At 40.4% G+C, this 115,343-nt stretch carries 111 protein-coding genes, 1 rRNA gene, 3 pseudogenes and 4 riboswitches (1 of these 119 running past the window's edge); of the genes and pseudogenes, 29 read left to right on the top strand and 86 right to left on the bottom strand.

Going from position 1 to position 115,343, the window contains the following annotated elements; all coding sequences use genetic code 11:
• Window positions 1-1,216, bottom strand: the 5' portion of a protein-coding gene (locus ACQKMH_RS23080) for an ABC transporter ATP-binding protein (protein WP_427589703.1). It extends 533 nt beyond the left edge of the window; only the first 1,216 of its 1,749 coding nucleotides appear in the window; it begins with the start codon at window positions 1,214-1,216; the stop codon falls past the left edge of the window.
• Between the two features lie 454 nt (window positions 1,217-1,670).
• On the opposite strand from ACQKMH_RS23080, the gene ACQKMH_RS23075 reads away from it, so the two are divergent.
• Window positions 1,671-2,231 (top strand): nitroreductase family protein, encoded by a 561-nt coding sequence (locus ACQKMH_RS23075; RefSeq protein WP_427589702.1) that lies wholly within the window; start codon window positions 1,671-1,673, stop codon window positions 2,229-2,231.
• Between the two features lie 412 nt (window positions 2,232-2,643).
• Here the strand turns inward: ACQKMH_RS23075 and ACQKMH_RS23070 are convergent, their stop codons facing one another.
• A complete protein-coding gene (locus tag ACQKMH_RS23070) occupies window positions 2,644-3,990 on the bottom strand; it encodes an aspartate kinase (RefSeq protein ID WP_427589701.1) in 1,347 nt (448 codons plus the stop codon).
• Window positions 3,991-4,192: 202 nt separating this feature from the next.
• Window positions 4,193-4,690: a preQ(1) synthase gene (gene queF, locus ACQKMH_RS23065; protein WP_377356648.1), complete on the bottom strand. Its 498-nt coding sequence runs from the start codon at window positions 4,688-4,690 to the stop codon at window positions 4,193-4,195.
• Window positions 4,691-4,797: 107 nt separating this feature from the next.
• Window positions 4,798-4,843, bottom strand: a riboswitch (PreQ1 riboswitch).
• A gap of 151 nt (window positions 4,844-4,994) precedes the next feature.
• On the opposite strand from queF, the gene ACQKMH_RS23060 reads away from it, so the two are divergent.
• Together ACQKMH_RS23060 and ACQKMH_RS23055 are read left to right on the top strand one after the other, a co-directional pair.
• Window positions 4,995-5,831 carry an EamA family transporter gene (locus ACQKMH_RS23060; RefSeq protein WP_427589700.1) on the top strand — a complete coding sequence of 279 codons (837 nt, stop codon included), beginning with the start codon at window positions 4,995-4,997 and terminating at the stop codon, window positions 5,829-5,831.
• A 242-nt stretch (window positions 5,832-6,073) separates the two neighbouring features.
• A complete protein-coding gene (locus ACQKMH_RS23055) occupies window positions 6,074-6,208 on the top strand; it encodes a BA3454 family stress response protein (protein ID WP_230160599.1) in 135 nt (44 codons plus the stop codon).
• A 450-nt stretch (window positions 6,209-6,658) separates the two neighbouring features.
• Here the strand turns inward: ACQKMH_RS23055 and ACQKMH_RS23050 are convergent, their stop codons facing one another.
• From ACQKMH_RS23050 to ACQKMH_RS23015, 8 genes are all read right to left on the bottom strand, one after another.
• Window positions 6,659-7,108: a YfmQ family protein gene (locus tag ACQKMH_RS23050; RefSeq protein WP_427589699.1), complete on the bottom strand. Its 450-nt coding sequence runs from the start codon at window positions 7,106-7,108 to the stop codon at window positions 6,659-6,661.
• Window positions 7,109-7,337: 229 nt separating this feature from the next.
• Window positions 7,338-7,622, bottom strand: coding sequence for a cytochrome aa3 quinol oxidase subunit IV (gene qoxD / locus ACQKMH_RS23045; protein WP_427589698.1), 285 nt, complete (start codon window positions 7,620-7,622; stop codon window positions 7,338-7,340).
• A 1-nt stretch (window position 7,623) separates the two neighbouring features.
• Window positions 7,624-8,220 carry a cytochrome aa3 quinol oxidase subunit III gene (gene qoxC / locus ACQKMH_RS23040; protein WP_427589697.1) on the bottom strand — a complete coding sequence of 199 codons (597 nt, stop codon included), beginning with the start codon at window positions 8,218-8,220 and terminating at the stop codon, window positions 7,624-7,626.
• Complete coding sequence (gene qoxB / locus ACQKMH_RS23035; protein ID WP_427589696.1) at window positions 8,220-10,166, bottom strand: cytochrome aa3 quinol oxidase subunit I; 1,947 nt, start codon at window positions 10,164-10,166, stop codon at window positions 8,220-8,222. Before qoxB ends, qoxC begins: the two co-directional genes overlap by 1 nt.
• Before the next feature lie 75 nt (window positions 10,167-10,241).
• Complete coding sequence (gene qoxA / locus ACQKMH_RS23030) at window positions 10,242-11,159, bottom strand: cytochrome aa3 quinol oxidase subunit II (RefSeq protein ID WP_427589695.1); 918 nt, start codon at window positions 11,157-11,159, stop codon at window positions 10,242-10,244.
• Between the two features lie 1,174 nt (window positions 11,160-12,333).
• A complete protein-coding gene (locus tag ACQKMH_RS23025; protein ID WP_179891008.1) occupies window positions 12,334-12,648 on the bottom strand; it encodes a hypothetical protein in 315 nt (104 codons plus the stop codon).
• Between the two features lie 556 nt (window positions 12,649-13,204).
• Entirely contained in the window at window positions 13,205-14,440 is a 1,236-nt protein-coding gene (locus ACQKMH_RS23020; RefSeq protein ID WP_427589694.1) for a S1C family serine protease, read from the bottom strand.
• 198 nt (window positions 14,441-14,638) lie between these two features.
• Complete coding sequence (locus ACQKMH_RS23015; protein ID WP_427589693.1) at window positions 14,639-15,331, bottom strand: hypothetical protein; 693 nt, start codon at window positions 15,329-15,331, stop codon at window positions 14,639-14,641.
• 168 nt (window positions 15,332-15,499) lie between these two features.
• On the opposite strand from ACQKMH_RS23015, the gene ACQKMH_RS23010 reads away from it, so the two are divergent.
• Window positions 15,500-15,856: a hydrolase gene (locus ACQKMH_RS23010; protein WP_427589692.1), complete on the top strand. Its 357-nt coding sequence runs from the start codon at window positions 15,500-15,502 to the stop codon at window positions 15,854-15,856.
• Window positions 15,857-15,968: 112 nt separating this feature from the next.
• Here the strand turns inward: ACQKMH_RS23010 and ACQKMH_RS23005 are convergent, their stop codons facing one another.
• The 3 genes from ACQKMH_RS23005 to ACQKMH_RS22995 all read right to left on the bottom strand — a co-directional run bounded on the left by ACQKMH_RS23005 (window position 15,969) and on the right by ACQKMH_RS22995 (window position 18,555).
• Window positions 15,969-16,421, bottom strand: a complete 453-nt coding sequence (locus ACQKMH_RS23005; protein WP_427589691.1) for a helix-turn-helix domain-containing protein — start codon at window positions 16,419-16,421, stop codon at window positions 15,969-15,971.
• Window positions 16,422-16,982: 561 nt separating this feature from the next.
• Window positions 16,983-17,966 (bottom strand): ketoacyl-ACP synthase III, encoded by a 984-nt coding sequence (locus ACQKMH_RS23000; RefSeq protein WP_427589690.1) that lies wholly within the window; start codon window positions 17,964-17,966, stop codon window positions 16,983-16,985.
• Window positions 17,967-18,057: 91 nt separating this feature from the next.
• Window positions 18,058-18,555, bottom strand: coding sequence for a DUF4362 domain-containing protein (locus tag ACQKMH_RS22995; protein WP_427589689.1), 498 nt, complete (start codon window positions 18,553-18,555; stop codon window positions 18,058-18,060).
• Window positions 18,556-18,952: 397 nt separating this feature from the next.
• On the opposite strand from ACQKMH_RS22995, the gene ACQKMH_RS22990 reads away from it, so the two are divergent.
• Window positions 18,953-19,483, top strand: a complete 531-nt coding sequence (locus tag ACQKMH_RS22990) for an NAD(P)H-dependent oxidoreductase (protein WP_427589688.1) — start codon at window positions 18,953-18,955, stop codon at window positions 19,481-19,483.
• A gap of 72 nt (window positions 19,484-19,555) precedes the next feature.
• On the opposite strand, the pseudogene ACQKMH_RS22985 reads toward ACQKMH_RS22990, so the two are convergent.
• The 6 genes and pseudogenes from ACQKMH_RS22985 to ACQKMH_RS22960 all read right to left on the bottom strand — a co-directional run bounded on the left by ACQKMH_RS22985 (window position 19,556) and on the right by ACQKMH_RS22960 (window position 27,609).
• Window positions 19,556-19,915: pseudogene (locus ACQKMH_RS22985) on the bottom strand (winged helix-turn-helix transcriptional regulator).
• Between the two features lie 317 nt (window positions 19,916-20,232).
• The gene (locus ACQKMH_RS22980; protein WP_427589687.1) at window positions 20,233-21,237 is read right to left on the bottom strand and encodes an ABC transporter permease; all 1,005 of its coding nucleotides are present in this window, start codon (window positions 21,235-21,237) and stop codon (window positions 20,233-20,235) included.
• Window position 21,238: 1 nt separating this feature from the next.
• On the bottom strand, window positions 21,239-22,741 hold the full coding sequence (locus ACQKMH_RS22975; protein WP_427589686.1) for a sugar ABC transporter ATP-binding protein: 1,503 nt from the start codon (window positions 22,739-22,741) through the stop codon (window positions 21,239-21,241).
• Window positions 22,742-22,796: 55 nt separating this feature from the next.
• Window positions 22,797-23,909, bottom strand: coding sequence for a sugar ABC transporter substrate-binding protein (locus tag ACQKMH_RS22970; RefSeq protein WP_427589685.1), 1,113 nt, complete (start codon window positions 23,907-23,909; stop codon window positions 22,797-22,799).
• A 115-nt stretch (window positions 23,910-24,024) separates the two neighbouring features.
• A riboswitch (SAM riboswitch) is annotated at window positions 24,025-24,130 on the bottom strand.
• A 97-nt stretch (window positions 24,131-24,227) separates the two neighbouring features.
• Window positions 24,228-26,969, bottom strand: a complete 2,742-nt coding sequence (locus ACQKMH_RS22965; protein WP_427589684.1) for a GTPase domain-containing protein — start codon at window positions 26,967-26,969, stop codon at window positions 24,228-24,230.
• 466 nt (window positions 26,970-27,435) lie between these two features.
• Entirely contained in the window at window positions 27,436-27,609 is a 174-nt protein-coding gene (locus tag ACQKMH_RS22960; RefSeq protein WP_164468807.1) for a hypothetical protein, read from the bottom strand.
• A gap of 424 nt (window positions 27,610-28,033) precedes the next feature.
• On the opposite strand from ACQKMH_RS22960, the gene ACQKMH_RS22955 reads away from it, so the two are divergent.
• The 3 genes from ACQKMH_RS22955 (at window position 28,034) to rluF (ending at window position 30,877) form a co-directional block, all read left to right on the top strand.
• Window positions 28,034-28,966 (top strand): aldo/keto reductase, encoded by a 933-nt coding sequence (locus ACQKMH_RS22955; RefSeq protein WP_427589683.1) that lies wholly within the window; start codon window positions 28,034-28,036, stop codon window positions 28,964-28,966.
• Window positions 28,967-29,159: 193 nt separating this feature from the next.
• A complete protein-coding gene (locus tag ACQKMH_RS22950) occupies window positions 29,160-30,068 on the top strand; it encodes a DMT family transporter (RefSeq protein WP_427589682.1) in 909 nt (302 codons plus the stop codon).
• A gap of 101 nt (window positions 30,069-30,169) precedes the next feature.
• A complete protein-coding gene (rluF, locus tag ACQKMH_RS22945) occupies window positions 30,170-30,877 on the top strand; it encodes a 23S rRNA pseudouridine(2604) synthase RluF (RefSeq protein WP_427589681.1) in 708 nt (235 codons plus the stop codon).
• A 153-nt stretch (window positions 30,878-31,030) separates the two neighbouring features.
• On the opposite strand, the gene ACQKMH_RS22940 is transcribed toward rluF, so the two are convergent.
• The 10 genes from ACQKMH_RS22940 to ACQKMH_RS22895 all read right to left on the bottom strand — a co-directional run bounded on the left by ACQKMH_RS22940 (window position 31,031) and on the right by ACQKMH_RS22895 (window position 40,841).
• On the bottom strand, window positions 31,031-31,999 hold the full coding sequence (locus ACQKMH_RS22940; RefSeq protein ID WP_427589680.1) for a sugar phosphate isomerase/epimerase family protein: 969 nt from the start codon (window positions 31,997-31,999) through the stop codon (window positions 31,031-31,033).
• Window positions 32,000-32,025: 26 nt separating this feature from the next.
• Window positions 32,026-33,066: a Gfo/Idh/MocA family protein gene (locus ACQKMH_RS22935; protein ID WP_427589679.1), complete on the bottom strand. Its 1,041-nt coding sequence runs from the start codon at window positions 33,064-33,066 to the stop codon at window positions 32,026-32,028.
• A gap of 17 nt (window positions 33,067-33,083) precedes the next feature.
• Window positions 33,084-34,106 (bottom strand): Gfo/Idh/MocA family protein, encoded by a 1,023-nt coding sequence (locus ACQKMH_RS22930; RefSeq protein ID WP_427589678.1) that lies wholly within the window; start codon window positions 34,104-34,106, stop codon window positions 33,084-33,086.
• A 13-nt stretch (window positions 34,107-34,119) separates the two neighbouring features.
• The gene (locus tag ACQKMH_RS22925; protein ID WP_427589677.1) at window positions 34,120-34,851 is read right to left on the bottom strand and encodes a ThuA domain-containing protein; all 732 of its coding nucleotides are present in this window, start codon (window positions 34,849-34,851) and stop codon (window positions 34,120-34,122) included.
• 231 nt (window positions 34,852-35,082) lie between these two features.
• Window positions 35,083-36,117: a LacI family DNA-binding transcriptional regulator gene (locus ACQKMH_RS22920; RefSeq protein WP_427589676.1), complete on the bottom strand. Its 1,035-nt coding sequence runs from the start codon at window positions 36,115-36,117 to the stop codon at window positions 35,083-35,085.
• Window positions 36,118-36,170: 53 nt separating this feature from the next.
• A complete protein-coding gene (locus ACQKMH_RS22915; protein WP_427589783.1) occupies window positions 36,171-36,989 on the bottom strand; it encodes a carbohydrate ABC transporter permease in 819 nt (272 codons plus the stop codon).
• On the bottom strand, window positions 36,989-37,849 hold the full coding sequence (locus ACQKMH_RS22910; RefSeq protein ID WP_377358483.1) for a carbohydrate ABC transporter permease: 861 nt from the start codon (window positions 37,847-37,849) through the stop codon (window positions 36,989-36,991). The genes ACQKMH_RS22915 and ACQKMH_RS22910 overlap by 1 nt, the downstream gene beginning before the upstream one ends.
• Window positions 37,850-37,987: 138 nt before the next feature.
• Complete coding sequence (locus ACQKMH_RS22905; protein ID WP_427589675.1) at window positions 37,988-39,280, bottom strand: ABC transporter substrate-binding protein; 1,293 nt, start codon at window positions 39,278-39,280, stop codon at window positions 37,988-37,990.
• A gap of 371 nt (window positions 39,281-39,651) precedes the next feature.
• Window positions 39,652-39,837 (bottom strand): hypothetical protein, encoded by a 186-nt coding sequence (locus tag ACQKMH_RS22900; protein ID WP_230160929.1) that lies wholly within the window; start codon window positions 39,835-39,837, stop codon window positions 39,652-39,654.
• 164 nt (window positions 39,838-40,001) lie between these two features.
• On the bottom strand, window positions 40,002-40,841 hold the full coding sequence (locus ACQKMH_RS22895; RefSeq protein ID WP_427589674.1) for a YitT family protein: 840 nt from the start codon (window positions 40,839-40,841) through the stop codon (window positions 40,002-40,004).
• Between the two features lie 416 nt (window positions 40,842-41,257).
• On the opposite strand from ACQKMH_RS22895, the gene bioF reads away from it, so the two are divergent.
• From bioF to bioC, 3 genes are read left to right on the top strand one after another with little or no spacing between them, the layout of a single operon-like run.
• Entirely contained in the window at window positions 41,258-42,454 is a 1,197-nt protein-coding gene (gene bioF, locus ACQKMH_RS22890) for an 8-amino-7-oxononanoate synthase (RefSeq protein WP_427589673.1), read from the top strand.
• A complete protein-coding gene (locus tag ACQKMH_RS22885) occupies window positions 42,451-43,197 on the top strand; it encodes an alpha/beta fold hydrolase (protein ID WP_427589672.1) in 747 nt (248 codons plus the stop codon). The genes bioF and ACQKMH_RS22885 overlap by 4 nt, the downstream gene beginning before the upstream one ends.
• Window positions 43,190-44,011, top strand: a complete 822-nt coding sequence (gene bioC, locus ACQKMH_RS22880) for a malonyl-ACP O-methyltransferase BioC (protein ID WP_427589671.1) — start codon at window positions 43,190-43,192, stop codon at window positions 44,009-44,011. Before ACQKMH_RS22885 ends, bioC begins: the two co-directional genes overlap by 8 nt.
• A gap of 185 nt (window positions 44,012-44,196) precedes the next feature.
• Here bioC and ACQKMH_RS22875 read toward each other — a convergent pair whose 3' ends face one another.
• The 4 genes from ACQKMH_RS22875 to ACQKMH_RS22860 form a co-directional block, all read right to left on the bottom strand.
• A complete protein-coding gene (locus ACQKMH_RS22875) occupies window positions 44,197-44,874 on the bottom strand; it encodes an ABC transporter ATP-binding protein (protein ID WP_427589670.1) in 678 nt (225 codons plus the stop codon).
• On the bottom strand, window positions 44,871-45,977 hold the full coding sequence (locus ACQKMH_RS22870) for an ABC transporter permease (RefSeq protein WP_427589782.1): 1,107 nt from the start codon (window positions 45,975-45,977) through the stop codon (window positions 44,871-44,873). The genes ACQKMH_RS22875 and ACQKMH_RS22870 overlap by 4 nt, the downstream gene beginning before the upstream one ends.
• A gap of 100 nt (window positions 45,978-46,077) precedes the next feature.
• Window positions 46,078-47,457 (bottom strand): sensor histidine kinase, encoded by a 1,380-nt coding sequence (locus ACQKMH_RS22865; RefSeq protein ID WP_427589669.1) that lies wholly within the window; start codon window positions 47,455-47,457, stop codon window positions 46,078-46,080.
• Window positions 47,454-48,131, bottom strand: a complete 678-nt coding sequence (locus ACQKMH_RS22860) for a response regulator transcription factor (RefSeq protein ID WP_427589668.1) — start codon at window positions 48,129-48,131, stop codon at window positions 47,454-47,456. The genes ACQKMH_RS22865 and ACQKMH_RS22860 overlap by 4 nt, the downstream gene beginning before the upstream one ends.
• Window positions 48,132-48,570: 439 nt before the next feature.
• Between ACQKMH_RS22860 and ACQKMH_RS22855 the strand changes: the two genes are divergently transcribed.
• Window positions 48,571-49,542: a bile acid:sodium symporter family protein gene (locus ACQKMH_RS22855; protein WP_427589667.1), complete on the top strand. Its 972-nt coding sequence runs from the start codon at window positions 48,571-48,573 to the stop codon at window positions 49,540-49,542.
• A gap of 292 nt (window positions 49,543-49,834) precedes the next feature.
• Window positions 49,835-51,091: a DUF445 domain-containing protein gene (locus ACQKMH_RS22850; RefSeq protein WP_427589666.1), complete on the top strand. Its 1,257-nt coding sequence runs from the start codon at window positions 49,835-49,837 to the stop codon at window positions 51,089-51,091.
• 145 nt (window positions 51,092-51,236) lie between these two features.
• On the opposite strand, the gene ACQKMH_RS22845 is transcribed toward ACQKMH_RS22850, so the two are convergent.
• The 8 genes and pseudogenes from ACQKMH_RS22845 to ACQKMH_RS22810 all read right to left on the bottom strand — a co-directional run bounded on the left by ACQKMH_RS22845 (window position 51,237) and on the right by ACQKMH_RS22810 (window position 56,256).
• A complete protein-coding gene (locus tag ACQKMH_RS22845) occupies window positions 51,237-51,560 on the bottom strand; it encodes a hypothetical protein (protein ID WP_427589665.1) in 324 nt (107 codons plus the stop codon).
• Window positions 51,561-51,624: 64 nt separating this feature from the next.
• Complete coding sequence (locus ACQKMH_RS22840; protein WP_144527849.1) at window positions 51,625-51,924, bottom strand: contact-dependent growth inhibition system immunity protein; 300 nt, start codon at window positions 51,922-51,924, stop codon at window positions 51,625-51,627.
• Between the two features lie 17 nt (window positions 51,925-51,941).
• A complete protein-coding gene (locus ACQKMH_RS22835) occupies window positions 51,942-52,505 on the bottom strand; it encodes an RNase A-like domain-containing protein (protein WP_427589664.1) in 564 nt (187 codons plus the stop codon).
• A 315-nt stretch (window positions 52,506-52,820) separates the two neighbouring features.
• A pseudogene (locus tag ACQKMH_RS22830) lies at window positions 52,821-52,976 on the bottom strand (hypothetical protein); the annotation flags it as partial.
• Between the two features lie 41 nt (window positions 52,977-53,017).
• Complete coding sequence (locus ACQKMH_RS22825) at window positions 53,018-53,566, bottom strand: T6SS immunity protein Tdi1 domain-containing protein (RefSeq protein WP_377451216.1); 549 nt, start codon at window positions 53,564-53,566, stop codon at window positions 53,018-53,020.
• 19 nt (window positions 53,567-53,585) lie between these two features.
• Window positions 53,586-55,544 (bottom strand): polymorphic toxin type 15 domain-containing protein, encoded by a 1,959-nt coding sequence (locus tag ACQKMH_RS22820; RefSeq protein WP_427589663.1) that lies wholly within the window; start codon window positions 55,542-55,544, stop codon window positions 53,586-53,588.
• Complete coding sequence (locus tag ACQKMH_RS22815) at window positions 55,541-55,831, bottom strand: YwqI/YxiC family protein (RefSeq protein ID WP_427589662.1); 291 nt, start codon at window positions 55,829-55,831, stop codon at window positions 55,541-55,543. Before ACQKMH_RS22815 ends, ACQKMH_RS22820 begins: the two co-directional genes overlap by 4 nt.
• The gene (locus tag ACQKMH_RS22810) at window positions 55,831-56,256 is read right to left on the bottom strand and encodes a YwqH-like family protein (protein WP_427589661.1); all 426 of its coding nucleotides are present in this window, start codon (window positions 56,254-56,256) and stop codon (window positions 55,831-55,833) included. The genes ACQKMH_RS22815 and ACQKMH_RS22810 overlap by 1 nt, the downstream gene beginning before the upstream one ends.
• A 529-nt stretch (window positions 56,257-56,785) precedes the next feature.
• Between ACQKMH_RS22810 and ACQKMH_RS22805 the strand changes: the two genes are divergently transcribed.
• Window positions 56,786-57,082: a DUF3892 domain-containing protein gene (locus tag ACQKMH_RS22805; protein WP_427589660.1), complete on the top strand. Its 297-nt coding sequence runs from the start codon at window positions 56,786-56,788 to the stop codon at window positions 57,080-57,082.
• Between the two features lie 89 nt (window positions 57,083-57,171).
• Here the strand turns inward: ACQKMH_RS22805 and ACQKMH_RS22800 are convergent, their stop codons facing one another.
• Window positions 57,172-57,981, bottom strand: coding sequence for a hypothetical protein (locus ACQKMH_RS22800; RefSeq protein WP_427589659.1), 810 nt, complete (start codon window positions 57,979-57,981; stop codon window positions 57,172-57,174).
• 189 nt (window positions 57,982-58,170) lie between these two features.
• Window positions 58,171-58,692, bottom strand: coding sequence for a YbaK/EbsC family protein (locus tag ACQKMH_RS22795; protein ID WP_427589658.1), 522 nt, complete (start codon window positions 58,690-58,692; stop codon window positions 58,171-58,173).
• A 168-nt stretch (window positions 58,693-58,860) separates the two neighbouring features.
• Window positions 58,861-58,905: riboswitch (PreQ1 riboswitch) on the top strand.
• Window positions 58,906-58,911: 6 nt separating this feature from the next.
• Between ACQKMH_RS22795 and ACQKMH_RS22790 the strand changes: the two genes are divergently transcribed.
• The 3 genes from ACQKMH_RS22790 to ACQKMH_RS22780 all read left to right on the top strand — a co-directional run bounded on the left by ACQKMH_RS22790 (window position 58,912) and on the right by ACQKMH_RS22780 (window position 61,915).
• Window positions 58,912-59,397 carry a QueT transporter family protein gene (locus tag ACQKMH_RS22790; RefSeq protein WP_230160889.1) on the top strand — a complete coding sequence of 162 codons (486 nt, stop codon included), beginning with the start codon at window positions 58,912-58,914 and terminating at the stop codon, window positions 59,395-59,397.
• A 121-nt stretch (window positions 59,398-59,518) separates the two neighbouring features.
• Entirely contained in the window at window positions 59,519-60,175 is a 657-nt protein-coding gene (locus ACQKMH_RS22785; RefSeq protein ID WP_427589657.1) for a TVP38/TMEM64 family protein, read from the top strand.
• A 114-nt stretch (window positions 60,176-60,289) separates the two neighbouring features.
• Window positions 60,290-61,915 carry a PAS domain S-box protein gene (locus ACQKMH_RS22780; protein ID WP_427589656.1) on the top strand — a complete coding sequence of 542 codons (1,626 nt, stop codon included), beginning with the start codon at window positions 60,290-60,292 and terminating at the stop codon, window positions 61,913-61,915.
• 63 nt (window positions 61,916-61,978) lie between these two features.
• Here ACQKMH_RS22780 and ACQKMH_RS22775 read toward each other — a convergent pair whose 3' ends face one another.
• Entirely contained in the window at window positions 61,979-63,433 is a 1,455-nt protein-coding gene (locus tag ACQKMH_RS22775) for a cadherin-like beta sandwich domain-containing protein (RefSeq protein ID WP_427589655.1), read from the bottom strand.
• Window positions 63,434-63,755: 322 nt separating this feature from the next.
• Here ACQKMH_RS22775 and ACQKMH_RS22770 point away from each other — a divergent pair, with 322 nt between their 5' ends.
• Together ACQKMH_RS22770 and ACQKMH_RS22765 are read left to right on the top strand one after the other, a co-directional pair.
• A complete protein-coding gene (locus ACQKMH_RS22770) occupies window positions 63,756-65,390 on the top strand; it encodes a copper resistance protein CopC (RefSeq protein WP_427589654.1) in 1,635 nt (544 codons plus the stop codon).
• A 19-nt stretch (window positions 65,391-65,409) separates the two neighbouring features.
• On the top strand, window positions 65,410-66,063 hold the full coding sequence (locus ACQKMH_RS22765; RefSeq protein ID WP_427589653.1) for a YcnI family protein: 654 nt from the start codon (window positions 65,410-65,412) through the stop codon (window positions 66,061-66,063).
• Window positions 66,064-66,138: 75 nt separating this feature from the next.
• Here ACQKMH_RS22765 and ACQKMH_RS22760 read toward each other — a convergent pair whose 3' ends face one another.
• The 5 genes and pseudogenes from ACQKMH_RS22760 to ACQKMH_RS22740 all read right to left on the bottom strand — a co-directional run bounded on the left by ACQKMH_RS22760 (window position 66,139) and on the right by ACQKMH_RS22740 (window position 70,546).
• Window positions 66,139-67,110 carry a S8 family peptidase gene (locus ACQKMH_RS22760; RefSeq protein WP_427589652.1) on the bottom strand — a complete coding sequence of 324 codons (972 nt, stop codon included), beginning with the start codon at window positions 67,108-67,110 and terminating at the stop codon, window positions 66,139-66,141.
• A gap of 332 nt (window positions 67,111-67,442) precedes the next feature.
• Window positions 67,443-67,520, bottom strand: a pseudogene (locus tag ACQKMH_RS22755) (SEC-C metal-binding domain-containing protein); the annotation flags it as partial.
• 613 nt (window positions 67,521-68,133) lie between these two features.
• Entirely contained in the window at window positions 68,134-68,703 is a 570-nt protein-coding gene (locus ACQKMH_RS22750; protein ID WP_427589651.1) for a nitroreductase family protein, read from the bottom strand.
• Between the two features lie 11 nt (window positions 68,704-68,714).
• On the bottom strand, window positions 68,715-69,893 hold the full coding sequence (locus ACQKMH_RS22745) for a toxic anion resistance protein (protein WP_427589650.1): 1,179 nt from the start codon (window positions 69,891-69,893) through the stop codon (window positions 68,715-68,717).
• Window positions 69,890-70,546, bottom strand: a complete 657-nt coding sequence (locus ACQKMH_RS22740; RefSeq protein WP_427589649.1) for a 5-bromo-4-chloroindolyl phosphate hydrolysis family protein — start codon at window positions 70,544-70,546, stop codon at window positions 69,890-69,892. Before ACQKMH_RS22740 ends, ACQKMH_RS22745 begins: the two co-directional genes overlap by 4 nt.
• A gap of 250 nt (window positions 70,547-70,796) precedes the next feature.
• Between ACQKMH_RS22740 and ACQKMH_RS22735 the strand changes: the two genes are divergently transcribed.
• Window positions 70,797-71,270: a hypothetical protein gene (locus ACQKMH_RS22735; RefSeq protein ID WP_427589648.1), complete on the top strand. Its 474-nt coding sequence runs from the start codon at window positions 70,797-70,799 to the stop codon at window positions 71,268-71,270.
• A gap of 383 nt (window positions 71,271-71,653) precedes the next feature.
• On the opposite strand, the gene ACQKMH_RS22730 is transcribed toward ACQKMH_RS22735, so the two are convergent.
• The 4 genes from ACQKMH_RS22730 to ACQKMH_RS22715 all read right to left on the bottom strand — a co-directional run bounded on the left by ACQKMH_RS22730 (window position 71,654) and on the right by ACQKMH_RS22715 (window position 75,810).
• Window positions 71,654-73,474, bottom strand: a complete 1,821-nt coding sequence (locus tag ACQKMH_RS22730; RefSeq protein ID WP_427589647.1) for a hypothetical protein — start codon at window positions 73,472-73,474, stop codon at window positions 71,654-71,656.
• Window positions 73,475-73,842: 368 nt separating this feature from the next.
• Window positions 73,843-74,070, bottom strand: a complete 228-nt coding sequence (locus tag ACQKMH_RS22725; protein ID WP_427589646.1) for a hypothetical protein — start codon at window positions 74,068-74,070, stop codon at window positions 73,843-73,845.
• A gap of 49 nt (window positions 74,071-74,119) precedes the next feature.
• Window positions 74,120-75,397, bottom strand: a complete 1,278-nt coding sequence (locus ACQKMH_RS22720; RefSeq protein WP_427589645.1) for an ammonium transporter — start codon at window positions 75,395-75,397, stop codon at window positions 74,120-74,122.
• Entirely contained in the window at window positions 75,394-75,810 is a 417-nt protein-coding gene (locus tag ACQKMH_RS22715; protein WP_427589644.1) for a hypothetical protein, read from the bottom strand. Before ACQKMH_RS22715 ends, ACQKMH_RS22720 begins: the two co-directional genes overlap by 4 nt.
• Window positions 75,811-76,102: 292 nt before the next feature.
• Between ACQKMH_RS22715 and ACQKMH_RS22710 the strand changes: the two genes are divergently transcribed.
• From ACQKMH_RS22710 to ACQKMH_RS22680, 7 genes are all read left to right on the top strand, one after another.
• On the top strand, window positions 76,103-76,306 hold the full coding sequence (locus ACQKMH_RS22710) for a DUF1657 domain-containing protein (protein WP_427589643.1): 204 nt from the start codon (window positions 76,103-76,105) through the stop codon (window positions 76,304-76,306).
• Between the two features lie 77 nt (window positions 76,307-76,383).
• Window positions 76,384-76,854 (top strand): YhcN/YlaJ family sporulation lipoprotein, encoded by a 471-nt coding sequence (locus ACQKMH_RS22705; RefSeq protein WP_427589642.1) that lies wholly within the window; start codon window positions 76,384-76,386, stop codon window positions 76,852-76,854.
• A 23-nt stretch (window positions 76,855-76,877) separates the two neighbouring features.
• Window positions 76,878-77,357, top strand: a complete 480-nt coding sequence (gene spoVAC / locus ACQKMH_RS22700; protein WP_427589641.1) for a stage V sporulation protein AC — start codon at window positions 76,878-76,880, stop codon at window positions 77,355-77,357.
• Window positions 77,357-78,376: a stage V sporulation protein AD gene (gene spoVAD / locus ACQKMH_RS22695; protein ID WP_427589640.1), complete on the top strand. Its 1,020-nt coding sequence runs from the start codon at window positions 77,357-77,359 to the stop codon at window positions 78,374-78,376. The genes spoVAC and spoVAD overlap by 1 nt, the downstream gene beginning before the upstream one ends.
• Entirely contained in the window at window positions 78,373-78,723 is a 351-nt protein-coding gene (spoVAE, locus tag ACQKMH_RS22690; RefSeq protein ID WP_427589639.1) for a stage V sporulation protein AE, read from the top strand. Before spoVAD ends, spoVAE begins: the two co-directional genes overlap by 4 nt.
• A gap of 12 nt (window positions 78,724-78,735) precedes the next feature.
• On the top strand, window positions 78,736-78,942 hold the full coding sequence (locus tag ACQKMH_RS22685; RefSeq protein ID WP_427589638.1) for a DUF1657 domain-containing protein: 207 nt from the start codon (window positions 78,736-78,738) through the stop codon (window positions 78,940-78,942).
• Between the two features lie 32 nt (window positions 78,943-78,974).
• Entirely contained in the window at window positions 78,975-79,835 is an 861-nt protein-coding gene (locus tag ACQKMH_RS22680; protein ID WP_427589637.1) for a DUF421 domain-containing protein, read from the top strand.
• A gap of 11 nt (window positions 79,836-79,846) precedes the next feature.
• On the opposite strand, the gene ACQKMH_RS22675 is transcribed toward ACQKMH_RS22680, so the two are convergent.
• On the bottom strand, window positions 79,847-80,395 hold the full coding sequence (locus ACQKMH_RS22675; RefSeq protein ID WP_427589636.1) for a YitT family protein: 549 nt from the start codon (window positions 80,393-80,395) through the stop codon (window positions 79,847-79,849).
• Between the two features lie 218 nt (window positions 80,396-80,613).
• Window positions 80,614-81,984 carry a 23S rRNA (uracil(1939)-C(5))-methyltransferase RlmD gene (gene rlmD / locus ACQKMH_RS22670; protein WP_427589635.1) on the bottom strand — a complete coding sequence of 457 codons (1,371 nt, stop codon included), beginning with the start codon at window positions 81,982-81,984 and terminating at the stop codon, window positions 80,614-80,616.
• Between the two features lie 243 nt (window positions 81,985-82,227).
• On the opposite strand from rlmD, the gene ACQKMH_RS22665 reads away from it, so the two are divergent.
• Window positions 82,228-82,374: a hypothetical protein gene (locus ACQKMH_RS22665; RefSeq protein ID WP_427589634.1), complete on the top strand. Its 147-nt coding sequence runs from the start codon at window positions 82,228-82,230 to the stop codon at window positions 82,372-82,374.
• 83 nt (window positions 82,375-82,457) lie between these two features.
• Here the strand turns inward: ACQKMH_RS22665 and ACQKMH_RS22660 are convergent, their stop codons facing one another.
• From ACQKMH_RS22660 to ACQKMH_RS22585, 16 genes are all read right to left on the bottom strand, one after another.
• Window positions 82,458-83,033, bottom strand: coding sequence for a GNAT family N-acetyltransferase (locus ACQKMH_RS22660; RefSeq protein WP_427589633.1), 576 nt, complete (start codon window positions 83,031-83,033; stop codon window positions 82,458-82,460).
• Between the two features lie 64 nt (window positions 83,034-83,097).
• On the bottom strand, window positions 83,098-84,012 hold the full coding sequence (locus tag ACQKMH_RS22655) for a diacylglycerol kinase (RefSeq protein ID WP_427589632.1): 915 nt from the start codon (window positions 84,010-84,012) through the stop codon (window positions 83,098-83,100).
• Between the two features lie 182 nt (window positions 84,013-84,194).
• A complete protein-coding gene (locus ACQKMH_RS22650; RefSeq protein ID WP_427589631.1) occupies window positions 84,195-85,118 on the bottom strand; it encodes a LiaF transmembrane domain-containing protein in 924 nt (307 codons plus the stop codon).
• A complete protein-coding gene (locus tag ACQKMH_RS22645; protein WP_427589630.1) occupies window positions 85,115-86,185 on the bottom strand; it encodes a hypothetical protein in 1,071 nt (356 codons plus the stop codon). The genes ACQKMH_RS22650 and ACQKMH_RS22645 overlap by 4 nt, the downstream gene beginning before the upstream one ends.
• A complete protein-coding gene (locus ACQKMH_RS22640) occupies window positions 86,178-86,645 on the bottom strand; it encodes a hypothetical protein (RefSeq protein ID WP_427589629.1) in 468 nt (155 codons plus the stop codon). Before ACQKMH_RS22640 ends, ACQKMH_RS22645 begins: the two co-directional genes overlap by 8 nt.
• Window positions 86,642-87,184: an RNA polymerase sigma factor gene (locus ACQKMH_RS22635; protein WP_427589628.1), complete on the bottom strand. Its 543-nt coding sequence runs from the start codon at window positions 87,182-87,184 to the stop codon at window positions 86,642-86,644. The genes ACQKMH_RS22640 and ACQKMH_RS22635 overlap by 4 nt, the downstream gene beginning before the upstream one ends.
• Before the next feature lie 184 nt (window positions 87,185-87,368).
• Complete coding sequence (gatB, locus tag ACQKMH_RS22630; RefSeq protein ID WP_427589627.1) at window positions 87,369-88,796, bottom strand: Asp-tRNA(Asn)/Glu-tRNA(Gln) amidotransferase subunit GatB; 1,428 nt, start codon at window positions 88,794-88,796, stop codon at window positions 87,369-87,371.
• Window positions 88,797-88,808: 12 nt separating this feature from the next.
• A complete protein-coding gene (gatA, locus tag ACQKMH_RS22625; protein ID WP_230160826.1) occupies window positions 88,809-90,269 on the bottom strand; it encodes an Asp-tRNA(Asn)/Glu-tRNA(Gln) amidotransferase subunit GatA in 1,461 nt (486 codons plus the stop codon).
• A 12-nt stretch (window positions 90,270-90,281) separates the two neighbouring features.
• Window positions 90,282-90,572, bottom strand: coding sequence for an Asp-tRNA(Asn)/Glu-tRNA(Gln) amidotransferase subunit GatC (gene gatC / locus ACQKMH_RS22620; RefSeq protein ID WP_137018236.1), 291 nt, complete (start codon window positions 90,570-90,572; stop codon window positions 90,282-90,284).
• 473 nt (window positions 90,573-91,045) lie between these two features.
• On the bottom strand, window positions 91,046-92,215 hold the full coding sequence (locus ACQKMH_RS22615) for a CamS family sex pheromone protein (protein WP_427589626.1): 1,170 nt from the start codon (window positions 92,213-92,215) through the stop codon (window positions 91,046-91,048).
• Window positions 92,216-92,226: 11 nt separating this feature from the next.
• Entirely contained in the window at window positions 92,227-94,233 is a 2,007-nt protein-coding gene (gene ligA / locus ACQKMH_RS22610; RefSeq protein WP_427589625.1) for an NAD-dependent DNA ligase LigA, read from the bottom strand.
• A 102-nt stretch (window positions 94,234-94,335) separates the two neighbouring features.
• On the bottom strand, window positions 94,336-96,585 hold the full coding sequence (gene pcrA, locus ACQKMH_RS22605) for a DNA helicase PcrA (RefSeq protein ID WP_427589624.1): 2,250 nt from the start codon (window positions 96,583-96,585) through the stop codon (window positions 94,336-94,338).
• A gap of 60 nt (window positions 96,586-96,645) precedes the next feature.
• Window positions 96,646-97,329 (bottom strand): heptaprenylglyceryl phosphate synthase, encoded by a 684-nt coding sequence (locus tag ACQKMH_RS22600; protein WP_427589623.1) that lies wholly within the window; start codon window positions 97,327-97,329, stop codon window positions 96,646-96,648.
• Window positions 97,330-97,564: 235 nt separating this feature from the next.
• The gene (locus tag ACQKMH_RS22595; RefSeq protein WP_427589622.1) at window positions 97,565-97,879 is read right to left on the bottom strand and encodes a YerC/YecD family TrpR-related protein; all 315 of its coding nucleotides are present in this window, start codon (window positions 97,877-97,879) and stop codon (window positions 97,565-97,567) included.
• A gap of 26 nt (window positions 97,880-97,905) precedes the next feature.
• Window positions 97,906-98,943 (bottom strand): DUF3048 domain-containing protein, encoded by a 1,038-nt coding sequence (locus ACQKMH_RS22590; RefSeq protein WP_427589621.1) that lies wholly within the window; start codon window positions 98,941-98,943, stop codon window positions 97,906-97,908.
• A 43-nt stretch (window positions 98,944-98,986) separates the two neighbouring features.
• Window positions 98,987-100,732: an adenine deaminase C-terminal domain-containing protein gene (locus ACQKMH_RS22585; protein ID WP_427589620.1), complete on the bottom strand. Its 1,746-nt coding sequence runs from the start codon at window positions 100,730-100,732 to the stop codon at window positions 98,987-98,989.
• 146 nt (window positions 100,733-100,878) lie between these two features.
• On the opposite strand from ACQKMH_RS22585, the gene ACQKMH_RS22580 reads away from it, so the two are divergent.
• Window positions 100,879-101,145 (top strand): YgaP-like transmembrane domain, encoded by a 267-nt coding sequence (locus tag ACQKMH_RS22580; protein ID WP_427589619.1) that lies wholly within the window; start codon window positions 100,879-100,881, stop codon window positions 101,143-101,145.
• 65 nt (window positions 101,146-101,210) lie between these two features.
• Here ACQKMH_RS22580 and purD read toward each other — a convergent pair whose 3' ends face one another.
• From purD to rrf, 14 genes are all read right to left on the bottom strand, one after another.
• Entirely contained in the window at window positions 101,211-102,470 is a 1,260-nt protein-coding gene (gene purD / locus ACQKMH_RS22575) for a phosphoribosylamine--glycine ligase (protein WP_427589618.1), read from the bottom strand.
• A gap of 19 nt (window positions 102,471-102,489) precedes the next feature.
• A complete protein-coding gene (purH, locus tag ACQKMH_RS22570; RefSeq protein WP_427589617.1) occupies window positions 102,490-104,025 on the bottom strand; it encodes a bifunctional phosphoribosylaminoimidazolecarboxamide formyltransferase/IMP cyclohydrolase in 1,536 nt (511 codons plus the stop codon).
• Window positions 104,026-104,043: 18 nt separating this feature from the next.
• A complete protein-coding gene (gene purN, locus ACQKMH_RS22565) occupies window positions 104,044-104,619 on the bottom strand; it encodes a phosphoribosylglycinamide formyltransferase (RefSeq protein WP_427589616.1) in 576 nt (191 codons plus the stop codon).
• Window positions 104,619-105,644 (bottom strand): phosphoribosylformylglycinamidine cyclo-ligase, encoded by a 1,026-nt coding sequence (gene purM, locus ACQKMH_RS22560; protein ID WP_427589615.1) that lies wholly within the window; start codon window positions 105,642-105,644, stop codon window positions 104,619-104,621. Before purM ends, purN begins: the two co-directional genes overlap by 1 nt.
• Before the next feature lie 42 nt (window positions 105,645-105,686).
• A complete protein-coding gene (gene purF / locus ACQKMH_RS22555; protein WP_427589614.1) occupies window positions 105,687-107,102 on the bottom strand; it encodes an amidophosphoribosyltransferase in 1,416 nt (471 codons plus the stop codon).
• Window positions 107,087-109,309 carry a phosphoribosylformylglycinamidine synthase subunit PurL gene (gene purL / locus ACQKMH_RS22550; protein WP_427589613.1) on the bottom strand — a complete coding sequence of 741 codons (2,223 nt, stop codon included), beginning with the start codon at window positions 109,307-109,309 and terminating at the stop codon, window positions 107,087-107,089. The genes purF and purL overlap by 16 nt, the downstream gene beginning before the upstream one ends.
• Window positions 109,293-109,979, bottom strand: a complete 687-nt coding sequence (gene purQ, locus ACQKMH_RS22545; protein WP_427589612.1) for a phosphoribosylformylglycinamidine synthase subunit PurQ — start codon at window positions 109,977-109,979, stop codon at window positions 109,293-109,295. Before purQ ends, purL begins: the two co-directional genes overlap by 17 nt.
• Window positions 109,976-110,230, bottom strand: a complete 255-nt coding sequence (gene purS, locus ACQKMH_RS22540) for a phosphoribosylformylglycinamidine synthase subunit PurS (RefSeq protein ID WP_098177030.1) — start codon at window positions 110,228-110,230, stop codon at window positions 109,976-109,978. Before purS ends, purQ begins: the two co-directional genes overlap by 4 nt.
• Window positions 110,223-110,942, bottom strand: a complete 720-nt coding sequence (purC, locus tag ACQKMH_RS22535; protein ID WP_427589611.1) for a phosphoribosylaminoimidazolesuccinocarboxamide synthase — start codon at window positions 110,940-110,942, stop codon at window positions 110,223-110,225. Before purC ends, purS begins: the two co-directional genes overlap by 8 nt.
• 102 nt (window positions 110,943-111,044) lie before the next feature.
• On the bottom strand, window positions 111,045-112,337 hold the full coding sequence (gene purB / locus ACQKMH_RS22530) for an adenylosuccinate lyase (RefSeq protein WP_427589610.1): 1,293 nt from the start codon (window positions 112,335-112,337) through the stop codon (window positions 111,045-111,047).
• Complete coding sequence (purK, locus tag ACQKMH_RS22525; RefSeq protein WP_427589609.1) at window positions 112,334-113,494, bottom strand: 5-(carboxyamino)imidazole ribonucleotide synthase; 1,161 nt, start codon at window positions 113,492-113,494, stop codon at window positions 112,334-112,336. Before purK ends, purB begins: the two co-directional genes overlap by 4 nt.
• A complete protein-coding gene (gene purE / locus ACQKMH_RS22520) occupies window positions 113,478-113,966 on the bottom strand; it encodes a 5-(carboxyamino)imidazole ribonucleotide mutase (RefSeq protein WP_427589608.1) in 489 nt (162 codons plus the stop codon). Before purE ends, purK begins: the two co-directional genes overlap by 17 nt.
• Before the next feature lie 180 nt (window positions 113,967-114,146).
• Window positions 114,147-114,248: riboswitch (purine riboswitch) on the bottom strand.
• A gap of 74 nt (window positions 114,249-114,322) precedes the next feature.
• Window positions 114,323-114,523 (bottom strand): NETI motif-containing protein, encoded by a 201-nt coding sequence (locus ACQKMH_RS22515; protein WP_427589607.1) that lies wholly within the window; start codon window positions 114,521-114,523, stop codon window positions 114,323-114,325.
• A 725-nt stretch (window positions 114,524-115,248) separates the two neighbouring features.
• Window positions 115,249-115,343, bottom strand: a 5S ribosomal RNA gene (gene rrf / locus ACQKMH_RS22510); the annotation flags it as partial.

Below are 115,343 nucleotides of genomic sequence, written 5' to 3'. Positions count from 1 at the left end.
GCGAATCCAGAGGAATATCCTTCACATCCTGATCATCTATACGAATGGAGCCGCTTTCAACTTCGTATAATCTTGGAATCAGTTGAAACAGGGATGTTTTTCCGGATCCTGTTGCTCCCATGATGGCAAGTGATTGCCCCGGGTCGATAGAGAAGTTCAAGTTTTTCAATACTGGTGCATCTGTTCCAGGATAGCGGAAAGATACATCAAGAAACTTGATTCCTCCCCCCTTGACGGCCTCACTCTTGCTTTCCATCTTACCTTCATCGATATCTATCGGGGTTTCAAATATTTCCGTCACTCGTTCCGCCGATGCCTTTGCACGGGAAATGACCGTAATCAGCCATGAAAAAACGGAAAGTGACGCTGCAATCCTTGTTGCATAGTTTACAATCGCCACAACTTCCCCGACCTGAATATCTCCCGTTGAAATAAACTCGCTTCCCAGCCAGAGGATGATAAGGATCGCGACATTCATGACCAGCATCAGCACGGGCATGGTCGTTTCAATTAAACGAAGGGAAGTGACAGTCTTTCTTTTCAACTCGTCATTCGCGTCATCAAACCGTCCGATCTCATGGTCCTTACGAAGAAAAGCTTTGATCAAGCGCATGCCTATCAGGTTTTCCCGCATGACGCTATTGACGTTATCGAGCTTTTTCTGGACGAGCTTAAATAACTTCGCCGCTCGTTTCATTACCCATCCTAGAAAGAAAACAAGAACAGGAATCGAAATGACCAACACAAGAGATAGTTTCAAATTGACCGCAATAGCCATGATTGCCCCGCCGATTACGATTAATGGTGCTCTCGCCATGATACGCAGGCCCATAAAAACCGTATTTTGAAGTTGGGTCACATCATTCGTCATCCTTGTAATCAACGAGGAAGTCGGGATGTTATTCAAATTCGCAAAAGAAAACGCCTGTATTTTACCAAAAAGGCTTTTCCTGACATCATGCCCAAAACTTTGACTTACATGTGATGCTGTAAAGGAATTAACGATTCCTCCAAGAAATGAAAAAATGGAAAGTCCAACCATGATACTTCCCCATTTTATCACCACCGATAAATCTTTTTGTAAAATGCCATCATCAATTATTTTTGCTATAAATAGAGGTTGTAACAGTTCAACACCGAGCTCGACGACCATTAATAATAAAGCTAGAATGATCAACAGCCAGTACGGTTTAAGAAATGAGGACAGTTTTATCATCTATGACACCCTTCGATTCTTCATATGTAGATAGCATCTTTCATCTTCTCATTATACATTTTTATACAGATTTTTTAAAAGATTTAAGCTGATTTAAAGGTTAGGCAAATAACTTGTTTTTTTTCATAAATACTCTTGACAAATAACAGGAAATAAGCGAAAATTCTAATTGATAATGATTTTCAATTTCATTATCGATCTCTGAAATTTGATAAGCAATTGCGATAATCTCTTATCGTACCCTTTTGATATTGTACATAGTTACAATGTCGCCCCGGCTTCTCTGTGCCTAGTAGTAAAACTTATATGCTTGTTAGCGAATGCAAGTCACTGGAATATTGCCCCCTCTTTATTCAAGTCATTTTATTCACGTTGGAAGCATATTAGGCAGCCGGGGATTATTTTTTTAAAAAACTAATAAACTTACATATAAAATTAAAGGAGCAGGATGATCATGAAACTTGAAGATATCATTAAAGAACGGCGCAGCATCAAGCGATTTAAGGACATTCCTGTTCCTCTTGATACCATCCAAACTTTATTGGAAACGTCGACGTGGGCACCAAACCATAAAATGACCCAACCATGGCGCTTCGTCGTGGTTCAAGGTGACAGTCGCTTAAAGCTGGCGGAAGCAACCCGTGCTTTCATGGCAGGCAAAGAGAAGGATCCGGAAAAGAAAAAAGAAGCTGGACAGCGTGGATATAACAAACTTATTGGTGTCCCGATGTTTATCGCAGTGATCATGGAAGAGAATCCGAATCCCATGATACGAGAAGAAGATTATGCAGCTACAAGTGCTCTGATCCAGAATTTTAGCCTGCTTGCCTGGGAACAAGGAATCGGGATGATATGGGAAACATACGGCATGATACACAGTATGGAGTTTCGGGATGCTCTAGGCGTGAAACATTGCGAGAAAATCGTCGGCAGTCTTCACGTTGGTTACCCTGATATGATTCCCACCCCACGTCCAAGGAAAGCGATCGATCAAATACTGACCATAATGGACTAATATAAAAGGAAAGCTTCCAATCTTCAATTGGAGCTCAGACTGTAGGCAAACTCGATGAAAATCGAGATTGCCTACAGTTTTTTTATGGCTTTTACAATTTGAACATTGATTACCTCTCCAGGCACTCGCTTTCCGCGGGCGGTCCGCCCTCGGCTTACGCCTGCGGTGTCTCCCCTTGACGCGCTTTTCCCGCAGGAATCTCGCACCTTACGCTCCAATCAACTTTGTTTTAACATATAGATAGAACTTAGTCCTACAGTCTTTTTTGTATTAAAATAGAAGTATTAAACTTGAGGTGATAAGGTTGGCTTTCTAAACATGATTCTATTGAAAAGTCCAGCCGTATGTATAGTGACTAAAAGATTGATCACAAAAAACCCCCTTCTAAAAGGAGGTCACTGATCTATTATTCTCAAAAGAACTCGTGATATAAAGCTTGAATTGCCGTCTCCTCATTGAATCCTTTCACGCCGAACATCATGCTTACCTCTGAAGAACCCTGGTTGATCATCTCAATATTGACCTTTGCATCGGCCAGCGCTTTTGAGGCTCTTGCCGTTGTACCGACATTATGGCGCATTCCTTCACCTACAATCATGATTAAGGCAAGATCATGCTCCACCATCACTTCATCAGCATGTAGTTCTTGCTTGATGCGTGAAATGATTTTCTTCTCGGCATCACCCTTCATCTGGTCCTGCCTTAGTATAAGTGTCACATCATCAATGCCTGACGGAATATGCTCATATGAAACTCCATAGTCTTCAAGGATATGCAGCAGTTTCCGTCCAAAACCAACTTCCCGGTTCATCAAATATTTGCTAATGTAAATACTGCAAAATCCCTTATCACTTGCAATCCCGATAACCGGCCCGTTCGTATTATCCCTTGTGCTCACAATACGGGTCCCTTGTGCCATCGGGTTGTTCGTATTTTGGATATGGACAGGTATTCCCGCACGGAATGCAGGTATTAGCGCCTCATCATGGAATACCGAGAAACCGGCATAAGAAAGCTCCCGCATTTCGCGATAAGTTAATTCCCGGATCCCTTTCGGATTGGAAACCACACTCGGATTCACCGCATAAACGGCATCTACGTCCGTAAAGTTCTCATACAAATCAGCTTTGACACCATTCGCAAGAATCGAACCCGTAATATCGGAACCGCTCCTAGAGAAGGTTAAAACATCACCATCTAACGTATACCCAAAGAATCCTGGGAATACTACGATTCCAGGCTCATCACGAAGAGCATATAATCGATCATAAGACTCTGGCAGCACCTTGGTAAATCCACCTTCATCCGTTACGATCAAGCCAGCCTTCTTTGGATTAATATACTGTGCCTCTATCCCGCGGCTTTGGAAATAACCTGCGACCAGCTTCGCATTATTATCCTCGCCACTGGCCTTCAATGCATCCAAATAGCGCTTCGGGTTAGTTTGGTCTGCATGCAACAGTGCCATTAAATTTTCATGAATCCCAATGATGACACTCTCGGATATATCCAGCTCTTCAGCAATGCTCGCATAGCGGGAGACCACATCTTCAATTAAAGGCTCACCGTTATTCCCGCGCAGTTGCTGTTCTGCAGCCTCAATCAATAAATCCGTCACCTTTATATCATCGGAATTGCGTTTCCCTGGAGCCGAAACGACCACGATCTTCCTCTCTGGATCTGAAACAACAATTTCGAATACCTTCCTCAACTGTTCACCTGATGCAAGTGAACTTCCGCCAAACTTTGCAACTTTCATCTCGACATCCCCTATTTTCGTAAATATTCTGTCAAAATCATCTCTCCCTATTATTGCGCTTTTTAGCGAAACAATCAAGTGTAAATTCCGTTATAGGAGGACATTTGTATTTTCATAAAGGACAAAGCAGCAGGACCGCTAATCGAGAATGGCTAAAAACAAAAAAAGACAACGGGCATATGCCCATTGTCTCTCCTATTCTTTAACGATTATCCACAGTTTCCGGGTATAAGTCATGATTCATCAAGCGGTAATCTGCCATTTCCTCATACTTCGTACCTGGTTTCCCATAATTGGTGTAAGGGTCGATGGAAATTCCGCCCCTAGGAGTGAATTTACCCCAAACTTCAATATATTTCGGGTCCATCAATTCGATTAAATCGTTCATGATGATGTTCATGCAATCTTCATGGAAATCGCCATGGTTCCGGAAGCTGAATAAATAAAGCTTCAAAGACTTGCTTTCCACCATCTTCACACTTGGAATATAGCTGATGTAAATGGTTGCAAAGTCTGGCTGCCCCGTTATCGGACATAAGCTAGTAAACTCCGGGCAATTGAATTTGACGAAGTAATCACGGTTAGGGTGCTTGTTATCAAACGACTCCAGAATTTCCGGTGCATAGTCGAATGTATATTTTGTCCCTTGATTCCCAAGCAATGTAATATCATTTAATTCTTCTTCTTTTCTTCCAGACATAAAAAAGTCCTCCTCTTCCACGTTTGTCAGGGGAGATTCATAAAATGGGCCTCTATATAACAAAAACCATATCTCCTCAAAGATATGGTTGATTCGCGAAAAATATCAAAGCCATAGTTTTTTTAAGAGGGTGATGCTATGAACCTCTCCCGTTATCGGGAAATATTTTAATTTGTCATAGTAAATATAAAAAAAAATAGACAATCTGTCAATGCAACTCTCTTAAATTGGGTTTGATTCATTTATATATTCAGTTTAAAATGGAAAAAGCAGTTCAACCTATAAGAAGGAAGAGATTATACAAATGTGGATTTTTGCAGCACTCATCACCAGTTTATGTTTCGGTATCAATAATAGCATTTTCAAATGGAGCAGCGGAAAAGGCTATTCCAAGATACATATCCAATTTTTCTTTTATTTTTCAGCTTTTATTTTGTCCATTTTTTATGGAATATTTATGGATGGTTTGAAGCTGGACTGGCTATCTATCTTGCTTGGTGCAGCTATTGGTGTACTGAACGCTAATGGTAACATCCAGATGGCAAGCGCCTTTGAAAAAGGGCCGGCAAGCTTGACATCACCATTAATCGCAGCAAACGCCATATTCCCCATTCTCTGTGCAGCTTTAATTTTTCACGAACATATTTCTACCCTGCAGTGGAGTGGAATCGTCTGCATGTTTCTCGCTACCTTAGTCATTCAGTATACACCTAATGCTAAAGGTAACCATCAATATGTCCCTTGGATTATGCACACATTATTCTCCATCTTATCTTTTGGTGTGCTTGGCATTCTTATGACGACATCAACACGTCTTCATTTAAACTCCCTTGATATCCTTGTATCAATGTATGGAGGCGGAATGCTTTATCTTCTTTCGGCTCTAGCTCTTAAAAATGAAAAAATCAAGCTAAAGGAAGTCAAAATCGGTTCCTTAGTAGGCTTTTTAAGCATGATAGGCTATGGATGTTATTTCTTTGCGTTGAACACCGGGATCGCAAGCATCATTTTCCCTGTCGTCAGCCTGAACTGTTTAGTTGTCGTATTCGCTGGATGTTATTTATTCAAAGAAAAACTAAAAACCTATCAAATTGCCGGAGTACTTGCAGCATTAATCGGCATTATCTTAACTAAAATATGAATATAGTTCATTTATAAAAACAACCTGGCTGTCATGTGCACACAAGCCAGGTCTTTTTTAATTTAGCCGGAAAATAAGATTGGTTCAAAAAAAGTGTTGACACTTCCCTTTAAATATCAGATAATTTTGAATATTATCTCTTCCAATTTTGTTGCTTTTGGAATGTTTGAAAAATCCTCTGCCACGGGTATAAAAGAAGTAGGTACAACCACCTCATTTAATTTAGAAAGGAAAGATGCAAAATGGTAAAAGTTACAGTAACAGTTGATTTCCAAGGAAAATCTTATCAAACTAACGTCCTTACTAAACCGGGTACAAATCAAGAAGAAATTTTACAACTAGCCCTTCATCAAGTAGAAAAACAATGGAAAGCATAAAAAAGCAGGCATCGTAATAGATACCTGCTTTTTTATTACCTTTTTGATGCACTATTAAAGGATCCCCTTTATAGAAATTCCCTCCCACTTAAAAGCAATTGTTTTTTCCTTCAATCTGAATAACAAGTAATTTAGAATTACACAATAAAGACTTATAAAAAAGACGGTCTTTTTAAGGACCGTCAGGTTTGTTGACAAAAGGAGTCCTATCTAACGGTTAAAACAAAGTTGATTGGAACGGGTGTGCGAGACTCCTGCGGGAAAAGCGCGTCCAATGGAGACCCCACAATCGTAAAGGAGCCGAGAGCGGACCGCCCACGAAAAGCGAGTGCCTGGAGTGGTAATCTAATGATTACATACCCTCAAAAAAAACTGTAGACAAGCTCGATTTTCATCGAGTATATCTACAGTCTGAACGATCATTTTAAGGACCGGCTTCATTAATTATTTCTATACTAAATTTCTTATTAATGGCATGGAACGTTCTTGAAGGCTATCGGAAAGCAGGCTATAAGAAATTAATTTCTTCTTGTACTGCTTGACTACATCAACGTGATCGTTGTAAATGTACACAAATAACCTAACATCCTTTTTGCCGCTTTTAGTATCAATGACTAATGGAGTCCCACTGTTCTCTGGATGTAAAAACAATTGCTCGTTACCCGGGAATATGTGATTTTTCTTTAAAAATTTAGCTTCATTAAAATAATTTATGACTTGGAGTTTTTTTTCATTTTCCAAGCGTTTTCCGTTAAAGGTTACGATAGAGTTGGCTTCGCTAAGTTCAGAATGCAGTTTAAATTTGCTCAGGATCCAATTCACTGTATCGGTCGGGAGACAGGAAACCAATATTTTAACCAAACTTAAGATAATTGTTAAAATCAAAACAGGCAATGTCATATTTCATCATCTCCGCTATGTTCTAAATTTATTGTATATAACTAATTATAACAAAGGGGCGGGTGGATTTTCATAGAAGATGTGACCGTTCTATTAACGTTTCGCTTTTCGTGAACCCCGAAATAATCCAATTTTCATGCAGCGCATTAGAAAAATATATACCCCAACCACTGCATTTAAAAGCAAAAAAACTGGACGTCATGATGACGACCAGTTTTTTTGGAATTGCTTATTGATATCCCCAAATCATTGTTAGCATTGTACCGAAAATAGTAACTAATGCAACAAATAATCCATAATAAACGTTTGTGTAAATCGATGCTTTATCTTCAGACTCTCCTGCATGCATGAACATAACAAATTGAAGTGCTGCTTGCATGAAGGCCGTCACAAGCAGGACGATCACAGCCATTTTAAGTGAGAGATCAAACACAATAACTGATAGTGCGACCAAAGTCAGAACTAGCGAAAAAGCAAATCCCATAACTTGGCCCCGTGGGAATAATTCTTTCATATTACATCATTCCTTTCAGGTAGACGAAACTGAAGATGAAAATCCAGACAACGTCCAAGAAATGCCAGTAAAGTGAAAAGATGAAAGCCTTGTTTGTTGTCTGTGGAGTCATACCGCGTTTTTTAATCTGCACGACGATGAAAGTTCCCCAGAATAAACCAAGTGTAACGTGAGCTCCATGCGTACCTAGTAGTGTGAACAAACTAGATAAGAAAGCACTTGTTTGAATCGTTGCTCCTTCATGTACATACTCCACGAACTCATAAATTTCGACTCCTAAGAAGCCTAAACCAAGAATAAGGGTGATAATGAAGAAACCAATCGTTGCTTTCTGCCTGCCAAGTCTCATTGCATTGATTCCAAGACCTATGGTAAAACTACTAGTTAAAAGAAAGATTGTTTGAAACATTAGTGTTGGGACTTTAAAAAGATGTTCCCCTGTTGGACCATTTCCAGTACCACCAACTAAGACAAAATAAGTGGCGAACAGTGTAGCGAAAAGAGCTATTTCTGCTCCCAGGAAAATCCAGAATCCAAAAATCTTTAAGCGATTTTCTTCCGTGCTATATTCTAGTGGCAGCGAGTTATCTATTTTCATTACTTAGCACCTCGCAATTTATTTTCAGTTTCTTCGATCTCTTCAACAGAGATATAACGTCCGTGATCTTTTTCGAATGAACGGTGAATCATACAAGCAAAGATACCGATCGTTGCAATGATTGCAATGATCCACATGCTGAATACCAATGCAAAGCCCCAAACGAAGAAGATACAGCTCATGATAAACGGCACGCCACTGTTATTTGGCATATGAATCTTTTCTACTTTACCGCCAAATAATTTAAAGCCTTTTTTCTTTGAATCCCAGAATGCTTCTGTAGAATCAACTGTTGGCACAATTGCAAAGTTATATTCAGGGATTGGTGTATGTGTAGCCCACTCTAGAGAACGTGCATCCCATGGATCGTTTGAGATATTTCTTGATGCATAACGAGTACTCCAATAGATATTGTACACAATAAGTGCAAAACCTATTGCTAAACCAATCGCTCCAACGAAAGAGAGCATATTCAATGGACCATATCCTGTTGATTCAGAGTACGTATACATACGACGTGCCTGCCCATCTAAACCAGTGATGAACATCGGGAAGAATGTTACATTAAAGCCGACTATAATGAACCAGAACGACCATTTTCCAATTTTTTCGCTCAACATGAAACCGAACATTTTTGGCCACCAGTACGTAAAACCGGCAAGTACGGCAAATACAGTACCTGGAATCAATACGTAATGGAAGTGAGCTACTAAGAACATTGTATTATGGTATTGGTAGTCAGCACTTGCCATGGCAAGCATAACCCCTGTTACCCCACCGAGCGTGAAAATCGGAATGAAAGCTAAAGAGTATAGCATTGGAACGGTAAACACGATTTTACCTTTCCAAAGTGTGAACAACCAGTTGAAGATCTTAACACCGGTCGGTACGGCAATTGCCATCGTTGTGATGGAGAAGATACCGTTAACCATTGCACCGTGACCCATTGTATAGAAATGGTGAGCCCATACAATGAAAGATAGTGTAGAAATAGCTACCATGGAGATAACCATCGAATTATACCCGTACAGGTTACGACGTGCAAATGTCGAAATGATTTCACTGTAAATACCGAAAGCTGGAAGAATAACTATATAAACTTCAGGATGTCCCCAAACCCAGAACAAGTTTGCCCAAAGCATATCGCTACCGCCATTGGCCATCGTAAAGAATTGAGTTCCGAATAGACGATCCATTGTCATCAACGCAAGTGCCACTGTCAATACAGGGAAAGCGAAAACGATAATGAAGTTTGTAATCAAGATAGACCATGTGAACATTGGCATTTTCATTAAGTTCAGGCCAGGTGCTCTCATTTTCAAGATAGTTACGATAAAGTTGATACCAGTCATTAATGTACCAATACCAGCGATTTGAAGTGAAATCGCGTAATAGTTCGAACCGACTGATTCACTGAAATCGTTACTTGCAAGCGGGAAGTAAGATGTCCAACCTGCATCAGGAGAACCACCGACTACGAAAGAGATGTTAAATAGCATTGCCCCCATGAAGAATAACCAGAAGCTTACTGCGTTCAGACGTGGGAATGCTACGTCACGCGCTCCAATTTGTAATGGTGTAACAATGTTCATTAACCCAATGATAAATGGCATAGCCATGAACAGGATCATGACGACCCCGTGTGTTGTAAATACCTCATTATAATGCTGTCCATCCAAAAGACCGTTATCTGGAATAGCCGTTTGGGCACGCATCATAAGAGCATCGACGCCACCGCGGAAAAGCATAAGCAGTGCTGCCAAGATGTACATGATACCAATACGTTTATGGTCAACCGTTGTTAACCACTCACGCCATAAGTAACCCCATTTTTTAAAATAGGTAATTCCGGCAACAACCGCAATCATGGTTAAACCAATAGCAACCATGGACGCATAAATTGCAGGACTTGGGTGAGGTACGGCAAATCGATCAAAGTAATCCATACTTTTGTGACTCCTTTCAGGAAAATATTCCTTATCGTGTAAAACTAGTAGTTTAATAGAACGTGAGTTAAACCCTTAATGATTGCTGTGTTCTGAATGTTCCTCGTGTGAATCCTTGGAATCATTTTCTTCAGTATCAGAAGATCCGTGGTCATGACCAGCATTTTCCCCTTCAGGAGCTGGTGAAAACTCTAAGTGAGTTCCAGTGTAAGTGGATTGTCCCACATGACCAGGTTTTAATAATTCATTGAATTTTTCCTCAGTAATCGGTTTAGCAGTAGCTTTAATTTCATCTACCCACTTATCGTAATCTTTTGCTGACAATGCATTAACGTTGAACGTTTGCTGAGCAAAACCTGAACCACTGAAGTTTGAATTTCGACCCATATACTCACCTGGTACATCAGCTGCTAAGTGCAACGTATTAACCATGTCCGACATCGCGTATTTTTGTCCTCCAAGTTGTGGAATCCAGAAACTTGAGATTGGACCGAATGAGTAAAGTTTAAATTCGATTGGTCGGTTAGTCGGTATAAACAGATAGTTGACCGTTTCGATATCTTCTTCCGGATAACTAAAATGCCACTTCCAGTTGGAAGATGAAGCGTAAATGACTAAAGGTTCTTGATCTCCGTACCCTTTAGGTGTTGCCTCAACTTCATTTGTTGTTTTAACAGTAACAACGGATAGGAAAGCGACGATCAAAATTGGGATCGCAACCCAAATTATTTCAAGAACCTTACTTCCTTCAATATGAGGTGGTTCATAATCATCACGCTGTTTGGAAGCACGATATTTCATTATCATGAAGATATACAGTACCATAACGACAAGGACGACAAAGGCCATTGTCCATATCGAAATCATAATAACATCTGCTTGTGTTGCAGCTACTGGCCCTTTAGGGTCCAAGACCATTAATGGGTTATCGCAACCGGTTAGCACAGTGGCAATTGTAAAAAGTATAGTTAATAGAGCCCACTTTATTTTCATAGTACTACCCCTTTCTTACATAATAAAATTCCAATTGGTAATTATTCGGATAAAGTGTTACCATGTTCACAAACCCGACATACCAATATTAATCCCAAGTGTAAAAAAAGACAATATAAAGTGACATCTGTCACATAAAGTTCAATAAAGAGCAGTAAGAAGATGGTAAATGAACAGAAATGTTCGAAAATCTTCAGCAAATGAAATATAATAATTGTTTAATAAATTACCTATGGAAAATTCACTTATTAGTACAGGATTGCTGACAGTTCGGTCACTTTCCGTTTAATATTATTCTAATATAATGAAATGAAATTTCCACATTTTATTCACCGCGTTTATTGCCTTAAGACTTATAAAGATTATGAATTATATTACCTATCCTGTTAATTAGGTATCTATCGTTGGAAAACATGATTTATAGCGGATTTTTTTCACTCGGCCATGGAAGTTGGTAAATGGTAGCCGCATTATACAAGATGTTGTTTCCATGCTTCAATACCCTTATGGTCCAACACTGGTCAATATTATATATATATAAGGAAATAACGAGTGTGAAATGTAATTGGCTTTATTCTCCTCGCAATACTTATTGCCCTGTCAGTATTCCTAAACAGCCGTTTAGCAGTAGTCTTGGGGGAAGTAATTCAGAGGTCAGTCAAACTAGTTACATCTAGTCAAGTTGTTTATCAATCAATATCAGTAGGACAGGACAAAAACCATTTTACAAAAAAATACATTTGGTGGTTCAAAAAACTCCGCTTTTGGAAACTCACTACTCAAAATCAACGACATCCCTTTTGTATCTTCAAAGAAAAGTGCATAAAAAAACCACAAAAAAAGGACTTTTTAAAAGTGTCCTTTTCTCGTGGATATAGTTCAAAATGCAAAGTGAAAACTTCCTGGCGTTCAGGCAGTTTGGTTTGAATGTCCAAGCACATCGTATGTATTTCAAATACAAAGGGTTACTTGAAATATTTTTTTGGTACATGACGAGTGCAGTATATTGTATTGAATGAAAAAGTTGCCAACTAATAATTAATCCAAGTCCTCCACAAAATGAAAGCGCATTCAATCATTCGGATCACTTTGACTCAATTTCTTTAGACAGGCGTTCATCCATGTTAGTAAATCTGATGATAGAATGCAAGTTCATTATGCTATATTCCTCGTTTTAGTTACTGAATTCTGTACTTCTTTTTGTTTGAGTGTTAGCCTTTGACTTCATTTTTATGATTTTAGTCGTTTCCGGTACAATTCTTTCACCTTTATGTGTTTTCATTACCATTTCTTCTGTCAGGACAAAAAATATACCAACTAGAAAAATTGCAGCTGCGCTTAGTGTGATGGCGATTCCAACGGCGGTAAATATATAATCTTTATTGTAATCGCTTACAAAGAAACTTAAAGCAAAAATAATAATTCCGATTACACAGCCTGTGCCCGATACCCATTTCACTGCATCTAACATCTTCTGATTAGCTTCCATAATTTCATCCCCTTTCTTTCTATTTTATGACATTTCACAAATTTGTCAAATCTTTTCTATATTTTAACATATTCACTATGAAAAACTTGACAAATAAAACACGCTACTATTAACTTTTAGGTATTAAAGACTATATTAAAAAATCTACAAAACAGTGTAAATGCACTATCTATTTTTTCCGATATTAACCTTTTGTATACTATTAAATAGGGGTTTATACAATTCGAACGACTCCAGGCACTCGCTTTCCCCGCAGGAGTCTCGCACACCCGCTCCAATCAACTTTGTTTTAACTTTTAGATAAAAACTTTTAGCCTAAATCTTTATTGTTACAAGTATGGTATATGTTGGATTACTTTAAGGGCACTTAAAGATTGTCGATGCAGGCGATGCTTACTTTCGCTGCCTTTAATTTAAAGAAGACGGCAAAATGGACATGGTAAGTTCCAAAATCGCCTAAAATTCAAAGGAAAAAGGGGTTCGGAATTTTTTATTCCGAACCCCTTTTGTCTACAAACTGAGGCCCCTGATGAAAAATCAGGGGCCATACCTCTTACTATGGTTTTTGCAAGGTTAACGTTACCGTTTTCTCTTCAGTACCCCGATATACTTTAACCTTTACTTTATCGCCGATTTTCTTATCTGTATATAAGTACTTCCTTAATGCAGCGGCTGTATTTATTTTCGTTCCATCAATTTCAACGATGATATCCTGTTGCTTAAGCCCTCCATTCGCCGCAGCCGATCCCGCTTCTATACTCGTCACCATTACACCGGACTTTACGGCTTCAGGAACATTTTGAATGTAATATTGCGGCAGTTCTTCCATACTGGCCAAGCTGACTCCTAAATATGGACGCGTGATTTTTCCATTTTCAATCAGCTCCGTAACAATCGGAATCACATCATTGCTTGGTATGGCAAACCCTAAGCCTTCCACACCGTTTTCGGAAATCTTCAAGCTGTTTATGCCGATCACTTCCCCAGCGGTGTTGATCAAAGCACCGCCGCTATTGCCAGGGTTGATCGCTGCATCCGTTTGAAGGACATCAAGTTCCCACTCCCCGTCCGAGGTATCGACTGAAATGGAGCGCCCGGTCGCACTGACGATCCCTTGAGTAACAGAACGTGAAAAATCAAGTCCAAGAGGGTTACCAATGGCCAATACTTCTTCACCTGGACGCATGCTATCAGAATTACCGAATTTAATTCCCTCCGGTGCTTTCGAGGCATCAATTGTCAAAACCGCTAAATCCGTCAAAGCATCCGCGCCGACAACCGCTGCCGTTGCTTTTTGGCCATCATACAATGAAATTTCGACTTCCTTAGCTCCTTCAATAACATGATTGTTCGTAATGATATAGGCTTTCCCATTAGCTTTTTTATAAATGACCCCTGAACCAGTGCCGCTCTCAACCGTTTCGCTCTCCGTGCTTTGCTGCTGGTACGGGTTCTGGTTTTGCATCTCCTGTAAATTCACGACCCCTACAATTGATTTGGATGCTGATTCGACCATCTCTGCCCTATCATTTGAATCCGAACTTGTCGATAACTTTTCTGCATTGACACTTCTATTCTTTTCCACACTTTCCGTTTGCTCTACCCCTGCCGTTTGGGTTGACTCATTCACTGAGTTTTTCCCTTGATCAATAAAGTCCCCGCCAAATACAAATACAGAAGATGTAACCATGGAAGCAATTGTTCCGGAAACAAGGCTAGTTAGCCAAAGAGATTTGCCCTTTTTCCGTTCTTCCTTCACCCTGACTCGCTCATCACCATTATAATTCTCCATCTTAATCCCTCCTGTGAATGTCCTTTACTTGCTTCAATCATAAACAGGAAATATTAAAAAATTCTTAAGAAATAAAGAAATAGTCAACTTTTTTAAAAAAAATAGGTTTTTCCATCGAATCCTGCTCCGTTTGTCGCCTATTCACAAAATAAAGAGACCTTAACAGGGCCCCTTTTCATCTCGATCATTCATTTATCCTTACATGACTTCATAAACTTCTTTTGTCTTCTTATTCACGCCATACCAGCCCCAAGTGGTTTTATGGCCACTTTTCTGACTAGGTTCATCCACCTCGAAAACATGAAAAATATAATCTCCCTTTTCGGAATCATGATCATGTTCGATATGCAAATTCGGGAAATTTCCCATGTCCACATAATCCTTCACAAGCTTTTCGGCCTGAGATTTACTTAATGTACTGACCGAATCCTTGCTTCCTTTGCCTTTTGTTCCCGTTGCCGCCTTATCTTCTACTTTGGATCCGTCCTCAGTTGCTTCCTCATCCTGCTCCGCTCGGTCATTCCCCTTTGCTGTTTCTATCGTGGCAGAATCTGATACCGGATTCATTTCCTCCGCCTTTAATACCATCCGTTTACCTTCCTGGTATTTTGCCTTATATGCGGTTGCTTCTTCAAAATCTCTTTTGGCCGAATCAAAATCCTGTTCGTCGTATTTCTTCATTCCACTCGCCAGCAAACCTGAAAGATCCATTAACTCTCTTGATTCCGGTGTTTTTGCTTCTTTATAAGCTAATTCAAATGCCTCGTGGGCTTCTACATAATTTTCCTCATTCAACTGACTTTTCCCTAAATCCATATTGGAATCATAATTTCTTGTTACGCATCCTGAAGTAATCAACACCAAAAAAATAACCATGATTGATCTCTTCACTATATCACTCCTCACTTTCCCAAAGCACTCTTCCATATTATTCTAATATTAAACCACATTATTAGAAATCCGATACCTCAATTTCATTAAGGAAATGTTTACTTTTATGATTAACTTTTTACAAATAGTGGTACAGCATAATAAACGTATGAAAGGATGATGTGCAGAATGATACAGGAAAAACAGACCTATCATGTCGATTTGGTCAGCGGCGACGTACTCGGACAGAAACTTGAAGAGAACCCGAGCTTCACCATACACGCAACAGATGAGGAACTCGCAGAATTAAAACAATGCTTAGAGGAACATCGTACAGATGACTTGGAGGCATATGCCCGTTCACATGTTCCATATCTTCTCTATCATCATGACCGAGCAAATGATAAATACGATGCAGCCATGAAAAAGCTTTATGCCCTCATTTATAAATTAGGCGATGAAACGGCCCGAAACCATATTGAAGAAATCGGCATATTGAAGGATAACAAATTCGAGGGTAATGAAGAAGTGCAAAAATTCAAATAAAAATATGAACAGAACCTGACATTCAAAGGTTCTGTTTTTTTATGATAAGACTCCTAAATAGAAATAATAAAAAGATCCCATTAAATGTTTAAATATTCGTAGGTAAAGTCCTTCAATCTACATATTTATCTTTCAAATATTCTGAACCAATACCACCAATGACCATCAAAGCCAATGGTAAAAAATTCAACACAGCTGGCATACTTTCTAAAATTGTAATATCTGTGCCAACAAATTTGTTAAGACCAAAAATAATTAATTTAGACACTAACAAAAATGCTCCTAGTAATAACACGGAATCAAAAAATAGTTTCCTTTTTGGAAATGCTAACTGCTTACTTTCTCGTATTATTTTTTCTTTCAATTCCTCGTCACTCCTTAATAATTCATCTATCGTAATATGAAATAAATCACTTAAATTAATGAGTACTTCAATACTTGGATAATTTTTTCCTGTTTCCCATTTGGACACAGATTGGCGACTCACATGAATCTTTTCTGCAAGATCAGTTTGTGACCAATTTCTTCTTTCTCGTTCTTTTTTTAATCGTTCGCTAAAATTCATTATGAGTTCATCGCCTTTCCTACTCCTAGTATTGTGAGATGAATTATGCAAAGTAAAGATAGTAATAAGCGCATTACTAGGCAACTTTTGGGTGACACCGAGGAAAACCTTGATATAACAAGGGTATCCGTTTAATTTTCCGGAATCGCCGTAGAAAGTTAAAACTAAAAAAGAAGTTACAGCCAGTCATCAAAAAAGGGGCGGAGACTTTGGATATAAAAAAAAAGCAGCCATGTAAGCAGCTACTTAATCATATAAGTTTTTAATCCAATAAGCCATCTTACTAACACATATATCAAGAATTAACCAATTGACTTTAATTTAAAAAAAGCCTTGTATAGACAAGACTTTTTAAAACCGGTGTAATCCCCGCTTGTTTAATTTCACGAAGCATTTTTTGCTTTTGGCCTTTGCCATTCTTCAGTATGATTCCATGAGTATAAATTTGAGAATCAAAGCATAGCGCAAACGGTTCTTTATAGAAGAAATCATTTCCTCATAATTTGTCTAAAGTTTTTTTGCATTATACTATAAACTCTGCCATAGTTGAATAAAAAAGCGTTATAGAGTCCAATTGATAAGCAATCCAGCTTGAGCTAAACCACCACCGAAACCATATAATAAAATCTTCTCACCCTTACTGAGTTTTCCTTCACTTACTCCTTTATCTAAAGCTAATGGTATTGTTGCTGAGGAAGTATTTCCAAACTCCACTAAGCTATTTAATGTACGCTCTATTGGAAAACCACTTCTATCACATATTGACTCAATCATTCTTAAATTTGCACTATGCGGAACAAACCAATCAACATCATTCAAATGAAAATCAGTATTTTCCATCACAGTTTGCATTCCTTTTGGAACAGTAGTAACAGCCCATTTATAAACTTCACGTCCATTTTGTACAAGGTTACCACTATTATTTAAGTCTTCACCATTTATACGTGTCGATAGGTTTGTACTATATAAATTTTTTCCGCCTTCTCCTTCCGAATATAAATGTGAAGAAATGAAACTTGGTTGCTGTTCATCGTATTCTACAAGAACTGCTCCTCCACCATCTCCAAATAAAATACAAGTGGCTCGATCTTCATAGTCCATAATTTTAGATAAAGTATCTGCTCCAATAACAAGAATTTTCTTGTTTAAACCAGATGTTACTAATCCATTAGCTACATGCAATCCATAGGTAAATCCTGCACAAGCAGCATTTAAATCAATAGCTCCAGTATTCTTAATACCTAGCTTTGCTTGAACTAAAGAAGCTACACTTGGCGTGTTGAAATCAGGTGTAAAGGTACAGACAATAATCATATCGACATCTTCGACAGATTTATCATACCGTTCCATTAAATCCTTTACAGCTTTATAACTTATATCACTAGTAAACTCTTCTTCATGTGCAATTCTTCGTTCTTTAATACCAGTACGTTTAACAATCCATTCATCATTGGTTTCAACCATTTTTTCTAAGTCTTTATTTGTTAACCTTTTTTCTGGAACATACGAACCTATCGCAGTAATACGTGCTTTGGATTTAAACATAGAATAACCACCTCGTGTAATGAATCGCATTATTTTTATACTTGATATTAATAGCTGGTACTAATTATAAAGCAAAAAAAATCTTATGCAACTAACTGTTCCCTTTAATCCCATAAGAAAAAGAGCTGAACGACAAAGAACGATCGCAATTGATAATATAAGAAGATTCTGCTCCTAAATAGTAAGGGATATCGTAGCCAGAACATCCTGTTAAAACATACTCATCTTGGTTGTTCTCATTTTTAATCACTTCGATAGTTTTGCACTGATGTGTTTTAATTGAATTACCTCCATATTCGTCTCTTGTGGTATCACTCGTCGCTTCCAGTGTTTCTGCATTACATGTCATATCACTAATAATCGCGTCTCCTTCTTTAGTATAGGAAACTACCCGTACCTTATCCTCTTCCCCTTTACTTACATTTTGAATAAAATCTTTAAGCCTTGTTAAGTTCTCTATACCATCGTGCTTGCTTACTATGTCTGTTTGTGCTGTTTTGAAAGGTTCACCTTCATTATCGGATTGCGATTTAGAATAACCTATCATTAAAATTAAAAATATCCCTTTCATAAATTCATTATTCCACACCCTTTCTTACCTATATGACATCATAGTTTCAAGCATTTTTGATATACTCAACTGCCGCAATAAGTGCAAAAAGAAAAGCTGCCATAAAGACAGCTCCAATCTTCAACACTCGTTCGTTCATTAAGAAACCGGTATTACCAAACCCCTTTTAACTTCCTAACGTAACGGTAACTATTCATGTTAATTAATAGTCATTTCTTTTTCCGAATAAATAATATATCAAATATCCCAATAGATTAAATAAAGTAAGGCAAGAATCCAACCAATATGTAATCGTTTATGATGATATGCATTAACACTCTCCATTAGGTAAGTACCTATACTAAAAGTGCATACTTACATACTTGCAGTGTGCACTTTATACTTAAGATAAATAATACATAAGGAGGAGAAATCTTTGAAAACGCTTGTTATCGTATCGCACCCAAGTCTAGAAACGTCCGTCATAAATAAGCGATGGGTGGAAGAACTCAGGAAATATCCTGAAAATTATACAGTACACGAATTGAATAAGGTTTACCCTGACGGAAACATTAATGCGGAAAAAGAACAGCAATTAATTGAATCGCATAGTAATCTTGTTTTACAGTTCCCTTTTTATTGGTTTAATTGTCCGCCTCTCCTAAAAAGATGGCTTGACGATGTTTTTACTTATGGTTGGGCTTATGGTTCAAATGGAGGCGATAAATTAAAGAATCGCAAAGCTGCTTTAGCTGTATCTGCTGGAATTAACAAAGAGGATTATAGTGAAGAGGGAAGATATCGCTACACACTTGAACATTTATTATCTCCCTTTGAAACTACCTTCCTATACTGCAATGCAGATTATCGATCATTCTTTGCGTTTTATGGGGCTGAAAATGAGCCTTCCGCAAGCGAATTGGAAAAAAGCGCACAAGATTATTTGAATTTTGTTGACAACCTTTAATAGGCAGTTTCATTAAAGAAGTATTTCCTTGTTTAGGAAATACTTCTTTTGATTTAATCAAAATATCTACACTTACGGCCGTATAGTCTCCTGAGCTGGCAAACTGTTTTTCTCTCCCCACTCGCACATCATATTTAACAATGGAATGAGAGAACGACCACGTTCAGATAATGAATATTCTACTTTTGGAGGTATTTGGGGAAATTCCTTGCGTATGATAAGGCCGTCGGTCTCCTACTCTTTTAACATGATGCTTAGCGTTTTAAAGGAAATGGTACCGATACTTCGCTTCAGCTGATTATGCCGCATAACCTTATTTTCAGACAGCCAATATATAATGATCATTTTATATTTGCCGCCTATTAAGGACAACGTATATCCAAAGCCAGTATCATTTGGTTTCACGCCAGTCGGAACACAGGTTTCTCGCATAAGTTACACTCTCCTTAGATAAGTATAGGATATGAATGTTCATACTTTACAATAGATCATTATCAATCTTATTAAAAGGTTAAGTAAGTTCCCTTTAAAATTTTGCTATCGTGGTCACTGTTTATACTTCAACATTGAGGGATCTCCTGCCCCGATTTTAGCGTAAGTGAAAAGAGTTCATTATTATTAGTAAAATAATGAAGATGCGAAAATTCATATCCATAACCCGTCCCTTTTTAAAAAGGAAAAATCCTGTTGCATATCCAACAGGATTTTTATCAATCTTCAAAATTCACAATTGTAGGATTTCTATCATTTCAGTGTTTTTGTTTGTAATAAGTTACCGCGAGCGCAAGGGCCAGCACTGTACCTTTGACGATATCCATCGCATAATAGGGCACAGACATCATGATCAGCCCATTTTGAAGGATTCCGATAAGAACTGCACCAACAAAGGTTCCAAAGGCATTTGGTTTTCCCGCTCCCAAAACGGAGGAACCAATGAAGGCTGCTGCAACAGCGTCCATTAAATAGGGGGATCCTGAATTGATTTCTGATGTCATGACCCTTGAAGCAAGGACAATTCCCCCAATCGCCGCAAGTAGTGCTGAAAGCAGATAGGCAAGCACTTTGTATTTATTTACCGATATCCCGGAAAGTCTCGCCGCTTCCTTATTTCCCCCAATAATGTACATATAGCGACCATGCTTCGTATAAGTCAAAAAGATATGGGTCGCTATCACAATGACTGCCATGATCAATATGATCCATGGTACCTGCCCAATTTTTGCGAAAAGCGGACTGATCAGTCCAGTAGCAAACGTTCCATCGGGCATGACCATATTTTGCGAAACCGTCGCCCCTTTTGTATAGGTAAGGGCAATGCCCTGGATAATGAACATAGTAGCCAATGTCATCAGCATATCGGGGATTCTCAATTTAACGATCATGAATGAATTCAAGGCCCCTACGACAATTGAAGCACCGATTGCAGATAAAATGGCAATCAATGTATCCTGTGAAAACCAGACGAACATTGATATGACGATAGCATTTGCCAATGATGCGACAGAACCGACGGAAAGGTCGAAGCCATCCACCGTTAAGGATATCGTAATGCCGATCGCAATGATGGTAACGATTGATATGGAACGTAGGATGTTAATCAGGTTATTGGTTTGAATGAAAGACGGATTGGACAGGGCAAAGATGCCAATCAAAATGATGATTGTCAATATTGTGCCGTATTTATAGAAAAAGTCGAACAGGTCCACTTTTTTCTTTGCTTTCGCTGTCTGTGTAACAGGAATGGGTACGCTCATCCTATTTTCCTCCTGTAGAATAGAATAGTAGTTCTTCTTCGCTGGTTTTGCTCGTTTCTAATTCAATGACAGTGCTCCCGTCATATAACACATATGTCCGATTGGTGATGCCAATGATTTCGGAAAGTTCGGATGATGCATATATGATGGCTTTCCCATTTCTCGCAAGCTGTGCAATCAATTCGAATATATCCTTCTTAGCTCCAACATCGACCCCTTTTGTGGGTTCATCGAATATATATACATCCGCATCGGCTAATAACCACTTCCCAATGGCAACTTTTTGCTGGTTACCACCTGAAAGGTTTTCGACTCTCACTTCCCCTGAAGGAGTTTTAATGTCGAGGCTCGCAATCAGTTCCTTCGCTTTTTCTTTTTCGGCCTTACGATCCACGAAGCTGAATGTCTTGCAGAATTTGCCGATACTGGCTGCAGTCAAGTTTGCCGTAACCGTTTCCTGAACAAGGACTCCTTCTTTCCTGCGTTCCTCCGGTACTAGTGCCAGTCCGCTTTTCACTGCATGATGCGGCGATTTCAAAGTAAGTTTTCGGCCATTCAGGACGACTTCACCCGCTGTGATCGAAGTATGACCGAAAAGGGCTTTACACAGCTCCGTTTTCCCAGCACCGACCAGCCCTGCCAAGCCGATTATCTCGCCTGCCTTTAGATGAAGGCTAACATTTTTAACTTTCGCTGCATCTGACAATCCCTTCACTTCCAGTACAACCTGTCCAATCGAAGAATTCACTTCAGGGAACTGTTCATCCATGGTTTTCCCGAGCATACTCTCGACCACTTCGGTTCGCGTGATTTCCTCCATTTTTCGACAAGTGACACGCTCTCCATTTCTCATGATCGTAATTTCCTCACAGATTTCAAATATCTCAGGGAGACGATGGGAAATGAAAATGATTCCCACACCTTTTTGCTTTAATTCATTTACAATTCGAAAAAGTTCTGTCGTCTCCGTATGACTTAACGGAGCAGTTGGTTCATCGAGAATCAAGAATTTGCATTCTGTCGAAACGGCCCTCGCTATCAGGACCATCTGTTTTTCAGCCAAGGTAAGGTCTCTTACCAGCTTTTTTGAAGAGACACGAATTTTCATATCATCAAGAATATAAGAGGCTTTGTTGTGCAGCTCTTTCCAATGTACCATCTGTTTTTTGCCCATGTTTTGGACCATATCATTCAACATTACATTTTCCCCAACCGTTAAATAGGGGATCAGTGCGGTATCTACTTCCTGATGCACAATTTGAATGCCTTGTTCCTGCGCCTCCTTTGGCGAACGGATATCCTGCTTCATCCCATTTAAAAAAATTTCACCTGAATAATGAACATGAGCTCCTGATAAAACTTTCATTAACGTCGATTTCCCTGCTCCGTTTGCACCGACCAATGCATGTGCTGTCCCTGATTGTGCAGAAAAATCAACTTCACTTAGCGCCTTTACCCCAGGAAACTCAATCGAGATCTTCTTCATTTCTAGTTGTGTGCCCATGTCCATCCCCCCTATTGAACAGACACTCCCTTCTACTGAAAGAGAGTGTCTCTTTTTACTTTTTATAATGGTCTTTCAAAACTTTCATCCAATCCTCTTCAAATTCTGCTGATACACCCCAGCCATCGACAATACCAGATAGATTGGACATGTTTACCGCTTCTTTTGAAGCTTGGATTTGCTTTTGTGAAATTAGTGAAGCCTTTAAGTCATATGTTTGCGGCGTTTCTTCGCCCGCTAATTTTTTTGCCAATAACCTCATATTCACTGCACCGATCAATTTGGGATCGACTGCTGCCGTGTAGGACCATGAGCTATCAGCTGATTGGATTTCCTGAAGATCTGCATTTGATACATCAATTCCATATATCTTCACTTCATCCCGGCCTGCTTCTTTAATAGCCCGTGCCGCTCCAATAGCGAAGGCATCCCATGTTGCAAATATTGCATCCAATTTTCCTTTAGGATATTTATTCAGCATTGCGGCTACTGCATTCTGTGTCTGAACGGAAGTATCAGCTGATGCCACTCCGAATCTTTCGACTTCTTTAATCCCAGGATTTTCTTTTAATTTTTCCTGATAGACTGCGTTTCGTCTTACCATTGGAGGGAAACCATCCACCCAAAGATAGGCAATTGAAGCTTTACCTTTCTGTTCTTCTATCAATTTATCAAAAGCGAGTGTTGCCAGCGCCTCATCATCCTGTGAGGTTAATGTCACACCGTCTATTTTGGATAGATCACTAATAGAATCGAAGGTGACAACGCTTTTACCTGCATCAACCAACTTTTGAACGTCATTCACTGTCGCTGCATCATCCCCATGGGAGATGATATAGCCGTCATAATCTTCCTCCAAAGCCTGGGCGATGGCATCATGGAATTTAGCCGTATCTCCATTGGCTGTATATGTATCCACTTGAAACCCTAAATCTTCTCCTTCTTCCTTCGCTCCGGCTAAGTATTGAGCCGTATGATCATCTCCGCCAATTTTACGGATCACTTTGATTTTGGCTCCTTCCCCTTCGGCAAATCTTTCCGGTACATTTTCAAATGATACCTTTTCTTCTTTCTTCGCTTCTGTAGAACTCTGCCCTGTTGAGCACCCCGTTAATAGCAAAGCCGAAGCGATGGCTGAAACGAATACCCCTTTAATAGACCTTCTCATCTTGTTCCCCCCTAAAATCTCTTATTATTCGCATCAATCAAGTTGGTGTAAATCCTAAAATAAAAACCTCTCTAGTATAGAGAGGTTTGATCAGCTGTTTTGCAGACTTGTCCCTCTCTTATCTGTCAAAACATTTCTGTTTTGCAGGATTTAGCACCAATTCCTAATGGAACGGTTGCTGGGCATCTTAGGGCCAGTCCCTCCGCCACTCTTGATAAGAGAATATATTGTAATACGTTTTTCGTAATTATCACTTTATCGGGATATAGTCATAAAGTCAATAGATTTTTGAATATTTGAAATGTTTCTGTTTATTTTTTATTTTCTTTGCAGTTGGGCTAGACGTTTTTTCTCAATTTTTTCAAGTCTCTCCAACTGACGTAATTTCACTTCAAACAAAGTGATTGGATCACGGTAAACTTCCGGATTTTCTTTCATATGCTCCAATGCTGCCTGGTAGTCTTTAATTTCAGTCTGCGTTTGTTCAATTGTTTTTTGAAGTAAGGCAAATGAACTGCGATAGAAAAGTGCAATGTCACGATCCAGGGATTTTTCAAACAACCCGAATTGGGTAAGGAAACGTTCAGTGATCATCTCAGCAACATCCAGGTAATCTTCACTTTCCAGGTATTTCTTATAACGATTGTACATATTGGCTTTATTTTGCGGTATCGCCCCAAACAGCTTTCCTGCTCCTTTAAGCAGCAATTGTGATGGAGTCCTGCGCATAAGGATATTAACGTCATCGATGCGGATACTGCTTGTCATCCGATCGGCATCACGACGCCAGTCATCCAATACTCTGAAGTCACCTGCAAGCGTAATTCGTTCTTCTTTGTATAATTCATTGAAACCAGCACTCATCTCATCCATAAATTGTTGGCTTTGTGCGAATTCCATTTGGGAACTGGCAATCCAATCTTGAAGGGAACGGTAATACTGCGGCATGATTTTATCAGATATGAATGCTTGGATCCGCTCATTCATTTCCTGGTTTAACTGTATATGGACCTGACTGAAATCACTGCTTTCGGTTAACGATTTAGAACAATCCCTCAGTAATTCAGGAATTTTGGAATAAAGTTGATTTTTCACTTCATCTTTAAGCGAACGATATGACCTTATGATATTCTCACTTTTTTCTTTTTCCAAATCAGCCAGTTGGTTGACCGCTCCATTTAGTTTGATTTCCATCTGTTCATTCCAAGAAATGGAGTGCTCACATTTACGCTCATTAGCTGCCCGTTTTTCTAACAGGTTAGATAATGTTTTACGAATGAAAGCAAGGATTTTTTCAGACCTTTTTTCTTTCCAATTATCATCTTGATAATTCGATTGAAGGAAAACTGAAAGGTCCTTCAATTGCTGCTTGCTGTCATAAAGTTTGGAGAAGGCGAATACTTTCGCATTCGGGAAGTATGCATTCACTTTATCCCATGTTTCGTCTTCCATTCGAACTGCGACTTGATCACTGTATATCGTATCCATTTTATTTAATAAGAAATGAATCGGAAGTTTCGGGGCCATCATTTGAATTTCCAATAACAGGTCCCGTTCACTTCCGGTGAATGGCGCCCGGGCATCTAGAACGAACATCAGGCCATCACTGCCATGCAAATAGCTTTGGAAGTCGGATTCCACGCTTATTTCGCCATTGAACCCCGGTGTATCCAATAATCGCAGACGATTATTTCTGAGGTAATCACTAATAAGGGTAACATCGACAATCGTCCCGCGCTGACGGCGTGTTTCATCCAATTCAGTTAACTCCATGACAGCTTTGCGATCTGTATCGGTAATTTCGAGGATTTCCAAGTCATCCCCGTCTTTGACACTTACTAGGGACGAATGATCTTCGGCAGCAATACTCTCCCCAACTATTGACTGAATAAAGGATGTCTTGCCATTTCCTGTACTTCCCACAAGTAGAAGATTGAAATTTCCGGTATCCTTAAGACCTTCGACCATCCAATTAAGCTTATTGCCAACCCTTAAATCATTCTCATCAGCCCACTGGATAATGGAATTGAATAGTTTTTCCCCCGCTTCCAGTCCGCCTCCCAATTTAGGGGATTTCACCAACAGACTTTCTGCATCCTGAATGACCAGCGCATTGATCGTATCCGGGAAGATTTCATTCCAGGACAACGCGGATGCCGCTGCAAACAGCGATAGCTCCCCATCTGCGATTTTCAGCCAGTTTTCCAGTAACCTTGGTACGACAGGACTTAAATCTTTGATTAGGTGCGTTCCTTCCAGCAGACCTGCATATGCATCCCGATAATAGACGGATAGCTCATCCCATACATCTGCGTTGTTTAATTCGATGGTATCTATCAAGTTATTAATCACTCTTAGCCATTCGAAATAAGAATCCGTATATTTATAATTTTTCCAAAGGGCAACCGTCACCTTTTCGAAACGACCCTGGTCGAGTGTGTATAGCGAGCCTAGGACCGTTGAAAAATAATCCGGATCCATCGATTGGGCAACCCCCTGCTGGATATACGTTTTCAGCACATCGAACCAGCCCATTGATTCTGTACGGATACTTTCATTCGCCGCCAATACCACCGCACTGTTCCAATCCTTTTGTTCTTCAAAAAAGGCGCGTGCAATTTCCGTGACATTCGGGTAGTCCGGTTGAAACTCGACTGCTTCTTTCACCACTTTGGAAGCCAGATCATTTCTGGATTCTACTATGTACAGTGAAAACAGTTGTAAAAGAACCTCTGTTTTCAAGACCGTTTCATTCGTATCGACGGATTTATAGATATCCTCTGCGGTTGAATACATTTCCAGTTCAAAATAAGCATCAGCGATGTTTTTCTTCGCCCATGAACCAAGTTCCCCTTCTATGTTTTCCCATTTAAAAATGGCTGCTTCATAGTCGTGGTGCTGAAAATATACTTCACCCTGAGCAAATCGAATTGCCGTTAAATCTGCTCTTTCCTTTTTTTGTTCCACGAGAAACATTTCACCCAAAGCTTGAATGGGGTGCTTCCTGGAATCCTCAATCATCGTTTCATAATATTTTTTTCCGATCAGACGTTCGTCCATCTTTATTCCCCCGATATATTTCATATTTTCAATTAAAGGATAATCACTGATTCTATAAGCCTTCTAATAGACCTAACGTTCAATCTATAGGTTCCTTTAGTTAAAAAATCATTTACAAAACCTTAAAATGTTATTTTAGCAAAACAATATGGTAACAACATTTCACCACTCTTACAATTTTAAAACAGAAACAAATGAAACTGTAATGTTTTTAATAAACCGATACAGAGATGTCATTTCCATATTCGAGAAAATATGTTTTTTCTTCTTTTACCCATATCAGATAGAGGTGAGCGCACCATTCTTTACACCTCTAAATTACCAGAAGCCAGCCCGTTAACTATCTACCTCGTCCATTACTAAATCCCCATCTTTGCGTTCATATAAAAAAGCAGTACCCTCATTCAAAAAAGGTAACTGCTCTCTGATAAGCTCCGAACAGTCATTGTCCTTTGACAAATTAGGATTATACCCCTGTACGCTTACGTTGGTTATTCGGCTTTTTGGTCAACTGGCTTTTAAGCTGTTTCGTTTTCTTCACAACGCCCGTTTCCAATTTATCTTTACTTGATCCTGCTTGCTTTTGAGCCAGTTTTTGTTTGACTGCATCCGCCAGGCTTAACTTTTTATTTTCAGACATACTGTTGTCTCCTTTAGTGTTCTGCCTTCTATTATAATATAGTTGCGGTTAGAAAGATAATAGGGAGTTATATCCGATTCCCTTTCAAAAAACACCCTGGATAAAGGAAGTTTCGTCAACAGGGGACTAATTTCCTGCTCCTTAAAAAGGAATAATGATAAATTATATTGACTAATCGTCATTCTGATTGTAATAATCGTCGGTTTCATTCTTTCATGGGCAGAAATCAAATTTTTCAAAGTAGCTTTACCATTCCTTGTGATGGCTTTTCCATTAACGATTGTCCTGACATTCCTCAGCCGTCGATTCAGAAACCCTAATTTTACAGATCATCTGCTTACTTTTTGCATGTCCTGCATTGCTTTATTTTGGAAAACACCTTCCACTTTTTGTTATGATGTGGTTAAAGGAGATGATAAGTAATATGTCTAAGCAAACCCGTATTGGTAAAACAGATCTGTATGTAAATCCGATTGGCCTTGGCACGAATGCCATTGGCGGACATAATCTATTCCCTAATCTAAGCGAGGATACAGGAAGAGATGTTTTAAGAACGGCATTGGAACAGGGAATTAACTTTTGGGATACAGCTTTCATTTACGGTCCTGAGCGTTCCGAAGAACTTATCGGTGAAATCCTAAAAGAAACCGGCAAACGTGAGGATATAATCCTTGCCACTAAAGGAGCCCATAAAGTCGTTGATGGCAATATCGTCTTTGATAACTCTCCCGCTTTTTTGAAAGACGCAGTGGACTCAAGTCTAAAAAGACTTCAAACCGATTACATCGATTTATTCTACATCCATTTCCCTGATGAAGATACACCAAAGGATGAAGCGGTAGGTGCCTTAAAGGAATTGAAAGATGCAGGTAAAATCAAGTCAATCGGTGTTTCCAACTTTTCATTCGAGCAATTAAAAGAAGCAAATAATGACGGCTATGTCGATGTCTTGCAATCCGAATACAATCTATTCAAACGGGAGGCAGAACAAGACTTACTGCCATATACGGCCGAAAATAATATCTCCTTCATTCCCTACTTCCCCCTTGCTTCTGGCCTGCTTGGCGGCAAATATAATCAAGCGTCCACATTCGAGGACGGCCGTGCAAAAAGTCCGCTTTTCCAAGGACAGGCCTTCGTAAGCAACCTGCAAAAAGTGGAAGAAGTAAGAGCGATCGCCGACAGGAAGAATGCCGATGTCGCCGATGTGGTGCTAGCTTGGTACTTAACTCGACACTCGATAGATGTCCTGATTCCCGGAGCGAAAAAGCCAGAACAAGTCACACGCAACTTAAAAGCATTGGATGTCCACCTAACCATGGATGAAATCGCTGAAATCAGTGCCATTTTCGCTTAAAAGTAGATAGGAAAAGGCTGTTCATCTCTAGTTGAACAGCCTTTTCCTTTTTTTATGTCATCCTCGACCATTTTTTAAATGTGCTAACCCAAAGGCTCATTAACATTCAACGTCTTCCTTTAGTAGTTTGCTTACGTTCCTCAACTTTGCTATATTTAGTGAATATTCCATCAATTAAGAAAGAGGCTGCCTCATGAAAAAATCCACTATCATCTTATTTCTAATATTGGCCAATTTGTTCTGGGCCGGTAATTACATTTTCGGAAAATACGTTGTGACCGAGCTTTCCCCGATTCAACTAACATTCATCCGATGGTTAATTGCCGTTTTCTTATTATTCCCTCTAGCACAATGGATTGAGAAACCACAATGGAGGAGTGTATGGAAAGCCTGGAAATTACTATTAGTCATGGGTGTACTCGGTATCATTTGTTATAATTTCTTCCTTTATTGGGCTTTGACCTATACAACTTCCATGAATGCAGCCCTTGTCAATTCCATTAACCCAGCCTTGATTGTACTTTTTTCCGCCTTACTGTTAAAGGAGAAAATTACATCCTATCATGCACTCGGTCTTATCATTTCTTTATTCGGCGTTTTATTGGTGTTAACGAAGGGCCATCTTCTGGAAATTTTTCAACTCACTTATAATAAAGGCGACCTATTGATGATTCTGGCGATTCTCGTTTGGACCTTCTATTCGATAATCGGCAAAAAATTGAAAAGCATTCCGATCATTTCAGCCACAGCCGTTTCTGTATTTCTCGGATTGATTCTCATCGCTCCATTTGCCATTGGCTCTGGACTGAACCTTGATTTAAGCAGTCAAGCGATCATAGGTCTCTTATATATTGGAATCTTCCCGTCCGTCGGTTCCTTTATTTTCTGGAATATTTCCCTTCGTCACATCAATGCAAGCCAGGCTGGAATTTTTCTGAATTTGATTGCTGTCTTTACAGCCATTCTAAGTTTAATTCTAGGTCAATCGATTACCATTGTCCAAATCCTGGGCGGTCTCCTTGTCTTCACTGGCGTCTATCTGACAAGTAAAAAGAAAAAGGAATATCCTGCAGTCACGAAGACCATGAAAAAAATGTCCTGAAATCTATCACCGACGGCTTTCTTGTCTTTTCCCCTTGTCTATGCAGCATGATTTACGTTATCCTTTAAAGAAGAAAATCTGAATGTAAAGGTGTGCTTTAGTTGAGGATCAATAAATATATCAGTGAATCCGGAATTACCTCGAGACGAGGCGCAGATAAATGGATAGCCGAGGGCCGTGTGACGATTAATGGCACTTTAGCTGAGCTTGGCAGTCAAGCTGAACCCGGCGATGATGTTCGTGTAGATGGTAAGCCGATAAAAGTGGAGCAGCAAAATGTATATATTGCCCTGAATAAACCAATCGGGATCACTAGTACGACGGAAAAACATATTAAAGGAAATATTGTTGATTTTGTAAATCATCCGCTTCGAATTTTTCATATCGGCCGGCTGGACAAAGACTCAAGCGGTCTGATTTTGCTTACTAATGATGGTGATATCGTAAATGAAATCCTGCGCGCAGAGAACAAGCATGAAAAGGAATATATCGTAACAGTGGATAAGCCACTCACCGCCTCTTTCATTCAAGACATGTCATCCGGCGTGGAGATTCTGGATACGAAAACACTTCCTTGCAAGGTTAAGCAGCTGAGCAAATATACTTTTAACATCACTTTGATGCAAGGTCTGAACAGACAAATTCGCCGCATGTGCTCCGCGCTAGGTTATGAAGTCCGTGATTTGCACCGAATCCGGATCATGAACATCCATTTGGACGGACTGGCACTCGGACAATGGCGCGATCTGACCGAGGATGAATTGACGGAACTATTTACGGAATTGAATTATAACCCTAGGCAGAGATGATTAATGAGATGCCCCCTATATAGGGGGCATCTTTTTTGCAATCATTATGCTTTACTCGTGAGTTTTGCACTTTTACTTGTGAATTCAACGATTTCATGTGTAAATACCAAAAATAAAAAGCAACCTTCAATAGGCTGCTCGTTATCGGCTATATTATACCCACCATAAGTCAGTCGGGCTTTCGTTGATGAGGACTGTTTTCAAATTGGTTACTGCCCGTTGGAATCCTTCTTCAACTGACATCAGCGGATCTTCGTGTTCGATGCTGACGACGTAATCATAACCGTATGTGCGAAGGGCGCTCATGATGTCGGACCACTCTTGCAGGCTGTGGCCGCATCCTACTGAGCGAAAGTTCCAGGCACGGCTTTGGATATTTCCATATGGCTGCATGTCGGTCAGTCCATACATATTGATGTTATCCTGGTCCAGATATGTGTCTTTAGCATGGAAGTGGTAGATTGCTCCCGCTTTCCCTAGAATCTTAATGGCTCCGACCGGCTCGATCCCCTGCCACCAAAGATGGCTTGGATCAAGGTTAGCGCCTATTGCATCCGATGTAGCTTCCCGCAGTTTCAGCAAGGTGTAGGGTGTGTGAACGAGAAAGCCCCCGTGCAGTTCAAGTCCAATTTTTATATTGTGTTCATCAGCAATGGTCGCTACGTTTTTCCAATAAGGAATCAATTTTTCCTCCCATTGCCATTTAAGCACTTCTGTATACTCATTCGGCCATGGGGCGACAGGCCAGTTTGGATATTTAGCTCCTTCATGATCACCAGCTGTCCCGGAAAAGGTATTGACGACCGGGACCTTCAGTAAGGATGCAAGCTTGATTGTTTTAATGAGTGTTTCGTCACTTTCTTTAGCGAATGCTTCATCTGGAGAGATTGGATTGCCATGGCAACTGAATGCACTGATTGTCAATCCTCTTGATTGAACGGATTCCAAGTATTTTTGGCGTTTTTCTTCGCTTTCCAGCAGTTCATCGAGTGGACAGTGGATATTGCCTGGATACCCGCCTGTACCGATTTCAACTGTTTTTAAACCAGAATCAGCCACATAATCAAGCATATCCTCGAACGATTTTTGAGCGAATAACACTGTAAATACTCCTAATTTCACAAGCCCCACCTCACCTTTTCTTTTCTTTAATTTATACTCATGACCTTCCCACTTGCAGAGCTTTGATAAATGGCTTCGATTATTTTCGAAACTTTCATGGCCTCCGATGGTTTTACCAATGGTTCTGCCAACCCTAGGCAGCTATTAATAAAGTTCTCTGCTTGTTGCAGGTCTGGTGTATCCTCCCCTGGCATCCATACTGCCTCACTATTTAAAAGCATGCCGTGCTTAGCCTGATTCAAGACTAATGGGAACACATCAAGTCCGCCCTGCGTTCCGGATAAACTCAAAACCGTTGCTTCTTCACGGATATTCGCGGCCCAGGATGTTTCGAATAATAAAGAGGCTCCATTGGCGAATTTGATATATGCGGTGGCATGATCATCCACTTCAAATACCGAAGCATCGAAATTACCCCATAGATTGACCTGATCGACACCCTTACTGACATAATTATATGTCGAACCTACGATTTCAATCGGTTCTGGATCATCCATCAGCCATAAAGCCAAATCAAGCAAATGGCAGCCGTAATCGATTACGCTTCCGCCGCCTTGCAATTCCTTACTTGTAAACACTCCCCATCCAGGGACTTTTCGGCGTCTGATTGCCTGTACACGCGCTACATAAGGCTCACCGATTTCACCCGCCTGAATCATTTTCTTTGCAGCCTGTGCTTCCTTCATGAAGCGGTAATGATACGCAGTCGATAGCACTTTACCCGAAAGGTTTGCAGCCTCGGTTATTGCCTTACATTCCTCAGTTGTAATGGCCATTGGCTTTTCGCATAGTACATGTACACCCGCTTGCAGCGCAGCAATGGAAATCTCCGCATGGAACTTGTTTGGCGTTGCAATCGTAACAGCATCCACTTCTGCAAACATCTCTTCATAATTGGTGAAAACCTTCTCGATATGAAATTCACGTGCAACTTCTCTTGCCTTCAGTTCATCTATATCCTGGATGGCGTATAAAACAACCTTATCTTGAAATTTTTGAAAAGCTGGAATATGCCTTTTTTGGGCAATTCCGCCAGCACCGATAATACCCATTTTTAATTTGTACATGATGATTATTAACCCCTTTATAAGCGGATGATTTTTCGGGATGCATTTGATTCCATCGCGCCTAGAATGACTTTTAATGATTTTAATCCTTCAACTCCTGAGACAAGAGGCTCCTCATTGTCCACCACACATTTTACAAAGTGGCTGATCACTTCGGAATCATGCTGTCCATCAGAGTCATTTGTCTGGATGCTTCCTAATTGGATGGTTTCTGTCTTTCCATGATCATGATGGATGATCAGAGAGTATTTTGGATCGTCTTCAAGGCGCAATACGGCTTTTTCCGCATAAATGACCGTCGCATTGTCTTCTTTTGCATAAGACCAGCTGGCGGTAAGAGTACCAATGATACCGCTCTCCGTTCGGAGGATACAGGCTGCACTATCATCAACGTCTGTATTCTTCTTGGCAGTCGTTTCCACAAAGGCTCCCACTTCAACAAATTCTTCTCCCAGGATATACCTTAACAAATCAGCTTTATGAACGCCTAAATCACCCATTGCACCAATGACTGCCTGATCCTTTTTAAAAAACCAGCTTTCCCGTCCGTCTATGCTCCAGGTTTCTGGTCCGGAGTGCCCAAAGGCCGTCCGGAAGCTATAGACCTTTCCTAGCTCTCCACTCTCAATAAGCTGTTTCGCTTTTTGATGCGAGGGAACAAAACGCTGATTATGACCAATCATCAAGATTTTACCGCTTTTCACTGCGGCTTCATTCATTTTTTCAGCGTCATCTAAAGAAGTAGCCATTGGTTTTTCACAAAGTACGTGCTTACCTGCTTCCAAGGCCGCAATTGTGATGCGTGCATGCAAGTAATTCGGTGTACATACACTGATCGCTTCAATCTCCTCATTCTTCAAAAGTTCTATATAATCAGTATATGCTTGCGCTCCATACCTTTGTGCTGCTGCATTCGCCCGGTCTGACACAATATCACATACAGCAATGATCTCTGTTTCCTGATGTGCATCATACTCCGGAAAATGCCTATTTTTTGCAATGCTCCCGCATCCAATGACTCCTACCTTCAATTTGCCCATTCTGCTCTCTCCTTCACTTCAACTCTTTGCCTGAGATGGATTCCATCGGTTCTGCTTTCCCATAGTTCGTCGTTACCATGCCGAATCCCGGCTTGACCCAATCAACTGCATTCTTGATTACCCGTTGTATCTCCGGATTATGGTAAGTAGGATATGTTTCATGACCGGGACGGAAATAGAAAATCCTTCCTTTTCCCCGTTGATACGTGCAACCGCTTCTGAATATCTCACCGCCTTCAAACCAACTGACGAATAATAATTGATCTGGTGCAGGGATATCGAAATGTTCCCCGTACATCTCTTCCCTTTCAAGCTCTATATATTCTCCGATTCCTTCAACGATCGGGTGACTGGGATCGACAACCCAGAGCCGTTCCTTTTCATCCGCCACCCGCCATTTTAAATCGCAAGTCGTGCCCATTAATTGTTTGAAGATTTTTGAGAAATGACCAGAATGGAGGACGATGAGACCCATTCCCTCGAGTACTCGCTTGTGAACCCTTGTAACGATTTCATCCTGAACTTCATCATGTGCGACATGACCCCACCAAAGAAGTACATCGGTTTCTTTCAGTACTTCTTCCGTCAGCCCATGCTCTTCTTCGTCGAGAGTGGCCGTCTTCACCACAACCTTTTCACTTTGTAAAAAGCCGGCAATGGCCCCATGGATTCCTTCTGGATATAATTCGGCAACCTCAGGTTTTTTTTTCTCGTGGCGAAACTCATTCCATACTAGAACCCTCATGAACAATCTCCTCCATATGAATTTGTAGGCTACTTGCTCTGTATATTTAACTAATACCTCTTTATCCTTAACGCAAACGTTTGCGTTAGGAATGATCAAATTCCAGTCGGTTATAAGAACATACTTATGACTTCAAAAAGTATGAATGTTTAAAAAGAATAGTGATAATCCTTATTGTAAATTTATGCTAGCAAAAATCAAGCTTTAAATAGTAAAACATTTCTACAATTTTCATTTAATTTCCTTTTTAACAGCAAAATGCGACTCCCGCTTGATGATTTTGGTAGGGATCATAATGCTTTTTTCCATCATTTCGGGATTTGCAATTAAATCGAATACGCATTTTGCAGCCTCATACCCTAACTGATACGTGTGGATATCAACGGTTGTCAGCGGCGTACTTAAGAACTCTATGAATTCTGAATGATTAAAACAGACGACACTTATCTGCTGTGGTACTTTCAAGTTCTTTTCCGCTAACACTCCAAGCAAAAGAACACCCAATAATAGATCCATAACCAAAAAAGCGGTCGGGGCCTCCCTTAATTCCAGCAAATCGTCAATGGCCTTTATTCCATCTGTTCGATTTAAAGGGATTAATTTGATATATTCCTGAGGCACCTCAACCCCGGCCTGTTCCATCGCTTGTTGAAACCCCGTCAAGCGGTCAGAAATCACCTCGAACTCAGGACTGCCTCCTAAAAAGGCGATTCGCTGATGTCCAAGACTGATTACAAACTCCGCTAATTCCCTGGCGGCTTGAACATTATCGTTATCAATGAATGTGATGCCGTTCATGTTCGTACTTGGCTTCCCTATCAAAACAAATGGAAAGCCGTGCTTTAATAAATACGGCACCACTTTATCGTCCTTTTTCGAGTACAAAACAATCATTCCATCCACTCTTCTGCCCTGGACCATTTTCACTACATCCTCAAAGATGGCATCCTCTGTTTCACCGGTTGTCAGAGAAAGACTGTATCCCTCTTTATTACAAAAATCCCCGATGCCTCGGATCACTTCTGGAAAAAAGGGATTGTAAAGCGATTCCCTTGCTGAACTTTTCATGACGATTCCAATGGCCTTAGTGGATTTCGTGACTAAATTCCGGGCATTTTCGTTCATATGATAGCCCATTTCCTTCAATACCTTGCGAACCTTACGCTTTGTCTTTTCACTGATTGTCGGGCTGTTATGGATTACACGCGATACCGTTGATGGAGCGACATTCGCTTTTTTGGCAACGTCCTTTATTGTAACAGACATATTCATCACCCTCTTTTACCGCACATGGTTTAATATTCCCTATATTTAAATAGTTATTTAACGGCTCCATCTGCAATTCCTTTGATAATTTGCCTTTGAGCAAAAAAATACGCAATGATGACTGGAATGATGGATAAAGTAAGTCCAGCCAAGGCTAGATGCCATTGTTTCGTATATTGCCCGAAGAAGAAGAATAATTTAAGCGGAATGGTTTCAGATCCCGCGCCACCAATAACAAGGGATGGCAGCAAGTAGTCATTCCAAATCCAAATGACATTTAAGATCCCCACTGTAATGGACATCGGTTTTAGTAATGGAAAGATGATATACCAAAATACTTGAAACCGGTTAGCACCATCAATTTTTGCCGCCTCATCTAACGAGATGGGTATCCCTTTTAAGGTTCCATGGTATAGGAAAATGGAAAGACTGCAGCCAAAGCCTAAATACATGAAAATCAGTCCGGCCTTGTTCAGCATGCCAAGCTGTCCGAATTGGGCAACAAGAGGTATCATTACAGACTGAAACGGAATCAACATGGCTGCCACAAACACAAAGAAAAGCAAGGAACTTATTTTACTTTTGTTTCGTGAAAGAGCATATGCTGCCATCGCAGAAAAGATGATGATGATGACTACACTCACACCCGATATCAATAAAGAATTGAATAAAGTCCGGAGGAAATCCAATTGCTCGAACGCTTGAATGAAGTTTTCGAAAGTCCAGGTTTCAGGCAGTCCCAATGTATCGGCAAATATATCCCGCTTCATTTTGAAAGCATTGACAATCATTAAATAAAACGGAGTGAGCCATAATATAGCCAAAATGAATCCGATGAATCCAATCAGCCACAATTTCCATTTGTCCCTCATCACAGCTCAACCTCCCGTTTCTTATTGATATACACTTGCGTTAGTGATACTACCGCCACAATGACGAAAAATATAACGGCTTTTGCCTGCGCATATGCCATATCATTTTCGGTAAAAGCGGATTTTACGATGTTCATCGCGACCATTTCAGTTGAATTATAGGGAGCTCCGTTCGTTAAAGAAAGATTTTGATCATAGATCTTGAACGAGTGGGACAACGTTAAAAACAAACTGACGGTGAAAGCCGGTGCCACAAGCGGAAAGGTAATATGACGAAAACGCTGAAAGCTGTTGGCGCCATCAATTTTTGCTGCTTCTATCAAGTCTTCTGGAACAGCCTGCAAATAAGCAATATAGATGATCATGATATATCCGGCCATTTGCCAAGACGTTAAGATGATCAATCCCCAAAAACCTGTATCCGTCGTTGATAACCATCCATTAAATGCTTCTATGCCTGTTAAATCACCAATTGCACCGAAGACCTTAATGAAAATGAACTGCCAAATAAAACCGAGAATCAAACCGCCAATTAAATTGGGCATAAAGAAAACCGTACGCAGTATGTTGCTTGATTTAATTTTTGATGTCACGATAAGAGCCAAACTTAATCCGATGATATTGATTACCACAATGGCAGCTACGGAAAATTTAATGGTGAACCAAAACGTATCGAGGAACCCTTTATCCGTAAACAAGTCCAAATAATTCTTAAGTCCGATAAAGTCTGGAGTTCCAAGACCGTTCCAATTCGTAAAGGAATAATAAAAGCCATAGATGAGTGGTATGATCACCACCAAAATGAGTGCAGCAAGAACAGGTGTCAAAAACAGCCAATATGCGGCATCCCGATTTCTCAACGAAACCGACCTCCTTTTGAAAAATATAATTTAGTGGAAAACGTGTTTAACAGCAATTACCCTGGCAAATTTCTTCTAATAAGGAACAACCAATCGACACACTTTTCATGACGATTGGTCATTTTCCATTCCGAACAATTATTTGCTATGAATCTTTTCCCAATTTTCAATATTTTGTTGAACAAGTTCCTCCCATGTCAACTTACCAGTTACATATTTTTGGACACTTGCTCCAAGATCATCGTTCCAACCAACCGGATATCCATTAAATACCCAGCCAGTCGTGTTTCCTTCCTGGGAGTACTTATAAATTTCTTTTGAAATTGGATCGGCAATTTTTTCTACATCGTATCCTTCATAAGCAGGAATGAATTTAAAATCTTCCAAAACAGCTTTTTTTCCTTCTTCAGATGTATACAGCCAGTCGAGGAACTTCTTCGCTTCTTCCTGTACCTTTTCATCCGATTTCTTATTTACTGCCCAATAGTTCGGTACGCCGACTGGCATGCCTGTAGCAGTTTCTCCATTAGGAATTGGGATGATGCCGATGCCTTTTTCAGCTAACTCAGGATCCATATCATACACTGTGTTATACACCCAGTTACCTTGCTGAATGATAGCAACCTTTTCAAGTGAGAACAGCTCTTCCACTTGTTGCGAGTAATCAAGACTTGCTGTCGGCTGGACGGAATATTTATTTTGGATATCGACCAATTGCTTAAACTTATCACCATCAGTAAATTTAACCGTTGGAGACTTACTTGCTTCTAACACATTCCCATCAAACTCGGGAGCTAAAAACACATTGGATAAATGGTTTCCTGTCACCCACTTCTCCTTAACCGGATAAGCGAATACTGCATCGATTTTCAATTTACCTTTCTGTGAATCCATTTTCTTGACGGCCGCTTCTAGAGCTGAATAACTAGTAATTTCTTCAGGATTGATTCCGGCTTCTTTAAAAATCCGTTTGTTATAAATCAAACCGTAGCCCTCTTGGTTAAAAGGAAGTCCAAGTACTTGCCCGTCCTCTTCCACGCCATCCAAAGTACCATCAAGTGCAGATTTCGCTGCCTTCGTGTCCTTTAAATCTAATAATCTATCTTTATATTGTTTAACATCAACAGGTCCGCCAATGTTAAAAACCGCTGGTTCCTCACCGGATGCAAACTTTGCCGTAATGGCTGATTTATAATCATTTCCACCTCCGACTGTCGATACCTTGATCTTCACATCCGGATTTTCTTTTTCATATTGTTTTGCCAAAGTCTCGAATTGCGACTTGAATTCTACCTTGAATTGAAATATATCCAGCGTCACTTTATCCTTAGAGTCGCCGTCTCCACCAGTAGAAGAAGAGCATCCAGCCAAAATAACACTAAAAATTAATAAAACAGAAAACATTCCCCCGTACCATTTTTTACGCTTCATGCCTACCGACTCTCCCTTTTTCATAAGATTCATGCAATTTTAAGAAAACGTTTGCATAAAATAATAAAATAAAAGCTTTCTATCTCTCATATTCATAGTCTATTCCTTCTCTTTTACATCACCTCCTCACCAAAAGTTCTTGCAAACGTTTACATTTATGGGCTTAATATTACCACCAAATTCCAAACTTTACAATAAAATTGTAGTATATTGTAAAAAAAGGTTATTAAGAACCTTCTCAACCTAATTATATGATTCAGAAACCTTTTATTATTCCTATATCCGATCATAAAAATAAATTTATCGTACTGGCCTTTTTTCATTCCAAAAGTTACGAACGAAAAGAGGGAAACCCCACGGTCCCCCTCTTTTCATTTCAATACCATCTTCACATTGGATGAACCATATTCATCCTTCAATTCGTAATATTTATCGCTTGCTTGTCCAAACTCTTCAAACACACCGCTAATGATCAATTCATCCGTTTCTTTATCGACTACACTGTACTTGATATTACTTTTCCCAAACTTTCTATCATCCACTTTTAAAAGGATCATCTTGGACACCTCCATATTTAATGGCTGCACTCCTCAGGGTGTGGTATCTCACTTACATAATATAACAAATTATTCTGAATTAACAGATTTTTTTCACTATGCAAAATAAAAAAGCCCATAGGCTTCTTCATTTACTAAATCAATCCGGCATCTGATAAATCACATCATGACTTCGAAATATCCAGGAATCCCTCACCAAATACGTCCCGAACATCATGAATGGCTATAAAAGCATTGCTATCCGTTGACTTCACAATTCTTTTTAACTTGAGTACCTCCTGCTTGCTTATAACAATATATAAAATTTCCTTGGATTCTTTCGTATAGTATCCATGACCGCTAAAAACAGTGACCCCTCGGTCCATCAATACGGTTACTTGTTTTGCAATCTGATCCGCTTCTTTTGATATGATGGTAATCGCTTTTTTCGGATTCAAACCCTCAATGATGAACTCCATCGTTTTCGTTCCAATATAAAGCATAAGGATCGTAAGCATGAGACCTTCTGCACCAATGATGAAATAAGATGAGAGCGCAACGATTAAATCGAAAAACAGAAGTCCATAACTTAAGCTCCATCCCAAATATTTATTCGTAATTCGGGCTAGGATTGTTGTACCGGCTGTCGTACCACCAACTCGAATGATTATCCCAATACCTGCGCCGGCAAAAACCCCTCCAAATATCGCATTGATGACCAATTCATTTGAAGATATACTCCAACTTTCGGTTAAATGGAGGAAAAGCGAATTGAATGCAACGGCAACGATTGTATAAATCGTGGTCATTTTCGACAAATATTTATAGCCGACAATAAGCAGGAAAGCATTAATGATCAAGCTTAACAGCCCTGGTGACCATTCAAAAAGATAAAATAAAATAATCGTTATCCCAGTGACTCCTCCCTCACCGAGTTCATTAGGAATAACAAAAAGATTTATTGCCAAAGCGAAAATAAAAGCTCCTATTAATATAAAGAAAACATCTAAAGAAATCTTTTTCATAATTATTACCTGCCTTTAAGTATTGTTAATGTGAAAGGAAATAGGGTAATTTCACTGCTCTATAGTAACATGGAATTCCACTTATTCCTTCAAAGATTTGCAGGAATTATAAAAAGACTCTCCCAAGAAGATGCCTAAAACAACGGTATTCAAATTCGTCACTAGCTTTTTTCCGATAATGGCTAAAGAGTAATCCTATTTATAGCCGGATGGTTTAATAGAACCAACCAGCACGCAGAGGATAGTTGTCTTCTTTCGTCCCTCGAGTTTTCCCTGATTTATGGATTATAGTGACCAATATCACCTATTTGTCCCGTTCCTTGTCAAAGCTTGACAGTTTCATAGAGTCATGATTAGATACTTTATATGTCAACCTAATTAAATTATGGTTAACATATAATAAAAGGAGAATGGCTATGCACAGTGAAGAACAATTACCCTTGGAAAAAAAAATTAAGACTGAACTGGCTTACTTAGAAGAGATATCTCAAAAACGGCAGCTCGTTACAACAAATTTTGCCGAGCAGCCATGGCTCATGATTGACGGGCGTAGGATGTTAAATCTTGCTTCGAATAACTATTTAGGATATGCCGGAGATGAACGATTGAAAAAGGCTATGATTGATGCAGTACATGCATATGGTGCAGGAGCAACAGCGTCTCGTTTAATTATTGGTAACCATCCCCTTTACGAGCAAGCAGAACAAGCGCTTGTCAATTGGAAGAACGCCGAGGCAGGACTAATTATCAACAGTGGTTATACTGCAAACCTAGGAATTATCTCCACCCTGCTGTCTCGTAACGATTTTATTTTTAGCGATAAACTGAATCATGCAAGCATTGTCGATGGAGCTCTTTTGAGCCGTGCGAAGCATAAGCGCTATCGACATAATGATTTAACTCATTTAGAAGCATTATTAAAAAATTCTTCAATTGAAGCAAATAAGTTAATCGTAACGGATACTGTCTTCAGCATGGACGGTGACTTTGCTTTTCTAGAAGACCTTGTCTGGTTAAAAGAACGCTATAACGCAATATTAATGACAGATGAAGCACACGGAAGCGGCATCTATGGAAAAAATGGTGAAGGTTATGCCAATCATCTCGGCCTTCAAAATAAAGTAGATATTCAAATGGGTACTTTTAGTAAAGCTCTCGGTTCATTCGGGGCTTATGTTGTCGGGAAAAAGTGGCTTATCGACTATTTAAAAAATCGCATGCGTGGATTCATTTATTCAACTGCACTCCCGCCGGCCATTCTCAGTAGCATAAAAACAGCGATTGAACTTGTGCAAGAGGAACCAGAACGCCGTACACTGCTCCAAACACATTCAGAGTACTTTAGAAAAGAACTCACAAATTACGGCTTTAATATTTGTGGCAGCCAATCACAAATTGTTCCTATCGTCATCGGGGAAAACGAAAAAGCGATGGGGTTTGCCACACGTTTGCAGAAAGAAGGAATTGCAGGTATTGCTGTCAGACCGCCTACCGTTCCTGAAAATGAGGCGAGAATCCGGTTTACCGTAACAGCACTCCACGATAAAAAAGATCTTGATTGGGCCATTGAAAAAGTTTCGATTATTGGAAAAGAAATGGGTGTTATTGAATGACACAACTGAATTTAGTCATGCTTCCTGGCTGGGGAATGGAAAAAGGAGCGTTCCAACCGTTATTCAAACCTCTTTCTGAAGCATTTCATCTTTCATTTATAGAATGGAGAGATATGAAAACACTAAATGACTTTGAAGAACGAGTCATGGACGTATTCGCTTCCATTGACGGTCCTGTTATTTTACTTGGCTGGTCATTAGGATCTCTATTATCACTTGAACTGGCAAGTTCGTATCGAGAAAAAATAAAAGGATTTATACTAATTGGGGCTACAAGCCGATTTACCACAAGTGAAAACTATTTATTTGGCTGGGATCCCCGCATTGTCGAGCGCATGAAGAAACAACTGCAGCGTAATAAAGAGAAGACTTTGACTTCTTTTTATGAAGCAATGTTTTCCGAATCTGAAAAAGAAGAAGGTTTTTATCATCAATTTACCGCGACAATTCAACGCGAGTTTCATGGAGATGATGTGTTTTCGCTTCTTTTAGGTTTGGATTATTTACTTCAGAAAGACGTTAGAGTAAAGCTCAAACAGATTGATTCCCCCCTTTTATTGATTCATGGGAGGGAAGATAAAATTTGTTCACTCGAAGCCTCATCTTTCATTAAAGAGAATCTGGGCGAGAAAGCCGAGTTTCATATTATGGAAGGTGCGGGTCATATTCCATTTTTCACAAAACCCGAGGAATGTGTGCAGCTTATGAAAACATTTATTCAAAAGGAGTACGTTCATGATTGATAAACGATTGTTAAGTAAGCGGTTCAGTGAACATGCGAAAACATATGATGCATATGCCAATGTTCAAAAAAGCATGGCGAAACAATTAGTTGATTTACTTCCTCAAAAAAACAGCAATCAAAAAATTAACATTCTTGAAATTGGCTGCGGCACTGGTTACTTAACCCGGCTACTCGTTAAAACATTTCCTAATGCTGCGATTACGGCTGTTGATTTGGCACCAGGAATGGTTGAAGTCGCAAAAAACATGACAAAGGAAGTCGGGGTTACTTTTTTATGTGCGGATATTGAGGAAATGTCGCCTAATGAAAATTACGATTTGATTATTTCTAATGCAACGTTTCAATGGCTGAATAATCTTCCTGCAACCCTTGAAAAATTGTTAACACGATTAACGCCTGAAGGAAGCCTGATATTTTCAACGTTTGGAAATAAAACCTTTCAAGAACTACATATGTCCTATGAACATGCGAAAGCAAAGCTTCAACTTGCCATTGATAGTTCACCAGGCCAAATGTTTTATGCTCTAGATGAATTATCCAAAGTTTGTGAAGAAGCAATCCATTCTTCGAAAGCATTTCCATTAGAGATAACAAAAATGGAAAAACTTGAACTGGAGTTCTTTCAGACAGTACGTGAATTTTTCACTTCAATTAAAAAGATTGGTGCAGCTAACAGCAACAAAGAAAACTACTGCCAGCGCCCTTCCTTTTTTCGAGAGTTAATCAACATATATGACAAAGAATATCGAAATGAATCAGGTGTGAAAGCAACCTATCACTGTTTGTTCTTTAAGATAAAAAAACATGACTAATACGAAGATAACCGTCTGGGATACATTCAAAGTATATACAAGGCCGTAAGTAACGAATTTCAGCTGCTTCCTTTCGATTAACCAAGTTCAATTCAAGCGCGATTCAGGCCGCCGCCTCTCCTAATTCCTTTGGAGAAACGGCGGCCTATTTACCAGTTATTAAGAGAGTGTGTTTTACGTATAACTCATCCAAATACCTTGCCATCTGTAATATTGACCACTCGATCACATAAATCTAACATTCTTTCATCGTGCGTTACCATGATGGCCGCTTTATTTCTTGACTTCACCTCATGTGCAAGCATTTCAACAACATCCCTGCCTCTTTTGGAATCAAGACTTGCGGTTGGTTCATCCGCTAAAATGATTTCTGGATCATTCATCAGCGAACGGGCGATGGCTACACGCTGCCGCTCACCGCCCGACAGTGCATCCGGCAAGTGATCTGCCCGATGTCCAAGTCCAAGGTGGCTAAGCAATTCGTCCGCTTTTTTCATTGTTTTTTTATCCCGCTTGCCAATCAGTTCAGAAAGTAGCAGAAGCTGATCTCGTACGGTGAGATATGGCACAAGATTCGATGATTGGAATACAAACCCGATCTTTTCAAGGCGAACTCTAGTCAATTCCTTTGGGGATAGTGTTGTAATATCCTCATCATTCAGCAGTAAGCGACCTTTGCTCGGAGATAGTAATGCACCTGCTATCGAAAGAAAAGTACTTTTTCCTGAACCTGAAGGACCCACGATGGCGACGAACTCCCCCGCTCTCACATTCAGGGAAATATTATCAAGGGCTGTCACCTTATTATCGCCTTCCCCATAAATCTTACTGACGTTTTCAAATAATAGTTTATCCCCCATCATGATACCCTCCCAATTGCTTCGATCGCATCTATCTTCGCTACTCGGTATAGTGAAAGCAGCGAGCCCAATACGGATACAACCAAAAGTAACACGGAATATTTAATGACCAAATCGGTACTCAATTCAAATGGCATTCCTTCTGGCATGATTAAAGTGACGCCATATGTCAGGGCAACACTGATGGCTATGCATGTCACGGCAAGCAGCATTACTTGACCAACGATACTTTTTGCCAGGTAGCCCGTATTGGCCCCGAGTGCTTTAAGGACTCCAAATTGATTCGTCTTCTGCAAGGTAATCACATAAAAGAATACAGCCAAAACGAAAGCTGCGATGACAAACAAGAAGGCAATCATCATCGTCAACGTACCCTGTTCCTCTTTGTAGCCTGGTATACTCTGAAGTGATTCTTCTTTCGAAATGAGCGTTAGTCCTTCAGGCAATGATTCACGTACATTTTCTTCTGCCTTCGAATCCATTTGCAAGGCTATTGTGCTGATTGAATCTTTCTCTTGATTTTTCAATGCAGGATTAATCTCCTGCCACCCCTTAACGTTCATGTAAATTACCGGTGAGTGGCTGTAAGACTGCTTTTCTGTAAAACCAACAATGGTGAAAACCTTACCTGATGGGTCATCTTTTAGTGAATCACCCAATTTATAACCCACTTCTTTTAAAGAACGATCTGCTACGACTTCACCTTGTTTCTCATTGTCATAGTTCGTTCCTTCAATGACCTTCGGTGCTAAAATACCACTTGCATCGGTCGCAAAAATGGTGACATCCGTCTTCTCTGATGAGCCGATTTTATTCAATGTGATCATCATTTGCCCCAGACCTTCGGCTGCTTTAACATCCGCTGAAGCCCGGATTTCATCCAGCTTCTCCATGGATATGATCGATCGGTTCAATTTATTTTTGGAGTCGTGCTCCATTACGAAATAGTCGGCATTCATGTTTTGTATGGATGAAGCATTATCCGAAGAAAGTCCATTAGCTAATCCTGAAATGATAAAGACAAGCAAAGCGACCAATACCATGATCAGTCCAATCAGCAGATAACGTAACTTTGAATGCTTTAGTTCACGTATTGCCAAAAACATCATTTCATCTCCCATTCCTTTTGTTTGCCGATCCAAGTCCTACTTGATTCGGTATGACCCGATTGTAAACAATCAATATGAATGGAAGATGAACAGCTGATTACATAAGGGGCAGCCGTATATAAAAAGTGGTCCCTTTACCGAGTTCGCTTTGAACTTCGATCGTTCCCCCATGAAGTTCAACCGTCTTCTTCGTAATCGAAAGTCCTAATCCGCTGCCTGTTTCACTCCTGTTCCTCACTTTGTCGACTTTATAAAACCGATCAAAGATATAAGGGAGGTCTTCTTCTGGAATTCCCATGCCCGTATCCGCGATCATCACTTCAACAGCACTGCCTATTTTTTTAATCCGAATATTGATAGAACTGCCGCTTTCCGAGTATTTAATGCTATTGGTTATCAAATTCGTCCATACTTGATTTAAAAGTTTCTCATCAGCAGAAATGCCGGTTGAAGGCAAATCCATTTCGATCACCATATCTTTTTCCCGCCAATTCCATTCCAGCATGAACAACACTTGCCGTATTTGTTGCGCTAAATCGAATTGGGACCGTTGCAGCGGATCATCTACTTTATCCAACGAGGCAAGCATGAGCAGCTGTTTGCTTAACAACGACATGCGCCTGCTTTCTTTTTCAATAATGGACAAGTACTGATTTCTTTGTTCTTTTGTTAATTCCTCCGATTGGAGCGTTTGGGAAAAACCTTGGATGGATGCAAGCGGAGATTGAATTTCATGAGATACATTCGATACGAACTCCTGCCTCATATCATCCAACCGTTGGATACTATGGGTCATTTTCGAAAAATGCTGTGCCAAATCCCCTATCTCATCGCTTCGGCTGACATTCAATTCACTACTATAATTCCCATCGGCGATCCTCTTTGTAGCTTCCGTTAATTTCGTAATCGGCTTAACGATGAAACGCGTATTAATAATCACAAATAAAAAACTGAGAAGGAGCGTGAGTACGAGCAAAACTGCTAGGAAAAAGCGGAATTCACCAAACTGCAGCTCTATATTCGGTCTTACAAACAATGCATGCTTTTCGCCATTCACGTCCATCGGGACCCCAATGCTATTAATTAATACATCTTCAAAAAAACCGGTAATAAATAACCCATTATTATAATTGGCGATCCCCTGATAGGTCTTCCCGTTCAAAACTCCAGAAATCGTATCCGTGTCCAATGCCGTTTCCCGAAACGGCTCACCATATAAAGTTCCTTCACCCTGCTCATTAAATAGATACATTTGATAGTGCAATCCTGCAATATGATTTAAATACGCATCAATATCCTGATCAGGATTTTCCTCATATAAGGAGACGATCTCCCTTGCGACTTTGCTTATCTTCTCACCATTGTTGGGTTTTTGAACCTGATGATAATAGACATTGGAAATTAAAAAAGCGATGACACTGGCAAGTACCATGATCAAAATGGTTTGAATAACTATCCTGAAATAGAGTGTTTTCACTTCTTGTTGACCTCCAGTTTATAACCTAAGCCACGGACAGTCGTTATGACAAAATCATCGGTCCGCCCGGCAAAACGTTCCCTTAACCGTTTAATATGGACATCAACGGTCCGATCATCCCCTTCAAAATCAGCACCCCATACCAATTCAATAAGCTGTTCACGCGTAAAGACCTGATCAGGAAAACTCCCCAACTGAGCCAGCAGCTCGAATTCCTTAAGCGGCAGGAGCAGCGTATTCCCCATTATTCGAACCTCATAACTTTTACGGTCAATGACCGTTTGATTCAATGAGATGGATTCTGAATTCACCATACGGTACCTTCGCAATAGCGCTTTTATCCGGAATATAAGTTCCCGTGGCTCAAATGGCTTCACGAGGTAATCATCCGTACCCGCAAAATACCCCTTTTCCTTATCGATAAGTTGATCTTTAGCTGTCAATAAAATAACCGGAAGATCATATTGATCCCGGATTTCCTTACAAAGATCCAGTCCGTTTTTAAACGGCATCATAATATCGACAACCGCCAAATGGATCCGTTCCTTCTCCAGTATCAAGGAGGCCTCATTCCCGTCCTTCGCTTCCGATACCAGGTACCCTTCCTTTTCCAAGTGAAATTTAAGCAACTCCCGAATATGCCGATCATCATCCGCAATTAATATATGTATCAAAGAAACCACATCTCCACTTCTTTTATAGCCCTAGCTAAACTTACAATAGCAATAATTTATCCTGTAAAACAATAAATACTAATTAAATCACCAGTTCCTTATAAACTAGTTTGCCACTAATATACAGCACCCTCTTATTTTTTATTAAAAGATAAAGTAAAAAAGCGAATAGAATCTCTAAAAACCCTGTCCGCTTTTTTCCTAGAGTAAATCCATATTCACACTAGTTCAGCGGAAGAGAATTATAGTTCCAAAAATCATCATTTTCAATATGACTGTCCATAATGAAACTACCAATAACCGGATTCCAATGGAGCAATAAATTGATTCCCAAAAGGCTGTTTTGAAACGCAATTGAATTTTTATTGCCTAAAAGGGTTTTAAATATTCTGAATATAAACTATAATTGTTTTATTTTAAAACATCTAGGAGGGTCACTATGGGAGTAGTAGAGAAAGTCAGCGGATTTGCTGGTAAAACGTTTACCTTATGGGTCATTATATTTGCAGTTATTGCGTATATCTTACCTAATAAATTTATATGGATTGGAGCCTATATTGTCCCATTATTAGGAATTGTCATGTTTGGCATGGGACTTACATTATCAACAGCGGATTTTAAAGAAGTTTTCCGACGTCCGAAAGAAGTGGCACTAGGAGTAGCAGGACATTTTATCATTATGCCATTATTGGCATTTGTATTAGCATTAGGGTTCGATTTGCCCAAAGAAGTGGCTGTTGGGGTTATTTTGGTAGGATGCTGCCCTAGTGGAACAGCTTCCAATGTCATGGTGTTTCTTGCGAGAGGAAACGTTGCGCTTGCAGTTGCCATTGCTTCTGTTTCCACTATTCTAGCGCCTATCGTAACTCCCCTGCTTATTTTGCTCTTTGCAAGTAAATGGGTTGATATCAGTATTGGATCATTATTCATTTCCATCATTCAAGTGGTGATCATCCCACTGATGCTTGGATTCATTGTTAAAAAGTTTTTCGGTAAACAAGCAGAGGCCGGTGCAAAGGCTTTACCTCTAGTATCTGTCATTTCTATCGTTCTGATCGTATCTGCCGTAGTGGCTGGCAGCCAAGCTCAGCTGGCTAAAACAGGTTTGCTCATTTTTGCAGTCGTCGTTCTTCATAATGTTCTTGGTTTTCTTCTCGGCTTTTTCTTTGCTCGTTTATGCGGGATGGATTTAGCGAAACAGAAAGCTGTCGCAATGGAGGTTGGTATGCAGAACTCTGGTTTAGGTGTAGCCATAGCAACAGCCCACTTCTCGCCTTTGGCCGCTGTACCTAGTGCCATTTTCAGTGTTTGGCATAATATATCAGGTTCAGTTCTAGCTTTTATTTTCAGTCGCATGAAAGATAAAAAAAATGCAGGGACAAATAATTCGATAAAAACAGATGCATCATAATATGTTGGAGATGAACCAAAACAAATAATCCGGAGAGCTTTTTGACTCCTTAATTTAATTAGTAGATAGAGCCGATTGAGTGAATCGGCTTTTTTTGTGCATTAACCATCTGAATATTGAACATTCAAGGGAAAATAACAAATATTCAATGCTCAAAATTAATGAACTTACTGCCTTGTTGTGGTTATTTTTTTGAACTACCTGCTATACTACTAGATGAAAGTAAGTTATAAAATTTGCTAATGATTCGGGTTATAGTAATTGACAATCATTTTAAGGATGAGGGAATATAATGTCACCAAAAATAAAATCTTCAAGAAAAATAGCTAGATATTCACTAATGATCATGGGGGCGGGTTATATTGCAACCACTCCATTTCAAGGTTCATTGCCGTTAGATTTATTACATGGAGGGTTTGAGGCTGGTTTAGTCGGCGGATTGGCAGATTGGTTTGCAGTTACTGCATTATTCCGCCATCCGCTTGGATTACCAATCCCCCATACAGCCCTTTTGCCCAACAATCGTAAAAGAATGACAAATGCACTTGTTTCGATGTTAAAAAACGACTGGCTTTCTAAGGAAAGTATTCAGGACAAAGTAAAACATATTCCTTTTACTGAAAAATTAATCCCTATTTTAGTAAAAGAGATTCAAAGTGATACGTTTAGAAAAGTCCTGATTAAACTAATCAAGCAAATGATTGGTTATATAGATATAGAAAAGATTACACCTTTCGTTGCAAAAAAAATTAAAGCATCACTTTCTAACATAGACATGAGCAAGATTCTACAATTAGTAAGTTCACAGTTACTTAACGAAGAGTTTGATAAGAAGGCTTTGGATCATGTTTTGAAAAAAGCTGAAGACTGGTTAGGAAAAAAACAAACCAGTCACCGACTTGGCACTGTTTCCATGGATGTACTAAGCAAGATTGAACTGGAAGGTATGCTTCAGTTTGCCGTTAAATCCATTCAAAGCCTACTTAACGAAGAGAAACTTGGGAATATCATACAAAACCTGTTATTAAGTGTCGTAAATAACTTAAAAAACGAGGAAGAACCAAATAGAGAGGCTTTAATCTTATATATCAGGAAAGAGATACAAGGCATTAACCATAACCGGGAACTGTTAGAAGGAGTTGAAAAGTGGAAAAAACAACTTCTGACAAAATGGGAGCCTGAGGCGACAATAAAGGGAAGTCTACAACAAATTCAACAAGAAGCATTGGTTTTCGTCGAAGATGAACATTTCATGGATGCTTATCTGACTCCAATGATTCATCACGTACTGGACAACATAAAAGAAAATAGCACGAACATCGATCATTGGATACAGAAACAAATTACTGTTCTCATTGAAAATAATCATACGCAGATTGGCAATCTTGTACAAGAAAATTTAGATAAGCTAGACAATGAAACGCTGATTGATATGATGGAAAATGGTGTAGGAAAAGACTTACAGTGGATTCGTGTGAACGGAGCGGTCTGCGGTTTTATAATAGGGCTTATCCTAACAGGTGCACAGGCTCTGCTTAAGCTATTATAATCCAGGCACCTTCGGGCGATTTGGTAACGGCAGTATACTGTTGTTACAAAATCAACTGGGGCTGATTCGTTGCCTGTAGTTTGATACCCCTCATTGAAAAGCTCTTAACCTTAAGGGCTTTTCAGTGAGGAAATTAATCTAATGACTAGGGTTTCCTCTCCTCGATTATCTCCACTTCATCCCGTTCCACAGATTTGGAGTACATATATTTATCTGTTCGTTCAAAACCCAACTTTTTAGCAAGTTCAGTGTTTGTTGTATCTAACAATACTTTTCCAGTTTTTCTTTCTTCAGATGCTGGAAACAACTCTCCCTTATATACAGCATAGGGATTAATAGAATATAATTCTTTAATTTCATTTACACCTACTATTTTCGTGTAAATATTATTTTTGTAATAAGTAAAGCCATTGTCCATTTCATTTTTATCATTGCTAATTAATTCAATAGCTTCGACTGGATCAGTCATTATTATAAAAGGACCTTAACAACATATGTTAAGGTCCTTTTATTTTCCACCCAAGATAAAAATACTATTTTGATTTCACAGCTTCTTTTATTTGTTCTACGACATTATTAAGCCACTGTATAGGAGTTAATCCAATTGCGGGAAAATAAATTTCAGCATTAGTTTGAATATAGTTTTCCTTTTCTTGTTTTGTTCTATTACTAGTTAAAAATTCGTCACAATACTTTATTGTAAAAAGCAAACATTCTTTATTAGCTTCATTTATAAACTCAGCTAATGCTTGTTCAGGCGAACTAATATCCTGGTGGAATGTTCCACCTAAAAAATCTTCTAACTCTTCTAAGTAATCATAACTTTCGTCCATTTAAATTCCTCGCTTCATTATTTTTCTGGATATCCTGTTAGAATAAAATTACCGTTTGAATCCTTTTTAAGTACAATTTTTGCATTTTTAACATTCTCTACAACTTCGGAGTTTCTTGATACACTTCTACCAATTATCTCCCCATCACCCTTGTATCTTAATGGTAATGTAGGTCTACTATTAGGGTCAGAAAGCCACTTTTGTATTTTCTCAATATTTTTGGGATTGTTTAAAACTGTATAAGCAACTTTCTCAGCTGTAGCCCTATCTATAAAAGTAGAAGAACCAGTAATTCTTGGATTATTTTTTATCCTTTCTAATAATTCTTCATCAGTTTTCCCAACATGTCTTTCAATCAAATGCCCACCTCTTGACTCATGTACAGCCAGTCCACCACCAGGTGCAAGAGAACTCTTATCTCCTGGTTTAACATTATCTATACCCTTAGAAATACTCTCCCCTGAAACACCCTCTAATTTGCTATCCTTCACCGTGAATTTCTGATAGGCTTCCTTAATTGTCTGCTTTTCTATCATAACTTGGCGAAGGGTTGGTCCTCCTGCGAGGGATACTTGTTCCATACTTATCCGTTTAGGGATTTCTTTTTCACCTATTTCACATTACCTATATTTTTTAACGTGGTTTTTCCTGATCTCGCTATGTCTGTTATTGTAGCTTTTGCGTACTGAACCTGCTTTTGCGCAAATTCCTTGCTGTAAGGGATAAACTTTGTACCACTCGCTACTTTTTTCTAAGTAACCTTGCCTTGAAGTAAATCTGTATGATTTTAAGTCCTTACGGCCTATTATCGGAGGAGCCCGATATGGCGTAAGATGATCCATTTTCATATTTCAACAATGAAAAGACAAAAGACCTTAACTTTTATTGCGTTAAGGTCATTCAAAAGAACAAGCTCTTCTTGTCCTCCAATATTCATTCTTAAGGTATTCTTCTAAAATATTCTTATCATATTCAGATTCATGTAAAAGACCCAAGCAAGTATATTCCCAAATAACCCTTCTTTCGTGATTATCTGAATCTGATAGATCTTCATAATTATAATCATAATCTTTTCAACTTGATTGGTTCTCCCTTATTCGATTGGTCCCATGAATTGAGTAATCAGATAAATATGTTCCATAAGTTTCACCTTTTTCAGGTTTTCCACTTTATCTGGTCCACCTAATCCAAGGAGAGGGGTATAACCAAAACATTCATCAAAATCTGGTTCTCCATATTTATCAACTGCTTCAGGATAAGGATTCCATTCTAATTCTTCAACAATAAAGCTATTATCATTTAAATCATCTAGAAAAAAGTCAAAACCAGCTGAAATAACATTTACATTCCCTTTTCTAAAATTTAGCAAGTTTAAATATCTTCCTTTTTCCCAAACAATTATATCGCCCATAGATGTAGCAAATAACGGAATAGCATCTTCGCTTCTTATATATACATCTTTTAAAAGTTCTTCAAATACATCTGGGTTTACCAATTTTAAATAACCTTTTAATATACTCCCAAACCCGTATTGCCTCCATATTTCTGTTATTTGTTCTGGTATCTTCTCTTTATATTTATCGATGACTTCTTTATCAATTTTTTCTTCTAATATAAATCCTTCAAATACATTATTTGACAAATTATTCTCCCTCCAATAATTAATTCATTAATTTAACATTTAAATATGTTGATTTTCTTTCTGATTCAACCATGGTTTTTGATAGCTCTCTTATTTGTTCATCTAATACATCTATTCTGTATTTCCATTGAGAACCAATCGAAGAATTAACTTTTTTATCCCCCATTCCACCTATATTAATAGGATTTCCTCCCGCAATTTGATCCGGGTTATGGAGAGCAGCTTGAGTTTCTAACCATTCATTTGCTTTTTTGTTTGCGTCTTGTCTAGACAATCCTTGTTTACGTAATTCTAAAACTTTTTCTTTTAAAGCTTCTTTTCTAGCAAGTTTTTGAGCTGCATTCCCTTCTAATGCTCTTCCTTCTTCTATATATCTTTCTCTATTCTTTAAATACTCTTCAATAGTTAAATCATTCAACCCTTTTTCTTGGTCTTTTAACTGTCTTGCAAATTCTTCTGCATTGTGTTTTGGATTTTGCTTGAACATAACATCTATTTCTGAGATTCTTTGGACATGGTATAACATGCCTGTACCCTTACCACCATCACTCTTCACCGCAAACTTCTGTACTATATCCTTAATAGTCGTTTTATCAAAAGTGACATGCTTGTAGTTGTTTCCATACGCCGTGGCTAACTCTTCGACCCTGATACGAAGAGGTACTTCCACATTACCGATTTGCCGGCCGAATGCTTTTGCCTTCTGAACCTGCTTTTGAGCAAATTCCTTGCTGTAAGGGATAAACTTTGTACCACTCGCTATTTTATCAGCGACTTTAGCCGCACCAGCCACACCGCCGATACCAAGTGCCATCAACAGGCCGTTCTGGCGCTGTTCCTCGGTCAGTTGATTGCCGAACATGTCTTTGCCGGTGACCGCTTCGCCGAGGCCGTTGGCGGCGAGGAGTCCGTATATTCCGTATTCGGTTTTCTGGAGGAGGCTAAAGCCTTTTGTCGTTTTATAGGCATCGAGCGCGTGGTTCGCTGCGTTGAGTCCTTTGGCGGTTTTGTAGATGGCGCTGCCACCCTTGATGGCCCGGCCGGCCCAGCCGACGACGGGGATGAATCCAGCGGCTGCCATGGCGCCGGCGGCGATTCTTTCAGCATCGGACAGCTTGCGGCCCGTTACTGGATCGACTCCGGTTGAGGCCCTGATTGAATCATAATATCCCGTGAATTCCCCTGTAAAGGTTTTTGTCGTATCCCAGGCTTTTTCGTACCATGGGCGGTTTTCGAGTTCTTCCATTTCTTGTTCGATTTTCCGGGCTTCTGCTTGTTGCTTTTTGAAGGTCTGATAGTCTTTCATCTGACCGGCGACTTCAACCTTCACTTGATAGACGTCACTATTTTTGAATGCCGATTGATTGAATGTCATCGGCGAAACGTTGCCGTCCTGTTTGGTGGCATCAAGCAAGGCGCGGAAGAGGCCGACGGCCACGTTTTCCTGCCCGATGGACACATCATATTCCTCGACCAATTGCCGGTCGACATTCTCGACCTTTGTCACGGTGTCATCCAGTCTATGCCCGGCCAGCGTGATTTTTTCATTAAAATCCTTTTGGTCGAACATATCCAGAGGAAGGATATCGTCAATACTGTTCAGAATCCTTTGGAGATCGTTCGCTTGTTCATCGACAATCGACTTCGCTTGGTTAATGCCGTTCGACACTTCGCCATCTAAAAAGGGAACCTCGACCACCGTATTTCCGGAGAGGTCCGCCTCTTCCAGACTGGCTGGAATGCCTTCCAAAAAGCTGATCTGGGTAGTGAATAGTTCCATCCAGGCATCGGCCACCTCGATTTGCGCTTCATAGAAGCTTTTGATGGCATTGGCACCGGCTCCTTGAAACTCGTTATCCAGGCCGACGATGCCCTGAAATTCCTTTTTCAGGGCTGTGACTTCCTTCTTTAGTTCTTCATATTGCTTGGCGCGCGACTTGGTTGCGGCCGTCAATGTCTTGGCTTCATATATTTTCATCGCGTAGGATACCCATGTGAAGACGTATGGGCGATGGCTTCATCCTGTTCTTTTAATAAGTCAATGTTGGCACGGGTATCTTCCATATTTTTCTGGACGATTTTGATATATTGCTCGAAGACCTTCTCCAGGTTCGTTTCGCGGTCGATCCATTTCGAGGTGAATTCCAATTTATTATTGCCAAGCTCGCCTGCCGGCAAATTTCCAAGCGTGACTGTACCAAGCGCCGTCTTCACCTGATCGACTTGCTTCGTTACGGCAGGATGATTCAGTTTGATTGTCGTCATTAAAACAACCACCCTTTTAAATATGATATTTTGCTTTCCAATTGATCTATGACGGCTTCTCCTTTACCTAAAAGAACATCCGCTTCATGTGCTATGGTACCTGCTGCACTCAGAGCCTTTTTCTCTATATTAAGCATCATTATTTTACCGTCGATTTTCTCTTGATAGTCGTCATAATCATCATGAATGGTCGTTGACATTGCCTTGTATGCATCACTGCGGGCATCTTGAAAGTCTTCTGCACGGTTTCCCGTCCAGCTTTTTGCCAAATCCGGATTTTTAATTTTAGCAATTTCCCCCAGACAAGCATTCTGTTCGTCTTTGATTTGTCTTTTTGCCTGCTCCAAACGATTGATTTTTTCATTCACATCGGACATTTTACTGGAGAGGGCTGAGTGAATTTCACTCAATGAATTTGCATACACTTAAAAAATCACCTCAAACATACTATTCTCATTATGTAGACTGTCATATTTTTCATATTTTTCATTATAAGGATTATAGTCTTAGAGTTAAATAGGGATAAATAAGCTATTTATGCTAGGTATTTAGGTAATCATTCCCATTCGAACCCATTCTGAATTAGACTTCCTACCCCTACATTTCCATTTTTATGCATTATCTAAATTCTTTTTCTTCAATTTAATGCGGAGCTTTCACCTTTTTCCCTTTGTTCTGATTCGGATCAGGCTTTTTGCATTCACGGTGTTTGTTCCCTGTTTTACATTCATGATCCATATTCCTCCCTTAATTAAGTGGATATAGTTTCACACTTCCACTTATTCAAGATGCAAGAGCCATGCCAGAGCAAAAAGCCCAAGAAGACAGGCTTCGCTCATGAAGCGTGCCGATAAATCGGCACATTCTGACAAAGTAACGGCTCAAGTTGGACGTGATCTGGTTTGTATATTGCAGAACAAATGGCTCACCCTATAAATAGGAGGTGTCCAAAACATGGACCAATTTGAAAAAGCCTATGAAACCTATAAACAGCAGGGTACACCGCAAGCAAACCAAATTGATACATCAGGAAAAGAAGAAATCATAGCAGTAAGGAAAAATGAAGAGGACAATATTATCGCAATCAAGACGAACTCTGGTCGCGAACTAGACTACCCCACTGCCCTTTCCGAGGCAAAAGCAGGCAACCTTGCCAATGTCGACGTTTTCCATAAATATGGACGTGATATATTGCGAAGTGAGCCTGATGGGATAAAAGAAAATAACTTGGATCAACTACCGGAATTTTGACTTTTTGGAGGAGCTGCCTGAAATGGGCAGTTTTTTTCTTTTGGATCTAAAACGTGGAGAAAGGACCCAGCATGATAGCCGGATCCTTATTATTCATACTGATAGGATTCAGAGATTTCAAGAAGTTGGCCACAGGACTCGACCACCTCAATGATTTCCATCCAGGACATGTCCAGTCCCAGTTCATTAGCATGGGAAATCTTATCCCTTAATTTCCGGATGGCATTTGCCTCCCTCTTTCCCTTGCTTTTCGAAGGAATTTGGAAGAACCCCCTCAATTCCTTATCTTTATGAATGATATCGAATTTATCACTGATTTGCAGGCATTCTATTATATTGATATCCTCATTTTTATCGATTCTTCTCCTATATAATTCGTTTGCCTTTTCTAAACGGTCCTCGCTGATCATTGGATACCAGCTGCCATCACCGAACCTATGCATGATGATATCGCTCATCCTCATTTCCAATAGGGTAATATATCCGAATATCAGCATCCTGATTGGGGGCTTTTGAAGGTCAGCATGCGTAATTAACCTTTTTATAGAATTATTCTCTAACACAAACACCCTTGTTTTATTCTTAAAAATACGGAGAAGTTGTATCAAAGGGGTTGAATCCGAAACCATTTCCCTAGGTGAAAAACTTTTCAAATATTCCGAGATGATCCCTTCACCAAGTTCTTGCCTTTCGATATATCCGATGATTTCCCCTTGATCTTGCACTGCCATTATATCGAAATTCTTTTTTTCCAACGCTTTTTGTATGTCAGGTGCTCTATCATTTTTATGGCAAGACTCAAGTTCCTGGGCTATGCTCTTAACCGTGATATTTTCTTCATAAAGAGTTTTAAGACTAAGATAGCTGCTATTGTTTTTTTTATCGCTTCCCTTTAACATCTTTCATCCTCCATTTATAAACTTTCTCCGCGAATTGCCTACCACCAATTATAGACCGCTAATTTGCATCTGGTGTCGCTATTTCAAAAGAATTGGAGCAATTTAAATCCAACAAGTAAAGCTTATAGCGATGAAACGGTCATCAATAAATAAAGTCCACACAAGTGGACTTTATTTATTGCGAATCTCTTAAAAGCGATCTACTGCATTGCCTACCGACGTTTCTTCATTCCCTTCTTCTTCCCAAGCCTTGCAAACATCCACCCAATCCTTGGCGTTAGAATATTCAAACAATTCCGCGGTTGTAAGTTCTATTGCTGAGTTCGGACTGCCGCATGCCGGAAACAATGACTCAAAACGCTTCATTGATACATCAAGAAAAACATCTAGGTCGTTTGCCAGTCCAAATGGGCAAACTCCCCCGATTGCATGTCCGGTCTGTTCAAGCACCTCCTCAGGTGACAGCATTCGTGCCTTGAATCCGAACATCTGGCGAAACTTCTTATTATCCACTTTTGCGTCCCCAGCTGCTACAACCAAAATCGCATTTTCACCTTCCCCCTTAAAGGAAAGAGTCTTAGCAATCCGCGCAGGAATGACGCCAATGGTTTCTGCTGCCTCACTCACGGTAGCACTTGATGTTTCGAACTCCATTACATCGCCTTCCCGGTCCCATTGTTTAAAATGGCTTTTGACACTCTCGATCGACATATTATATTCACTCCTTTGAAGTACATATAAAAATAATATCATCCATCATTGCAATAAATCAAAATCATTTTAGACTTTCATTTCTTGATGAGTTATCATTTAAAAACCATTCTTTACAAATTGACGCAACAAGCATATATGGGATACTATTAATTTTCGGGAAAAAGCCTAAACGTGGTTCGTAACCATCCCACGATAAAAAACTAGGGAGAGAATAAAATGAATGTTCGTACACTCGTGATAAACGGGTTATTGGCTGCCTTGTATGTGGCGGTCTCATTGGTGTTTAAACCAATCGCTTTTGAGATGTTCCAATTTCGAGTTCCGGAAATGTTGAATCATCTGATTGTATTCAATAAAAAGTATATCTACGGTATCGTCGGAGGAGTCTTCATATCGAATCTGCTCTTTTCACCGATGGTACCGTATGATTTGATTTTTGGGGTGGGGCAATCCGTGCTCGCCTTATTGCTGGTCATTTTTGTATCGCGGTTCATAAAAAGCATTAAAGGGCGGATGATCGCAACGATTATCTTTTTCACATTCACCATGTTTTTGATTGCAATTGAACTGAACCTTGCCTTTGGCTTACCATTCTGGTTTAGCTGGATGACCACGGCAGTCGGTGAGTTCGTTGTCCTCTTGATTGGTGCGCCAATTATTTATGGAATGAACAAAAGAATTCAGTTTGAAAAGTGGCTTTAAAGGAATCTTCGCTTCGTAAACCCACTATAATGTAAAAGAGCTGTCTGCATCATGCGACAGCTCTTTTTTTCACCAATGAGCCTGAAAATGATAAACTATTAGTAAGAATGGTGGTGACCCTTTGAAAAGAGTCCTGACCTTAATCGGTCTTCTGGTAATCGCAATATTCATTTATTCTAATGCGGAATTGTTTACTTTCGTTTGGAAAAGTGATCTTGATTCAGTCATTAACATATTGAAGGAAAACCTTTTGCTCACTTTTTTCGTGACATTCGTGTTGATGTTTATCCAGAATTCATTTACAATCATCCCCTTAATTTTGCTCCTTACTATCAATGTCACGATATTTGAATTCATATATGGCTATCTATGGAGTTGGTTTACAAGTGTTGTTGCGTCTGGATTGATTTTTTATGCAGCAAGAAACTGGTTTCAGGAACCACTCTTAAAGAAGATGGGCGAAAAATGGCAAGAAACCGTTGTGGAGCATGGCTTTATGTACGTTTTTACAGGGAGGATTTTCCCGCTTATCCCAACGAGTTTAATTAACTTGGCTGCTGGAGTCAGTACCGTCACTTTCAAGGATTTTTTATTTGCGACAGCACTTGGCAACCTTATATACTTTTTCTTTCTATCGCTAATCTCATATGGACTCCTATCTGTTGAAATGAACCTGTATACGGTAGCTGCACTCGCACTCCTCTTCTTACTATTTATCCTTATCTATAAACGTTTAAAAAAGAAAAAAGCCCTAACCATCTTCAGGAAAAACAGGTGACCGCATTGGTCCCTGTTTTTTATTTATGATTCTGCATATATTTTTCTCCGATAGTTTGTTAAAATGTGTATGTAATTTTACCTTAGAAATGTCTTAAAATCAGGGAGAATCTCCATGTCCAAACGCTCCATCTTAGTAATATATATCCTTTCCGGGATTTTTACATTAGTCGTGTTCGACTATTTTTTAACTACAAATATCCACAACAAAGTGGTTTTCATTCAACTTCAAAGAGCTGAAGGCATTGTCTTTCTTTTATCAATAGGCTTGGTCCTATACCTTTATTTAGCTAAAAGGGAAGAATTCAAACAATTAAAAGAAGCGGAACAACGTCGGCGTACACTCATCAATTCAATGGTGGATTTCGTTAACTTCAAGGATGGTGAAGGCCGTTGGCTTGAATCCAATGCCTTCGGACTGCAATTATTTCAATTGGAGCATGTAGACTATAAGGGCAAAAAAGACAGCGAGCTCGCAGAATACTCCGAATTTTATAAAGAGTCATTGATCTACTGTGAAGTTTCCGATGAAGAAACATGGATTAAAGGGGAAATCACAAGGTGTGAGGAAATCATCCCTCTTCCCGACGGCAATCACAAAACCTTCGATACGATCAAGGTCCCATTGTTCTTTGAGGATGGTTCCCGAAAAGGCTTAGTCGTTATTGGCAGGGATATATCTCAAAGAGTTGTCGCGGAGAATCAATTATTCGATAGTGAACAACGCTATAAATCATTGTTTGAACACAACCCATATCCGATGCTCATGCTTGATTTAAACGGAATGATCACTACCGTAAACCCTAGGTTTGAAACGGTAACAGGGTTTCAACAAGAAGAAATCCATGGCGCCTCATTCATAAAGTTGAACTTTTCAGAGGAGGATGAGGAACTGATCCGTACATCTTGCCAATATGTCGTGGAAAACCATAAAGGGATCAAGAAAGGGAAAGATATTGAATTCCTTACGAAATACGGGAAGTCCATCTTGCTTTCCTGTACGTTTGTCCCGATGATGATTGGTGAGGAATTAGTCGGAATCATTACTTATGCTAAAGAGGTCACTCAAATACGAGAAACGGAAGCACGATTAAGAAGAACGGAAAAATTATCGTTAGTCGGCGAACTTGCCGCCAGTGTAGCCCACGAAGTCCGTAACCCGTTAACTTCGTTAAAAGGATTCGTCCAACTGCTTAAAAAGAGCGACCATCCCTATGAACAATACTACACGATCATGTTAAGTGAACTGGACCGGATCAATCTTATTGTAAGCGAGTTACTCGTTCTGGCAAAACCTCAGGAACTCCCATTCAGCAAACATCAAATCATCGGGCTGATGAATGAAGTCAAAACCTTGTTGAAACCGGAGGCGGACTCTTATCCAACCCAAATATCAATATCCGTAAAAAACGAAATACCCCTGCTTTCATGTGAGGCCAACCAACTAAAGCAAGTATTCATAAACATGCTCAAAAATTCCATGGAAGCATCTGCCGATCACATTTGGATTGATTTTGAGCATATGGACAAAAACCTTTCCATTACCATCAAAGATAATGGCAGCGGAATAGAAAAAAATCGGTTAAGACATCTCGGAGAACCTTTTTATTCTTCTAAAGAAAGAGGAACCGGTTTAGGATTGACAGTCAGTTGCCGAATCATTGAGGCACACCGGGGAAAGGTCCGTTTTAACAGCGAGCTAAACCAAGGAACCGAAGTCCAAATCATTTTGCCCATATAAAGCGTAGGACAAGTGTTAGTACTTGTCCTTTTTTGCATGATCGAAAATAATCTTTTGGTACATTTAAAAAAGGGAAGTGAAGAACGCCTTGACCTTCCCCCAGAATGACCCCGCCGCTGCAGGTTCCTTTCCATTCAACATCCCCTGCACGACTTTGTCATTCGATGGGACAGTCTCCGTTTTACCAGCTGTACTCATTTGCGTCGCCTCAACTTCTGTTTCATTTGTTTTGATATCGTCCACGGTTTCTTCTTCATCCATTTCCACATCCATATCCTTTTCGAAAACAATAACGTAAGTACGCCGGTTTCCATCTTTTGAAACCGTAACTGAAATGGCCGTCTTCGCTTTATCCTTGATCTTTACATCCCCACTGCTCTCACCTTCATATTCAACCGTGGCTCCACTAGCACTTGATGCAGCATTCATTTCGACTGAGGTAATATCATTATCGACTTTGACATGATAGGTATGCGCATTCGAATCAAAAGGTTTGTTCCATACTCCAGTTGATACTGTTAGATTGTTCAAAAATGGTGGGGTTTTGACTTCTTCACCTAAAGAATCAGCAGATACTGCCTCCTTTACAGGAGTTGATTTCGTTTTTTGTGTTGAAATGTTTTCATTCTGTTGTACCTTCGATACTTGGCCATTGCTTGTTTTTACATTATTGGATGGATCAACAGGAGTGGAAGATGGTTTATCCCCTTTAGACGCGGAAGGCTGAGTTTTATTCGCCCCAGTAATAGGTTCCTTTTGAACTGTATCCTCTTTTGAGGAGGCATCCTTATCCTTCGATTCCGTTTTCTTAGCTGCAGCCCGTGTAATCGTTAGCGAATATGTTTTTTCATCCCCATTTTCTGCAGTAACGATAATCTTCACAATTGTCTTACCAATTTGAAGGGGTACCTTTACACCTCCACTCGTTGCAACCGTTCCGTTCACCCTTACATTTGCACCACTATCACTCAATGTAGGAACCACAGTAACGGTCTTGATTTCATTCTCCACAGAAACATTATAAGCTGGCACTTTAGAATCGAACGATAACGAGCCGCTTGATAATCCAATCGAAGTTAAAAGGTTGTCATCACTTTCAAGTTTTTCAACCTTGACGGTATAGGTCATCGTTTCATTTATTCCATCGCTGACGGTGATCTTGAATGTATTGATGCCAGTTTGAAGAGCTAAGTCATTGGCCTTCCCATTTGTCAGTTTGACACCATTCACGGATAAGGTGGCATTCTCATTGTTACTCTCAGCAAGCAAGGTGATCTTTTCAACTTCATTCGCCACTGTTGCACTATAGTCGAGTACATCTTCTGCAAATTTTTGATCCAATGCAGTATCTTTTATTTCTAGCTTCGAAAGACTATTCACCGTTCGGGCATCTTCCTGAATGACAGCTGTCCCTTCCTCAGCGTATGCGGCAGGCATATAAACTGATGTTCCCATCCCCGCAAGAGAACAAACCAAGACCACCTTCACGCTTTTTTCTTTTAGCCCCTTCTTTAGCAAAGCCTATCCCCCCTATATTTCCTGAAAACACGTTAGGGACATAGTAACAAAGAAACCTTAATTATTTCTTAATGGGCTGTTGTACTAAAATCCATCTCCTAATGATCAACAACATCAGCCAAAGGAATTCCAAACCAATATTTCCTTTTGATTATTTACATGTCTATAATGTTGGGAGGTAGGCTAATCTAATCATATCGTTATCTCTTTTCTTTTGAATCTCAAACTGCCTTTAGATCATTCATTTAATTTCACTGTTTTTTCACATTTTCCTCTTATAATAAGCTTACATAAGCTAATGAAAGGGTGATGGCACACCAATATGAAGAATTATTTATGGGTGGTAGTAAGCTTATTCAGTTTGCTTTTATACCCGGCAATGGCTTCAGGTCATGCTACAGTAATAGGCTCTAACCCTAGCCCGAATGAAGCGATGGAAAATCTGCCTGAAAAGATCAGCATTCAATTCAGTGAGAATATACAACCAGCTTTCCATTCGCTTGAAGTATTCAGCCAGAATGGGGACAAAATTCAAATTCAAGACAGTAAAATCTCGGAACAAAGTGAAACAATACTGGAAGCTAAGTGGAAAGGCAAAATCGATGAAGGGATTTACTACATAAAGTGGAGAGTGGTTTCGAGTGATGGCCACCCCATCGAAGGGACAATCCCCTTTCAATTCGGAAACTCGACCGCCCTATCAGATCAAGACATTTCTGAAGTGAACGCAGGTTTTCCGAATTCCATCATCGTTTTTCTGCAAAGTCTACAATACATAAGCTTCGCAGCTCTTTCAGGCGTCCTTTTTTTCCAATTATCTTTAACGAAGGATACCAACCTTTTTCAAGCTAGCAGGAGAGCACGTCTATACCTTTGGGTTTCATATGCAGGCTTGGCACTTTCCGTCTTCTGCAGTTTGCCTTTAAAAGTGACGATTGACGCTGGTGTAGGGTGGACGGATGCGTTTAATGTGACTTATATAAAAGAAGTATTGAATGCTACAAATTTCGGAAACATCTGGGTCATTGAAATTCTAATGTTGCTCCTACTATTTTTAGCTATTTATTTCATGCTCGAGAACTCCTTGATTAAATCATTACCCATCTTTTCTTTCATCATTATAGCCATTTTGATGGTTTGTAAGGCTTTCACAGGACATACAGCTGCTGTTCCTAATCACGTTCTGGCTGTTGTAATGGATTTCCTCCATTTATTGTCCATGGCTTTATGGCTTGGCGGCCTTATGGCCTTATTGGTTATTTTGCCTGGGCTTGCCGATCGACAGGCAGTCCAAAAAGATAAGAAAACATTTTACTGGTCAATCATTCATAGGTTTTCCAGATGGGCGTTTTTATTTGTAATCATACTGATCATTAGCGGAATATATAGCAGCTTTCAACATGTACCGACTTTCCATTCATTGTTAAACACAACATATGGACAATTATTACTTGCGAAAATCGGTCTTATGTTAGTCATGATCGGTTTAGGAGCCTTTCATTTTTTCAGGGGGAAAACGCAAACGAAAAAACTTGGTTTTAGTGTGGGAATGGAGTTTGGTTTAGGGATCGTCGTACTCCTTGTTGCAGCTCTATTGACAAATGTCCAAACTGCGATGTCTTCCCCAGGGCCAATTGAGAAAACGGTAATGACGGAAGAAAAAAATGAGGTTACATTATTGGTGACTCCAAATGAAGTTGGGGACAACCTGATTCAAGTGGATTTATCCAATGAAGGCAAGCCAATTGCTAAAATAGAACAGCTTACAATCACGATGCAGTCAATAGATACGCCCGGCGGTGAACTAAAGCTGCAAATGCAGGAAAAAACTACTGGTACATTTACATCAAAGTCTTTATTAACCATGCCAGGAAAATGGAAAGTCCATGTTCACGGATTAACTGAAAGCCTCGATTCAATCAATGCTGATTTTACAATTTTCATAGGAAATTCATAATAGAAGGGATTATATAAAAATGAAAAACATTTCAAAGCTACTGATCTCTACATTTGCTGCATTATTCATTTTCTCCGGTTCGGCGAATGCACACGTTACAGTCAAGCCTAGTTCATCTGCCCCTGAGGCGTGGGAAACTTATACAATTAAAGTGCCCGTTGAAAAAGAAACAGCCACAACAAAAGTGACCTTAAAAATACCTGAAGGGGTTACTTTTGAAAGCTATCAGCCTGTACCAGGATGGAAAGTAACCACCGAAGACAAAGATGGGCATGTTACAACGGTAACTTGGGCTGCAACTGATGAAGGAATAGCAACTGGACAGTTCCAGCAATTCTCATTCGTTGCCCAAAACCCTAAAGAAGAAACGAATGTGGCCTGGAATGCATTTCAATATTACGAAGATGGTGAAATTGTTGAATGGAGCGGTGACGAAGGCTCAGATTTACCGCATTCTGTAACGGAAATTTCACTAGCGCCTAAGGCTGATGCAGAATCTACGGACCATGGACATAAAGATGAAGCTGATACGGATGATACCAAGGCAACTGACAGTTCAAAGGATACGGCTCAAACAGAAGATGATAGCAATGAAACGCTGATCATCACCCTTTCTGTCATATCACTAATACTCTCCATTGTAGCGCTTTTTGCGGCTCTAAGGAAAAAATAAAAAATAATCATTAAAGAAGGTGTCCCAAATTTCTTGGGACACCTTCTTCAATTTTATTATTCCATAACCATTGTTTTACTCGGTAACTAGGAGGTTTCCTGCGGAAACCTTAATGGATTGATTAACCCTTTGTTCCGCTATAGTTAAGTTAAGCAGTCCATTCCCTTGTGCTTTTTTGCTTATTCCGAGATCTTCCGTACTTTTCACTAACTGTGCATATAATTCCGCTTCAGTTAGCGTGCGGCCAAACTCTTTTTCAGCAATCACTTTCAAGAGAGCTGCTGCACCGCTTACATGAGGCGTAGCCATTGACGTTCCGCTCAGCCTAGCATATTTATTTCCTGGATACGTAGAGAGAATATCAACCCCTGGCGCCACCAAGTCTATTTCATCATTTGTATTTGAAAAATCCGCTAAATTTCTGCTTAAATCCACAGCACCGACTTCCACCACTTCTGGATACGCACCCGGATAATCCAATTCGTCCGTTTCATGACGCCCATCCCCACTATTTCCAGCTGCGCAGACAACAAGGATATCTTGCTGAAGCGCCCTTTGAATGAGCTTATGTTCTGCCTCGTCCGCAGGACCTCCAAGTGATAGTGAAATAACCGAAACCTTTTCTTCATTCGGTCCCCGCCAATTGATCGCATACTCTAAAGCTCCATTGATCCAATTAATATCGCCTTGGCCTTGGCCATTTAAGGCCTTTAACGCTAATATGCTCGCTTTCGGGGCCACTCCCACTACACCAACACTATTAATGGCCGCCAAAACCGTACCGCTAACATGTGTTCCATGCCCGTTATCATCTTGAAAATCACCGGTATTGGTAAAATCCTTCCCGCCAATGATTCTTTCTTTGAGGTCTGGATGTCCCTTATCAATGCCTGTATCGATGACGGCAACCACCACGCCCTCACCATGGTTGCTTTTTTCCCAGATTGCCGGGGCTTTCACAAGCTCGACCCCCTCAGGAATCTTTTCTTTCACAGTCTCCATTACTTCAAGAACTTTGTACGGTATTAATCTTTTTTCTCTTGTCATTTGATTACCCCTTCCTTCGTTCAAAGTTAAACTGCCATCATTGTAGGGATTTTCATCCCGTCTGGCTGCCGTCTACCGTTGAAAGAGATGAGATCAAAAAACTCTTCTCCCTTATATATACCAGATTTTTGAAAATAATAAATAAGTTTTCGGAAAATTCCGTCTAAATTACTACTTTTTATTTCTTTTAATGCTATTATCTGGTACTCTTATTATAGAACAAACGTTCGTAAAATGCCATGTTTTTTTATTTATTACACAATTCGTTTTAAACCGTTACGATTTTCAAAAAAAAAGAAGTGACTCCTAATCGAGTCAACTCCCATGAATGATCAAGCTGCGCCGCAGCATTTTTTGTATTTTTTTCCGCTTCCACATGGACAAGGATCATTCCTGCCGATGACCGGCTCCGTATGAACATGAGGCATTTTAGCTGCCTTCGCACTTTCCATGATGATTTGCGTGCCTTTTTCCTTCATATGCTGATATCGCTGTTTAAATAACTCCATTACGTCTTTACTGTATTTTAGCGTGTCCTCTGCAATATCCATTGCCTTTTGCTTGGAAATATTATAATCCTCCAGAGTAAATTGATTATCCTTGAAAGAAACCCTCACTCCAAAATGCTGTCCTGCCTGTTTATTGGTCTTGCACTCCTCAACGAATTCAAGGTATACTTCCTGGCAATCACATGTCTGATGCATGCAATAGTAATCATATATCCAATACGTTTTGTCTTCGTACTTACTCTTTAAAGCAATTCCATCCTCAACGCCAAAAACATCCAAATACTTTATCGCTTTTCCATCAAGTATCTCAAATGGATCAATCGTTCTCATCTATAGACACATCCTAATTCATCAAAATTTATTCTTCCTATGTATTGTACAACCTAAATCCTCAATCGTCACTTGAAACGAAGCGTGACTAGGATAAGTCCCTTTTTGGTAAAAGATTAAAGCAATCCAATAAAAAACAGCTGCAACAGTGTGTTTGCACTGATGCAGCTGCCCCCTTTATCCCTCATCCGATCCATGTGGTCAATTCATCAATCGGTCTTTTCTTAGCAGGCTTCGGCTCCATGTCAGGGTAGCCCAAGTAAATGAATGCCAGTATTTCTCCTTTTGAGGATAATTTGAAAAATTCCTGGACCTTTTCATGATAAGTTATTTTTCCCGTTCTCCACACTGCGCCCAGCCCTAAGGAATGTGCAGCAAGAAGCATATTTTGGATAGCACTGTTCACTGCCGCATATTCTTCAATTTCTAGGACATTATTCTTATCACTAGGCTCTATGCCCACTGCGATGATGACCGGAGCCCTAAGGGGATTCTTTTTTTGCCTTTCGAGCTTACTTATTAAATTTTCCGGAGTATCATCCGCGTTTTCAATTCGCGTTATTTCTTCGAATACTTGCCCAAGTTTATTTCTTCCATCTCCAGTCAAAACAAAAAAACGCCAAGGCTCCGTCCGATGATGATTAGGTGCATATGTTCCAGCTTCAATAATTTGCTCGATCATTTCTTTAGGTACCGGATCTTGCTTAACGACCCCAATGCTTCTTCTCGTTTTTATAGCTTCGATAGTTTCCATGTTATCTCCCCTTATCCCTTTATCTCCAATAGTTTTTGTTTGAGCTCATTTTCCATGGATGCCAATTCCTGTTCGGCATGACGGCGTTTATGCCTGCCCTCCTCTTGGATCCGCATGGTTTCTTCAAGCGTAGAAATCAAGTTAGCTTGGGTATTCTTTAGAGTTTCAATATCGACAATTCCCCGCTCATTTTCTTTAGCCGTTTCAATGGTATTTGTTTTGAGCATTTCAGAGTTCTTCAATAACAAGTCATTCGTGGTTTTGGAAACCTGCTTTTGCGCTTCTACAGCATGACGCTGCCTGATTAGGGTCAATGCAATCGCAACCTGATTTTTCCAAAGTGGAATCGCCGTCATGATCGAAGATTGTATTTTTTCGACTAGCGCCTGATTCGTGTTTTGGATCAGCCTGATTTGCGGTGCGCTTTGAATCGTGATTTCACGACTCAATTTCAAGTCATGCAGCCTTTTATCCAACCGTTCAGCAAATTGGCGCATATCATTGACTTCTTGAAACTTCATTTGATCATTGCTCAATTCCGCGGATTTCTTTAGTTCAGGAATCGTTTTCTCATGAATTTCTTCGAGTTTGATTTCCCCCGCCGCAATATAGACATTCAACGCCTGGAAATATTCCTTATTCGTTTCATATAGCTTTTCAAGGATTACGATATCGGATAACAAGATATTCTTACTCCGATCGAGCTTCACACTGATGCGGTCAATTTGGGCACCCGTTTTTTGATACTTGGAAAGCGCTTCCTGTACAGTTCCCGAGAGCTTCCCGAACATACGCGCAAAAAATGAGGGCTTATCCGGTTTAAGCTCATCAGGGCTCAGCTCGTTTAACTTCTTCATTAAATCACTGATAATGTCGCCAACTTCACCAACATCTTTTTTCTGTACATGCTCAAGCATCGAATTCGAAAAGGTCAGGAGCTTTGATTGGGCGGGTGTACCATAGGATATCATCGCTTGATGATTCGTTGGGTCAATTTGTTCAGCAAGCTGATAAGCTTTGGCCCGGTTCTCTTCAGGAATGACATCAATCAGTTTAACCGGCTTCGCTTCCTTGGGAGATGCTTTCTCCAGCTCCAGCTCCTGCACCTCATTAAATGGATTGGCTAAAAGATCATCCATCAAATTGGCATTATTCGTTTTATTCAACAGGTTTGGATCATTGTTATTCATTTTAACCTCCTGCTTTCATCAATTACTTGTGACTCTTTTTTAGTTTTAATCGATTGCTTTGCAACGTCCAATTCGAAGTTAAGGTGATCGATATCATCGGCAATCACTTTGTATAAATCTTTTTCTATCGTTTTAGTGAGTTCCTTTAAGGTTTTGCGGGTTTCTGTTAAAGATAGTTCGAGTTCCTTATTCTTTCTTGGCTGCTGTGATAAAAAAACATATTTCTCCGAAAGCTCCGTGGCAGAATCCAGATGCGAATAATAAAATTGTTCCGCCTGGTAAAACCGCTTCGGTTCTTTTTTAGTCAGACTATATATTTTCCTGATCATTTTAATCATATCCTTCCTCTGTTTAAAAGAAGAGATATGTCTGACCGAGATTAGCGCCTTTTGCACACGCCATATTTTCGGTTTTGCTTCACTTAAATTTTTCTTTATATATTGATATTCTTTTCTCGTCAATTCATGTTTTTTGAGGAAGCGCGAGGAAAAATAAACGGAACTTAGCCAGTATGAAAGCGCCCCTCCCGCTAAGGAAATGGCAACAGACAGAACAAACGGTTGATTCAATACAAAATAGCTAATTAGCCAAACTGGTAAAACCATTGGAAATCCAATCAATATCGGAACAAAACCAGCTAGAAATCGATTCATGATCATTACACTCCTGACTTACACTCTTTTCTATATATACGGATTATCCTTTTGATTGGTTTCATGATGGATAAAAGATTTTCTCTTATCCTAAACGATATAGGAACAGGATGATTTCTGCAAATTTATTGAAATTTTTCTTTAAAAAACATACCTCGTTATTCGCTCATATGGGCTATCGCCTAGTCACTTCTCTGGAACTTACATAAGTTATAACGTATCCATCCCGATTTTAAAAGGAGAGTTGACCATGAATTCATACGGATTTTATCCTTTTCCACAACAAAATGGAAATCACCAGTACATTCAACCCATTCAACCTAATTACAACCCATATTTCCAACAACCGGAACGATTTGATTATGTCCCGCAGCAAGATTGGGATTATCAGAGAGATTGGGATTATCAGCATGTTCAAGAAAATTCATACACCCAAGTGTCCGACCCGTTAGATATAGAAAGACAACAGCCGCAAACTCAGCAACTTGAAAGAAGAGTCCGGGAACTTGAACGTCAAAACGAGCGTCAATCAAGGGAACTCACTCGGCAGAACCAAGAAATTACAAGGATAAATCGTGAAGTGAACCGTGTAAACCAGGAAATAACCAGACTGAATCAAAATGATCAACGTCATACGAATAGGCTGAATCGACTAAATCAAAGACTTCGTGCCGTTGAACGCAACCTAAACATCCCCTTCACCGCAACAGATGATGGCTTTTAATAAAAAAAGCAGGAGCTCATTATGGGCCCTGCTTTTTTTATCTGCTTTGCTGCTTGTGCGTTCTCTTGAGTTTCGCGTATTTACTCGTGAATTTGTGCTTTCCTCATGGAGCAAATACTTGATAATCCGTACAGTACATGAAAATTAATCAAACGATTGATTAATTTTTAATAAGGTTAATATGGCCCTTGATTTCACTCATATATACACAATCGGTTTCCCTTGTCAGTAATTTCAAGTATTGGATTCCACTTTGTGCAGCTGCAGGACTAGCTCGGCCGTTCCCGGTAACCTTTGCAACTCATGACGGATGCGCCCAATAAAAAAAGAATAGGAGTCAGTCACATCCTGCTAACATGTTTCTTATAAATAACACACCCAAGCTAGAACTTACCTTTAGAATTTACATCTTCTAAATCATAATAGCCGTCATAACTAGCCTCATCATAGCCGTCAAATTGATTAATACTGTCTGGCACAATTCCGTATTTAAAGGCTAACTCCATTAAATTCATTCCTATTTCTTCTTGAATTTCATACATTTCATCTTCAGGAATGTTCACCAAGCTTAAGCCTTCATCAGAGTTAATTTTCAAGTCCGCCATTTCCAGCTTACCATTCAGTATCGTTTTAGCATCCAAATTGACCGTGAGCATACCTGAGTCCACATCTACTAGCCCAAGCTTCAATTCGAATCTCCCGTTGGAATAGTCCTTCTTTAAGTTAAGATCACTCGTATGCTTAATTGTCCCTTTAAAAGAGGATGGCAAATCAGAGAAATGGCCACCGACGAAATTCAGATTGAAATTCCTCTTGATTTTCTGCTTACCTCCGTTTTCTCCTTCAATATCACTAATCATCGAAAGCTTGATTTCCTCAGGTTCCCCATACTCTTCAAATTCAAAGGAAGCCTTTAGATTCTCGATCCGTGTATCTTTTTTATAAGCCACATCATTCGTAACCAGGAACATAAGCTTTGATTCCTCATCTTTTTCAGGAGCTAGTGCCACGCTGAATTCTTTGAAAACTTGATTGTTGCCATATGGAACGTTTTTTCTTTTCATTTCCATGTTGACTTGGTTATGATTACTTCCAAAAGCCGTCGTTACGTTACGGTCGATGACTTGCTCATCTTTATCAATAAGCAATGTAGAAGAAAATCCTTTAGGAAAACGATTATCCTTGATTTCATTTTTTACATCTTTTAAACCATCCACCAATTGCCGTTTCATTTCATTAGTATCAAAACTCTCTGCTTCATTTATCATTGTGCCGGCATTTGACACTTTTTGTACCCTAGTAACTATCATGCTATGAAGCTTTACATCTTTAATTAAATGGTCCAAAAAATCATTTACAAGCTTTTTAGTTTCGGAAGAAGATAGTTTAAGTGTCAGTTCCCTTACTTTCCTCGTTTCGCCTTCATGTTTATAAACCAGGCCTTTTTTCAGCTTAAAGTTTTTCTCTTTCAACCGGTCCAACATAAATGCCCCATATCGTTTTTGGATGTATTCCTGTTCTATCTCCGTTAATTTCAAGTCTTGCCATTCAAGGTCAGATACTTCCAACGTTTCAGGGCCAGCATATGATGGGTTTAACATTCGCATGAACTCACCATATTCATTTAAATTTAGATAGAAGAATTTTTCATATAACATTGGAACCTTCATACCCAGTCGCCCCTTAGTTTGGAACATTTCTACACCCATTGCCTTTTCCTTATCAACATTCAAGGCTAATTTGTAATAACCTTGATTGCTTATTGGATTCTGTTCAGCTTTGGCAGTGAACGATGCTTGGGTCAATAATTCTTGAACCATCTCTATGTCTGGATCATTCGCTAATGAATCCATTTTAACACTTCCGCTTAGCGTCATCTCTGAACTTGAAGGTTCCTTCTTCATTCTCTCTTGAAATTCCATTGTATCGCCAAACTTATCGTCCCATCTTTCTTTTGCATTCTTGTACGTTTTATATTCAGAAAGAAGATATAGCTCTTTCGGGGATTTATGAAGAATAATAGCTGATGCACTGGAAATCATGATAAAGACCAATATGGCTGTAATGATTAACGTTTTTTTCTTAAAATGCTTTTTAGAAGACTTTTCCTCTTCAGTTATTTCACCAACTATAGTCGCGCCACACAATGGGCAAAATCGAGAACTCTCGCTCACAGGATGCGCGCATGATTTACATTTTTTCATTTTTTATGTCGCTCTCCCTTTTCTTACACAATACATATAAAAGCCTACAATTTAATTCCGTTTATCAGATTATGCAGAAATAATAAGTGCTTCAGGCCTTCTCTTAGGCGCATTTGAATGTCCTTTTCTCAATTTCTCACCTCAAATCCATTCTCTGATATTTTTGATGACTAACAAAGAGTAAGCTTTCCCTTCGCCCACTGTATAAGTATGTAAAAACTTCATGAGATAGTATCATTAACACTCCTTAAATAAAGGGAGCGCCCTTCTTCCTTTTGGCATCGTTTCAATGTCGGCTATTCCATGAATGGACCGAGGTAAAAACAAAAAAAAACGGGAGCCATACTTGCGCTCCCGTTCATTCACATTCACAACATTATTTGATTTAGCTTTTCAATTCTAGATTCTTGTTCTTCCTTGGAGGACAAGTCATACTTCTTTAATAGATGAAAAAGTTCATTCAACATTTCTTGTGAATGCTCATTTTCCAGAAAAAGATTAATTGTTTGACTCAATTCCGTTGGTAAAAATGCCTTTTGACTCTCAAACTTCAGCCTGACATCTTGCTGTGAATGATTAAGATTGCACGTACCCATTTATACTCCACCTCTTACTTAACTTTGCCATTAGTATATATGTATGTCCTTACCTTTTCAATTCTTCATCCTGCTTATAATAGTCTTCTACCTTAATGAACTCCGGCGATGTATGTGTGGCCATGATGCCGTGATAACTGATGTCCAACCCAAGTTCTTCTTCTTCATCAGTCGATCTTATAGGCACCCAAATGTTCATAACTTTAAAAACGATCCATGTCAATAAAAAGCCCCATATGCACAGCACTATTAATCCTAACAATTGAACCCCAAGCAAATGCCATCCTCCACCTGTAAACAAACCGTCTTCCGTGGAGAAAAGCCCTACCGCTATCGTACCCCACATGCCAGATGCCGCATGAACAGGAAAGGCCCCCACCGGATCATCGATCTTCCTTGATTCCAACCAATTTGTCGCAGCCAACATGAGCATTCCAGATACTGCTCCAATCAGGATTGCCACCAGATCACTGACGAATGCACAACCTGCCGTAATCCCGACAAGGCCTGCAAGTGAGCCATTGATGACGGAAGGTGCATCCGAGCGTCCATACCTAAATAGTGTATAAAGCAGTGTCGCAGCTCCCCCTGATGCAGCTGAGAGCATCGTGACAATGGCAATATGGCCAATACGTCCGTCTGTAGCCTGCAAAGTGCTTCCAGCATTAAACCCAAACCAGCCAAACCATAGGAGGAATGCCCCAACAGATGCCAACGGGAGATTACTTGGTAACGAAATGGAACTAGTGCCCCGTGAAGTGAATTTACCTGACCTCGGCCCAATGACAATGGCAGCTGCGAGTGCCGAAAAACCGCCTAGCGCATGAATGACAGCAGAGCCTGCGAAGTCCTGCATGCCCAGCTCACTTAACCAGCCTCCACCCCATACCCAGTGACCGGCAATCGGATAGATGAATGCCGTCATCATTACGACAAAAATAAGATAGGCACGAAAATTAATCCTTTCCGCAACGGCTCCGGAAACGATGGAAATGACAGCAATGACGAATGCCCCTTGAAATAACCAAAATGCATCTATTGAAATCGTAAGGTCGATGTGCGACAAGTTGCCTTTCAGCAGAAAGCCGCTTGCTCCGATAGTTCCAAATATATCCGTTCCATACATTAAGCCAAAACCAACGACAAAATAACAAAGCGTCCCGATCGTGATATCAGCAAAAACCTTCATGATGATGTTCACATTATTCTTTGTACGAACGAACCCTGCCTCCAATAAGGCAAACCCGCCCTCCATTAATAGGATCATGGCTGCTGTCAGGACAACCCAAATCGTATCCATGCCAGCGTTTAACGTTTCGATTGTCATTTTTGTAGTCCATCCTCTCTCTGCCAGGCCATTATCTCTTTAATGATGTCTGATGGTAAATTCATTTTTTTCTTTTCCGGTTCTGCTTCAAGTAAAATGATCACCTCATTTAATAAAGCGACCTTCCGTTTGATCTTCTCGATTTTTTTATACCTATCTTTAACATTCACCAACTGCTCCACGGCCTGGTGATGACTTGGAGCACGCCCTGTAAAAAAACGTTTAAACGGTGATAGAGATTGATACCACGCTTCCTCAGCGGTTCGTTTCTGCTCGTACTTATGAATTTTGTTTTTGATCGATTCAATTTCCGACTCTTGTTTACCTTTAAGGAATAGCAATCCTTTTATCAATTCTAAAGATGAAATTTCAAAAACAACTCTATTATACAAATCATCTACAATCATCATCATATGTCATATCACCTCACGCAATCACGTTATATTTCCTCTAATTATATGCATAATTCTGAATTCAGTCAATATTTACACATAACCAAAACGCAACGAGTGGATCGTTTTTAATGGAAGTCACAGTGCTTCCTGCCTGTTTTTTTCACCATTAATCAAACGTTTGATTAATGGAGAGGATAGATAATATGAACAAAAATTTACAACTTCAATTATCAAGATAAAATTTGGAAGGTATATATAATCACTTTTTCCTTATTCTAAAAAGGCAGTTACAAACAAGGAGGTACCATTCATGACAGTAATCAATGATGTCAAAACAACTTTAGCCGGACTCAAAAGTGCTCAAGCAAGCTTTGAAACCTTCGCACTTTCCACAGATAATGAGCAAGCCAAACAACTTTATCAACAAGCTGCACAACAAACACAAACGATTGTAGACAGCATCACTCCTCGCATCGATGAGATACAAAGCGAGGAACCCCAATATAAACAATGATCATTCATATTAAAAAGGTTGGTTGAGGACAACCAACCTTTTTTATATCTTTAATTCATCTATAAGGGGACGATATCTTGCCATATAAGTTAAAATGTTACACTTCTATTTTTTCTCTTATCATCGTTTTGCTTATAACTGGATGTTCGACAAACTCAAGTCAAATCGACAACAAGGATCAGGACTTGGAAATAAGAAAGGTACATACCAACAATCCCATTGACCAATCAGTGGCCAATCAAGCTAAAGATACGCTATCGAATGCGGACGGAGTCACGGATGTAAAAGCTGTGAATTCCAATAAGGAATTGTTGGTCGCCCTTAAAGTGGAAAACTTCGATCGCCTTCGCTTAAAAAAAATTGAAAAGAAAGCGCAAACCGAATTGAAAAATACGTTTCCCGATTATAAAATACTGGTCTCGACAGATCAAAAGATGTTTATAGAACTTGATCAACTCGAGCAAAAAGTGGAAAGGGATCATACGAAGATTGAATCCTTAATAAAGGATTTCAAAAGGCTTAAAGCCTTGTTGAATGAAAAAACGTAACAAATGGAAGAAGTGATAAGAAGATGTCAAATAATAAAAAGAAAAAGCTGACACCTGTCCAACAGGAATATCAGCAGCTTCAAACCCAATTGGAAACCAAAAGACCTGTACTGCTAAATTGCTTAAAAGCTTTTATGACAGGCGGCATAATTTGTTTATTGGGTCAATGCATTTCAAATTTTTATATCCGTTACTTCGACTTCACGGACCAGACGGCTGGAAATCCAACGGCTGGTACGTTAATATTCATCGCCATGCTCCTCACAGGATTTGGAGTGTATGACCGAATTGCCCAATTTGGAGGGGCCGGTTCTGCTGTACCGCTGACAGGTTTCGGAAACGCGGTTATATCGGCAGCCATTGAGCATCGAACGGAAGGTTTCGTTTTAGGAGTCGGTGGCAATATGTTCAAATTGGCTGGTTCCGTAATTTTATTCGGCGTATTTTCTGCATTTATCGTAGCACTGGTAAAAACAATACTCATACAATGGGGTGGTTTATAATGCTTACCGGGCATCGCACATGGGTGTTTGACCAAAAACCTGTCATCATCTCCACAGGAACTGTCGGTGGACCATTTGAGGCAAACGGGTTGCTCGCTGATGATTTCGATCTCCTTCATTCCGATTTATGGATAAATCAAGACACCTATGAAAAAGCACATAAAGTTTTATTGGAAGAAGCTTGTACAAAAGCAATAGAAAAAGCAGGCCTTCAGAAAGAACAGATTCAATTTTTCCTTGGGGGCGACCTTATCAATCAAATAACCCCTACGAGTTTTGCCTGCCGAACACTGGGTACTCCTTATCTTGGCTTATTTGGAGCTTGCTCTACCTCCATGGAAGGACTTGCTCTAGGTGCATACCTTGTCAATACCAAAGGGGCAGATTACTTATTAACAGGTGCATCAAGTCATAACGCAGCCGTTGAAAAGCAATTTCGTTACCCAACTGAATACGGCGGGCAAAAACCGCCAACTGCCCAATGGACCGTTACGGGGGCCGGCGTGGCTTTATTAAGCAGTGCAGGGGCTGGCCCAAGGGTCACTTCAGCTACAATAGGCCGTGTAATCGATATGGGATTGACCGACCCTTTCAATATGGGCGGTGCCATGGCCCCGGCCGCTGTTGATACGATTGAAGCCCATTTAAGAGAACGGAACCTCGACCCCTCCTATTATGATTTAATTGTGACCGGGGATTTAGGAAGGATCGGACACGAAGTTTCATTGGAACTATTAAAAAAACATGGTACTCCAATTAAGGAAGAACAGTATAGGGATTGTGGATTAATGATATACCGGGATGGGCAACCTGTCCTATCAGGAGCAAGCGGTGCTGGATGTTCGGCAACCGTCGTTTACGGTCATTTATTAAACCGCATGAAAAAGGGAGAAATCAAACGAATGCTCGTCGTAGCTACCGGTGCCTTGTTATCTCCTCTATCCTTTCAACAAAGTGAAACGATTCCATGTATTGCCCATGCCGTATCGATTGAATATGGCGGTGAGCCACAACCATGATCTACTTTTGGGCTTTTGTTGTCGGGGGCACGATTTGTGTAATCGGGCAGATCATGTTTGATGTATTCAAACTCACACCTGCTCATACTTTATGTACCTTTGTTGTTGCAGGAGCACTGTTGGATGGTTTTGGTTTATATGAACCATTCATTGATTTTGCAGGTGCAGGAGCAACGGTACCCATTACCAGTTTCGGAAATTCCCTTGTACACGGAGCGTTGGCAGAAGCGGAAAAACATGGATTGATCGGTGTTATTTCAGGCATGTTCGAAGTGACCAGTGCCGGGATATCAGCGGCGATCATTTTCGGAATGATCGGAGCCATTATTTTTAAACCGAAAGGATAAGGAGGATGCAGCATGACGATAGCTTCTGAAGTGAAACAATGTGTCTCTAGCCTTAAAGGAGTTGAAGCAGGTTTATCCAGCTTAGCACTCCGGACCCAAGACGATGAATCGAAACGCATCTTGCATGAAACGATGCTGGTGGTGAATGAAGTGATGAAGGAAGTACAAAAGCGAGTGGGCGAGTTAGAACGGGAAGAACCACAATATAAAGGTTTTTAATAACAAAATGATTATGCAGGAGGTGTGAAGTAATGCCGGATTGGGTAGAAATTATTTTGCGTTCACTATTCTTTTTAATCGTTCTTTTTGTAATCACGAAAGTGCTAGGTAAAAAACAATTATCCCAGCTCTCCTTTTTTGAATATGTAACGGGTATAACAATTGGTAATGTTGGGGCTGAATTAGCTACGAAGGTCGAAGGAAATGTTATACATGGAGTACTGTCCATCCTCGTCTTTGCCTTAGCGCCCTTCATTGCAGGTTCAATATCTTTAAAAAGTAAAACGTTCCGTGATCTTGTGGAAGGAAAAGCATCGGTTTTCATCAAAGATGGCAAAGTCATGGAAGATAATTTAAAAAAGGAAAAATATACCATAGATGAATTATTGGCTTTACTCCGAAAAAAGGATGTCTTCGATGTATCAGAAGTCGAGTTTGCCTTATTGGAAGCGAACGGTGATTTTTCCGTAATGTTAAAGAAGCAAAATCAACCCTTAACAGCTAAGGACATTAACTTGGCAGTTGCTGCAGTCAAGGAACCACAAACTATCATTATGGACGGCAGCATACTTGATGAACCACTTTCCACGATTGGACTGAACCGAAATTGGCTTCATACTGAATTGGATAAGTTGGGCGTAACCCTCGAGAATGTTTTTCTTGGTCAAGCGAATTCAAACGGTGAATTAACTGTAGACCTTTTTGATGATAAACTTAAGGTTCCTTCTCCTCAAGAAAAGCCTTTAATGCTAGCAACCTTGAAAAAATGCCAAGCGGACCTAGAGCTGTTTGCCCTTGGAACTGAATCAAAGGAAGCTAAAGAAATGTATAGTAAAAATAGCGAAATACTGCAAAAGGCAATAGATGATGTAGCCCATATCTTGAAAAACTGATGACCGTGAATTCAATCCTTCACTTTCATAACTGAAGTGATCAGTCCAATGATGAAAATCGTCACACATGAAAAAAGGAAAATTTCCATACCCAATGTGAAGGCAGCGGCTGAAATGATGAGTGTATCTATGATAATAATGGCTAAAGCAATATCTAACGTGGAAGATTTGGAGATGATTTTGGCTAACATATCCGTTCCCCCGCTGCTTGTCTCATATCGAAGCATGAGACCTATGCCCATTCCTATGATCGCCCCACCAATCAAGGAGCTAGTCAGTATCGAAATGGAGAAGACCTTTTTCAACGGACTTAGCCAGTCCATAAAAAGGGAAGTCAAAAGTAACCCGTGGATGCTGCTATAGAAAAAGGGACGTTCATAGTACCAGGCATATAAAAATATAGGAACACTAAGAATTAACATGGATAGCCCCGTTTGAAAATCAAAGAAATAATGAAGGATGAGTGCAATTCCAATAACGCCGCCATCTATTAAATGATGAGGAACTAGAAAAGCATTGATTCCAATACCCACCAAAAAACTACCAACAATTACAGCCACCGCTTTTTGAAATTTAATAAAATCACCTTACCTCCCATTCCATTTTCTATAATATATGTCCAAGTTGGAGCATCAAGAATATACAGGCAAAAAAAAATTCGCAATGACCTTTACAGCTATTTTTTGGCTAAACCACCCGAAAAAAGGGAGCCCAAAGATTTTGCTCATTTCCTTTTCAACAAAAAAGAACCCGGTCTAATGACCTGGGTTCTTTCACATTATTTTAACTCTAATAACACTACATTTTCAACATGTGTCGTCATCGGGAACATATCAACAGGTTGAATATCAACGGCTTTATATCCGCCTTCTTCCAAGATATGAAGATCACGCGCCAGAGTGCCTGGGTTGCATGACACATATACGACTTTGTTCGGTTTCATCTCGATGATTGTGTTCAGAAGGGATTCTTCACAACCTTTACGAGGTGGGTCGACGACGATGACATCTGCCGTGTTGCCCTTTTGATACCATTCTGCAATAACGTTACCTGCATCGCCAACGATGAATTCTGCATTTGAGATTTCATTCAATTCAGCATTGCGGCGTGCGTCCTCGATCGCCTCTGACACCACTTCGACACCGATGACTTTTTTCGCTTTTTTAGCTAGGAATAAAGATATGGTACCAATGCCGCAATAAGCATCAATTACCGTCTCTTCACCCGTAAGCCCTGCATAATCAAGGGCTTTATCATAAAGGACCTTCGTTTGGTCTGGATTGATTTGATAAAAGGATTTTGCTGAAATGGCAAATTTAACATCACCGATCATATCATGGATTACTTCGTCGCCCCATAGGATTGTCATGTTATCGCCTAAGATAACATTCGTTTTCTTGGAATTCACGTTTTGAACGATGGATTTCACTTGTGGAAGACGTTCAACGATTTCCTTCACGATAGTTTCGATGAAAGGGATACTATTCGTTCTTGTAACGAGAACAATCATTAACTCGCCTGTTTGCTTGCCATAACGGGCCATGATGTGGCGCAATACACCTTTATGTGATTCCTCATTGTAAGCGGGAATACCAAGTTTACTGAAAATCTCTTTCACAACCTGAACGGCTTCACTGATCACTTCGTTTTGGATAATGCTTTCTTTCGTTTCAACGATTTCATGTGTCCGCGGTTTAAAGAATCCCGCTATTAGCTTGCCATCCTGTTCACCAACAGGTACTTGCGCTTTATTGCGATAATGAGTTGGATTCTCCATCCCTATGATCGGGTGAACCTTCACATTCTCAAGTTTTCCGATGCGCGTCATCACTTCACGTACTTGCTTTTCCTTGAATTCCAACTGTCCTTCATAACTCATATGCTGCAGCTGACAACCACCGTATTTATGGAAATCTTCAGTGGTGACCTCAACACGGTATGGACTATTTTCTATAATTTCCATTAACCGTCCGAAGCCATACCCTTTATTTGCCTTCAACACTTTAATTTTTGCCTTTTCACCAGGAAGGGCGTTCTGTACAAAGATCGGGTAGCCATCAACTTTAGCCACTCCAGCTCCTTCATGTGTTAAATCTTCGAATAAAACCTCTATAATATCATTCTTAGCAACGGGTGCTGTTTTTTTCATATCATCTTCTCTTTTCTTTTTTATGCTAGCCTGTATTTTACCACAATAGGAGCCTTGCCACAAAACGACTCACCAATTTACCTTTGTTTTCATAAAATATAGTGGAAGGAATTACGGATTTTTCATAGTTCCATGAATAAAAACTCAACAAAATAAGAAAAATAAGGAAAAATAGATGAGGTGAGGAAATGGGTTTATTTAACTCTATATCAGCCTGGAATGCAACAAGGTTAGAAAAACATCGTGCAAGTATGGAGGAAAAAGGCCTCTGTCCGGATTGTTACGGGCGAGGATACAGCTCCTTCGTACCAACGGAATATCATTTTTCCGATATACACGATTGTCCCGGCTGTAATGGTAGTGGAGAATACACTGATTGGGCTGCCATGAACGGACAGCAGATGTAATTACACGAGCTAAAAAGCGTATTAACATGGTTGTCAAATATCAAAAAAAACAAAAAGGACCCCCTGTCAAGCAGGGGGTTCTTCCATTTCTTTTACCATATAGCCAAATTCAAAACCGCTAATCGTAATCGTTTTTATTTTCTTATAACCTAATCTGTTATAGAGACGATTCGCCCCTTCATTTTCATTTTCAACGACTAAGGAAACCCTTGGATATCCCTTATGTTTAGCGTATCCCTCAACATATTGAATCAGTGCACTGCCAATTCCTTTTCCTTGAAAATTCGGGTCAACGGATACTGTATCCAAATAAAAGTCTCTCATTTCCGCTTCCTTATCGAGCGTAACGCTTGGGTCTTTCATTTTCAACCTTAATTGTTTGACGATTGGTTCATCCAAGCTTTCCGCGTCCTTGCCATGGTAAGCAATGATCAATCCCGATACCTGTCCATCATGTTCACTGACGAACGTATTTTCATGGCTGATCCGATTTCCACTTTTCCTGAACAACTCGGCAAGAACGGAAAGTATTCTTTCTTCTTCCGTTTCACCGGTCAATGCCTCTGCAATTTCCTTAATCGCTAACCGGGTCAATACAGCACACTTCTCCGCATCTTCCGGTGTCGCTCTCCTGATATACATGTTTACACATACTCCTTACTGAATTAAGCTGAAAAGGCCACCCGATTTCTGTGACCTTTTTTTCCTATTTATTTGCCGGATCGTCCGGCAATAATCCTTGTGGAATGAATACATCAAAATGGCGATACTGATTTACGAACTCAGCTGGGGCCATTCCGCCAAACTCTCCGTCCAAATTAAGCATCATGTCGTTTTTGGCCTGTACTTTAATTCGATTGGCTTTTTCATAAATGACGTTTTTATCATGTATATGTTCACCGCGCATTGCCAATGTTGCAACACGGACAATATCAGCAAGGTTGGCTTTTTTCAAAATGAGCAACGTGAACATACCATCATTCAGAGATGCATCTGGAGCCAATTTCTCAAATCCTCCGACCGAATTCGTGTTAGCCACTAAGAAAAGCATGATCTCACCTTCAAAAAGCTTTCCATCATATTCAATGGAAACTTCCGTCGGTTTAATGGAAGGAAGCATTTCAATTCCTTTAATATAGTACGCTAGCTGCCCAAGCATGGTTTTAAGCTTGATTGGCACGTCGTAGGTCAATTCGGTCAATCGGCCCCCGCCAGCGATATTGATGAAATATTTATCGTTCATTTTACCAATGTCGATCGGCATCGTATGCCCACCGGCAATAATTTCGGCTGCCCCTTCGATTGACTTCGGTAAATGCAGTGCCCGCGCGAAATCATTAGTCGTTCCAGTCGGAATGATTCCTAGTTTCGGGCGTTTTTCTGCAGTGGCCAGTCCATTAACAACCTCATAAATCGTTCCGTCGCCCCCTGCAGCAATGACAATATCATAGCCGCGTTCAATCGCAATCTTAGCCGCTTTCGTCGCATCGCCAGCACCTGTCGTCGCATGTGCAGAAGCCTCATAACCAGCTTCTTCAAGTTTGGCTAGCACACCTGGCAGGCTCTTCTTAATGGCTTCCCGTCCCGAAGTCGGGTTGTAAATCAACCTTGCTCTTTTCATTTCCCATCATCCTTATACATATTGATTCCATAATTTACATCTTAATCCTTCATTACATGAAAAGCAATATTCGAAAAAAAGAGGACCGTATTTCGGTCCATTTCTTTATATGCATTTTACTAGAAATCTTATCAGGGAAATTATAAAGCTTTTTACAATTTTATTCTAGTAAATGATTTCAATCATGGATAATGAACTTTCACGTTAAACGTATCTGTGACGGTTAAAATATGATTCCCTTTTCCCGTATTGAATATCCCATTCTTTTTTACAATATCACTTGTTTCTTTTTCTTTTACTTCAGTCATCTTCCAGCTTTTCTCGGGACCTTCAAGTTCTTCGACCCCTCTTGCATCTATCTTGATATCACTATCATTTTGAAGGAATACACTAACATTCCCACTATCCTTTACACTCCAATCATTCATAAGCTGCCTAGGCTTCAAGACAAGGTCGGTATTTTGTCCGTCTATCTCTAATGCCAATTCAGCAGGGATGATAAGAGTTGCCTTAAGATTCATCGTCCCGCTGTCCAAAAGTCCATTTTGAATCGGTAAATCCTTGAACCTGATATAAAGCGTATCGCCAATTCTCTCAACCATTAAATAATCTTCCCTCTTTTTCAACAATGAACTTGTATCTTCCATTACCCGCTCATCGTATGTTCCAAAAATGGAAACTTTCTCATCGGCACCACTTTCAATCGTCAATGGGTATGATCCAGAATCCAGGACAACTCTCTGTATGCCTTTCCCAGCCTTTTCATTGAAACCAGGCAAATCGACCGTTTTTTCTTCACTTTTCACGGCTGCCCTGACTTGATCCATCAGTCCGCTTGATGTTAGCAGAACTAAAGCAATCCCCGTCGTGCCAATCAATCCCACGAAAAGAATACTAAGGAGATCATACTTAACAAAAGAACTCTCTTTTCTTGAAAAATAAATATAGAAAAGAATCTCCGCTCCCAAAATTATGAACAGCAACGGCCACCAAGATAGCAGAATCGTCGTCAAATTCATTTCGGTAATTTGAGAAACCAGTAAAACCACACCCAAACCAACCAGGGAGACACCCATTGAAATCGTTCCGACTCTCCATGTCCTCACTTTGTCTCCTCCTTCACTTTCGCTTTTTTGCTCCCGGCCAGCAACTTGACTCCCCCACCTATAAGCAGAATGCAAACCAGTCCCTTTTGAAAATAATCTCTAAACCAATATTCCAAGTTGTTTCCAATCCAATCATCTAAATAAGGAGCAATTGCCGGGACGATTATATTACTTGCCAAGAAATAGATACCAAGCCCCACTAAACCGATTCCTACCCATTTTTGTTGATTGACGATTCCTGAAATAATGGGCGTATCTTCAACAGGCCCCTCCTCCATTTTTGAGGCCTTTTGCAATCCATCAAAAAAACTATAAAACCAGATGATCGGAATAAGGAAAAAGAAGAAACCCAAACGGAGTAAATCCAGTATGTAAATGGCGAATAAAAAGCCAGCCATCAATTGGATACCACGTTTTTGCAGGCCTAAATATAAGTGACCAGCGCCGGGGAAAATCGCGAATAAAGACGCGACCGATTTACTCTTCTTCCCGGATTCCCGTCTCTCCTCGAAATCTTCCAAAACGGTCCGATCAATAAGCTCCTCACCACTTTGCTTTTTATTCAGCTGTTGGACAGAGTCAAAAAAGCTGTAAATCCAGATTACCGGCAATAAAGCCATAAATATTAACAGACCTTCCATTTGTGTCATTACACTGATGAATATCACCATAATGCCAAGGCCTAAAAAGCCAATGAGAAAAATGAGTCCCCGATTCATGAGTCCCAGCTGAAAATGTCCTAACCCTGGAATGAACGAAAGGATGATAACATAGAATCTTTCTGCCTCCGGCTGATCTGCCGTTCCCTCTATATCCGCTTCACTTTTAGGATTTCTTAGAGAGGTGACCACCAAGTCGAATATGCTGATGAGATAAAAAACCATTCCAATCATGGAAATGACCAGAAAAGAATCCGTTTGACTGATCAATGCTAGAAAAAGACCTCCAAGCCCCAATCCAGCCGTGGCAAGAAAATAAAATAAACCTTTATATTTCCTTCCTAGGTAAAAGTGTCCGAAACCTGGCAGAAACGATAACAAGAAAGCTAAAACCGGACTTTTATTCATTTCTAAACCCCTCCTTATTTTTCTTTTCAATAGAGTCCATCCAATTAAATGTTTTATCAATAAGGCCATCCGTTAAGGATTGTGTTTCCTTAACACTGCTGGATTCCACAGAATCGACGTATTTTGTCAATGATTGAAATACACCACCTGCCATTAATAAGATCGTGAACCCGGCTGCGATCAGGTAATGTCTTGTGATCGTCCGAAGAGATTTCTCTTTTCGGATTTGCTTTGCCTCTTCAAGAGATTCGCCTTTCAAGAGGTTGATTGAGTCCATGACAGAACCTGCAATATCCAATCCTTCAACGTCCAGACTGGATTCTTCTTTTTCCATCGCGTCCATATAGGCTGATAAACATTCGTCACAGGAGTATAGATGATTTTCATATTCTATTTTTAGATCCTCAGGTATTTCATCTGCCAAATAAGCAACCCATCTTGTTTCTGGAACATGATTCATGAAAAATCCTCCTCTTTCCAATGTTTTCTCATCCAATTTCTTGCCCGATATAGCTTTACCTCCACAGATTTAACTTGAATCTGCTGTTCCTCTGCAATTTGCTTGAATGTCTTTTCCTTTATGTAAAAGCCATAGACAACGTCCCGATACCCCTCCGGAAGTTCATTCAGCTTTCGTAATACTTGCTTTCTTCTTTCATTCCGAAAAAATACTGCCTCGACATCATCAGATAAGCCCAACTTAGCTTCCGATGAATATTCCTCATGCGGTTCTTCCTTTTGGCGTTCCCTTTTTCTTTTTAAATCTATTGCATGATTGACTGCAATACGGGTAATCCAAGTTTTGAAACCTTGATTCTTATATTGAGGAAGAGAAGTATAGATTTTGATAAAGACTTCCTGGGTGACATCTTCTGCATCCTTTTGATTGCGTAAAACGGAATAGACGGTTCTAAAAATCGTCTGTTTATACGTTTCAATCAATATTCGGAATGCATGATCATTCCCAGCCCTGACCCTCTCAACTAACTCATCCGTCACTCCTCTTCCTCCTTCCCTTTTAAGCATTCAGGTAATAGACGACGCAAAAAGGAGCTACCCCTACAGATAACTCCAAAAAAAATCAAAAAATTTATTCGCGTGCGCAGGTTCGTTTATTTTTCTCGTAAAACGCTTTCCTTAATCATGGGAAAACCGTACCACTTTAAAAGTGATACGGTCCATATTAACGTTTATTGATTTCTTCTACCAAGATTTTATTAACAAGTTGCGGATTAGCTTGTCCTTTTGTCGCTTTCATAATCTGCCCGACAAGGAAGCCGATTGCTTTTTGTTTACCAGCCTTAAAGTCTTCGATTGATTGCGGGTTATTATTCAAGGCCTCTTCAACAGCGGTACGCAACGCGCCTTCATCGGAAATTTGGACAAGTCCCTTTTCCTTGACGATCGTTTCTGCGTCCCCACCGTTTTCAATCAATTCTTTGAAAACCTTTTTAGCTATTTTAGAAGAAATCGTGCCATCTTCAATCAGCTTGATCATTCCTGCCAATGATTCAGCAGTCAATTCGACATCATGCAGTTCTTTTCCTTCTGCATTTAAGAAAGCGGAAACCTCACCCATGATCCAGTTAGATGCAAGTTTTGCATCCGCTCCTGCAGCAACAGTCGCTTCAAAGAAATCAGCACTTTCTTTCGTTACCGTTAAAACGGCCGCATCATATTCCGGTAAGCCAAATTCTTCGACATAACGTTTTTTCCTGGCATCCGGAAGTTCTGGAATCTCGGCAGCGATGCGCGCTTTCCATTCTTCGTCGATATGGATTGTCAATAAGTCCGGCTCCGGGAAGTAACGGTAATCATCAGAACCTTCCTTAATTCTCATTAGAACCGTTCTGCCTGTAGCTTCGTCGAACCGGCGTGTCTCTTGTTCGATTATGCCGCCTTCATTCAAAATTTCCGCTTGCCGGATTTCTTCATGCTCCAACCCTTTGCGAACGAAGTTGAATGAATTCAGATTTTTCAATTCGGTTTTCGTACCGAATTCTTTTTGCCCGACAGGTTTCAAGGAAATGTTAGCATCACAGCGAAGTGAGCCTTCCTCCATTTTACAATCGGAAACACCCGTGTATTGAATGATGGATTTTAATTTTTCCAGATAAGCATATGCTTCTTCAGGAGAAGTGATATCCGGTTCAGATACGATTTCGACAAGAGGAGTTCCCTGGCGGTTATAATCGCAAAGTGAATAGTTCCCCTTATGTGTCAGCTTACCTGCATCCTCTTCCATATGAATGCGGGTAATGCCGATTTTCTTTTTCTTGCCGCCAACTTCGATTTCAATCCAACCATGCTCACCGATCGGTTGATCGAACTGAGAAATTTGGAATGCTTTAGGATTGTCCGGGTAGAAATAGTTTTTCCGGTCGAATTTCGTTATTTCAGCCACTTCGCAATTCAAAGCAATTGCAGCCTTCATTGCAAAATCAACAGCCTTTTTATTGACGACAGGCAATACGCCTGGATAACCTAGGTCAATTACAGTCGTGTTACTATTTGGAGCAGCTCCGAAATGATTCGGGCTCGCTGAGAAAATTTTTGAATCCGTTTTTAATTCTACGTGTACTTCTAGACCAATGACCGTTTCAAAGTCCATTTTTTTCACCCCTTACAGCTTAGGAAATTGTTTATGAAAATCTGTTGCTTGCTCAAATGCGTGAGCCGCGCGGTAAATCGTGCTTTCATCAAAATGCTTTCCAATCATTTGCAGTCCAAGCGGGAGCCCATTAGCTGCAAATCCACATGGAACGGATATACCTGGTACACCAGCAAGATTGACTGGAATCGTTAAAATATCATTCGCATACATCGTTAATGGATCATCCACTTTTTCACCAATTTTAAATGCAGGTGTAGGTGTAGTCGGCCCAACGATGACATCATATTTTTCAAAGACATCTTCAAAGTCTTTTTTAATTAATGTACGTACTTTTTGTGCCTTTTTATAATAAGCATCATAATAACCTGAACTTAAGGAGAAAGTTCCAAGCATGATACGGCGTTTCACTTCGTCACCGAATCCTTCTGCACGAGTTTGCTTATACATCTCTATAAGTGTTTCTGCATTATCCGTACGGTGTCCGTAGCGCACTCCGTCAAAACGGGAAAGGTTAGCTGAAGCTTCCGAAGAAGAAAGCAGATAATAAGCAGCTAGGGCATATTTGGAATGCGGCAAGGATACCTCTTCCCACTCGGCTCCAAGTCCTTCTAATACTTTTAACGCTTCAAGAACGGAATTACGAGCTTCTTCGCCAACGCCTTCACCGAGATATTCTTTAGGGACTGCAATTTTCATTCCTCTTACATCGCCTGTTAATGAATTCACAAAATTCGGTACGTCAACGTTAGCAGAAGTGGAATCCATTGGATCTAAACCAGATATCGCTCCAAGCAAGTAGGCATTATCTTCTACTGTTCTAGTAACCGGACCGATTTGGTCTAATGAAGACGCAAACGCTACAAGTCCAAAACGGGAAACCCGTCCATAAGTAGGCTTTAAGCCGACAACTCCACAATATGCCGCTGGTTGGCGGATCGATCCACCCGTATCGGAGCCTAAAGAGAATAAGACTTCACCGGAAGCGACAGATGCAGCAGAACCACCTGAAGAACCACCTGGTACATAATCCAGATTCCAAGGATTGCGTGTTGCCTGATATGCGGAATTCTCATTTGAAGAACCCATCGCAAATTCATCCATATTCAATTTTCCGATCGTCACCGTTTCTGCCTGCTGTAACTTTTGAACGACGGTTGCATCATAAATTGGATCAAAGTTCTCCAAGATTTTGCTCCCACAAGTCGTCCGTAAATTTTTTGTGACAATATTATCTTTCACTCCGATTGGCATACCAAATAAAGAGCCCTCGTTCTCGCCTTTTACTAGTTGGTCATCCAATTGTTTTGCTTGATTGCGGGCGTTTTCTTCATCAAGTGTCAAAAATGCCTTCACTTTGTCTTCTACTTGTCCAATTCGCTCATATGATTCGTTAACAAGATCAGTGACACTGATCTCTTTCTTATGTAAGCGTTCATGAAGCTCAGAAACCTTTTGTTCGAACAACGACATCATTGTCCCTCCTTATTCAATTATAGATGGTACACGGATATATCCATCTTTGCTATCCGGTGCATTTTTAACTACTTCTTCCACTGGTAATCCTGGCTTTGCGACATCTTCGCGCATTACATTTTTCATATCCAAAACGTGAGAAGTCGGATTTACTTGATCTGTATCAAGCTCATTCAACTGCTCCGCAAATGAAATCATTTGGTCAAGCTGATGTTGAAACTGTTGTGCTTCCTCTTCCGTAATTGCCAAACGAGCCAAATGGGCAACGTGTTTAACTTGTTCCATAGAAATACGTGACATTCTCTTCACCTCCGAAAAAATATCCAAATCGACTGAATTTCGCCGCTTTTATCCATAAAATCATCGTTTAAATCATATCAAACTATTACACAGTAAAGCAACAAGAGATACATTGTCGAAATTCAAATATTTCATAAGGAAAAAGAGATATTTTCCGGGAAATATGAGAAAGTTGCCGGAATTTCCGGGGAAATGACAAGATGGCCCTAGAATTCGACAAAAGATCGTCTGTAATATCAGGAAGCGTTTCCTAATATGGAAGGTTTTACTCTCTTTAGTATGCTTGCAAAAGCAGGTTAAGGATTATTTTCTTATTCATTCCGTTCAAGGGTGACTCCAGTACATTTTTAATTTATGTCGTGCTGGAAGGAGTATCTATATCGATTCGTGTAAGAATCGATTAAACATGTACCATGTAGCGGATGGTACATACAAAAAAAGACGAAGCTGTTAAGCTTCATCTTTTTCATTTTTCATTCATATATATGCACGGTTGGTTCGTCCTGATTTGCTTCACGGACAATGAGCGCTTCAGGCCCATTTACAGAGGTAATGGATACTTGTACGGAAATATAGTTAGGGAAACGTTCCATTACAAGCCCAGCTACATATTGGGTAAACCCAAGCGCTTCCGAGTTCCCATAGAATTGAATGGGAATATCGATGTTCAGACTTTGTAATTGTTTATCCATATAAAACGCCCTGCCGATGACTCCGTTAAAATTAGGGAAATACTCTTCGACATCTTCTTTAAAGTTGGTGAAAGTATTGACATCATCCCTATATTTTTTTTCAGCACTAGCAGAAGGAAATAAGAAATACTCTTCGTCCAAATCTGTCCATTTTCCAATACTATCAGAGTTTTGTCCGATATTCGTATAGGAAATGAAATTCCCAGGCACTACAGAGGATTTTTCATTTTGCTCGAATAAGGCAATCGTAATCGGAACATTTTTAAGCTTTTCTGTATTACGCAGCCTTTTTAAAACTTCAGCAGCAATTTTCTCCCCTTCTTGCTTTATCTTTTGGCTATCGATTTTCTGTTCATATGTGGCACCAAATGCCTCTTTTTGATAGTAATGCACTGAATTCATCGCAAGACCTATTACCACTCCACCAAGACTCACTGAATTATCTTTTGTTTTTACTAAATAATTATGTTCTAAAATATGAGCAAGATAGATTGGATTTTCTTCATTCCGCTTATCGATGTCACCTTTACCAGGATCAACCGGATTCAAGCCAACGTTCTCCGAGGCTTTCATGTCCTTTTCCTTCAACTGACTTTTGGTATATTTTCTGTTCAGCCAGGAAGATATCGTGGAGCTATTAAGCATTTGCCCTTCTTGGAATAGGTAATCGTCGGGATCAAATTGGGTTTGTGCCAACCTCATAAGACCATTTTCGAATTCTTCAATATCATATCGGGTATTTAAATTCGATACGACTAACCCGCGTGCTTTTGATGGCTCAAACGGAAGGATTGTTTGATAATATTCATCCGAAATTTTATACTTCGGAATAATTGCCGTTTCTTTTTTGCTTTTGGAGTCTTGAACTACTTCTTGCTTATCCTCAAAGCTAGGTGCACATCCAGCAAGAAGCAGTATAAGAATCATCCCCAAAATAGAGTGTTTCCTCATAGCTACACCTCTTATTTTTTTAGTTCCTCAACCAGTCTCTCTTCATCCCATACCAATACGCCTAGGCTTTCCGCTTTTTCCAATTTGGAACCGGCATCTTCGCCAGCCACGACCAAATCGGTTTTCTTGCTGACACTTCCAGCTACGTTAGCTCCTAGCGCCTCTAATTTTTCTTTTGCTTCATTACGTGTTAGCTGATGCAATTTACCTGTTAAAACGATCGTTTTACCGGCAAAATAGGAGTCAATTTCTTCAATGGGAATAGCTCTTGGCCCTTTATAAGTGAGATTCACACCGTATGCTTCCAACTCGTTCAATAGCGCATGGACCTCTTCCAATTCAAAATACGCTACGATGGAATCGGCCATCTTATCACCTATTTCATTAATGGATGTCAGTTCTTCACGGCTCGCCTTACTTAAGGCTTCCATCGTCCCAAACTCTTGCGCTAGCGTTTTCGCCGCTTTCGAACCAACATGGCGAATACCTAGCCCAAATAGTAATTTTTCCAAAGAATTGGTTTTCGAAGCTTCAATAGCTTGAAGGAGTTTATTGACCGATTTATCCCCCATCCGCTCCAATGCAATCAGTTGATCGTATGTAAGCTTATAAATATCAGCCACGTCTTGTATGAGTTTTTCTTTGAACAACAAGCTAATCACTTTTTCACCAAGACTGTCTATATTCATTGCCGTCCGGGATACAAAGTGAATCAAGCCCTCCCGTATTTGCGCAGGACATTTCGGGTTTATGCAGCGTAAAGCAACCTCCCCGTCCAGCCGAACAAGCTCACTGCTGCATTCCGGGCACTCAGTCGGCATCTGGAATTCGACTTCTTCACCTGTACGGCGATCTGCTAACACATTGACCACCTCTGGAATGATATCACCTGCTTTTTTCACGACAACTTGATCTCCGATCCTGATGTCCTTTTCCCGGATTAAGTCTTCGTTATGCAAGGAAGCGCGCTGCACAGTCGTACCCGCTACCCGGACGGGATCCAAGACAGCCGTTGGGGTCAATACACCTGTACGGCCAACATTCAGCTCGATATCCCTTAGGGTTGTAATGACTTCTTCTGCCGGGAATTTATAAGCAATGGCCCAACGCGGACTTTTTGCAGTAAAACCTAATTCATCCTGCTGTTCTAGGGAATCCACTTTTACGACAATTCCATCAATATCATAGGCTAAGTTTGGACGTTGTTCCGTCCATTCTACTATATAGGCTAGTACTTCCTCTATATTCGTGCATGTTTTTCTTTCCTTATTCGTCTTAAACCCCAGTCGGTCCAATAAATCAAGACCCTCACTATGGGATTGGACCCCTGTTTCGCCCAAATCAGCAATCGCATAAAGGAAAATGTCCAAGTTCCGTTTCGCAGCAAGCTTTGGGTCAAGTTGCCTTAACGAACCAGCAGCAGCATTCCGCGGGTTTGCAAAAGGTTCTTCACCACGTTCTTCCTTAGCCTTATTTAAAGATTCGAATGATTTTTTTGGCATAAATGCCTCACCGCGCACTTCTATGGCAACCGGCTCCCGCACCTTCAATGGAATCGACTTGATTGTTTTCAGGTTAGCTGTAATATCCTCCCCGATCGTTCCATCTCCACGGGTTGCCCCTCTTACGAAATATCCATTCTCATATTGAAGCGTGACGGCGAGACCATCTATTTTCAATTCACATACATAGGAAAAATCGTCACCTACGGATTGCCGGACCTTTCTGTCGAAATCCCGTAAGTCACTTTCATTGAAAGCATTGCCTAAGCTAAGCATCGGTGAGGTATGCTCCACTTTTTCAAACATATCCAAAATGGCGCCACCGACACGTTGTGTTGGTGAGTCCGCCGTTTTCAGTTCAGGAAATTTCTCCTCATACTCAATAAGATCACGGAGTAGCCGATCATATTCAGCATCAGGTACTGATGGCTGGTCCATCACATAATATTCATAGCTGTATTGGTTCAATAATGTTTGCAGTTCTAGTATTTTCTTCTCTGCAGCTTGTACGTCCATACGTTCAATCCTTTCTAAAGAAGACTCCACCGCACTTCTATGGAAGAGCGGTGTCTAAAGTCAGATATCCCTATTATTTACCAGTAGACGCATAAAAATAGCTTATGCTTTTTCAACTGGTGCAAATTTCGCCAGTAGGCGTTTGATGCCGATTGGACTAGGAAATGCAATATCCAGTTCCTTTCCTTCGCCTTCCCCTTTTACGCTCACCACGGTTCCTATACCCCATTTTTTATGGGATGCACGATCACCGACAGCCCAGCCGATTTCTTCACCGCCTGTTGCAGATGGTGCAGAAACAGCTTTTCCAAAGGCATGCACTTTTCTTGCGGAAGATGTTGCAGGAGCTCCGCTTCTCGACGAAGAACTGAAAGGTGTTTGCCTAGCTCTAGGAGCAGGTTTCGGTTTAAGATCTTCAAGAAGTTCCGCTGGTATTTCTCCGATGAAACGTGAAACTGGATTCATGCTCGTCCGTCCATACAATGTCCTCATTTGGGCATTACTTATGAATAGCTCATTTTCAGCCCTTGTAATCCCCACATATGCCAGACGGCGTTCTTCTTCCATCTCCTCTTCATCCATAAGCGAGCGGCTATGAGGGAAAACACCTTCTTCAAGACCCAGTAAAAAGACTACCGGATATTCTAGTCCCTTCGCAGAGTGAAGTGTCATCAGCGTTACAGTGTTTGTAGCTTCTTCGGAATTCTCATCTAGTTGATCTATATCTGCAACCAATGCCAGATCAGTTAAAAAGCCCACCAATGATTTGTCCTCGCTGTTATCTTCGAATGCTTTCGTAACAGATAAAAACTCATCTATATTTTCAAGCCGGCTTTGTGATTCAATCGTTTTTTCTGCCTGCAGCATCTCACGGTAACCGGTTTTCTTAATGACTTCTTCCACCAACTCAGTTACGGATAAGTACTCCTGCTGATTTGTATAATTAGTGATTAACGTATGGAATTCCCTAGCTGCTTTGGTAGCCTTCCCGCTGATCCCTACCATTTCCACTGATTCAAGTGCTTTATAAATGGAAACATCATACTGATCTGCATAATCTGCCACTTTGTCCATTGAGGTTGCACCAATGCCGCGTTTTGGTACATTGATTACACGGCGAAGACTGATGTCATCATCAGGATTTGCAATAAGGCGAAGATAAGCTAGTAGATCCTTGATCTCTTTACGGTCATAGAACTTTGTGCCGCCGACGATTGCATAGTTTATATTGGATTTAAGCAGAACTTCCTCCATGACACGGGATTGTGCATTTGTTCTGTAAAGGATTGCTATATCGGCATATTTTCTACTGCTGTCCATAACTAACTCATTGATCTTTCCGGCAACAAATTGCGCTTCCCCTTGTTCATTGTCTGCACGATAATAGAATATCTTATTACCATCTGCATTCTCGGTCCAAAGGTTCTTCGGTTTCCGGTTTTGATTGTTATCGATGACCTTATTCGCCGCTTCAAGAATCTTTTTCGTCGAGCGGTAATTCTGTTCGAGGAATATCATGTTAGCATTCGGGTAATCTTTTTCAAAAGAAAGGATATTTGCAATATCCGCACCTCGCCAACGATAGATCGATTGATCTGAATCCCCAACAACACAAAGATTACGAAAACGTGAAGCTAGTAGTTTCACAAGCATATATTGAGCCCTGTTCGTATCTTGGTACTCATCCACATGAATGTATTGAAACTTGCGCTGATAATATTCAAGCACTTCCGGTACTAGTTGGAACAATTGAATCGTCATCATGATCAAATCATCGAAATCAAGCGCTGAATTCTTCCGAAGCCGTTTTTGGTATTCCGTATATACATCGGCAGTTACTTTAGTGAAAAAATCTGATGCCGTCTTCAGGTACTCTTCCGGACCGACCAATTCATTTTTTGCTGAACTGATGCTGCCCAAAATGGCACGGTAATCATATTTCTTCGTATCCATATTACGCTCTTTCATGATTTGCTTAATGACCGATTGCTGATCCGTCGTATCCAATATCGAGAAGTTCCTATTAAATCCGATCCGATCAATATCTCTCCGTAGAATGCGGACACACATCGAGTGGAACGTCGAAATCCAGATATCTTCGGACGCACCGCCAAGTATGGCACGAATCCTCTCCTTCATCTCACGTGCGGCTTTATTGGTAAACGTGATGGCAAGGATGTTCCAAGGTGCTATTTCCTTTTCGACCATCAAGTAAGCTATACGGTGAGTCAGCACACGCGTCTTTCCACTTCCCGCTCCAGCCATGATTAAAAGTGGGCCATCAGTCGATTTTACTGCTTTTTGCTGCTGTTCATTCAAACCTATTAGTAATTTTTCCGCTAAATATTGCATTATCACACCACCTATACGAACATTCGTTTCCTTTTAGTATACTACATTTATTCCATGATTTCATTTAACTGCCGCAACTGTTGCAAGTGCCACTTTCAAATCTTCATATATCACATTACCAACAACGATAACATCTGCAAACTCCGACATTTCTTTGGCTTGTTCAACCGACTTTATCCCACCGCCATAAAATAGCACGGTATTCTCCAAACTTTCTTTGGCCGCTTCCACCATCTGGACATCGCCATAATCACCGCTGTATTCCAGATAAAAAATAGGCAGGTTGAACATCTTTTCTGCCATCAGCGCGTAAGCTCCCACATCATCCATATCCAAATCCGTATTTGCTTTTGTCAATTCGGCCGCCTTACAATCAGGATTCAGGATACAGTAGCCTTCAACGAAAATTTCATCCCAATTCAAAAGATATCCATATTCTTTGACTGCTTGCTGATGCAGCTTCATCATCCAATCCGGATTGGTGCTATTCAGGACACTCGGAATAAAATATAAATCAAAACCTGGCGTCACCGTTTCAACTGATGAAATTTCCATCACACATGGCACGGTGTAACGTCTGACCCGTGCCATTAAATGAAGCACATTTTCAAGCGTGATTCCATCCGTTCCCCCGATCATGATTGCATCAGTACCGGATTCGCAGACTTTTTCCAGAGCCTCATCACTTATATCTTTATTTGGATCGAGTTTGAAAACATGTTTCCACTCGCGAAAATCGTACATTATAATCCTCCATTCACACTTCCCATTACACCATTATAGCATTAAGATTTTTCATTAAAAAAGAGAAGTATCGATAAAATGTTTACCAATTGGAAACCACTGAATCTAAAATCCAATATAACATGGATACGACTGAAAGACAGCTGACAAAGAAAGCGCAAAAAAAATCAAAATAAAAAGCCGGGAAATGAATTCCTCGGCTTTTTCTCATTCACCATATACAAAATCCTGTGCATTAAGATTCAGTTGTTTCCTCAACGTTTTCTTTAATACGGTTAAGAGCCATTGAATAAGCGTCATTTCCGTAATTCAAACAGCGCTTGACCCTGGAAATCGTAGCAGTACTTGCACCCGTTTCCGTTTCGATTTTATGATAGGTTTTACCGTCTTCAAGCATCCGAGCTACTTCAAGTCGCTGAGCTAATGAGGAAATTTCATTAACTGTGCATAAATCATCAAAAAATCGATAACATTCGTCTAAATCACGCAAGGAAAGAATCGACTTAAACAGCTGATCCGTCTCTTTTCCTCTTAACTTATCAATTTGCATGTTACTCCCCCTCAATTTCATGGGTATCAAAATGAGACGTCCCCTACTAAACCAGGTTGATTCGGAATAATATTGACCCAGGTTTTTCCTGGAATCAACCCTACCTCTTTATCGTTTTTCACTGGAATAATCCGACCATCCTTATTAACCCATTCTACTTCATTCGCTTTTCCTTTTTGAAGTAAATAACCTTTTCCACCATTCTTCAAATCGATTTTACGACGCCCTTTATCGTCAATCACTTGATGAGTGGCCTCAATGATCAATATATTATCCAGTAAAATAGGCTTATTCGATTTATGTTCGACTGTTTGCTCACCATTCGAATAACGTTTATATTTCTCTTCCGTGGCCTCGTATTCATACTCTACATCATACTCTTCCGATCCGTAGGATATCTTGGTTTTCAGTGCCGGTTCCCCTTGAAGACCACCCTCCTCTTCCTCAGTAAGGAAAGTAAATGGCTCAGGTGCACCGTTCATGTCATATCCCTTTTCCTTCGCACCCTTTTCGATGTCATCAAAAGAAATGTAAGAATTATGCGGTGCTTTTCGATCCGCCGAGCGTTGAAACAAAGTTCCATCATAATATAATCCGTTCAAGTTATCAATATACCCTTTGTCCAGCATGTTTTTTGCCTCTGGGCTATTCCCATGACACACATAGATGCAATCCAGGCCTTTAGCCAGTTCGATATAATAGTCCCTTGCACTCCGAATCGGACCGATCTGGCTTGGCATTTCACTTTGGAAGATAGCTAAAAATCTGGTTATGTCACCTTCTGCGAGCATTTCGTAAACTAAGTCGGCTTGAGATAGGCCCGATTGCGGGCGTGCCTTTGGATGATTATTAATCATCACTGCAACAGCCCTTTGCTCACTGCTTTCATCGGTGGCTATACCTGTAAGTGGGAACTTATTGGAAGGCTCATTTTTAACATCTGTATTTTTGATGACAGCTTGGTCTTTCGGCTTACTGTCATCCGTTGCAGGTTCTTCTTTCGTCGAACAGCCTGCCAGCAGTAAAATAGAAATCATCATGAAAAGAATTCTCTTAAAATTCATCCTTCCACTCCTCTGATTTATTAGCCATTTCTTCTCTTATATTTTAACGCATTATAGTAGGAAAGAGTATAGTTTTATTCATGACATCATATACTCCTCGCTGAGTTAGCCTTATATAAGGCAAATGGGTCGTTGAAAAGAACGAGATGGTGTACACAGGGTCGTCGAAGCGATAGCCCCTTTCACACAGCAAATTTTTCAACTCTTTCTCTTCTTCGATCAGTTCAGGTACTTCCTTGGTGGACATGACTCCTTTTAATTTTAGAGGAAGTTCATGGATCACCTTACCGTGTTCGGTTAAAATGATGCCACCGCCAATTTCCTTCAACCGGTTAAATGCCAAATGCATATCCTTTTTCCGTTTACCGATCAGTATGATGTCTCCGGTATTGGTATAAGAGCCAGCAAAGCCACAAAGTTTATTTGCAAATCCCTTTAATATCGTATTGATGCGCCATTTCCCTTCCCGATCAATTAGCATGAAAAAGCACTCATCATCCTCAAAGTTCAACTCTTCATGACCAACATCATTGGCAAGGGAGTACGGCTTCGTAATTACGTTATTGACCAATTCAATTCCAAACGGCATGGAGAATTCAAAATCTTCCTTTAAACTAAGATCCCAATCAATATCAAGTGGTTTAAAATCAAAATCATTCCATTCGATTTCCTGTGAATCGGAAATGATTTCACCATCCCTTTTCACCCATTTCCCTTTTGCCATTACCGAAACCGGTGCAGGTTCCTTAACATCGGTCAGGAAGTTGATGTTCGCCACCCTTCCAGTAGCAATATTGCCATGAAGGTATTCAATATTATAATATCGTGCGATGTTGATAGTTGCCATATTGTAAGCATCTATGACCGGAACACCATGCTCTATTGCAATCTTTATTAAACAGTCTATGAATCCATCTTCATAAAAAGAAGGCGGCGATCCATCTGTCGTATAAAAGAATTTGTCGTAATGATCAATGCCGAGTTCATGGATTTCAGAAATCATCTTAGGAAGATCCGGCCGGATCGAAGAATGCCGTAGTGACACATAATAGCCCTGCAGCAATCGGGACATGACTTCATCACCTGTCATTGCCTCATGATCACAGTCGGCGCCGAACAGGGTCATTTTTGCCAAAGTCTTCTCTGAAGCACCTGGAAAGTGTCCCTCTATTTTTTTCCTCATCCGCTTGGCTTCCTGAATCCAATGCAGCATCATGTCATCCCCATCGAGAAGCTTAGGCCAGCCGGTCAGTTCCCCGCCCTGTAAAACGGCATCATGCTCCAGCCAGGATTTAACGGCCCCATGGGAAAAGACCACATCTTCATCGATCAATTCAGTTTGCCCGTCAAAACGGCTCCACCAGTACATTGTAACAGGAATGTTACGTAATTCTTTCAAAAGAGAAAACGCTTTCTTTTTATCTAACTGCAAAAGAAACGGCAAGTTATCATTAATCAATGTCGTTGTGCCAAAATGAGATGCATAACGTGAAAAAGAAAGGGGATTATATAATTGAGAAGGATGTGAATGCGGCTCAATATAACCCGGGACCAAGTACTGGTTTGTGCAGTCAACAATTTCACAGCTGTCTATGTTATCAGGAAGGTTTTCGCCAACATAGATGATGCGATCATCATATATCCATATATTCGCTTTCACCCATTTTCGCAAAGCCTGATTTAAATAAGTCGTATTTTTAAGCAGAATGTGTGGTGCCCTATTGCCATCCAGCACATCTATATGTTCTCTTAGATGTTTATTTTTCCATCTATAGCGCTGTTCAAGCATAAAACATTCCCCCATAATTTTTTAGAAACAAAGTTTTAAAAAACCCATTTTCAATCCAATTTTATTTCATAGTAACATACTTGCCTCAATAGAACAGTAATGTTACCCAGAATATTGTTAAATTTTTGTGAAGGGATGTACTTTAAATGAAGTTTAAACAAAATATCAGTATAATAAATGCCTTAATGCGAATTACATGTGGCTTTACCTTTTTAACATGGGCCACGGCCAAGATGGTTAAAAAACCATGGAAAAACCAATCTTATCTAGTCGTCGTCATGATTTCTGCCATGAAAATAGGCGAGGGCATTCTCCGCTATTGTCCAATCGTGGATGCTATGGAGAATGGGCAAAACTTAATGAAGAAAGAGCACAACCAGGAATATGACTCCAATCCTTCTGATTCCTATTAAGTTTTTTTCTAAAGAAGAAGCTGACTCCGATTGGAGCCAGCTTCTTTTATATTATCAGGAAAATTTTATTGTATCGCACGGTAGCCAATATCCATTCGCCAGAATAAGCCGTCTTTCTCAACATGCCCCAACTCTTTATATACTTTAGCTTGGGCAGAGGCCAAATCTTTCCCTTTTGCAGCAACCAAAAGAACACGTCCGCCGTTCGAGATAAAATCCCCCTCACTATTGAGAGCTGTTCCAGCATGATAAATATGGGCATCCGATTCAATCTTTTCCAAACCTTTAATGATTGAATTCTTTTTATAATCCCCAGGATATCCTTCAGCTGCCACGACCACTCCAAGAACTGCTTCATCATGCCATTCAAGCTGTAAATCCTCCCCAGAAAAGACCGCTTCAAGTGTATCAACGAAATCCGTTTTTAGGCGCGGTAAAACAACCTGCGTTTCCGGGTCTCCAAAACGAGCATTGAACTCAATGACTTTTGTGCCTTTTTCAGTAGCGATTAAACCGGCATATAATATACCTGTAAAACTCCTGTTTTCAGAAATCATTGCATTCACCGTGGGCTGAAGAATGGTTTCAACTGCAGTCTGAACCATTTCATCGGAAATTTGCGGCACCGGTGAATAAGCACCCATTCCACCTGTGTTCGGGCCTTTATCTCCATCAAAAACCCGCTTGTGATCTTGGGCAATGACCATCGGATACACTTTTTCCCCGTTCACGAATGCCATCAATGAAAATTCCTCTCCATCAAGAAATTCCTCAATGACGACTTTGGCAGAAGCTTCCCCGAACTTTGCTCCGACGAGCATATCATGGATGGCGTCCAGCGCCTCTTCCATCGTCATCGCAACAACGACACCTTTTCCTGCAGCCAAGCCATCCGCTTTTATGACGATAGGGGCACCCATTTTTTCAATATATGCCTTTGCTGAATCATAATCAGAAAACGTTTCATATTCCGCAGTCGGTATGCTGTAGTTTTTCATTAAATCTTTAGCAAAGGATTTACTTCCCTCGATGACTGCGGCACGGCCATTTGGTCCGAATACCTGTAAGCCTGCCTCCGTAAAGTCATCAGCAAGTCCGTTCAATAATGGCGTTTCAGGCCCAATCACCGTCAATGAAATGGCATTTTTCTTAGCAAAGGCAACCAATTCCTCATGATTGTTTTCTTCAATTGGAACAAGGGTCGCTACATCAGCCATGCCTGGATTTCCTGGTGCTGCGAAAACCTTCCCAACCCGTTTACTTTCAAATAGTTTGCGGGCTATAGCATGCTCCCTGCCGCCCCGGCCAATTACTAAAACATTCATTATCGCACCTCATTTTTGATTAATGTTTAAAGTGACGAATTCCTGTAAATACCATCGCAATCCCATATTCATCAGCTTTCTTGATTGAATCTTGATCTTTAACAGAGCCTCCAGGTTGAATGATTGCCGTGACGCCCGCTTTCGCTGCGGCTTCAACTGTATCATCCATTGGGAAGAAAGCATCCGATGCCAATGCACTGCCTGCTGCTCTTTCCCCAGCTTGTTCAAGAGCAATTTTTGCCGCTCCCACACGGTTCATTTGACCTGCGCCAACACCTAATGTCATTTGGCTGTTACTTACCACTATTGCATTCGACTTTACATGCTTCACGATTTTCCAGCCAAGTTCCAAAGCTTTCCACTCTTCAGGGGTAGGCTCACGTTTCGTTGCCACCTTTACTTCTGCATCCTTTAAACTATGTGCATCGCGATCTTGAATAAGTAATCCGCCTTCAATGGAAGTTAATTTACGCTCAGGTTTTTTAACCGCATCGAAATCGATCGTTAATAAACGAAGGTTTTTCTTGCTTGTTAATACTTCCACTGCCTCATCCGTAAATCCAGGTGCAATGATGATTTCAAGGAAAATTTCATGTAGTTTTTCCGCAGTCGCTTTATCAACTTCACGATTCAAAGCAATGATTCCACCGAAAATAGAAGTGGCATCTGCTTCATAAGCTTTTTCATATGCTTCTAAAATGGTCGCTCCGACACCTACGCCGCAAGGATTCATATGCTTGACTGCAACAGCGGCAGGCTCATTGAATTCCTTAACAATTTGAAGCGCTGCATCAGCATCATTAATATTGTTGTATGAAAGCTCTTTTCCATGTAATTGCTTCGCTTCAGCAATTGAAAAAACGGAACCAAGCGGTTTTTTATAGAATGCTGCTTTTTGATGTGGATTTTCCCCATAACGAAGCGACTGTTTCAATTCATAGGTAACAGTCAATGATTCAGGATTTTCTTCATCGGCAAGCTCTGTCATATACTCCGAAATAACAGCGTCATATGCTGCTGTATGGCGGAAGACTTTTGCAGCCAGACGGCGATTCGTGGTTTTTGATACGCCACCGTTTTCTTTCAGCTCAGCCAATACGGTAGGGTAATCATTGGAATCAACGATAACGGTCACATATTCGTGGTTTTTAGCAGAAGAACGAAGCATTGTCGGTCCACCGATATCGATGTTTTCAATGGCATCTTCCACAGTGACTTCCGGTTTGGAAATAGTCGCTTGGAATGGATATAGGTTTACACAGACAAGTTGAATCGGTTCAATATTATGCTCTGCAAGCTGTGCTGCGTGGTTCTTGTCATCATGTTTTGCCAACACTGCCCCATGGACATTCGGGTGAAGCGTTTTAACGCGACCATCCAAGATTTCCGGGAAACCTGTGACGTCACTGATTCCGATCACATCAACGCCATTATCCTGCAGCGTTTTTTTCGTACCGCCTGTTGAAATAATTTCAAAACCTGTCTCAATTAATCCTTGAGCAAATTCTACGATACCTGTTTTATCCGATACACTTATTAAAGCACGTTTCTTCATGTGTTGTGGGTCCCTCCATTAAGTAAGTTTCTTTTGGCATAGCTGCTGCAAAACTGACGGATACATGTCATGCTCCGTTTCCTGAATCCTTTTTTGAAGAATGTCTTTCGTATCCCCCTCAAGAATTGGCACTGTTTTTTGGGCAATGATCGGTCCTGTATCCATTCCATCATCAACATAATGAACCGTGACCCCTGTTTCCTTCACTCCGGCGTCAAAAGCCTGGCCAATTGCATCCTTGCCTGGAAAGCTAGGCAGAAGTGAAGGATGGATGTTTACAATCCTCTGTGAGTACTTTTCTAATAATGTGGGACCAATCAAACGCATATATCCAGCCAGAATGATAAAATCTACATCGTGTTGGCGAAGTTTCTCCAGGATTTCCGTTTCAAATCCAGCCTTGTTAGCGTAATTCTTCGCTGTAAAGGAGAAAAGATTGATATTCTCAAGCTTAGCTCTCTCAAGTACATAAGCATCTTCACGATCACAAACGACAAGACAGATTTCAGCCTCCAGCGTTCCACTTTTAATTGCATCAGCAATTGATTGGAAATTACTACCGTTACCTGACGCAAAGACAGCGAGTCGCTTCATTATTTAAACGACACTCCATTTCCATCCACAATCGTTCCAATAACCGATGCTTCTTCACCACAAGACTTTAGATGGGCTAGCACAGCTGATGCTTCTTCTTTTTTCACGATAGCCGTCATTCCGATTCCCATATTGAAAATATTGAACATTTCCTCTTTTACAAGGTTCCCTTTTTCTTCAAGGAATGAGAATATTGGCGGAATTCCCCAGCTTCCAAGCTCGATTTCCACACCGCGTCCTTCAGGTAGAATACGCGGGATATTTTCGATGAACCCGCCACCCGTAATGTGGGCAAGGCCCTTAATTTCATATTTTTCCAATGTAGATAAAATCGATTTCACATAGATTTTTGTCGGTTTTAATAATTCTTCGCCTAACTTGCAGTCCAATTCCGGTACGAACTCATGAAGGTCCATGCCTGAATCTTCAAGAAGAATTTTACGAACGAGAGAATATCCATTACTGTGGATGCCGCTTGAAGCAAGGCCAATCACGACATCACCCGCAGAGATTGCCTCACCAGTAATTAGACGTGATTTTTCAACTGCACCTACAGTGAAGCCTGCCACATCGTATTCTTCCGTGTCGTACATTCCTGGCATTTCCGCCGTTTCTCCACCGATTAATGCACAACCCGCCTGCTCACACCCATCTGCAATTCCTTTGACGATCATTTCGATTCGTTCTGGATCCGCTTTACCGCAAGCAATATAATCTAAAAAGTACAAAGGTGCAGCACCTTGAACGACAACATCGTTGACGCACATAGCTACACAATCCACTCCAATTGTATCGTGTTTATCCATCATGAACGCCAACAAAAGTTTCGTACCCACTCCATCCGTACCTGAAATGAGCACAGGTTCTTTAAGGTTCAAGGAAGATAAATCAAACATGCCCCCGAAACCGCCCAGACCATTCATTACTTCTGGACGAAATGTCCGCTTCACATGTTTTTTCATCCGATTTACCGCTTCATAACCAGCCTCAATATCAACACCAGCCTGTTTATATGCATTAGCCATTTGAAATCCCCCTCCGAAAATCGATCTTCAATTCCGACATGATTAACATTTTGTTTTTTCTCGTTCGTATTCAAAAATTTCAGTCGGATAATTTCCGGTGAAACAAGCTAGACATGACCCACGCGTTTCTCCAGGAAACGGACGGCCAATCGCTTCGACCATACCTTCGACACTTAAGAAAGTTAAAGAATCAGCACCAATGATTTCTCTTATTTCCTCCACCGATTTAGAGCTTGCGATCAATTCTTCTTTTTTTGACGTGTCTATGCCATAAAAACAAGGATTCTTGATCGGTGGTGAGCTGATTACAACATGCACTTCTTTAGCTCCTGCATCTTTTAACATGCGGACAATCCTTCTGCTCGTTGTCCCACGGACGATTGAATCATCAACCATTATGACCCGCTTACCTTCTACGACACCTCTTACAGGTGAAAGTTTCATCTTCACGCCTTGTTCACGCAGACTCTGTGATGGCTGAATGAATGTCCGTCCAACATAACGATTTTTAATTAGCCCCATTTCATAGGGAATGCCTGCCGCTTCAGCATAGCCTATCGCTGCTGAAATGCTGGAATCAGGTACGCCTGTAACGACATCAGCTTCAATTTTGGCTTCAAGCGCCATTTGCTTGCCAAGGTTCTTTCGTGCTGTATGAACATTGATCCCATCAATGTTGCTATCCGGACGGGAAAAATACACATATTCCATCGTGCACATCGCCTGTTGACTTGAAAGAGAAAAGTACTCGGATGTGATTCCCTCATCATTAATGACAACGAGTTCACCCGGCTCTATATCGCGAATGAATTCTGCACCTACAATATCAAGTGCACATGTTTCGGATGCAGCGAAATATGCATCGCCTATTTTCCCCAAGGAAAGTGGACGGAAACCATGCGGATCTCTCGCCATGATCATTTGGTTTTCTGTCATGATGACAAATGCGTAAGCTCCCTTAAGCATGCTTAAACTGTTTTTCACGGAATCTCTGACATCTGTGTAACCGGACCGTTTAATCAGATGTGCCAGAACTTCGGTATCAGAAGTCGTTTGAAAAATGCTTCCCTGTCCTTCAAGCTGTGCTTTTAACTGATGGGCATTGACGATATTCCCATTATGGGCAAGTGCAAGCCCTCCTGTATGTGAATTGAACAAGAAAGGCTGTACATTTTGATACCCGCCGCCGCCTGCCGTTGTATAACGGACATGGCCGATTGCAGCTCTTCCAGTACCGGAAAGAGCCTGCATTTTTTCAGCCGTGAATATCTCTGTTACAAGACCTTCACCCTTAGAGATGGACATCTGCTCACCGTCCGTCACGACGATGCCCGCTCCTTCTTGACCACGATGTTGTAAGCTATGCAAACCGTAATAAGCAAGCTGTGCTGCATCGGGATGTCCCCAGACTCCAACTACGCCACACTCTTCGTTTAGACTTCTTATTTCAGCAAGCATGGTATAGCTCCCTTCCAAGCTGTTTGTAACTCTTCGACTTCCGCTTCCAATACTTTGCCATCATTATCTGCCGTCACGACTAATTTATTATCCTCAGTTACCGATCCTATGCATACCGCATCTTCAACAAGTGCTTCAAATGCTGCTTGATTATCAGGATTGATGGATAGCAAGAATCGTGATTGCGTTTCACTGAATAGTTCGGATACCGCTTCGCCGGATATATTCACTTTTGCCCCAAGCTTGTTTGCCCCGAATAAAGACTCTGCTAAAGCGACTGCCAAACCGCCTTCCGAAAGATCATGGGCTGATGCTACAAGTCCAGTTTGGATCGCAGAAAGGATTTGCTGCTGACGTTTTTGTTCAACGGCCAAATCAAGTTCTGGTGCACGTCCAAAGATTTTTCCTTCAAGCATTTTTTGTAATTCACTTCCGCCAAATTCCACTTTTGCTTCACCGACAACATAAATCAAATCGGATTCATTTTTAAACGATTGCGTAGTGATATGTTGAAGATCACTGACAAGGCCGACCATCCCAACTACAGGTGTAGGGTAAATCGCTTCACCATTCGTTTCATTGTAAAGCGACACATTTCCTCCAATGACAGGAGTACTTAAGCTTCTGCAAGCTTCACTCATACCGTCTGCCGCTTTTTCCAATTGCCAAAATATTTCAGGTTTTTCTGGATTCCCGAAATTCAAGCAATCCGTAATCGCTAAAGGTTCCGCACCGGAGCAAATAATGTTACGAGCTGCTTCAGCGACAGCGATTTTACCTCCTGTTTCAGGATCCAAATATATATAACGGGAGTTACAATCCGTCGTCATTGCAAGGGCCTTATTCGTGCCTCTGACACGTACTACCGCTGCATCCGATCCAGGTGAGACGACTGTATTCGTGCGGACCATGTAATCATATTGGTCATAGACCCATTCTTTACTCGAAATTGTCGGTTGCTTTAATAATGATACTAGCGTTTCTTTATAATCCCCAATGACTGGCACTTCTGCCGTCATGCTTTGGAAGTCACGGAAATATTGCGGTTCTGCAGATGGCTTATGATAAATCGGAGCTTCTTCAGCCAAAGCATCAACCGGAACCTCAGCAACGATTTCACCTTGATGAGAAAGTGTTAGATTTTTATCATCCGTTACTTCTCCAACAGATACGGCCTCTAAATCGTATTTCGTAAACAAGTCAACGATTTCTTGTTCACGTCCTTTAGTGACTACGATCAGCATCCGCTCTTGTGATTCAGAAAGCATCATTTCATAAGCTGTCATTCCCGTTTCACGCTGCGGTACCAAATCAAGGTTCATTTTAATGCCTGAGCCCGCTTTACTCGCCATTTCGGCAGATGAGCTGGTAAGACCCGCTGCTCCCATATCCTGAATGCCAACAAGAGCATCATTTTGAATCAATTCAAGGCATGCTTCCAAAAGCAGTTTCTCCATGAATGGATCGCCCACTTGTACGGCAGGCCGCTTTTCTTCTGAAGACTCTGATAGCTCTTCAGATGCAAATGTTGCACCATGAATACCATCACGACCAGTTTTTGCACCCACATACATCACTGTGTTGCCCACTCCATGCGCTTGTCCTTTTTTAATGTCTTTATGATCGATCAAACCGACACACATGGCATTGACTAGAGGATTTCCTTCATACGATGGATCAAATTGAATTTCACCGCCGACAGTTGGAATTCCGATACAATTCCCGTATCCTGCAATCCCGGCTACCACTTCTTTAAATAAATATTTAACACGATCATTGTCTAACTCACCGAAGCGAAGCGAGTTCAACATCGCAATCGGACGGGCACCCATGGAGAAAACATCACGGATAATTCCGCCGACACCAGTAGCGGCACCTTGATAAGGTTCGATTGCCGATGGGTGGTTATGACTTTCAATTTTAAAAACGACAGCCTGATCGTCTCCGATATCAACGATTCCTGCCCCTTCACCAGGACCTTGAAGCACTTTCTCCCCTGTAATCGGGAATTTCCTTAAGATGGGTTTTGAATTTTTGTAGGAACAATGCTCTGACCACATAACCGAAAACAATCCTGTTTCCGTATAATTCGGCAGTCTGCCTAAGATTTTCTCCACCATTGCAAATTCTTCATCGGATAGTCCCATAGTTGCGTATAAACGATCCGATTTAATTTTTTCCGGACTTGGTTCAAGCTGTAATAACATGTGATTCCCTCCAGTTTTTTACGATGGATTGAAAAATCTTTAAGCCGTCTTTACTGCCAAGCAGTGAATCAACAGCACGTTCGGGATGAGGCATCATTCCGAGGACATTTCCTTGTTCATTTGTAATTCCCGCTATTTGTTCCAAGCTTCCGTTTGGATTTTCACCATCATATGTGAACAAGATGCGGTTATTTCGTTTCAATTCAGCCAATGTTTCATTATCACAATAGTAATTTCCTTCACCATGGGCAACCGGGATCGTAATCGTTTCATCTAATTCATAACCTGTCGTAAACATCGTTTGATTATTTTTAACCTTCAATCCTACATTACGGCAAATGAATTTCAGGCCATCATTACGGCGCATCGCTCCAGGTAAAAGTCCTGCTTCAAGTAAAATCTGAAAACCATTGCATACTCCAAGAACAGGCTTTCCTGCCTGTGCCGCTTTTACGACTTCGGCCATTACATTCGAAAAACGGGCAATTGCTCCAGAGCGTAAATAATCTCCATAAGAGAAGCCTCCAGGAAGGAGAATCCCATCATACTGATCTAGATTGTCTGTGGAATGCCAAACATACTCCACTTCTTCCCCTAGTGCATCCTTAATCGCATGGTACATATCGACATCACAATTGGAACCAGGGAAAACTATGACAGCAAATTTCATTGGGTGATAACCTCCTCAACATCATAACGGTAAGATTCAATTACCGTATTGGCCAATAGTTTTTCACACATTTCTTTCACAAGTTGATCTAAATCACGGTCTGTATCTTCAATTGTAAGTTCAATGTATTTCCCCACTCGAACATCACTTACTTCGTTATAAGTCAAACTATGAAGTGATTGTTGAACTGCTGCTCCCTGTGGATCTAGTACACTTTCGCGTAGTGTGATATATACCTTAACCTTATACATGTTGAGTACCCTCCAACTTTGCTAGAATTTTTTCGTAAGCATCTGTTAAACTGCCTAAATTACGACGGAATACATCTTTGTCTAACTTTTCATTCGTTTTTACATCCCATAATCGGCATGTATCAGGTGAAATCTCATCAGCCAGTAAAATTTCCCCATTCGAGGTTTTACCGAACTCTAATTTAAAATCAATCAATTTAATGTCCAACTCTTTAAAGAAGGAAGTTAAGACGTTGGATATTTCTTGTGCCTTTTCTTTTAAAATGGCTACATCTTCCTTGCTTGCAAGTTCCAATTCTTCAATATGGTCTTCCGTTAACAGAGGATCGCCGAGCTCGTCATCTTTATAGTAAAACTCAATCAGCGTTTTCTTGAGCGGCTGGCCTTCTTCAATGCCAGTCCTTTTAGAGAAACTGCCGGCAGCCGTATTTCTAACGACGACTTCAAGCGGAATGATAGATACCTTCTTGACTAGCTGCTCCCGGTCGGAAAGCTGTTCAATAAAATGGGATGGAATATTTTCTTGGGCAAGCTTTGAAAATAGTAAGCTAGTAATTTGATTATTCAACTTACCTTTTCCGGCAATCTCTGACTTCTTCTCACCATTAAACGCCGTTGCCGAATCCTTGTATTCCACCCATACTATTTCACTGTTGTCCGTTGCAAAAATCTGTTTCGCTTTTCCTTCATACAACAATTCTCGTTTTTCCATCTGTCCAGACCCCCGCATTGTGAATATTATGAATCTTCCTATCATTCATAAGGCTTGGCAAACATAACACCGTCTAATGGTACTATGTTTGCCGCCTTCATTTTATAAACCTAAACGATCAAAGATTACATCAACATTTTTCAAGTGATGTGTAGGATCGAAACAATCATCAAGCTCTTCTTTCGTAAGCAAGCTTGTAATTTTATCATCCTTTTCGATCAGGCTTCTGAATGGAACCTGTTGCTCCCATGCTTCCATCGCTTTCGGCTGAACCGTATCATAAGCTTCTTCACGGACAAGTCCTTTATCGATAAGGGATAGCAGCACACGTTGTGAGAAAATCAATCCCAGCGTACGGTCCATATTGCGTTTCATATTTTCTGGATAAACAGTCAAGTTCTTCACTATGTTGCTGAAACGGTTCAGCATGTAGTTTAAAGCGATTGTTGCATCCGGCAAGATGATGCGCTCAGCAGAAGAATGTGAAATGTCACGTTCATGCCATAATGGCACATTCTCATATGCTGTCATCATGTAACCGCGGATTACTCGAGCCATTCCCGTCATATTTTCAGAACCAATTGGATTCCGTTTATGAGGCATTGCCGAAGATCCCTTTTGTCCTTTTGCAAAGAATTCTTCCACTTCGCGTGTTTCGCTTTTTTGTAAGCCGCGAATTTCCACCGCGAACTTTTCGATTGATGTCGCAATTAAAGCCAATGTGCTCATATAATGTGCGTGGCGATCGCGCTGTAATGTTTGTGTTGAAATTGGCGCTGCTTCAAGGCCAAGCTTTTCACAAACGAATTTTTCAACGAATGGGTCGATGTTTGCGTAAGTTCCGACAGCTCCAGAGATCTTCCCAACCTCTATGTTCTTTCTAGCTTCTTCAAAACGTTCGACATTGCGTTTCATTTCTTGATACCAAAGTGCCAGTTTCAACCCAAAAGTGGTCGGTTCCGCATGAACACCATGTGTACGTCCCATTTGAACCGTGTATTTATGTTCTTTCGCTTTATTTTTCAAGATCTCAACGAAATTATTTAAATCCTTGGCAAGGATATCATTCGCTTGCTTAATCACATATGAAAGAGCTGTATCGACCACATCAGTAGAGGTCAATCCGTAATGTACCCATTTCCGTTCTTCACCTAACGTTTCAGAAACCGCACGTGTAAACGCAACGACATCGTGGCGAGTATCTTTTTCGATTTCATTGATACGCTCCACATCGAACGTAGCATTTTCACGAAGTAGCTTCACATCTTCTTTTGGAATGACACCTAGTTCAGACCATGCTTCACAAGCTAAGATTTCAACTTCCAACCACGCATTAAAGCGGTTCTTTTCTGTCCAAATGTTTCCCATCTCTGGGCGGGTATAACGTTCAATCATTTTACTTCCTCCGTTTCAACCTGTTGATTCCATATTTTGCTTCGATCACTTTCCAAAAGAGCTTCCTCAATCGTTGGACGTAAAATATTCACATGACCCATTTTCCGCTTAATCTTGGCTTCTTTCTTACCGTAAAGGTGAACCTTCCAATCTGAAAGCGTCGGAATTTCATCCATTAATGGCCCGATATGCTCACCAAGGATATTAATCATTACCACAGGCTTCAATAACGCCGTATTTCCAAGCGGCCAATTGCAGACAGCCCTTATATGCTGTTCGAACTGTGAAGTCTCACATGCTTCCATTGTATAATGGCCTGAGTTATGAGGCCTTGGCGCCAATTCATTAATGATGATTTCATCCTGAGCGGTTAAAAACATCTCGACTGCCAATGTCCCCACCAAATCAAGTTTCTCTGCAAGCTGCAAAGCCTCATTAATAGCCTTCCGCTCAGCTTGCTGGCTAATACGGGCGGGAACAATACTTTTATGAAGAATGTTTTCAATATGAATGTTTTCCGCTATCGGAAAATGACTTACCTCGCCATTTGCATTACGCGTCACGATAATGGAGATTTCTTTTAAGAAAGGAATCCAGGCTTCCAGCACACATACACCTGTTTTGAGCAGGGTCTCAGCCTTTTTGATATCAGCTTCTTCCTTAATGACCAACTGCCCTTTTCCATCATAACCGCCCCGGGTCGTTTTTAACACACTAGGGTACCCTAATTTTTCTATATGAAGGTGAATTTCTGAAATATCCTGTATTTCCTGATATGGAGCAACCGAAGCTCCTGCATCAGATATGGCTTTTTTTTCAGTAAGTCGATCCTGTGTAAGCTTTAATAATTTTGAACCCTGTGGAAGAAATGCATGTTGTTTTAACCAATCCAAAGCTTCTGAACTGATATTTTCAAACTCATAAGTTATGACGTCACTGACTTCTGCTAACTTTTTCAACGCATCTATATCATCATAAGCTCCAGTGATTTCAATATCGGCCACTTGCGCACATGGACCATCTGCCGTCGGCTCAAGGACCGCTATCCTAAATCCCGATGCCTTCGCCGATAAGGCCATCATCCTGCCCAATTGCCCACCGCCGATAATTCCAATGGTTTGTCCCGGTAAAATGATTGTATTATTTAAGTTGTTCACTGCTGCTTAACACCTTTTCTCTGGTTTCGTCTCGTAAAGCTTCCAATCTATCAGCAATCTCGGAATCGAAAGCTGCTAATATTTGAGCCGCGAACAAACCGGCATTGACTGCTCCCGATTTCCCGATTGCAACCGTCGCAACCGGTACGCCACCAGGCATTTGAACAATCGATAATAACGAATCCATCCCATTTAATGCTTTCGATTGTATCGGCACGCCAATCACTGGGACAATCGTTTTGGCCGCTGTCATACCTGGAAGATGGGCCGCCCCGCCTGCCCCGGCAATAATCACTTTGATGTCTCTCTCTTTTGCACTCTCTGCATATTCAAATAGTAAATCCGGCGTCCTGTGGGCGGAAACGACTCTCTTTTCATAGGGAATCTCAAGCTGTTCCAATGATTCACAAGCGTATTTCATCGTTTCCCAATCCGAGACACTTCCCATAATAACCCCAACTTGCGGTTTCATATCATCATTCCCCCAACACTCATATTATGGCGTCCCGAGTATGCAGCTGGACGCTTATCATTAGCTATTACGTTTTAAATTAAAAAACCGGGCAGGTTGCTTCTCATCGAGAAAGCAACCTGCCCGGAAAATAAAGCCCTTTTGAAGAAAAAATTCAAAAAGACTTGTCTAGTTTCCGAATTAGTCAGATGCTTTTCTCATAGTCCGATGATTTACGGTCATCAGGTAGAAACTTTTGGGCCATATCCCCATGATTATATGAGATGTATTAATGTAACTTCATCTTACCTTCCGGTTATTTTAATGTCAAGTTAAAATCGAATATTTTTACATGATATTAATAAATCGTTCGTGTTTTACTCAATTAACTTTGCTTCGAATACAATTTTTCGATCAACTGGCACATAATGGACTTTACCATTCTCAATTCTCTCGGCAAAGATGGGTTCTTCCGTCCGCCTTACAGGAAAGTAACCCGCTGCTTTTATTCGATCTAAACAAGCATCGATGGACTCTCCCTCGATAACTTCAAACTTTTCCTTACTTTTTTTACTCACAATACCGATCCTTTCCATAATTTCTATATTGTTTGCATTCTCCCTTAGCACCCAATGGATATAATCATTAATAAATTCTTCCTAGTATAATGAAAAGAACAAGTAAAGGCAAGGTCAATGTCAATTGATGTTTCCATTCGAATTCCCTTGCATGCCTAATACATATACTTCACAGAATAAAATGTGATTAACGCTTAATTCATCCCCTTCTGCCGCAAAAAAGGGCCCAATCGTCATCCATTGTACATCTATTCAAGATCCCGACCTTCTACCCTTCCTATGCATTTAATCCGCTTCAATCTACACTACTGCTCTGTGCTCGATGATTGCGGTACATAAATCCATTTTCAGCTCGTCTTTCTTCGGCCATTCGGTTTCCCTCAATCGCTTATATAACCCATATATGGAAATCATTGTCCAAATATAACTTTCCAAGCCTGTTGGATGGCTTCCTGAGGTTCCGAGACATCCATATTTTTGTTCATCAACATGTGTGAATCCATACAAAAAACTCATGTAGGTCGAATTATATCGTATGTAGGGCGATTTATTTCACTTTAGATCGAATTTTATTGCCTGTAGATCAATTTATTCCACTTTAGGTCAAATAGATGCTTATTCACCTTTATTTTACGGTATGTTATTAGTTTTCAGTCACTACTAATCCCCATATCAAACCATAAAGACGCAAAAAAAGACCCGCCGGATGGCTGATCTTTAAAATGGCTTGGCGGCGTCCTACTCTCACAGGGGGAAACCCCCAACTACCATCGGCGCTGAAGAGCTTAACTGCCGTGTTCGGAATGGGAACGGGTGTGAC

The organism is Peribacillus sp. NPDC097895, from assembly GCF_050277555.1.
Classification (GTDB): Bacteria; Bacillota; Bacilli; order Bacillales; family DSM-1321; genus Peribacillus.
The sequence above is the reverse complement of the archived record's forward strand: the minus strand, read 5'-3'. Positions and strand labels throughout refer to the sequence as shown.

What these genes read in the sequence shown, in the direction of transcription:
- ACQKMH_RS23075 (WP_427589702.1), top strand. Translation starts at nt 1,671, where the DNA reads ATGAAACTTGAAGATATCATTAAAGAACGGCGCAGCATCAAGCGATTT.
- ACQKMH_RS23070 (WP_427589701.1), bottom strand. Translation starts at nt 3,990, where the DNA reads ATGAAAGTTGCAAAGTTTGGCGGAAGTTCACTTGCATCAGGTGAACAG.
- queF (WP_377356648.1), bottom strand. Translation starts at nt 4,690, where the DNA reads ATGTCTGGAAGAAAAGAAGAAGAATTAAATGATATTACATTGCTTGGG.
- ACQKMH_RS23060 (WP_427589700.1), top strand. Translation starts at nt 4,995, where the DNA reads ATGTGGATTTTTGCAGCACTCATCACCAGTTTATGTTTCGGTATCAAT.
- ACQKMH_RS23055 (WP_230160599.1), top strand. Translation starts at nt 6,074, where the DNA reads ATGGTAAAAGTTACAGTAACAGTTGATTTCCAAGGAAAATCTTATCAA.
- ACQKMH_RS23050 (WP_427589699.1), bottom strand. Translation starts at nt 7,108, where the DNA reads ATGACATTGCCTGTTTTGATTTTAACAATTATCTTAAGTTTGGTTAAA.
- qoxD (WP_427589698.1), bottom strand. Translation starts at nt 7,622, where the DNA reads ATGAAAGAATTATTCCCACGGGGCCAAGTTATGGGATTTGCTTTTTCG.
- qoxC (WP_427589697.1), bottom strand. Translation starts at nt 8,220, where the DNA reads ATGAAAATAGATAACTCGCTGCCACTAGAATATAGCACGGAAGAAAAT.
- qoxB (WP_427589696.1), bottom strand. Translation starts at nt 10,166, where the DNA reads ATGGATTACTTTGATCGATTTGCCGTACCTCACCCAAGTCCTGCAATT.
- qoxA (WP_427589695.1), bottom strand. Translation starts at nt 11,159, where the DNA reads ATGAAAATAAAGTGGGCTCTATTAACTATACTTTTTACAATTGCCACT.
- ACQKMH_RS23025 (WP_179891008.1), bottom strand. Translation starts at nt 12,648, where the DNA reads ATGGAAGCTAATCAGAAGATGTTAGATGCAGTGAAATGGGTATCGGGC.
- ACQKMH_RS23020 (WP_427589694.1), bottom strand. Translation starts at nt 14,440, where the DNA reads ATGGAGAATTATAATGGTGATGAGCGAGTCAGGGTGAAGGAAGAACGG.
- ACQKMH_RS23010 (WP_427589692.1), top strand. Translation starts at nt 15,500, where the DNA reads ATGATACAGGAAAAACAGACCTATCATGTCGATTTGGTCAGCGGCGAC.
- ACQKMH_RS23005 (WP_427589691.1), bottom strand. Translation starts at nt 16,421, where the DNA reads ATGAATTTTAGCGAACGATTAAAAAAAGAACGAGAAAGAAGAAATTGG.
- ACQKMH_RS23000 (WP_427589690.1), bottom strand. Translation starts at nt 17,966, where the DNA reads ATGTTTAAATCCAAAGCACGTATTACTGCGATAGGTTCGTATGTTCCA.
- ACQKMH_RS22980 (WP_427589687.1), bottom strand. Translation starts at nt 21,237, where the DNA reads ATGAGCGTACCCATTCCTGTTACACAGACAGCGAAAGCAAAGAAAAAA.
- ACQKMH_RS22975 (WP_427589686.1), bottom strand. Translation starts at nt 22,741, where the DNA reads ATGGGCACACAACTAGAAATGAAGAAGATCTCGATTGAGTTTCCTGGG.
- ACQKMH_RS22970 (WP_427589685.1), bottom strand. Translation starts at nt 23,909, where the DNA reads ATGAGAAGGTCTATTAAAGGGGTATTCGTTTCAGCCATCGCTTCGGCT.
- ACQKMH_RS22965 (WP_427589684.1), bottom strand. Translation starts at nt 26,969, where the DNA reads ATGGACGAACGTCTGATCGGAAAAAAATATTATGAAACGATGATTGAG.
- ACQKMH_RS22960 (WP_164468807.1), bottom strand. Translation starts at nt 27,609, where the DNA reads ATGTCTGAAAATAAAAAGTTAAGCCTGGCGGATGCAGTCAAACAAAAA.
- ACQKMH_RS22955 (WP_427589683.1), top strand. Translation starts at nt 28,034, where the DNA reads ATGTCTAAGCAAACCCGTATTGGTAAAACAGATCTGTATGTAAATCCG.
- ACQKMH_RS22950 (WP_427589682.1), top strand. Translation starts at nt 29,160, where the DNA reads ATGAAAAAATCCACTATCATCTTATTTCTAATATTGGCCAATTTGTTC.
- ACQKMH_RS22935 (WP_427589679.1), bottom strand. Translation starts at nt 33,066, where the DNA reads ATGTACAAATTAAAAATGGGTATTATCGGTGCTGGCGGAATTGCCCAA.
- ACQKMH_RS22930 (WP_427589678.1), bottom strand. Translation starts at nt 34,106, where the DNA reads ATGGGCAAATTGAAGGTAGGAGTCATTGGATGCGGGAGCATTGCAAAA.
- ACQKMH_RS22925 (WP_427589677.1), bottom strand. Translation starts at nt 34,851, where the DNA reads ATGAGGGTTCTAGTATGGAATGAGTTTCGCCACGAGAAAAAAAAACCT.
- ACQKMH_RS22920 (WP_427589676.1), bottom strand. Translation starts at nt 36,117, where the DNA reads ATGTCTGTTACAATAAAGGACGTTGCCAAAAAAGCGAATGTCGCTCCA.
- ACQKMH_RS22915 (WP_427589783.1), bottom strand. Translation starts at nt 36,989, where the DNA reads ATGAGGGACAAATGGAAATTGTGGCTGATTGGATTCATCGGATTCATT.
- ACQKMH_RS22905 (WP_427589675.1), bottom strand. Translation starts at nt 39,280, where the DNA reads ATGAAGCGTAAAAAATGGTACGGGGGAATGTTTTCTGTTTTATTAATT.
- ACQKMH_RS22900 (WP_230160929.1), bottom strand. Translation starts at nt 39,837, where the DNA reads ATGATCCTTTTAAAAGTGGATGATAGAAAGTTTGGGAAAAGTAATATC.
- ACQKMH_RS22895 (WP_427589674.1), bottom strand. Translation starts at nt 40,841, where the DNA reads ATGAAAAAGATTTCTTTAGATGTTTTCTTTATATTAATAGGAGCTTTT.
- bioF (WP_427589673.1), top strand. Translation starts at nt 41,258, where the DNA reads ATGCACAGTGAAGAACAATTACCCTTGGAAAAAAAAATTAAGACTGAA.
- ACQKMH_RS22885 (WP_427589672.1), top strand. Translation starts at nt 42,451, where the DNA reads ATGACACAACTGAATTTAGTCATGCTTCCTGGCTGGGGAATGGAAAAA.
- bioC (WP_427589671.1), top strand. Translation starts at nt 43,190, where the DNA reads ATGATTGATAAACGATTGTTAAGTAAGCGGTTCAGTGAACATGCGAAA.
- ACQKMH_RS22875 (WP_427589670.1), bottom strand. Translation starts at nt 44,874, where the DNA reads ATGATGGGGGATAAACTATTATTTGAAAACGTCAGTAAGATTTATGGG.
- ACQKMH_RS22870 (WP_427589782.1), bottom strand. Translation starts at nt 45,977, where the DNA reads ATGTTTTTGGCAATACGTGAACTAAAGCATTCAAAGTTACGTTATCTG.
- ACQKMH_RS22855 (WP_427589667.1), top strand. Translation starts at nt 48,571, where the DNA reads ATGGGAGTAGTAGAGAAAGTCAGCGGATTTGCTGGTAAAACGTTTACC.
- ACQKMH_RS22850 (WP_427589666.1), top strand. Translation starts at nt 49,835, where the DNA reads ATGTCACCAAAAATAAAATCTTCAAGAAAAATAGCTAGATATTCACTA.
- ACQKMH_RS22845 (WP_427589665.1), bottom strand. Translation starts at nt 51,560, where the DNA reads ATGACTGATCCAGTCGAAGCTATTGAATTAATTAGCAATGATAAAAAT.
- ACQKMH_RS22840 (WP_144527849.1), bottom strand. Translation starts at nt 51,924, where the DNA reads ATGGACGAAAGTTATGATTACTTAGAAGAGTTAGAAGATTTTTTAGGT.
- ACQKMH_RS22835 (WP_427589664.1), bottom strand. Translation starts at nt 52,505, where the DNA reads ATGGAACAAGTATCCCTCGCAGGAGGACCAACCCTTCGCCAAGTTATG.
- ACQKMH_RS22820 (WP_427589663.1), bottom strand. Translation starts at nt 55,544, where the DNA reads ATGAAAATATATGAAGCCAAGACATTGACGGCCGCAACCAAGTCGCGC.
- ACQKMH_RS22815 (WP_427589662.1), bottom strand. Translation starts at nt 55,831, where the DNA reads ATGACGACAATCAAACTGAATCATCCTGCCGTAACGAAGCAAGTCGAT.
- ACQKMH_RS22805 (WP_427589660.1), top strand. Translation starts at nt 56,786, where the DNA reads ATGGACCAATTTGAAAAAGCCTATGAAACCTATAAACAGCAGGGTACA.
- ACQKMH_RS22800 (WP_427589659.1), bottom strand. Translation starts at nt 57,981, where the DNA reads ATGTTAAAGGGAAGCGATAAAAAAAACAATAGCAGCTATCTTAGTCTT.
- ACQKMH_RS22795 (WP_427589658.1), bottom strand. Translation starts at nt 58,692, where the DNA reads ATGTCGATCGAGAGTGTCAAAAGCCATTTTAAACAATGGGACCGGGAA.
- ACQKMH_RS22790 (WP_230160889.1), top strand. Translation starts at nt 58,912, where the DNA reads ATGAATGTTCGTACACTCGTGATAAACGGGTTATTGGCTGCCTTGTAT.
- ACQKMH_RS22780 (WP_427589656.1), top strand. Translation starts at nt 60,290, where the DNA reads ATGTCCAAACGCTCCATCTTAGTAATATATATCCTTTCCGGGATTTTT.
- ACQKMH_RS22770 (WP_427589654.1), top strand. Translation starts at nt 63,756, where the DNA reads ATGAAGAATTATTTATGGGTGGTAGTAAGCTTATTCAGTTTGCTTTTA.
- ACQKMH_RS22765 (WP_427589653.1), top strand. Translation starts at nt 65,410, where the DNA reads ATGAAAAACATTTCAAAGCTACTGATCTCTACATTTGCTGCATTATTC.
- ACQKMH_RS22760 (WP_427589652.1), bottom strand. Translation starts at nt 67,110, where the DNA reads ATGACAAGAGAAAAAAGATTAATACCGTACAAAGTTCTTGAAGTAATG.
- ACQKMH_RS22750 (WP_427589651.1), bottom strand. Translation starts at nt 68,703, where the DNA reads ATGGAAACTATCGAAGCTATAAAAACGAGAAGAAGCATTGGGGTCGTT.
- ACQKMH_RS22745 (WP_427589650.1), bottom strand. Translation starts at nt 69,893, where the DNA reads ATGAATAACAATGATCCAAACCTGTTGAATAAAACGAATAATGCCAAT.
- ACQKMH_RS22740 (WP_427589649.1), bottom strand. Translation starts at nt 70,546, where the DNA reads ATGAATCGATTTCTAGCTGGTTTTGTTCCGATATTGATTGGATTTCCA.
- ACQKMH_RS22735 (WP_427589648.1), top strand. Translation starts at nt 70,797, where the DNA reads ATGAATTCATACGGATTTTATCCTTTTCCACAACAAAATGGAAATCAC.
- ACQKMH_RS22730 (WP_427589647.1), bottom strand. Translation starts at nt 73,474, where the DNA reads ATGAAAAAATGTAAATCATGCGCGCATCCTGTGAGCGAGAGTTCTCGA.
- ACQKMH_RS22725 (WP_427589646.1), bottom strand. Translation starts at nt 74,070, where the DNA reads ATGGGTACGTGCAATCTTAATCATTCACAGCAAGATGTCAGGCTGAAG.
- ACQKMH_RS22720 (WP_427589645.1), bottom strand. Translation starts at nt 75,397, where the DNA reads ATGACAATCGAAACGTTAAACGCTGGCATGGATACGATTTGGGTTGTC.
- ACQKMH_RS22715 (WP_427589644.1), bottom strand. Translation starts at nt 75,810, where the DNA reads ATGATGATGATTGTAGATGATTTGTATAATAGAGTTGTTTTTGAAATT.
- ACQKMH_RS22710 (WP_427589643.1), top strand. Translation starts at nt 76,103, where the DNA reads ATGACAGTAATCAATGATGTCAAAACAACTTTAGCCGGACTCAAAAGT.
- spoVAC (WP_427589641.1), top strand. Translation starts at nt 76,878, where the DNA reads ATGTCAAATAATAAAAAGAAAAAGCTGACACCTGTCCAACAGGAATAT.
- spoVAD (WP_427589640.1), top strand. Translation starts at nt 77,357, where the DNA reads ATGCTTACCGGGCATCGCACATGGGTGTTTGACCAAAAACCTGTCATC.
- spoVAE (WP_427589639.1), top strand. Translation starts at nt 78,373, where the DNA reads ATGATCTACTTTTGGGCTTTTGTTGTCGGGGGCACGATTTGTGTAATC.
- ACQKMH_RS22685 (WP_427589638.1), top strand. Translation starts at nt 78,736, where the DNA reads ATGACGATAGCTTCTGAAGTGAAACAATGTGTCTCTAGCCTTAAAGGA.
- ACQKMH_RS22680 (WP_427589637.1), top strand. Translation starts at nt 78,975, where the DNA reads ATGCCGGATTGGGTAGAAATTATTTTGCGTTCACTATTCTTTTTAATC.
- rlmD (WP_427589635.1), bottom strand. Translation starts at nt 81,984, where the DNA reads ATGAAAAAAACAGCACCCGTTGCTAAGAATGATATTATAGAGGTTTTA.
- ACQKMH_RS22660 (WP_427589633.1), bottom strand. Translation starts at nt 83,033, where the DNA reads ATGTATATCAGGAGAGCGACACCGGAAGATGCGGAGAAGTGTGCTGTA.
- ACQKMH_RS22655 (WP_427589632.1), bottom strand. Translation starts at nt 84,012, where the DNA reads ATGAAAAGAGCAAGGTTGATTTACAACCCGACTTCGGGACGGGAAGCC.
- ACQKMH_RS22645 (WP_427589630.1), bottom strand. Translation starts at nt 86,185, where the DNA reads ATGAATAAAAGTCCGGTTTTAGCTTTCTTGTTATCGTTTCTGCCAGGT.
- ACQKMH_RS22640 (WP_427589629.1), bottom strand. Translation starts at nt 86,645, where the DNA reads ATGAATCATGTTCCAGAAACAAGATGGGTTGCTTATTTGGCAGATGAA.
- gatB (WP_427589627.1), bottom strand. Translation starts at nt 88,796, where the DNA reads ATGGACTTTGAAACGGTCATTGGTCTAGAAGTACACGTAGAATTAAAA.
- gatA (WP_230160826.1), bottom strand. Translation starts at nt 90,269, where the DNA reads ATGTCGTTGTTCGAACAAAAGGTTTCTGAGCTTCATGAACGCTTACAT.
- gatC (WP_137018236.1), bottom strand. Translation starts at nt 90,572, where the DNA reads ATGTCACGTATTTCTATGGAACAAGTTAAACACGTTGCCCATTTGGCT.
- ACQKMH_RS22615 (WP_427589626.1), bottom strand. Translation starts at nt 92,215, where the DNA reads ATGAGGAAACACTCTATTTTGGGGATGATTCTTATACTGCTTCTTGCT.
- ligA (WP_427589625.1), bottom strand. Translation starts at nt 94,233, where the DNA reads ATGGACGTACAAGCTGCAGAGAAGAAAATACTAGAACTGCAAACATTA.
- pcrA (WP_427589624.1), bottom strand. Translation starts at nt 96,585, where the DNA reads ATGCAATATTTAGCGGAAAAATTACTAATAGGTTTGAATGAACAGCAG.
- ACQKMH_RS22600 (WP_427589623.1), bottom strand. Translation starts at nt 97,329, where the DNA reads ATGTACGATTTTCGCGAGTGGAAACATGTTTTCAAACTCGATCCAAAT.
- ACQKMH_RS22595 (WP_427589622.1), bottom strand. Translation starts at nt 97,879, where the DNA reads ATGCAAATTGATAAGTTAAGAGGAAAAGAGACGGATCAGCTGTTTAAG.
- ACQKMH_RS22590 (WP_427589621.1), bottom strand. Translation starts at nt 98,943, where the DNA reads ATGAATTTTAAGAGAATTCTTTTCATGATGATTTCTATTTTACTGCTG.
- ACQKMH_RS22585 (WP_427589620.1), bottom strand. Translation starts at nt 100,732, where the DNA reads ATGCTTGAACAGCGCTATAGATGGAAAAATAAACATCTAAGAGAACAT.
- ACQKMH_RS22580 (WP_427589619.1), top strand. Translation starts at nt 100,879, where the DNA reads ATGAAGTTTAAACAAAATATCAGTATAATAAATGCCTTAATGCGAATT.
- purD (WP_427589618.1), bottom strand. Translation starts at nt 102,470, where the DNA reads ATGAATGTTTTAGTAATTGGCCGGGGCGGCAGGGAGCATGCTATAGCC.
- purH (WP_427589617.1), bottom strand. Translation starts at nt 104,025, where the DNA reads ATGAAGAAACGTGCTTTAATAAGTGTATCGGATAAAACAGGTATCGTA.
- purN (WP_427589616.1), bottom strand. Translation starts at nt 104,619, where the DNA reads ATGAAGCGACTCGCTGTCTTTGCGTCAGGTAACGGTAGTAATTTCCAA.
- purM (WP_427589615.1), bottom strand. Translation starts at nt 105,644, where the DNA reads ATGGCTAATGCATATAAACAGGCTGGTGTTGATATTGAGGCTGGTTAT.
- purF (WP_427589614.1), bottom strand. Translation starts at nt 107,102, where the DNA reads ATGCTTGCTGAAATAAGAAGTCTAAACGAAGAGTGTGGCGTAGTTGGA.
- purL (WP_427589613.1), bottom strand. Translation starts at nt 109,309, where the DNA reads ATGTTATTACAGCTTGAACCAAGTCCGGAAAAAATTAAATCGGATCGT.
- purQ (WP_427589612.1), bottom strand. Translation starts at nt 109,979, where the DNA reads ATGAAATTTGCTGTCATAGTTTTCCCTGGTTCCAATTGTGATGTCGAT.
- purS (WP_098177030.1), bottom strand. Translation starts at nt 110,230, where the DNA reads ATGTATAAGGTTAAGGTATATATCACACTACGCGAAAGTGTACTAGAT.
- purC (WP_427589611.1), bottom strand. Translation starts at nt 110,942, where the DNA reads ATGGAAAAACGAGAATTGTTGTATGAAGGAAAAGCGAAACAGATTTTT.
- purB (WP_427589610.1), bottom strand. Translation starts at nt 112,337, where the DNA reads ATGATTGAACGTTATACCCGCCCAGAGATGGGAAACATTTGGACAGAA.
- purE (WP_427589608.1), bottom strand. Translation starts at nt 113,966, where the DNA reads ATGAAACCGCAAGTTGGGGTTATTATGGGAAGTGTCTCGGATTGGGAA.